117 protein-coding genes, 4 tRNA genes, 1 CRISPR repeat array and 1 riboswitch (2 of these 123 cut by a window edge) are annotated in these 112,122 nt (G+C 55.7%); of the genes, 81 read left to right on the top strand and 40 right to left on the bottom strand.

The window, feature by feature from the left end:
* Positions 1-1,417 carry the 5' end (the start) of an RNA polymerase-associated protein RapA gene (gene rapA / locus HZS52_RS03590; RefSeq protein WP_027958784.1) on the bottom strand. The gene continues 1,529 nt to the left of window position 1, outside the view, so only the first 1,417 of its 2,946 coding nucleotides appear in the window; its start codon is at positions 1,415-1,417; its stop codon lies off the left edge, out of view.
* A 113-nt stretch (positions 1,418-1,530) separates the two neighbouring features.
* Entirely contained in the window at positions 1,531-2,334 is an 804-nt protein-coding gene (locus HZS52_RS03585) for a TlpA disulfide reductase family protein (RefSeq protein WP_190374157.1), read from the bottom strand.
* A gap of 102 nt (positions 2,335-2,436) precedes the next feature.
* On the opposite strand from HZS52_RS03585, the gene HZS52_RS03580 reads away from it, so the two are divergent.
* The 3 genes from HZS52_RS03580 to HZS52_RS03570 all read left to right on the top strand — a co-directional run bounded on the left by HZS52_RS03580 (position 2,437) and on the right by HZS52_RS03570 (position 5,143).
* A complete protein-coding gene (locus HZS52_RS03580; RefSeq protein ID WP_190374156.1) occupies positions 2,437-2,682 on the top strand; it encodes a hypothetical protein in 246 nt (81 codons plus the stop codon).
* 119 nt (positions 2,683-2,801) lie between these two features.
* Complete coding sequence (locus HZS52_RS03575) at positions 2,802-4,010, top strand: ABC transporter substrate-binding protein (RefSeq protein ID WP_022520883.1); 1,209 nt, start codon at positions 2,802-2,804, stop codon at positions 4,008-4,010.
* 152 nt (positions 4,011-4,162) lie between these two features.
* Positions 4,163-5,143 (top strand): Fic family protein, encoded by a 981-nt coding sequence (locus tag HZS52_RS03570; RefSeq protein ID WP_190374155.1) that lies wholly within the window; start codon positions 4,163-4,165, stop codon positions 5,141-5,143.
* A 144-nt stretch (positions 5,144-5,287) separates the two neighbouring features.
* Here HZS52_RS03570 and HZS52_RS03565 read toward each other — a convergent pair whose 3' ends face one another.
* From HZS52_RS03565 to typA, 6 genes are all read right to left on the bottom strand, one after another.
* Positions 5,288-6,613 (bottom strand): branched-chain amino acid ABC transporter permease, encoded by a 1,326-nt coding sequence (locus tag HZS52_RS03565; RefSeq protein WP_190374154.1) that lies wholly within the window; start codon positions 6,611-6,613, stop codon positions 5,288-5,290.
* Entirely contained in the window at positions 6,613-7,617 is a 1,005-nt protein-coding gene (locus tag HZS52_RS03560; RefSeq protein ID WP_022520880.1) for a branched-chain amino acid ABC transporter permease, read from the bottom strand. Before HZS52_RS03560 ends, HZS52_RS03565 begins: the two co-directional genes overlap by 1 nt.
* A 16-nt stretch (positions 7,618-7,633) precedes the next feature.
* A complete protein-coding gene (locus HZS52_RS03555) occupies positions 7,634-8,353 on the bottom strand; it encodes an ABC transporter ATP-binding protein (RefSeq protein WP_190374153.1) in 720 nt (239 codons plus the stop codon).
* Positions 8,354-8,428: 75 nt separating this feature from the next.
* On the bottom strand, positions 8,429-9,199 hold the full coding sequence (locus HZS52_RS03550) for an ABC transporter ATP-binding protein (protein WP_022520878.1): 771 nt from the start codon (positions 9,197-9,199) through the stop codon (positions 8,429-8,431).
* A 50-nt stretch (positions 9,200-9,249) separates the two neighbouring features.
* Entirely contained in the window at positions 9,250-10,695 is a 1,446-nt protein-coding gene (locus HZS52_RS03545) for a sodium-dependent transporter (RefSeq protein WP_190374152.1), read from the bottom strand.
* A 260-nt stretch (positions 10,696-10,955) separates the two neighbouring features.
* Positions 10,956-12,806, bottom strand: a complete 1,851-nt coding sequence (gene typA / locus HZS52_RS03540) for a translational GTPase TypA (RefSeq protein ID WP_053856923.1) — start codon at positions 12,804-12,806, stop codon at positions 10,956-10,958.
* 230 nt (positions 12,807-13,036) lie between these two features.
* On the opposite strand from typA, the gene HZS52_RS03535 reads away from it, so the two are divergent.
* The 16 genes from HZS52_RS03535 (at position 13,037) to rpsG (ending at position 29,061) form a co-directional block, all read left to right on the top strand.
* Complete coding sequence (locus HZS52_RS03535) at positions 13,037-14,032, top strand: biotin--[acetyl-CoA-carboxylase] ligase (RefSeq protein ID WP_009288153.1); 996 nt, start codon at positions 13,037-13,039, stop codon at positions 14,030-14,032.
* Complete coding sequence (locus tag HZS52_RS03530; protein ID WP_022520875.1) at positions 14,029-14,868, top strand: type III pantothenate kinase; 840 nt, start codon at positions 14,029-14,031, stop codon at positions 14,866-14,868. Before HZS52_RS03535 ends, HZS52_RS03530 begins: the two co-directional genes overlap by 4 nt.
* 119 nt (positions 14,869-14,987) lie before the next feature.
* Positions 14,988-15,071: transfer RNA gene (locus tag HZS52_RS03525), tRNA-Tyr, on the top strand.
* Between the two features lie 106 nt (positions 15,072-15,177).
* Positions 15,178-15,251, top strand: a tRNA-Gly gene (locus HZS52_RS03520).
* Between the two features lie 13 nt (positions 15,252-15,264).
* Positions 15,265-15,339, top strand: a tRNA-Thr gene (locus tag HZS52_RS03515).
* A 199-nt stretch (positions 15,340-15,538) separates the two neighbouring features.
* Positions 15,539-15,614, top strand: a tRNA-Trp gene (locus tag HZS52_RS03510).
* Positions 15,615-15,687: 73 nt separating this feature from the next.
* The gene (gene secE, locus HZS52_RS03505; RefSeq protein ID WP_022520874.1) at positions 15,688-16,071 is read left to right on the top strand and encodes a preprotein translocase subunit SecE; all 384 of its coding nucleotides are present in this window, start codon (positions 15,688-15,690) and stop codon (positions 16,069-16,071) included.
* Positions 16,072-16,079: 8 nt separating this feature from the next.
* Complete coding sequence (nusG, locus tag HZS52_RS03500) at positions 16,080-16,613, top strand: transcription termination/antitermination protein NusG (protein WP_138800117.1); 534 nt, start codon at positions 16,080-16,082, stop codon at positions 16,611-16,613.
* 132 nt (positions 16,614-16,745) lie between these two features.
* Positions 16,746-17,177, top strand: coding sequence for a 50S ribosomal protein L11 (gene rplK, locus HZS52_RS03495; RefSeq protein WP_007112017.1), 432 nt, complete (start codon positions 16,746-16,748; stop codon positions 17,175-17,177).
* A 2-nt stretch (positions 17,178-17,179) separates the two neighbouring features.
* Complete coding sequence (rplA, locus tag HZS52_RS03490) at positions 17,180-17,872, top strand: 50S ribosomal protein L1 (RefSeq protein WP_022520872.1); 693 nt, start codon at positions 17,180-17,182, stop codon at positions 17,870-17,872.
* A gap of 319 nt (positions 17,873-18,191) precedes the next feature.
* Positions 18,192-18,692 carry a 50S ribosomal protein L10 gene (rplJ, locus tag HZS52_RS03485; protein ID WP_022520871.1) on the top strand — a complete coding sequence of 167 codons (501 nt, stop codon included), beginning with the start codon at positions 18,192-18,194 and terminating at the stop codon, positions 18,690-18,692.
* A 112-nt stretch (positions 18,693-18,804) separates the two neighbouring features.
* On the top strand, positions 18,805-19,173 hold the full coding sequence (rplL, locus tag HZS52_RS03480) for a 50S ribosomal protein L7/L12 (RefSeq protein ID WP_022520870.1): 369 nt from the start codon (positions 18,805-18,807) through the stop codon (positions 19,171-19,173).
* A 345-nt stretch (positions 19,174-19,518) separates the two neighbouring features.
* Positions 19,519-23,595 (top strand): DNA-directed RNA polymerase subunit beta, encoded by a 4,077-nt coding sequence (gene rpoB, locus HZS52_RS03475; RefSeq protein ID WP_022520869.1) that lies wholly within the window; start codon positions 19,519-19,521, stop codon positions 23,593-23,595.
* A 10-nt stretch (positions 23,596-23,605) separates the two neighbouring features.
* Complete coding sequence (rpoC, locus tag HZS52_RS03470; RefSeq protein WP_009288147.1) at positions 23,606-27,820, top strand: DNA-directed RNA polymerase subunit beta'; 4,215 nt, start codon at positions 23,606-23,608, stop codon at positions 27,818-27,820.
* A gap of 213 nt (positions 27,821-28,033) precedes the next feature.
* Positions 28,034-28,408, top strand: a complete 375-nt coding sequence (gene rpsL, locus HZS52_RS03465) for a 30S ribosomal protein S12 (protein ID WP_008959173.1) — start codon at positions 28,034-28,036, stop codon at positions 28,406-28,408.
* A 182-nt stretch (positions 28,409-28,590) separates the two neighbouring features.
* The gene (gene rpsG, locus HZS52_RS03460) at positions 28,591-29,061 is read left to right on the top strand and encodes a 30S ribosomal protein S7 (protein WP_009288145.1); all 471 of its coding nucleotides are present in this window, start codon (positions 28,591-28,593) and stop codon (positions 29,059-29,061) included.
* Here the strand turns inward: rpsG and HZS52_RS24740 are convergent.
* Entirely contained in the window at positions 28,994-29,209 is a 216-nt protein-coding gene (locus HZS52_RS24740; protein ID WP_081742684.1) for a pentapeptide repeat-containing protein, read from the bottom strand. The two genes, rpsG and HZS52_RS24740, sit on opposite strands and share 68 nt — an antisense overlap.
* A 99-nt stretch (positions 29,210-29,308) precedes the next feature.
* Between HZS52_RS24740 and fusA the strand changes: the two genes are divergently transcribed.
* The 33 genes from fusA (at position 29,309) to trhP (ending at position 50,757) form a co-directional block, all read left to right on the top strand.
* Positions 29,309-31,432, top strand: coding sequence for an elongation factor G (gene fusA, locus HZS52_RS03450; protein WP_009288144.1), 2,124 nt, complete (start codon positions 29,309-29,311; stop codon positions 31,430-31,432).
* A gap of 29 nt (positions 31,433-31,461) precedes the next feature.
* Positions 31,462-32,655 carry an elongation factor Tu gene (gene tuf, locus HZS52_RS03445; protein ID WP_009288143.1) on the top strand — a complete coding sequence of 398 codons (1,194 nt, stop codon included), beginning with the start codon at positions 31,462-31,464 and terminating at the stop codon, positions 32,653-32,655.
* Between the two features lie 159 nt (positions 32,656-32,814).
* Entirely contained in the window at positions 32,815-33,126 is a 312-nt protein-coding gene (gene rpsJ, locus HZS52_RS03440) for a 30S ribosomal protein S10 (RefSeq protein WP_007112007.1), read from the top strand.
* Between the two features lie 160 nt (positions 33,127-33,286).
* On the top strand, positions 33,287-33,925 hold the full coding sequence (rplC, locus tag HZS52_RS03435; RefSeq protein WP_009288142.1) for a 50S ribosomal protein L3: 639 nt from the start codon (positions 33,287-33,289) through the stop codon (positions 33,923-33,925).
* Between the two features lie 15 nt (positions 33,926-33,940).
* Positions 33,941-34,546, top strand: coding sequence for a 50S ribosomal protein L4 (rplD, locus tag HZS52_RS03430; RefSeq protein ID WP_007112005.1), 606 nt, complete (start codon positions 33,941-33,943; stop codon positions 34,544-34,546).
* Complete coding sequence (rplW, locus tag HZS52_RS03425) at positions 34,543-34,839, top strand: 50S ribosomal protein L23 (protein ID WP_008959167.1); 297 nt, start codon at positions 34,543-34,545, stop codon at positions 34,837-34,839. Before rplD ends, rplW begins: the two co-directional genes overlap by 4 nt.
* A 17-nt stretch (positions 34,840-34,856) precedes the next feature.
* Positions 34,857-35,687, top strand: coding sequence for a 50S ribosomal protein L2 (gene rplB / locus HZS52_RS03420; RefSeq protein WP_008959166.1), 831 nt, complete (start codon positions 34,857-34,859; stop codon positions 35,685-35,687).
* Between the two features lie 33 nt (positions 35,688-35,720).
* Positions 35,721-35,996 carry a 30S ribosomal protein S19 gene (rpsS, locus tag HZS52_RS03415; protein WP_013330996.1) on the top strand — a complete coding sequence of 92 codons (276 nt, stop codon included), beginning with the start codon at positions 35,721-35,723 and terminating at the stop codon, positions 35,994-35,996.
* Between the two features lie 18 nt (positions 35,997-36,014).
* Positions 36,015-36,347, top strand: a complete 333-nt coding sequence (rplV, locus tag HZS52_RS03410; RefSeq protein ID WP_007112002.1) for a 50S ribosomal protein L22 — start codon at positions 36,015-36,017, stop codon at positions 36,345-36,347.
* Between the two features lie 10 nt (positions 36,348-36,357).
* A complete protein-coding gene (rpsC, locus tag HZS52_RS03405) occupies positions 36,358-37,059 on the top strand; it encodes a 30S ribosomal protein S3 (RefSeq protein ID WP_009288141.1) in 702 nt (233 codons plus the stop codon).
* Positions 37,060-37,074: 15 nt separating this feature from the next.
* Positions 37,075-37,488, top strand: coding sequence for a 50S ribosomal protein L16 (gene rplP, locus HZS52_RS03400; RefSeq protein ID WP_007112000.1), 414 nt, complete (start codon positions 37,075-37,077; stop codon positions 37,486-37,488).
* A complete protein-coding gene (rpmC, locus tag HZS52_RS03395; protein ID WP_007111999.1) occupies positions 37,488-37,679 on the top strand; it encodes a 50S ribosomal protein L29 in 192 nt (63 codons plus the stop codon). Before rplP ends, rpmC begins: the two co-directional genes overlap by 1 nt.
* A 1-nt stretch (position 37,680) precedes the next feature.
* Positions 37,681-37,941, top strand: a complete 261-nt coding sequence (gene rpsQ / locus HZS52_RS03390) for a 30S ribosomal protein S17 (protein ID WP_007111998.1) — start codon at positions 37,681-37,683, stop codon at positions 37,939-37,941.
* Positions 37,942-37,990: 49 nt separating this feature from the next.
* Complete coding sequence (gene rplN, locus HZS52_RS03385; protein ID WP_008959163.1) at positions 37,991-38,362, top strand: 50S ribosomal protein L14; 372 nt, start codon at positions 37,991-37,993, stop codon at positions 38,360-38,362.
* Positions 38,363-38,376: 14 nt separating this feature from the next.
* Complete coding sequence (rplX, locus tag HZS52_RS03380) at positions 38,377-38,691, top strand: 50S ribosomal protein L24 (RefSeq protein ID WP_007111996.1); 315 nt, start codon at positions 38,377-38,379, stop codon at positions 38,689-38,691.
* 18 nt (positions 38,692-38,709) lie between these two features.
* Positions 38,710-39,249 carry a 50S ribosomal protein L5 gene (gene rplE, locus HZS52_RS03375; protein WP_007111995.1) on the top strand — a complete coding sequence of 180 codons (540 nt, stop codon included), beginning with the start codon at positions 38,710-38,712 and terminating at the stop codon, positions 39,247-39,249.
* A gap of 10 nt (positions 39,250-39,259) precedes the next feature.
* Positions 39,260-39,565 (top strand): 30S ribosomal protein S14, encoded by a 306-nt coding sequence (gene rpsN / locus HZS52_RS03370; RefSeq protein WP_022520866.1) that lies wholly within the window; start codon positions 39,260-39,262, stop codon positions 39,563-39,565.
* 32 nt (positions 39,566-39,597) lie between these two features.
* Positions 39,598-39,990, top strand: a complete 393-nt coding sequence (rpsH, locus tag HZS52_RS03365; RefSeq protein ID WP_007111993.1) for a 30S ribosomal protein S8 — start codon at positions 39,598-39,600, stop codon at positions 39,988-39,990.
* A gap of 9 nt (positions 39,991-39,999) precedes the next feature.
* Positions 40,000-40,530 (top strand): 50S ribosomal protein L6, encoded by a 531-nt coding sequence (rplF, locus tag HZS52_RS03360; RefSeq protein WP_190374151.1) that lies wholly within the window; start codon positions 40,000-40,002, stop codon positions 40,528-40,530.
* A gap of 9 nt (positions 40,531-40,539) precedes the next feature.
* Positions 40,540-40,890 carry a 50S ribosomal protein L18 gene (gene rplR / locus HZS52_RS03355; RefSeq protein ID WP_022520865.1) on the top strand — a complete coding sequence of 117 codons (351 nt, stop codon included), beginning with the start codon at positions 40,540-40,542 and terminating at the stop codon, positions 40,888-40,890.
* Positions 40,891-40,901: 11 nt separating this feature from the next.
* On the top strand, positions 40,902-41,402 hold the full coding sequence (gene rpsE / locus HZS52_RS03350; protein ID WP_007111990.1) for a 30S ribosomal protein S5: 501 nt from the start codon (positions 40,902-40,904) through the stop codon (positions 41,400-41,402).
* 6 nt (positions 41,403-41,408) lie between these two features.
* The gene (gene rpmD / locus HZS52_RS03345; protein ID WP_022520864.1) at positions 41,409-41,591 is read left to right on the top strand and encodes a 50S ribosomal protein L30; all 183 of its coding nucleotides are present in this window, start codon (positions 41,409-41,411) and stop codon (positions 41,589-41,591) included.
* A gap of 3 nt (positions 41,592-41,594) precedes the next feature.
* A complete protein-coding gene (gene rplO / locus HZS52_RS03340) occupies positions 41,595-42,029 on the top strand; it encodes a 50S ribosomal protein L15 (protein WP_009288138.1) in 435 nt (144 codons plus the stop codon).
* A complete protein-coding gene (gene secY / locus HZS52_RS03335) occupies positions 42,030-43,361 on the top strand; it encodes a preprotein translocase subunit SecY (protein ID WP_008959155.1) in 1,332 nt (443 codons plus the stop codon). It begins immediately after the preceding gene.
* 64 nt (positions 43,362-43,425) lie between these two features.
* Positions 43,426-43,539, top strand: coding sequence for a 50S ribosomal protein L36 (gene rpmJ / locus HZS52_RS03330; protein WP_008959154.1), 114 nt, complete (start codon positions 43,426-43,428; stop codon positions 43,537-43,539).
* A 123-nt stretch (positions 43,540-43,662) separates the two neighbouring features.
* Positions 43,663-44,019 (top strand): 30S ribosomal protein S13, encoded by a 357-nt coding sequence (gene rpsM / locus HZS52_RS03325; RefSeq protein ID WP_022520863.1) that lies wholly within the window; start codon positions 43,663-43,665, stop codon positions 44,017-44,019.
* A gap of 39 nt (positions 44,020-44,058) precedes the next feature.
* The gene (gene rpsK, locus HZS52_RS03320) at positions 44,059-44,445 is read left to right on the top strand and encodes a 30S ribosomal protein S11 (RefSeq protein ID WP_007111985.1); all 387 of its coding nucleotides are present in this window, start codon (positions 44,059-44,061) and stop codon (positions 44,443-44,445) included.
* Between the two features lie 12 nt (positions 44,446-44,457).
* On the top strand, positions 44,458-45,078 hold the full coding sequence (gene rpsD, locus HZS52_RS03315) for a 30S ribosomal protein S4 (RefSeq protein WP_008959152.1): 621 nt from the start codon (positions 44,458-44,460) through the stop codon (positions 45,076-45,078).
* Between the two features lie 98 nt (positions 45,079-45,176).
* Positions 45,177-46,172, top strand: a complete 996-nt coding sequence (locus HZS52_RS03310) for a DNA-directed RNA polymerase subunit alpha (RefSeq protein WP_009288137.1) — start codon at positions 45,177-45,179, stop codon at positions 46,170-46,172.
* A gap of 39 nt (positions 46,173-46,211) precedes the next feature.
* The gene (gene rplQ, locus HZS52_RS03305) at positions 46,212-46,598 is read left to right on the top strand and encodes a 50S ribosomal protein L17 (RefSeq protein WP_008959150.1); all 387 of its coding nucleotides are present in this window, start codon (positions 46,212-46,214) and stop codon (positions 46,596-46,598) included.
* Positions 46,599-46,929: 331 nt separating this feature from the next.
* A complete protein-coding gene (locus tag HZS52_RS03300; protein ID WP_190374150.1) occupies positions 46,930-48,261 on the top strand; it encodes an SPOR domain-containing protein in 1,332 nt (443 codons plus the stop codon).
* 88 nt (positions 48,262-48,349) lie between these two features.
* Positions 48,350-49,225, top strand: a complete 876-nt coding sequence (locus tag HZS52_RS03295; protein WP_223828041.1) for a DMT family transporter — start codon at positions 48,350-48,352, stop codon at positions 49,223-49,225.
* Positions 49,226-49,365: 140 nt separating this feature from the next.
* Positions 49,366-50,757 carry a prephenate-dependent tRNA uridine(34) hydroxylase TrhP gene (trhP, locus tag HZS52_RS03290; RefSeq protein ID WP_190374149.1) on the top strand — a complete coding sequence of 464 codons (1,392 nt, stop codon included), beginning with the start codon at positions 49,366-49,368 and terminating at the stop codon, positions 50,755-50,757.
* Here trhP and HZS52_RS03285 read toward each other — a convergent pair.
* The 6 genes from HZS52_RS03285 to HZS52_RS03260 form a co-directional block, all read right to left on the bottom strand.
* Positions 50,750-51,487 (bottom strand): DODA-type extradiol aromatic ring-opening family dioxygenase, encoded by a 738-nt coding sequence (locus HZS52_RS03285; protein ID WP_190374148.1) that lies wholly within the window; start codon positions 51,485-51,487, stop codon positions 50,750-50,752. The genes trhP and HZS52_RS03285 overlap by 8 nt on opposite strands.
* A gap of 79 nt (positions 51,488-51,566) precedes the next feature.
* Positions 51,567-51,992 (bottom strand): DoxX family protein, encoded by a 426-nt coding sequence (locus HZS52_RS03280; RefSeq protein WP_190374147.1) that lies wholly within the window; start codon positions 51,990-51,992, stop codon positions 51,567-51,569.
* A gap of 78 nt (positions 51,993-52,070) precedes the next feature.
* Positions 52,071-52,991, bottom strand: a complete 921-nt coding sequence (locus HZS52_RS03275; RefSeq protein WP_190374146.1) for a LysR family transcriptional regulator — start codon at positions 52,989-52,991, stop codon at positions 52,071-52,073.
* Positions 52,988-53,620: a thiamine phosphate synthase gene (gene thiE / locus HZS52_RS03270; protein ID WP_190374145.1), complete on the bottom strand. Its 633-nt coding sequence runs from the start codon at positions 53,618-53,620 to the stop codon at positions 52,988-52,990. Before thiE ends, HZS52_RS03275 begins: the two co-directional genes overlap by 4 nt.
* Positions 53,610-54,419 carry a hydroxyethylthiazole kinase gene (thiM, locus tag HZS52_RS03265; protein WP_190374144.1) on the bottom strand — a complete coding sequence of 270 codons (810 nt, stop codon included), beginning with the start codon at positions 54,417-54,419 and terminating at the stop codon, positions 53,610-53,612. The genes thiE and thiM overlap by 11 nt, the downstream gene beginning before the upstream one ends.
* Before the next feature lie 23 nt (positions 54,420-54,442).
* A riboswitch (TPP riboswitch) is annotated at positions 54,443-54,541 on the bottom strand.
* A 54-nt stretch (positions 54,542-54,595) separates the two neighbouring features.
* Positions 54,596-54,940: a hypothetical protein gene (locus HZS52_RS03260; RefSeq protein WP_022520854.1), complete on the bottom strand. Its 345-nt coding sequence runs from the start codon at positions 54,938-54,940 to the stop codon at positions 54,596-54,598.
* A 244-nt stretch (positions 54,941-55,184) separates the two neighbouring features.
* Between HZS52_RS03260 and gloA the strand changes: the two genes are divergently transcribed.
* The gene (gene gloA, locus HZS52_RS03255; protein ID WP_009288132.1) at positions 55,185-55,721 is read left to right on the top strand and encodes a lactoylglutathione lyase; all 537 of its coding nucleotides are present in this window, start codon (positions 55,185-55,187) and stop codon (positions 55,719-55,721) included.
* 9 nt (positions 55,722-55,730) lie between these two features.
* Positions 55,731-56,099 carry a DUF6164 family protein gene (locus HZS52_RS03250; RefSeq protein ID WP_190374143.1) on the top strand — a complete coding sequence of 123 codons (369 nt, stop codon included), beginning with the start codon at positions 55,731-55,733 and terminating at the stop codon, positions 56,097-56,099.
* On the opposite strand, the gene HZS52_RS03245 is transcribed toward HZS52_RS03250, so the two are convergent.
* Both HZS52_RS03245 and ampC read right to left on the bottom strand, forming a co-directional pair.
* Positions 56,096-56,761 carry a cupin domain-containing protein gene (locus HZS52_RS03245; RefSeq protein WP_022520852.1) on the bottom strand — a complete coding sequence of 222 codons (666 nt, stop codon included), beginning with the start codon at positions 56,759-56,761 and terminating at the stop codon, positions 56,096-56,098. The two genes, HZS52_RS03250 and HZS52_RS03245, sit on opposite strands and share 4 nt — an antisense overlap.
* Positions 56,762-56,952: 191 nt before the next feature.
* Positions 56,953-58,125: a class C beta-lactamase gene (gene ampC / locus HZS52_RS03240; protein ID WP_190374142.1), complete on the bottom strand. Its 1,173-nt coding sequence runs from the start codon at positions 58,123-58,125 to the stop codon at positions 56,953-56,955.
* 149 nt (positions 58,126-58,274) lie between these two features.
* Here ampC and HZS52_RS03235 point away from each other — a divergent pair, with 149 nt between their 5' ends.
* Positions 58,275-59,150, top strand: coding sequence for a LysR family transcriptional regulator (locus HZS52_RS03235; protein ID WP_039860208.1), 876 nt, complete (start codon positions 58,275-58,277; stop codon positions 59,148-59,150).
* 23 nt (positions 59,151-59,173) lie between these two features.
* Here the strand turns inward: HZS52_RS03235 and HZS52_RS03230 are convergent, their stop codons facing one another.
* The 5 genes from HZS52_RS03230 to HZS52_RS03210 all read right to left on the bottom strand — a co-directional run bounded on the left by HZS52_RS03230 (position 59,174) and on the right by HZS52_RS03210 (position 62,861).
* Positions 59,174-60,244, bottom strand: a complete 1,071-nt coding sequence (locus tag HZS52_RS03230; RefSeq protein ID WP_190374141.1) for a metal ABC transporter solute-binding protein, Zn/Mn family — start codon at positions 60,242-60,244, stop codon at positions 59,174-59,176.
* 35 nt (positions 60,245-60,279) lie between these two features.
* Positions 60,280-61,170 (bottom strand): metal ABC transporter permease, encoded by an 891-nt coding sequence (locus tag HZS52_RS03225; protein ID WP_009288130.1) that lies wholly within the window; start codon positions 61,168-61,170, stop codon positions 60,280-60,282.
* Positions 61,154-61,888, bottom strand: coding sequence for a metal ABC transporter ATP-binding protein (locus HZS52_RS03220; protein WP_035539377.1), 735 nt, complete (start codon positions 61,886-61,888; stop codon positions 61,154-61,156). Before HZS52_RS03220 ends, HZS52_RS03225 begins: the two co-directional genes overlap by 17 nt.
* Positions 61,885-62,034 (bottom strand): hypothetical protein, encoded by a 150-nt coding sequence (locus HZS52_RS03215; RefSeq protein WP_162836274.1) that lies wholly within the window; start codon positions 62,032-62,034, stop codon positions 61,885-61,887. Before HZS52_RS03215 ends, HZS52_RS03220 begins: the two co-directional genes overlap by 4 nt.
* A gap of 155 nt (positions 62,035-62,189) precedes the next feature.
* The gene (locus HZS52_RS03210; protein WP_190374140.1) at positions 62,190-62,861 is read right to left on the bottom strand and encodes a hypothetical protein; all 672 of its coding nucleotides are present in this window, start codon (positions 62,859-62,861) and stop codon (positions 62,190-62,192) included.
* 128 nt (positions 62,862-62,989) lie between these two features.
* Between HZS52_RS03210 and cas1f the strand changes: the two genes are divergently transcribed.
* The 6 genes from cas1f (at position 62,990) to cas6f (ending at position 71,562) form a co-directional block, all read left to right on the top strand.
* Positions 62,990-63,994 (top strand): type I-F CRISPR-associated endonuclease Cas1f, encoded by a 1,005-nt coding sequence (cas1f, locus tag HZS52_RS03205; protein ID WP_022520844.1) that lies wholly within the window; start codon positions 62,990-62,992, stop codon positions 63,992-63,994.
* Positions 63,991-67,335: a type I-F CRISPR-associated helicase Cas3f gene (gene cas3f / locus HZS52_RS03200; protein WP_190374139.1), complete on the top strand. Its 3,345-nt coding sequence runs from the start codon at positions 63,991-63,993 to the stop codon at positions 67,333-67,335. Before cas1f ends, cas3f begins: the two co-directional genes overlap by 4 nt.
* 224 nt (positions 67,336-67,559) lie before the next feature.
* Positions 67,560-68,936: a type I-F CRISPR-associated protein Csy1 gene (csy1, locus tag HZS52_RS03195; RefSeq protein WP_190374138.1), complete on the top strand. Its 1,377-nt coding sequence runs from the start codon at positions 67,560-67,562 to the stop codon at positions 68,934-68,936.
* Positions 68,929-69,930, top strand: coding sequence for a type I-F CRISPR-associated protein Csy2 (gene csy2, locus HZS52_RS03190; protein WP_190374137.1), 1,002 nt, complete (start codon positions 68,929-68,931; stop codon positions 69,928-69,930). The genes csy1 and csy2 overlap by 8 nt, the downstream gene beginning before the upstream one ends.
* Before the next feature lie 15 nt (positions 69,931-69,945).
* Positions 69,946-70,971, top strand: coding sequence for a type I-F CRISPR-associated protein Csy3 (gene csy3, locus HZS52_RS03185; protein ID WP_190374136.1), 1,026 nt, complete (start codon positions 69,946-69,948; stop codon positions 70,969-70,971).
* A gap of 3 nt (positions 70,972-70,974) precedes the next feature.
* Positions 70,975-71,562, top strand: a complete 588-nt coding sequence (cas6f, locus tag HZS52_RS03180; RefSeq protein WP_190374135.1) for a type I-F CRISPR-associated endoribonuclease Cas6/Csy4 — start codon at positions 70,975-70,977, stop codon at positions 71,560-71,562.
* 111 nt (positions 71,563-71,673) lie between these two features.
* Positions 71,674-74,822: direct repeats of the CRISPR family, unit length 28 nt; unit sequence GTGCGCTGCCGCCCAGGCAGCTCAGAAA.
* A 469-nt stretch (positions 74,823-75,291) separates the two neighbouring features.
* Here the strand turns inward: cas6f and HZS52_RS03175 are convergent.
* Together HZS52_RS03175 and HZS52_RS03170 are read right to left on the bottom strand one after the other, a co-directional pair.
* Positions 75,292-75,597, bottom strand: a complete 306-nt coding sequence (locus HZS52_RS03175; protein WP_190374134.1) for a hypothetical protein — start codon at positions 75,595-75,597, stop codon at positions 75,292-75,294.
* 66 nt (positions 75,598-75,663) lie between these two features.
* Complete coding sequence (locus HZS52_RS03170) at positions 75,664-76,632, bottom strand: alpha/beta hydrolase (RefSeq protein WP_138800154.1); 969 nt, start codon at positions 76,630-76,632, stop codon at positions 75,664-75,666.
* Between the two features lie 152 nt (positions 76,633-76,784).
* Here HZS52_RS03170 and HZS52_RS03165 point away from each other — a divergent pair, with 152 nt between their 5' ends.
* Entirely contained in the window at positions 76,785-77,813 is a 1,029-nt protein-coding gene (locus HZS52_RS03165) for an acyltransferase family protein (protein ID WP_009288118.1), read from the top strand.
* 61 nt (positions 77,814-77,874) lie between these two features.
* Here HZS52_RS03165 and HZS52_RS03160 read toward each other — a convergent pair whose 3' ends face one another.
* Positions 77,875-78,498 (bottom strand): hypothetical protein, encoded by a 624-nt coding sequence (locus HZS52_RS03160; RefSeq protein WP_022520805.1) that lies wholly within the window; start codon positions 78,496-78,498, stop codon positions 77,875-77,877.
* A gap of 533 nt (positions 78,499-79,031) precedes the next feature.
* Here HZS52_RS03160 and glnA point away from each other — a divergent pair.
* Entirely contained in the window at positions 79,032-80,438 is a 1,407-nt protein-coding gene (glnA, locus tag HZS52_RS03155) for a glutamate--ammonia ligase (RefSeq protein WP_022520804.1), read from the top strand.
* Positions 80,439-80,536: 98 nt separating this feature from the next.
* Here the strand turns inward: glnA and HZS52_RS24695 are convergent, their stop codons facing one another.
* Positions 80,537-80,662: a hypothetical protein gene (locus tag HZS52_RS24695; RefSeq protein WP_255200397.1), complete on the bottom strand. Its 126-nt coding sequence runs from the start codon at positions 80,660-80,662 to the stop codon at positions 80,537-80,539.
* Between HZS52_RS24695 and HZS52_RS24690 the strand changes: the two genes are divergently transcribed.
* The 4 genes from HZS52_RS24690 to ntrC all read left to right on the top strand — a co-directional run bounded on the left by HZS52_RS24690 (position 80,612) and on the right by ntrC (position 83,716).
* On the top strand, positions 80,612-80,764 hold the full coding sequence (locus HZS52_RS24690; protein ID WP_223828040.1) for a DUF4124 domain-containing protein: 153 nt from the start codon (positions 80,612-80,614) through the stop codon (positions 80,762-80,764). The two genes, HZS52_RS24695 and HZS52_RS24690, sit on opposite strands and share 51 nt — an antisense overlap.
* A complete protein-coding gene (locus tag HZS52_RS03150; protein ID WP_052475667.1) occupies positions 80,701-80,985 on the top strand; it encodes a hypothetical protein in 285 nt (94 codons plus the stop codon). Before HZS52_RS24690 ends, HZS52_RS03150 begins: the two co-directional genes overlap by 64 nt.
* A 248-nt stretch (positions 80,986-81,233) precedes the next feature.
* Positions 81,234-82,292 (top strand): nitrogen regulation protein NR(II), encoded by a 1,059-nt coding sequence (gene glnL / locus HZS52_RS03145; protein ID WP_027958155.1) that lies wholly within the window; start codon positions 81,234-81,236, stop codon positions 82,290-82,292.
* On the top strand, positions 82,289-83,716 hold the full coding sequence (ntrC, locus tag HZS52_RS03140; RefSeq protein ID WP_039860203.1) for a nitrogen regulation protein NR(I): 1,428 nt from the start codon (positions 82,289-82,291) through the stop codon (positions 83,714-83,716). Before glnL ends, ntrC begins: the two co-directional genes overlap by 4 nt.
* A 326-nt stretch (positions 83,717-84,042) precedes the next feature.
* On the opposite strand, the gene HZS52_RS03135 is transcribed toward ntrC, so the two are convergent.
* From HZS52_RS03135 to HZS52_RS03115, 5 genes are all read right to left on the bottom strand, one after another.
* Positions 84,043-84,216, bottom strand: a complete 174-nt coding sequence (locus HZS52_RS03135; RefSeq protein ID WP_007111925.1) for a DUF6435 family protein — start codon at positions 84,214-84,216, stop codon at positions 84,043-84,045.
* Between the two features lie 88 nt (positions 84,217-84,304).
* The gene (locus HZS52_RS03130) at positions 84,305-84,832 is read right to left on the bottom strand and encodes a YqiA/YcfP family alpha/beta fold hydrolase (RefSeq protein WP_027958156.1); all 528 of its coding nucleotides are present in this window, start codon (positions 84,830-84,832) and stop codon (positions 84,305-84,307) included.
* Positions 84,833-84,837: 5 nt separating this feature from the next.
* Positions 84,838-84,969 carry an entericidin A/B family lipoprotein gene (locus HZS52_RS03125; RefSeq protein ID WP_027958157.1) on the bottom strand — a complete coding sequence of 44 codons (132 nt, stop codon included), beginning with the start codon at positions 84,967-84,969 and terminating at the stop codon, positions 84,838-84,840.
* A gap of 949 nt (positions 84,970-85,918) precedes the next feature.
* Positions 85,919-86,458 carry a phosphatase PAP2 family protein gene (locus HZS52_RS03120; protein ID WP_022520798.1) on the bottom strand — a complete coding sequence of 180 codons (540 nt, stop codon included), beginning with the start codon at positions 86,456-86,458 and terminating at the stop codon, positions 85,919-85,921.
* A complete protein-coding gene (locus HZS52_RS03115) occupies positions 86,421-87,584 on the bottom strand; it encodes a glycosyltransferase family 4 protein (RefSeq protein WP_022520797.1) in 1,164 nt (387 codons plus the stop codon). The genes HZS52_RS03120 and HZS52_RS03115 overlap by 38 nt, the downstream gene beginning before the upstream one ends.
* A gap of 323 nt (positions 87,585-87,907) precedes the next feature.
* Here HZS52_RS03115 and HZS52_RS03110 point away from each other — a divergent pair, with 323 nt between their 5' ends.
* Together HZS52_RS03110 and HZS52_RS03105 are read left to right on the top strand one after the other, a co-directional pair.
* Positions 87,908-88,912 (top strand): porin, encoded by a 1,005-nt coding sequence (locus tag HZS52_RS03110; RefSeq protein ID WP_022520796.1) that lies wholly within the window; start codon positions 87,908-87,910, stop codon positions 88,910-88,912.
* Between the two features lie 308 nt (positions 88,913-89,220).
* The gene (locus HZS52_RS03105) at positions 89,221-90,894 is read left to right on the top strand and encodes a bifunctional metallophosphatase/5'-nucleotidase (protein WP_190374133.1); all 1,674 of its coding nucleotides are present in this window, start codon (positions 89,221-89,223) and stop codon (positions 90,892-90,894) included.
* Positions 90,895-90,915: 21 nt separating this feature from the next.
* On the opposite strand, the gene HZS52_RS03100 is transcribed toward HZS52_RS03105, so the two are convergent.
* From HZS52_RS03100 to ugpB, 8 genes are all read right to left on the bottom strand, one after another.
* Positions 90,916-91,284: a DUF1428 domain-containing protein gene (locus HZS52_RS03100; RefSeq protein ID WP_022520789.1), complete on the bottom strand. Its 369-nt coding sequence runs from the start codon at positions 91,282-91,284 to the stop codon at positions 90,916-90,918.
* 21 nt (positions 91,285-91,305) lie between these two features.
* Positions 91,306-91,668 carry a YciI family protein gene (locus HZS52_RS03095; protein WP_190374132.1) on the bottom strand — a complete coding sequence of 121 codons (363 nt, stop codon included), beginning with the start codon at positions 91,666-91,668 and terminating at the stop codon, positions 91,306-91,308.
* Positions 91,665-92,510, bottom strand: coding sequence for a YciI family protein (locus tag HZS52_RS03090; protein ID WP_190374131.1), 846 nt, complete (start codon positions 92,508-92,510; stop codon positions 91,665-91,667). The genes HZS52_RS03095 and HZS52_RS03090 overlap by 4 nt, the downstream gene beginning before the upstream one ends.
* Before the next feature lie 82 nt (positions 92,511-92,592).
* Positions 92,593-93,822, bottom strand: a complete 1,230-nt coding sequence (locus HZS52_RS03085; RefSeq protein WP_138800158.1) for an RNA polymerase sigma factor — start codon at positions 93,820-93,822, stop codon at positions 92,593-92,595.
* 90 nt (positions 93,823-93,912) lie between these two features.
* Positions 93,913-94,968, bottom strand: coding sequence for a sn-glycerol-3-phosphate import ATP-binding protein UgpC (locus HZS52_RS03080; protein WP_039860199.1), 1,056 nt, complete (start codon positions 94,966-94,968; stop codon positions 93,913-93,915).
* Position 94,969: 1 nt separating this feature from the next.
* Entirely contained in the window at positions 94,970-95,812 is an 843-nt protein-coding gene (gene ugpE / locus HZS52_RS03075; RefSeq protein ID WP_022520784.1) for a sn-glycerol-3-phosphate ABC transporter permease UgpE, read from the bottom strand.
* Between the two features lie 18 nt (positions 95,813-95,830).
* Complete coding sequence (ugpA, locus tag HZS52_RS03070; RefSeq protein ID WP_009288107.1) at positions 95,831-96,715, bottom strand: sn-glycerol-3-phosphate ABC transporter permease UgpA; 885 nt, start codon at positions 96,713-96,715, stop codon at positions 95,831-95,833.
* Between the two features lie 90 nt (positions 96,716-96,805).
* Positions 96,806-98,131, bottom strand: a complete 1,326-nt coding sequence (gene ugpB, locus HZS52_RS03065) for a sn-glycerol-3-phosphate ABC transporter substrate-binding protein UgpB (RefSeq protein ID WP_022520782.1) — start codon at positions 98,129-98,131, stop codon at positions 96,806-96,808.
* Between the two features lie 216 nt (positions 98,132-98,347).
* Here ugpB and argE point away from each other — a divergent pair, with 216 nt between their 5' ends.
* On the top strand, positions 98,348-99,511 hold the full coding sequence (gene argE / locus HZS52_RS03060) for an acetylornithine deacetylase (protein WP_190374130.1): 1,164 nt from the start codon (positions 98,348-98,350) through the stop codon (positions 99,509-99,511).
* A gap of 81 nt (positions 99,512-99,592) precedes the next feature.
* Here the strand turns inward: argE and HZS52_RS03055 are convergent, their stop codons facing one another.
* Positions 99,593-99,904 (bottom strand): hypothetical protein, encoded by a 312-nt coding sequence (locus tag HZS52_RS03055; RefSeq protein WP_022520780.1) that lies wholly within the window; start codon positions 99,902-99,904, stop codon positions 99,593-99,595.
* A 184-nt stretch (positions 99,905-100,088) separates the two neighbouring features.
* Here HZS52_RS03055 and HZS52_RS03050 point away from each other — a divergent pair, with 184 nt between their 5' ends.
* The 11 genes from HZS52_RS03050 to HZS52_RS03000 form a co-directional block, all read left to right on the top strand.
* Entirely contained in the window at positions 100,089-100,562 is a 474-nt protein-coding gene (locus HZS52_RS03050; protein WP_041158919.1) for a YchJ family protein, read from the top strand.
* Entirely contained in the window at positions 100,555-100,854 is a 300-nt protein-coding gene (locus tag HZS52_RS03045) for a GIY-YIG nuclease family protein (protein ID WP_022520778.1), read from the top strand. Before HZS52_RS03050 ends, HZS52_RS03045 begins: the two co-directional genes overlap by 8 nt.
* Positions 100,855-100,889: 35 nt before the next feature.
* Positions 100,890-101,924: a histone deacetylase family protein gene (locus HZS52_RS03040; protein ID WP_190374129.1), complete on the top strand. Its 1,035-nt coding sequence runs from the start codon at positions 100,890-100,892 to the stop codon at positions 101,922-101,924.
* A gap of 102 nt (positions 101,925-102,026) precedes the next feature.
* Positions 102,027-102,362 carry a hypothetical protein gene (locus HZS52_RS03035; RefSeq protein WP_022520776.1) on the top strand — a complete coding sequence of 112 codons (336 nt, stop codon included), beginning with the start codon at positions 102,027-102,029 and terminating at the stop codon, positions 102,360-102,362.
* Between the two features lie 230 nt (positions 102,363-102,592).
* On the top strand, positions 102,593-104,449 hold the full coding sequence (locus tag HZS52_RS03030) for an ABC transporter ATP-binding protein (RefSeq protein WP_051052111.1): 1,857 nt from the start codon (positions 102,593-102,595) through the stop codon (positions 104,447-104,449).
* A 50-nt stretch (positions 104,450-104,499) separates the two neighbouring features.
* A complete protein-coding gene (locus tag HZS52_RS03025; RefSeq protein WP_041158922.1) occupies positions 104,500-106,029 on the top strand; it encodes an ABC transporter substrate-binding protein in 1,530 nt (509 codons plus the stop codon).
* A 94-nt stretch (positions 106,030-106,123) separates the two neighbouring features.
* Positions 106,124-107,047: an ABC transporter permease gene (locus HZS52_RS03020; protein ID WP_009287871.1), complete on the top strand. Its 924-nt coding sequence runs from the start codon at positions 106,124-106,126 to the stop codon at positions 107,045-107,047.
* Positions 107,048-107,049: 2 nt separating this feature from the next.
* Entirely contained in the window at positions 107,050-107,904 is an 855-nt protein-coding gene (locus HZS52_RS03015; RefSeq protein ID WP_009287872.1) for an ABC transporter permease, read from the top strand.
* Entirely contained in the window at positions 107,901-109,688 is a 1,788-nt protein-coding gene (locus HZS52_RS03010) for a M14 family metallopeptidase (protein ID WP_190374128.1), read from the top strand. Before HZS52_RS03015 ends, HZS52_RS03010 begins: the two co-directional genes overlap by 4 nt.
* A gap of 211 nt (positions 109,689-109,899) precedes the next feature.
* Positions 109,900-111,591 (top strand): VRR-NUC domain-containing protein, encoded by a 1,692-nt coding sequence (locus tag HZS52_RS03005; RefSeq protein ID WP_190374127.1) that lies wholly within the window; start codon positions 109,900-109,902, stop codon positions 111,589-111,591.
* A protein-coding gene (locus tag HZS52_RS03000) for an ATP-dependent DNA helicase (RefSeq protein ID WP_190374126.1) crosses the window boundary here: on the top strand, positions 111,588-112,122 show its beginning. Its footprint extends 1,763 nt past the window's final position; the window shows 535 of its 2,298 coding nt (coding positions 1-535); the start codon lies at positions 111,588-111,590; its stop codon lies beyond the right edge, outside the window. Before HZS52_RS03005 ends, HZS52_RS03000 begins: the two co-directional genes overlap by 4 nt.

Raw genomic sequence — 112,122 nt, 5'->3', positions numbered from 1 at the left:
TCAGCACGTCGGGGTGATCCATGCCGGTCTCGATCAACAGCTCGTCGAGGTAGTCGTCGTCGCGCTCTAAGCGGCGCACCACGCGACGGTAGGCCGAAGGCAGCGCTAACGGTGCCAGGTTTAAGCGCCGCTCCGGGAAGCCTCCTACGTGACGGCGGCTGTTGCGGAACATCACTCGACCGGTACCGTGGCGATCCAGCAGCGCTTCGCTCAGCTGGTCGCGAGCGGTGTCCTGCTGCGCTTTGCTTGCCTCCGGGTTGCACAGGATGGCCAGCAGCGCCTGGCTGTCGCGGTCATCGGCTACCGCAGAGACGTCGGTACGGGCGCTAGGGTCGTCAGGCAGTGCCTCCAAGGCGTCGATGGCGCGGGCCACTTCGGTGTAGTGGCTCTCTTCGGCTTTGAAGCGCTCAAGGTCGTGGTAGCGCTCGCTATCCAGCAACCGCAGGCGGGCAAAGTGGCTCTTGATACCCATCTGTTCGGGGGTCGCGGTGAGCAGCAGCAGGCCGGGAATCACCGCCGAAAGCTGTTCGACGCACCGATAGCCGGGGCCGCTGCCTTCTTCACTCCAGTCGAGGTGGTGCGCTTCGTCAACAATCAGCAGGTCGAACTGGCTGGCCAGTGCCTGCTCTTGACGCTGAGGGTTGGCAAATAGCCAGCCCTGGCTCGCTAGCACCAGCTGGGCGCTCTCAAAGGGGTTGGCGCTGCCGTGGGCCTGGCTCTGGGTTTCATCCAGTAGCGAGACGTTGAGCGAAAAGCGTCGCAGCAGCTCGACCAGCCACTGGTGAGTGAGGCTGTCGGGTACCAGAATCAGCGCCCGCTCAACGCGGCCATTGAGCAGTAGGCGGTGCAGAATCAGGCCAGCTTCAATGGTTTTACCCAGGCCCACTTCGTCCGCCAGCAGTACCCGAGGTGCATGGCGGTTGGCAACTTCATTGGCAATGTAGAGCTGATGGGGTATCAGGTCGATGCGCGGCCCAGAAAAGCCCAGCGCGCTGTGCTGCTCAATACGTTGATAGTGGTGCAGGGTACGAAAGCGCAAATCAAACCAGTCGTTGCGATCGACCTGGCCGGTCAGCAGGCGGTCGCGAGCCTGGTCGAACTGCATGGTATCGGCGAGTTTGGCCTCGGGCAGCTCGCGCAGATTGCCTTCCTTGTCTTCACCGATATAGGTGATCAGGCCGTTGGACTCTTTGCTGTCATCGACAACGATCTGCCAGCCGTCAGCAGAGAGTACGCGGTCGCCGCTGCCGAACATAACGCGGGTCAGCGGGGCTTGGCGGGTGTTGTAGGTACGGGTTTCCTGACTGGCACTGAACAAAATGGTAACGCTACGGGCGTCGCAGTTAAGCACGGTACCGAGCCCAAGCTCGGCTTCGCCGTCGCTAATCCAGCGTTGGCCGGGAGAAAAATCGCTCATGATGCCTCGGGAGAGTCTGCAAAACGGGTCGACTGCCGCCGGTAGTGAGCGCCGGCAGCAACAGGGCGGGGGATTCTAACGCAAAGCAGCGGGGGGATTAAGGTGTATCGGCATCAATCTTGTAACCAGCGATCCAGCTGGGCGCGAGTAAGCTCGCCAACGTGGATATCCAGGGTGTTCCCCTGGCCGTCGAACAGCACTGTGGTGGGCAATCCCGGTGCTTGAAAAAGCGCCATCAGCTGCTGGCTGGGGTCACGCAGGGCGTAGCGAAATTCAAGCTGCTGCTCATCCAGGTAGCGCACCATGGGCAGTAGGTCTTCGCCTTGGTTAGCAACCACCACGCTGACACCATCGCGTTTTGCGGCCTCCTCGAGCAGCGGCATTTCACGCAGGCAGGGAGGGCACCAGGTCGCCCACAGGTTGACGATAATCAGGTCAGCGTTGTCGGTCAGTGAGGGCAGATGCACGTCATTGCCTTCCACATCCTCAAGGGTGATCTCCGGTAGGGCGTCAACCGCAAAGTCATTGCCCAGGGGCGCCAGGGTGACCAGCACCAGCCATAGGCTGGAAGCGGCGATCAGCATGGCCATTGCTCCGCCCATGGCCAGTAACCGAGCCCGCAGCGTCCAGGCCGTCCATACCAAGCCAGCCGTCATCCCCCACAGGCCATGGTAGCCGGGTTGCCAGACTTTGAGCGCTTCAAGTGGGGCGGCGCTATAGCTATCCAGGTTGAGCAGGATATGGCCCAACCGCGCGCCGACTAGCCAAACAATAATAAGTCCGGTAAACCAACGCTGTTGAGCTGGGCGGGGCAGCCCTAATAAAAGCCGCGCACAGAGTAGCAGTAGCAGCGCGCAGCCAACCGCGTAAAGGCGGGGCAGTGAAATCAGTAGCGGGCCGAGGGCAATGGCGTTCATGGATTTCCAGTTCAGGTTTTAATTCAGGTTTCCCGTTAAGGATGCCGCGAAGCAGGTACACTTGCAGACCATATCATGCGAGCTGAAAATTACGGAGACGTTATGCCCCCACCCGCTTTCGATAAGCTGCGCGCACTAGCGATCGGCTCCCAAGCGATTGGCCTAATACTGATTATTACCCTGGAAACGGTGATGGGAAACGCCGCACGCCCTTGGCAGGGTGTGGTGCTGGCCGCCATGCTGGTCACCGCGTTAACGATTGCGCTGGTGCGGCTTTACCGACGCAAACGCCTTCAAAAGCAGCTCGCTGAACGCAGGCGATATCTTGAAGAAGGCGACGAGCGTTAGAAAGCGTTGCTTGTGTTTTTGCCGTTCCAGTTCCAGATTAATAGCAGCCTTAACGATTGTCCGCTGAGGCACACTAAAAAATTGCACAACTTTTTACGACACTGGGAGCGACAAATAATATGATCAATAAGCGCGCATTAGCCACCGCTGTGGCGGCCTCAACCCTGGCAATGACCGGGTTCGCACAGGCAGAGGTCAAAGTTGGCTTCTTGGGCGGTTTTACCGGGGGAATCGAAAGTTTAACGCCACCCATTTTTGAAGGTGCTCAGCTAGCTGTAGAGCAGATCAATGAGCAGGGCGGCATTCTAGATGGCCAAACGTTGGTGATGCCGTCTGGCGATACCACCTGTTCCGATGCATCGGCTGCCTCTAACGCCGCCGACCGCATGGTGAACTCTGAAAATGTCACCGCGATTGTCGGTGCGCTGTGTACTGGTGCGACCATTGCTGCGGCTAATAACGCCGCCATTCCCGGTGGTGTGTTGATGGTGTCGCCCGCTTCTACTGCCCCTGCGGTATCTGAGCTGGACGATAATGATCTCGTCTTCCGTACCGTGCCGTCGGATGCTTTCCAGGGCGAGATTCTTGCCAAGCTGTTGCTTGAAAAAGGTATCGACGCAGTGGCGGTCACTTATGTCAACAATGATTATGGTCAGGGGCTTTCTGACGCCTTTAGCGCTGCTTTTGAAGCCGGCGGAGGTGAGATTACTGAGAACCTTGCCCACGAAGATAACCGCGCGGATTATCGCTCTGAGCTAGGCTCACTGTCAGTCAGTGGCGTGGATACTCTCGTCGTGCTGGCCTACGCCGACACCTCGGGTCAGACCGTGCTGCGCCAAGCCTATGAAAGCGGTATGTTTACCCAGTACGTAGGTGCTGACGGCATGGTCGGCGATAGCCTTATTGAAGCCATCGGTGCAGACGTGCTGGATGGCATGATCGCCACGCGCCCCGGCAGCCCTGACCTGCCCGGTACCGATATCTTTATCGAAGCCGCCGAAGCTGCTGACTTCGATCCAAGCGCAGTATTTGCCGCCCAGGCCTACGATGCCGCTTTCCTGATCGCGTTGGCGATTGAGCAGAACGGCAGCGCGGAGCGTGAAGGCCTTTCCGAAGCGCTGCGTAGTGTTTCCAGCGCCCCCGGCGAGGTCATTCTGCCCGGCGAGTGGGAAAAAGCGGTTGAGTTGATTGCCGCAGGTACCGATATTAACTATGAGGGCGCCTCTGGCTCCCATGAGTTTGATGACAACGGCGACGTGCCTGGCGTAGTGGTCGAGATGGCTGTAGAAGACGGCACCTTTACCAGCAAAGGTCAGGTTGATCTTTAATTCTCAGCCTTAGTGTTAAAAATGCCCGACTTATTAAAGTCGGGCATTTTTTATTTGGCATGGCCCACCTTGTTGTCCTTAATCTTCCCTGCAATTCCACGTGTGATAGGATCAGAATTAAATTCTGAATGTGTTGGGGGATGATTAAACCCATGAGTTATAAACCCCCGTTTACCATCACCGCCGATATTCTCAATCTGGTCGCAGAGATCAGCGAGCAAGTGGGCAGACTGAACGCTAATGCACTGGATGCTTCGCCTCAGTTGCGCAAGCAAAACCGCATTAAAACCATTACCGGAACGTTGGCGATTGAAGGCAATACCCTGACTGAAGAGCAGATCACCGCGATTGTAGACGGCCAGCGCGTGATGGGGAGTGTGCGCGAGTTGGCTGAGGTCAAAGGGGCGATTCAGGCTTACGATGCCTTACCCAAGCTGCAACCTGATAGCATCAATGACTTACTCACCGCCCATGGCTTGATGATGTCGGATATTCTGGTAAATGCTGGCGAGTTTCGGCATAAAGGGGTGGGCATCCACAAAGGGAATGTAGTACATCATGTTGCGCCACCTGCTCATCAGGTATCGGGGCTAATGGCGGATTTAACCCATTGGCTAAAACAGGCTAAAGACCATCCTTTAATTACCAGCAGTGTATTTCATTACGAGTTTGAATTTATCCATCCTTTTAACGATGGCAATGGTCGCATGGGACGCTTGTGGCAAACGCTGATTTTGTCGCAATGGCATCCGCTGTTTTTATCGTTGCCGCTGGAAAGCGTTATCAAAGACAACCAGCAGCGCTATTACCAATCGCTTGAACAAGCGGATCAGCAAGCCGAGAGCACGCCCTTTATTCATTTTATGTTATCGGTCATCGCTCAGACACTAGTACAAAACGCCCCTGTAAGCGCCCCTGTAAACGCCCCTGTAAATGTCTCTGGGCTAAAAACACCTGAAGCGATCATGGCGTTAATTCAGCACAACCCGGCGATTACTCGCCAGCAAATAGCCGACACCACAGGGAAAGACATACGTACTATTGGCCGTGCGATGGCCAAGTTACAGCAAGCGGGCAGGTTGAAAAGAGTAGGGTCAGATAAGTCGGGCCATTGGGAGATTATCAGTGAGTGAGCCCCACCCCACGCTTTTCGTTATACGAGTATTGATTGTTACCAAAACTTGTCGTACTGAAGGCGCTTGGCGACCTGTTGCTGCCCGAAAGCGCGCCAGATCTGGCGCGCCGGGCTTAGCTCATAGGTCATATCAATTGTCCCATCAACTGTGACTTTTGATTTTCTCGGGTAGTAGCCCTTTGGGCGCGAAGCGCAGCACCATGGTGATCAATAAGCCAATCACCAGCACCCGTGCCTGCAGGGCGCGGCTATCCATATTGCCCGGTGCATCCCAACCGAACGCGCCTTCGCCAAAGGCCACCGCTAACTGCATTAAGAACAGCGCCAGGGGCTCGGACATAATCCAGATGATATAGACCGCCACAGCGCCAAAAATGGTGCCCAGGTTATTGCCTGGCCCACCAAGAATCACCATCACCAGTACCAGGAAGGTATGGTTAAGCGGCAGGTAGCCTTGAGGGTCGAAGAGGCTGTTGAAGGTGCCCAGTATGCCGCCGCCCAAGCCCATCAGAATGCAGCCTAGCACGAAAATTTCCAGACGCCGTTTGTTGATGTCCTTACCCATCGCCGCAGCGGAGACTTCATTATCGCGAATCGCCCGGATCATACGACCCCAGGGGGCGTTGTAGGCGCGATTGAGCAGAAAGAAGATCACCGCAATGATCACCGCGGTAAACGAAAGATAAATCGCTCGCGATAGGGTAAACCCCAGCTCGGCAGGGCCCGGCGTTGGCCAGGGGAGCGGTGACACCGTGGCGGTGCCTCGGGTCAGCCAATCAGAGTTTTTCAAAAACGCTTTAATGATTTCGGCAATGCCCAGGGTGGCAATGGCTAGGTAGTCGCTGCGTAAGCCCAAACAGATATGGCCAATAAAGTAGCCGACGCCACCCGCCAGCGCGCCACCGACAATCCAGCCGATCCAGGGCGGTAAGCCCAGCCCACCGACGAAGCCTGCCTGGCTTTCAATCGCATCAGTGACTTCGCGCAGCTGGCTAATCACCACGAGGTAAAGCACGACACCCAGCACCACCGCGATAAACGTACGCAGGGGCTTGGGTACGCCCAGTCGATCCAGCTTGCTGGCGCTAACAATTAATACAATAGCGGCTGCGCCATAAAGCAGCACGCGGCCAAATTCGCCGGGTAGCGCCGTGCCCCAGAAGGCATCGTTGACCGGCACGCTGAAAAACATCGCACAGAAGCCGCCCAGGGCGACAAAGCCCATTACCCCGGCGTTGAACTGGCCGGCATAGCCCCACTGGATGGTTAATCCCAGCGCGAGGATGGCGTAGCAGGCAGCTTCTACCAGCATGCGCGTGCTGTAGGCGGCGCCCATGATGGCGTAGACCGCCAAGACCGCTACGAGCAGCACACCAAACAGAATCAGCTCGCGCAGCGGGAAGCGACGGGCAGACGTGGCGTCTTGGGGAGTGTAGGCAGGGTTGCGCGTTTTTTCTGAGTTGCTCATTAGATCACCTTGCCCTTAAAGAGTCCGGTGGGACGCCACACCAAAATGGCTACCAGAATGAAAAACGGCACCACAATTTTGTACTCGGTACCCACAAAGGCCAGATTCGACGGTAGCTCGAGCCAGGCGGGCAGGCTGTCGCGGAAGGGGCGTAGCAGCACATTCCAGTTAAACACCGCCAGGGTTTCGGCAAAGCCGACCACAAAGCCACCGGCAATGGCGCCGTAAGGGTGACCAACGCCCCCCACAATAGCGGCGGCGAAAATAGGCAGCAGCAGAAAGAAGCTCAAATCGGGTTTGAAGGTAACGTCTAAGGAGAGCAGCGTTCCGGCAATAGCCGCCAGCGCTCCGGCAATCATCCAGGTCACTGCCACGATGGTATTGGTATTAATACCCGATGCTTGGGCGAGTTCAGGGTTATCCGACATGGCGCGCATTGCCTTGCCTAACCGCGAACGGTTAAGGAAAAGGTGTAGTGCGACGACCGCAACGATAGTGATCACGAACAGATAAATCTGCGGTTCGGTAACCACGATCGGTGCACGGGCACCCTCGAAGGGCAGCGCAAGGCGGAAGATCTCTTTACGGTCGTCGACATATAAACTCTGCCCGCCGGTGCCGGAAAAGAGGCGGATCAAGCCCTGTAGAATCAACGTGACCCCCAGCGAGCCAATCACCAGCACAATCGGTTTGACCCCATGGGCACGCAGCGGTTTATAGAAGGTTTTATCGATCCCCACGGCCAAAGCGGCGGTGAGCAGCATCGCCAGAGGCAGCATTAGCACGGCGGTGGGTACACCTAGGCTGGCGCCCGCTGCTGGGAACAGCGTGGTAAGCAGAAGCACCATAAAGGCGCCGAAGGTCATCATGTCGGCGTGGGCGAAGTGGGCAAAGCGCATAATGCTGAAAATCAGCGTTACCCCAATGGCCCCAATGGCATAAATAGAGCCGCTGACGCTGCCCGAAATCACCACATTATTGATGAAAAAAACCAGTTCGTTCACGTCTATCTCCCTGGGGCTAGCCGCCCAAAAAGCTTTTGGCGACATCGGGGTCGGCGAGCAGTGCCGCCCCAGTGTCGGTAAAGCGGTTTTGGCCAGCAGCCAGCACAAAGCCCTTATCGGCTATCGCGAGTGCCTGTTTGGCGTTCTGTTCCACCATCAAAATACCCACGCCAGCGGCGTTGATCTGTTTGACGCGGTCGAAAATCTCATTCATATACAGCGGCGACAGCCCTGCGGTGGGTTCGTCCAGCAACAGTAGGCTCGGCTCGGCCATCAGAGCGCGGCCCATGGCGACCATTTGGCGCTGTCCACCGGAAAGCTCACCGGCAGGCTGGCGGCGCTTTTCGTACAGCGGTGGGAAAAACTCATAGATCTGAGCGAGCATGCGCTTGACGTTTTGCGGCTTTAAAAAGACGCCCATCTCCAGGTTTTCCTGCACCGAAAGGCTGGGGAAAACGTTCTTCTCCTGGGGCACGAAGCCCATGCCGCGCTGCACCAGCTGGTTAGGCGGCAGGTTTTGGATGGGCTGGCCGTTAAGCAGTATCTCGCCCTGATTAACATGCAGCAGGCCAAAGACCGCTTTCAGCATGGTGGATTTACCCGCCCCGTTAGGGCCGACGATAACACCGACCTCATCGGCTTCCAGCGTCATGTTTACCCCGTTAAGGATATTCATACCGCCATAGCCGCCGTGCACATCCCGTGCGTCGATTAATGGCCTGGTTGTTGATGACATAAGCAAAGTATTCCAGCAAGGTCGCTTGGCAGCGACATCATTATATTAATTGGCTAATGGGAGAAAACGTCACGTTTAAGCGGCATCTGTACCGAAGTAGGCCTCGATGACCTCAGGATTATTCTGGATGTCGTTGATATGCCCCTCCACCATCACACTGCCCTGAGCCAGCACGATAACCGGGTCGCAAAGGCGGGCAATCATCTCCATATCGTGCTCAATGACCAGAAAGGTGTAACCCATTTCGCGGTTGAGCCGCTCAATATTGCCGATCAAATCACCCAGCAGGGTGCGGTTTACCCCGGCGGCGATCTCATCAAGTAGCACTACCTTGGCGTTGGTCATCATGGTGCGGCCAAGCTCCAGCAGCTTCTTTTGCCCTCCGGACAAATTACCCGCCAGCTCGTTGCGCACATGGTGCAGGCCAACAAAGTCGATGACTTCCAGGGCGCGGCGGCGCACCTCCGCCTCTTCTCGCTGCACTTTGCCGGGCTTTAGCCAGGCACTGAAAAGGTCTTCACCGGCTTGCTTGGGCGGTACCATCATGAGGTTTTCCAGCGCGCTCATCTGGCTGAACTCGTGGGCGATCTGAAAGGTGCGCAATAAGCCGCGATGAAAGCGCTGGTCGGCGCTGAGCGAGGTAATGTCTTCTCCATCAAGCAGCACATGGCCGCTGTCAGGCGTCAGGGCGCCAGCAATGAGATTAAACAGGGTTGATTTACCTGCGCCGTTGGGGCCAATCATCCCGGTAATGGAGCCCTTCTCCACTTGAATGGAGCAGTCATTAATCACCTGTAGGCCGCCGAACGCTTTGTTGACTCGCTGTACTTCAATAAGAGGGGTCATGGTGTCTCCACGCGATACAGGCGGCTAATTAAGCCTCCTGCACACTGTTATTAAGTTGTTTGTCGTGGTTTTTTCAGCCACCGCTGGCTGGCTGCAAAAGCACCAATAATGAGCAGTGCGCCGAGGGTGGGGATAAGGTAGCCATCCACCTGAGGAATGGTGCGTAAAAACACAAAGGCTACGGCGGCGGGGGCCACAAAGCGCACCAGAAACCGCCAGAATTTAAACCAAGTGACGCTGCTGCCCAGTTCCTTCATCACTTCGCTCTGGGTTAGCGCCCAGCCGGCGAATAGGGCTATCAGCAGACCGCCTACCGGCATAAAGATATTAGTGAGTAGCTCGATAAACTCAAACGCACTGCGCCCAAACAGGCTATGGAAAATCGTCCCCTCGGCCCACATATTGAAGCTAACCACCGTCAACAGACCCATTGCCCAGGCGGCAATCACCATAATGGTAACGGCCTGTGGGCGGGTCATGTCGAAACGCTCCACCAGGAACGCCGCGACGGGCTCGATCAACGAAATAGAGGAACTGATAGCTGCGCCGAGAACCAGAATAAAGAACACCCCGCCCACCAAAGCGCCAAACGGCATTTCGGCAAACGCCAGCGGAAGGGTAACAAACATTAGCCCAGGGCCTTGCCCGGTTTCCAGACCGGCGCCAAACACCAGAGCAAAAATGGCCAGGCCCGCCACCATCGCCACGGCGGTATCGACGATGGCAACAGCAAAGGCGGTGCGGGTTAGTGAGACCTCGCTGGGCATGTAGGCGCCGTAAGCCATAATTGCCCCCATCCCCAGGCTAAGGGTGAAGAATGATTGGCCCATGGCCTGCAGCCAGCCTTCAAGGCTGAGGTCGGCGATATTAAAGGTAAACAGGAAGCTGGCAGCGGCACCTATATCGCCATTCACTACGCCATAGGCCAGCACTACCAACAGAATCACAAACAGCGCGGGCATCATAATGCGCAGGCCTGATTCGATGCCTTTATGAATCCCCATGCCGACAATCAGCGCGGACGCGGCAATGAAAAGGGTGTGATAGAGCGTCATTAGGCCAGGGGCGGCCAGTAGTGCGTCAAAGCCAGTGCTAATGGTCTGAGCGTCGGCACCGACCAGTGAGCCGGTCAGCATCAGCCAAGTGTAGTGAATCGCCCAGCCGGCAATCACCGAATAGAAGCTTAAAATCAAAAACGCCGAGGCAGCGCCCAGCCAGCCGATCGTTTCCCAGGCCCGAGAGGTGCCATGGGTTTTGGTCAGGTGCCGCATACCCATAATCGGGCTCTGGCGGCTGGTGCGACCCAGCATGATCTCGGCAATCAGAATCGGTATGCCAACGGCGAAGATCGTCAGTGCGTAAACCAATATAAAGGCACCGCCACCGTTTTCACCGGTGAGGTAGGGGAAGCGCCATAGATTGCCCAAACCGACGGCGGAACCAACGGCGGCGAGAAGAAAAGTGCCTTTATGCGTCCAGACGTTATGACCGCTCATGGGTAAGAGTGTCCGTGTTTGGGCGTCAGGATGGGGGTAAGTATCCAAACACCTGTATGAATGTAGCGATGTCAGCGTTCCTTGGACGCGCTGAATTTAGCGTCACTGTGCGATAGAACGCGCCGCCTTTCCAGCGTATTAGCGTTTAGGCTGCGTTTAGGGAAGTATCTTGGCAGCTATTGAGCGGTCATGAAGTGTGGCAACGAGGCATAAAAAAACCCGCTTTCGCGGGTTTTTGGGTACTGACTGCTTGGAACGGATTACTTCTTGCTGTAACGCTTACGCTCGGTTTCTTTCAGCAGCTTTTTGCGCAGGCGTATGTGCGCCGGCGTGACTTCGACGAGCTCGTCAGAGTCGAGGAACTCAATGGCCTGCTCCAGGGAGAACTTAACCGGCGGGGTTAAGACGATGTTTTCATCGTTACCGGTGGAGCGCATGTTGTCGAGCTTCTTGCCTTTGGTGGGGTTAACCACCATGTCGTTAGCGCGGTTGTTGATACCGATCAGCATGCCTTCGTAAACTTCCGTGGCGTGATCGATAATCAGCTTGCCGCGCTCTTGCAGCGCATACAGCGCATAGGCAAGGGCTTTACCGTCGACCATCGAAACCAACACGCCGTTGCGACGCTCGATAGAGGCTTCAGGCTTCAGCGGGCCGTAGTGATCAAAGCGGCTGGTCAGGATGCCGGTGCCCGAAGTCAGGGTCAGAAACTGGCCACGGAAACCGATCAAGCCGCGGGCAGGAATGATGAAGTCCAGGCGAACCCGTCCTTTACCGTCCGGCAGCATGTTGGTCATCTCACCTTTACGGTAGCCCAGCTCTTCCATGATCGAGCCTTGGTGCTGCTCTTCACAGTCGATGATGACCTCTTCGTAGGGCTCCTGCTTCTCACCGTCGATCTCTTTGATGATGACTTCGGGGCGGCCTACGGCCAGCTCAAAGCCTTCACGGCGCATGGTTTCGATCAGCACCGAGAGGTGCAGCTCGCCACGGCCAGAAACCTTGAACTTCTCAGGGGTTTCGCCCTGCTCAACGCGCAGGGCCACGTTGTGAATCAGCTCTTGATCAAGGCGATCCTTGATGTTGCGGCTGGTCACAAACTTACCGTCTTTACCGGCGAACGGTGAATCGTTGACCTGGAAGGTCATTGAAACGGTCGGTTCGTCGACGGACAGTGGCGGCAGCGCTTCGACCTTGGCCGGATCGCATAGCGTATCCGAAATCGACAGATCGTCGATGCCGGTAACACAGACGATGTCGCCCGCGGTGGCTTCGTTGGTCTGCACGCGCTCAAGGCCCATATGGGTCATGACCTGACCGATTTTGCCCTTACGCACATTGCCGTCAACGCCGATGATCGACACCTGCTGGTTCGGTTTCACCGCGCCACGCTTGATGCGACCCAGGCCGATAACGCCTACATAGCTGTTGTAATCCAGCGCAGAGATCTGCATCTGGAAGGGGCCGTCAAGCTCAACCTTCGGCGGCTCGACGATATCGACGATGGCCTGGAACATGGGATCCATGTTGTCCGCCAGCTCTTCAGGATCCATACCGGCAATGCCGTTTAGGGCAGAGCAGTAGATGATTGGGAAATCGAGCTGTTCGTCAGACGCACCGAGGTTGTCGAACAGGTCAAAAATCTGGTCGATAACCCAGTCAGGGCGTGCGCCGGGACGGTCAATTTTGTTGACCACCACGATCGGCTTCAGGCCTTGGGCGAATGCTTTCTGGGTCACAAAGCGGGTTTGCGGCATCGGGCCATCAACGGCGTCTACTAGCAGTAGCACCGAATCGACCATTGACATGACGCGCTCAACCTCGCCGCCGAAATCGGCGTGCCCAGGCGTATCCACGATGTTGATGTGGTAGCCGTTACCTTGGCTGTCTTGCCATTGAATGGCCGTATTTTTGGCCAGAATGGTAATGCCACGCTCTTTTTCCTGATCGTTTGAGTCCATGATGCGCTCTTGACCTTCTGCTTTACGGTCAAGGGTGCCGGACTGGCTCAGGAGCTTGTCGACCAGTGTGGTTTTACCATGGTCAACGTGGGCTATGATCGCGACGTTGCGCAGGTTATTAACCGCGCTGGAGTTTTGCTGGTTTTGCATGCTGAGAGAGAACTCTTGTGAACACCCGTTCGTCCACGGGTCGGAAAATGCGGGTCGCAAGGGCTGGCAATTTGCCGACCATCTTGGCTCAGGGCTTGCGTCCAATAGCCATTCTACCATGTCGAAGGCTTCGCTGATATTACTGCCTCTCATATCAACCTTGGTCTAGGAATGTTTTCGCCATGAACCTCCATCCGCTAGACTAGCGCTTTTCCCACTGGGGCAGGAGCATGACCATCGGCAACCTGATGCGTTTGTTAAGCGATGGCGAGGTTCACTCTGGCGAGCAGCTGGGTGAAGCGCTGGGTATTTCTCGTGCGGCGGTGTGGAAACAGTTAAAAAAACTGGAAGCACTAGGGGTGGAGGTAGTGGCGGTGAAAGGCCGTGGCTACCAGCTCTCGCAGCGCCTGGAGCCCTTGGAGGGCGCTAAAATCGTGGAGCGGCTGCCCGCACAGGCGCGCCACCACCTTGCGCGCCTGTTTGTTGAGGACCAGTTACCCTCCAGCAATGAGTATCTGCGCCAACGCTTTGAGCAGGGCGCCGGGCATGGCGAAGTGTGCCTGGTTGAGCTGCAAACGGCGGGACGTGGGCGCCGTGGTCGTGTCTGGTCGACGCCCTGGGGTCAGAGCTTAATGCTATCGCTGGGCTGGCGCTTTGAGTCGGGTATTGCGGTGCTGGAGGGCTTGAGCTTGGCGGTAGGCGTTGTCGTTGCCCAAGTGCTTGAGCAGCATGGTGTGGCGCCGAAGCTTAAGTGGCCTAACGATATCCTGCTCTCCGAGCAGGGTGATGGCCCAGGCGACGAGTTAGGCAAGCTGGCCGGTATTCTTATCGAAGTGACCGGGGATGCCGCAGGCCCCTGCGAAGTCGTCATTGGTATGGGCATGAATCTTTGGCTGCCCGCTGCCCAGCGGGCAGCGATCGACCAACCTGTTGCGGCGCTTTTCGAGCGACTGCCGGATATCTCGCGTAATCAGTTGGCCTCAGACGTAGTGTCGGGCCTGCTGGCGATGCTGGCTAACTTTGAACAACATGGCTTTGCCGCCTGGCGGGATGCGTGGAATCAGCGTCACGCCTATGCGGGGCTGCCGATTAGAGTGATTCAAGGACAGCAGACCAGCGATGCGATCGCCGGAGAAGTGGATGAGAGTGGTAACCTCTGGGTTGCCGAAAATGGTCACTCGCGACGCCTAGCCGGCGGTGAGATCAGCGTGCGCAGGCGTTTATGATTCTGGATCTGGATATCGGCAACACGCTGTCTAAATGGCGGCTCAAGGATGCCGAGAGTAGCGAGATACGTTCCCGCGGGGCTGTGTGGACCCGGGAAGAGTGGCGCCCGGGGGCCGATATTCCCGATCTCGACGTGGTCGAGGCGGTACGTATATCAAGCGTCGCCAGGGCGGCCGTGCTGGAAGAAACCGTCGCCTTGTTGCGCCGCCGGGTGCGTCATGTGCACGTGGCGCACTCAACCCATGAGGCGTTGGGCGTGATTAATGGCTACGAAGAGCCGGGGCGTTTAGGCGTCGATCGTTGGATGGGGGCGCTGGCGGGCTATCAGCTAGCAGGTGGTTGCTGTGCGGTGGATTGTGGCAGCGCGATTACTATCGACTTTGTGCTGCCAGGGGGCCAGCACCTGGGCGGCTTTATTATCCCCGGTCTTCGCCTGATGAAAGAGAGCCTGAAGCTTGGTACTCGCAATGTGGCCATCGACCCTGAAAGTGAGGCCGATGAGTTGCTGGAGCCAGGACGACGCACCGTTGATGCGGTTAATCACGGTATTTATATGGCCGCCGTCAGTGCCATTAACCGCATTTATAGCGAAGTGTGCGATCAAGAGGGTGTGGCGCTGCCGATGCTGTTGACGGGTGGCGATGCGCGTGTTGTCTCACGGGGAGTGCAGGTGCCTCATGCGGTGTGGCCGGATATGGTTTATGGCGGCTTAGAGGCGTGCTTTCCGATGACTTTCGCCGAGCGTGCGGGCAAAATGTCGGGTGCGCCGCGGGTGCCTGAGCCGGTAGCGCTAGAAAAGATTCGCGCGGCACTTGCATTCTCCATGCTGCTTTGACAGAATGCAGCGCGTTCCAAGGCAGGCAGAAGATGCGCTGGCATCGCAAGCTGCGATAAATTAAGTAAATATCTAGCTTGACACTGTTTTGGAGGCTGGCATAATGTGCCGCCACAGTTGGAGAGGTTCCCGAGTGGCCAAAGGGAGCAGACTGTAAATCTGCCGCGAAAGCTTCGAAGGTTCGAATCCTTCCCTCTCCACCAAGTTTATCAGGCGCTGAACTGTTCAGTGTTTGGGAATGAAAAGCCGGTAAGCGGGCGTTAGCTACTGTTTCTCGTGCAGCGGATTGTCATTCTATAGGCAAGTTCGGCGGGCGTAGTTCAATGGTAGAACCTCAGCCTTCCAAGCTGATGGTGCGGGTTCGATTCCCGCCGCCCGCTCCAGTTGATGTGTTTAGCTCATGTAGCTCAGGGGTAGAGCACACCCTTGGTAAGGGTGAGGTCGACGGTTCAATTCCGTCCATGAGCTCCATATTGCAGATCAAGCGAGCGAAGCTCGCTTTTTTTGTCTCTGCGTTTGGGTGGGTTTTTGTGACGCTTGAGCGTAAAGAAGGGGTTGTCAGGTGTGGGATTCTCCGCTACCATGGCGCCCGCTGTTGTATAGGCGGTCGAAAAGACGCTTGTTAGCAGAAATAGAAGCAAAAAGTAGTAGAAAGTCAGTACGACGATACAGGCCAGTAGCTCAATTGGCAGAGCAGCGGTCTCCAAAACCGCAGGTTGGGGGTTCGATTCCCTCCTGGCCTGCCAACCTTCCCCAGGTTGGTATGTCTTTTTCCAAAATTCTTTTATCGTTCGCCGCACCCTGAGGAGTCTCGTTTTTATGAAGCCTGGTTCTGTAAAACATGGCGCCGAGGTGCAACAGACGCGCCATGACGGGCTCAAGTGGGCGGCGGTCGTAGCGCTGCTTGTCGTTGCTGTTGTTGGTAATACCTATTTCGCCGATATTGGCCTGCTCTACCGCGTGCTTGGTGTGGTGGTGTTGTGTGTGATTGCAGGTTTGATCGCGCTAACCACTACCAAAGGTCGTGATTTAGTAGAGCTTGCCAGAAGCGCCAAGAAAGAGATTCAGCGCGTTGTATGGCCGACCCGTCCCGAAACCATTCAGACCACGGCCATTGTGCTAGTGGCCGTCTTGGTGGTGGGGCTAATGCTGTGGTTGATCGACACTCTTCTTGGCTGGGCGATGTCCGGCGTCATTGGTTAGGAGCTTTCATGTCCAAACGTTGGTACGTCGTTCACGCTTATTCTGGCTTTGAAAAGCATGTCATGCGCTCACTGATCGAGCGTGTGAAGATGTACGGTATGGAAGATCGCTTTGGCGAAATTCTGGTGCCGACCGAAGAAGTTGTCGAAATGCGTGACGGCAAGCGTCGCAAGAGCGAGCGCAAATTTTATCCCGGCTACGTACTAGTCGAGATGGAAATGGCCGACGAAACATGGCACCTCGTCAATGAGACGCCGCGTGTTATGGGCTTTATCGGTGGAACAAAAGAGAAGCCAGCGCCAATTACTTCTCGTGAAGCAGACGCAATTTTGCTGCGCGTTAAAGACGGTACTGACAAGCCGCGGCCTAAAACGATGTTTGAACCGGGCCAGTCAGTGCGCGTTATCGATGGGCCGTTTGCCGATTTCAACGGTGTTGTCGAAGAAGTTAATTATGAAAAGAGTCGTCTGCATGTCAGCGTGCTGATCTTCGGGCGCTCTACACCTGTTGAGTTAGAGTTCTCTCAGGTCGAGAAAGAGTAACTAGTGAATAGTTAGTAGTAGCTAGTGAATGGTAAGTAAGCGGTAAGTGTTAATTCGTGTGAAATGGCTAGTCAGCTGTTTCACTGGTACCGGGGAGCCTTCGGGCGCTATTACCCAACTGGAGTGTTAAAGATGGCCAAGAAAGTACAGGCTTATATCAAGCTGCAGGTTGCTGCAGGTAAAGCCAATCCAAGTCCGCCGGTAGGCCCTGCGCTGGGTCAGCACGGCGTGAACATCATGGAATTCTGTAAGGCGTTCAACGCCGCGACTCAAGAAATTGAGCCGGGCCTGCCGACGCCAGTCGTGATCACCGTCTACTCTGACCGTAGCTTCACGTTCGTCACCAAGACGCCGCCTGCTGCCGTGCTGCTGAAAAAAGCCGCTGGCATCAAGTCCGGTTCTGGTGAGCCGAACAAGAAGAAGGTCGGCACCGTAACGCGTGAACAGCTTGAAGAGATCGCCAAGACTAAAGAGCCTGATTTGACGGCTGCGAATCTCGATGCCGCTGTACGCACCATTGCTGGCAGCGCTCGCAGCATGGGCCTAAACGTGGAGGGTCTCTGATCATGGCTAAACTGTCTAAGCGTGCGAAAATCATTCGCGAAAAAGTAGACACTACCAAAGCCTACTCTATTGAAGAAGCGGTTGCGCTGCTCTCTGAGCTGTCTACTGTTAAATTCAAAGAGTCTGTTGATGTCGCCATCAACCTGGGCGTTGATCCACGCAAATCCGACCAGGTTGTGCGTGGCGCTACCGTCATGCCTAACGGTACCGGTAAAGACGTACGCGTTGCAGTCTTCACCCAAGGTGCTAATGCCGATGCCGCTAAAGAAGCCGGCGCCGACATCGTGGGTATGGACGACTTGGCTGAGCAAGTGAAAAAAGGCGTGATGGATTTTGACGTCGTTATCGCTTCGCCCGATGCTATGCGCGTTGTAGGTCAACTAGGTCAAATTCTAGGCCCGCGTGGCCTAATGCCTAACCCGAAAGTTGGCACCGTAACGCCCGACGTGGCGACGGCGGTTAAAAATGCCAAAGCGGGTCAGGTGCGTTTCCGTACTGACAAGAACGGCATCATCCACACTACCCTGGGTAAAGTGGATTTTGACGCCTCAGCGATTAACGGCAACCTGGAGGCACTGGTTGCTGACCTGAAGCGCCTCAAGCCGAGCTCGTCTAAAGGCATTTACTTCAAAAAAATGACCCTGTCTACTACCATGGGCCCGGGTTTGACAATCGATCACTCTGCTTTCGCGTAAGCGAGTCATCGTTGGTTTTTTTGTAGGAACCGAGCAAGAACTTTGCGGTCCCCCGTTTGGTGGCTATCACTGGCCGGGGCATCGTCAAAGACCGCAGGTGCCGCGCTTGATAAGTACGCAAGTACTTACAAGGGCGGCTTAATTGCCCTATAAGCGCCTGCGCAGATGGTGTGGCCGCCAGTTGGTTAAGCTTAAGACGGCTTTCTGGTGAGCACCATCCCCAAGGCTTCCCGCTTTGCAGCGCTTTTAGCACAGCAGAGTGGGGAGAGATGGTAACCACCGGAACCTTCCTGGGTTCCGGCACGAAGGAGTGATCACTGTGCCACTAGCACTTGAAGGCAAGAAAGCGATTGTTGCCGAGGTCAGTGAAGCGGCCAAGGGCGCACTCTCCGTCGTAGTTGCTGATTCTCGCGGCGTTACGGTTGGTAAAATGACCGATCTGCGCAAGCAGGCGCGTGAGAATGGTGTAGAGCTGCGTGTTGTACGTAATACGCTGGCTCGCCGCGCTCTCGAGGGCACTCAGTGGGAGTGCTTGAACGATAGCTTCGTTGGTCCTACGTTGTTGGCCTTCTCTACTGATCATCCGGGCGCTGCCGCTCGTCTGTTCAAAGAGTTTGCTAAAGCGGACAAGAACTTCGAAGTAAAAGCGTTGGCCTACGAAGGTGAGCTGATTCCGGCTGCTGACATCGACCGTCTGGCAACCCTACCGACTCACGACGAAGCAATTGCCAAGTTGATGTCGGTAATGAAAGAAGCCTCCGCTGGCAAGCTGGTTCGTACTCTGGCCGCTCTGCGCGACCAGAAGCAAGAAGCTGCATAAGCAGTTCTTCTTGCAGGTGGCGTAAACGGTCTAACCAGGGCGCTGCCTGAACCGAGCAATGAATCCTGAGTCCTCGGCTGACCGAGACTCCCGCAAAGTTAGGAATGAAACAATGGCACTGTCTAAAGACGATATCATCAATGCTGTAGCCGACATGACCGTAATGGAAGTTGTCGAGCTGATCGAAGCAATGGAAGAGAAATTCGGCGTTTCTGCTGCCGCTGCCGTAATGGCTGGTCCGGCTGCTGGCGGCGAAGTAGCTGAAGAACAGACTGAGTTTGACGTAGTTCTGACCGCTGCTGGCGACAAGAAAGTTAACGTGATCAAAGCAGTACGTGAGATCACTGGCCTTGGCTTGAAAGAAGCTAAAGGTGCTGTTGACGGCGCTCCGGCGACCATCAAAGAAGGTCTGTCTAAAGACGACGCTGAAGCAGCTAAAGCCAAGCTGGAAGAAGCGGGCGCAACCGTCGAGCTCAAGTAAGCCTTGTGCGGACGGCTTTACGCGCTGCGTAAGCTTCCACGGCTGGCGGCGGGATTTCCCGCTGCCGGCCTTTTTCTGTTGTAGCTGGTGTCGAACACTCGGTGATATTGAACGACAGCAGTACTGCTCATTGAGAGTAGCCACGACAGAAACGTAAAAGCGTTATTGAAGATGGCGTTATTGAAGATAGTGTTATCGACTACAGTGTTATCGACGACTGAGTTATCGAACTAGATTTTCGACGGCGAGCTACCGATTGAGGAGCTTGCTGTCTGTGTCTGACGAAGCTCGAAGGGCAGATGACCACGCATCGGTCACCCATGGTGAACAAGCTGGGGAATACAGATGGCTTACTCATATACTGAGAAAAAACGCATCCGCAAGGATTTCGGCAAACTGCCCCAAGTGATGGATGTGCCTTACTTGCTGGCGATCCAGCTTGATTCCTATTACGACTTCCTCCAGCAAGATCGTTCGCCCGACGAGCGTCACGAGGTCGGTCTGCACGCGGCATTCAAGTCCGTGTTTCCGATTGAGAGCTTCTCCGGCAATGCAGCGCTTGAGTATGTCAGCTACCGCTTTGGCACGCCGGCGTTCGATGTTAAGGAGTGCCAACTGCGCGGCGTGACTTACTCCGCCCCGCTGCGCGTCAAGGTTCGCTTGATCATCTATGATCGCGACTCCTCGAACAAAGCAATTAAAGATATTAAAGAGCAAGAAGTCTACATGGGGGAAATCCCCCTGATGACTGAGAACGGTACTTTTGTTATCAACGGTACTGAGCGGGTTATCGTCTCCCAGCTCCACCGCTCGCCCGGTGTGTTCTTCGATCACGACAAAGGTAAGAGCCACTCTTCCGGCAAGCTGCTCTATTCAGCTCGCGTGATTCCTTATCGTGGCTCCTGGTTAGACTTCGAGTTTGACCCCAAGGATAACGTTTTCGTACGTATTGACCGTCGCCGCAAGCTGCCGGCCTCGGTACTGATGCGTGCGCTGGGGATGAACACCGAAGAAATTCTGGCCGAGTTCTTTGAAACCAGCGTCTTCCACATTGAGAAATCCGGTTTCTATGTTGAGCTGGTTCCGTCGCGCCTGCGCGGCGAGACAGCTACTTTCGACATCAAGGATGGCGAAGGCAATGTGATCGTTGAAGAGGGGCGTCGGATTACCCAGAAGCATATTCGTCAGCTTGAAAAAGCCGGCCTTGAGCGTCTGGACGTGCCGATGGAGTACCTGTTCGGCAAAACGCTGGCTAAAGATCAAATCGACTCCAAAACAGGCGAGCTGATCTGCCCGTGTAATACCGAGATCACTCCCGAGGTGCTTGAGCGCATGGCCCAGGGTGGCATTACCTTGGTGGAAACGCTCTACACCAATGATCTCGACTGCGGTTCATTCATTTCCGACACCTTGAAGCTGGATGCTACTAATTCCGCGCTTGAAGCGTTAGTCGAAATTTACCGCATGATGCGTCCCGGCGAACCGCCCACCAAAGAGTCTGCCGAGACGCTGTTTAACAACCTGTTCTTCTCTGAGGACCGCTACGACCTGTCTGGCGTTGGCCGCATGAAGTTCAACCGTCGCCTGCGTCGTGATACTGACACGGGCTCCGGCGTACTAGATCGCAAAGACATTCTTGATGTGCTGCGCGAGCTGATCAGTATCCGTAACGGCTTCGGTGACGTTGACGATATCGATCACCTGGGTAACCGCCGTATTCGCTGTGTGGGCGAGATGGCAGAGAACCAGTTCCGCGTAGGCCTGGTGCGTGTAGAGCGCGCCGTGAAAGAGCGTCTTTCCATGGCGGAAAGCGAAGGCCTGATGCCCCAAGACTTGATCAACGCCAAGCCGGTCGCGGCGGCGGTGAAGGAGTTCTTCGGTTCCAGCCAGCTTTCGCAGTTTATGGATCAGAACAACCCGCTTTCTGAGGTTACCCACAAGCGTCGTGTGTCGGCACTCGGCCCCGGTGGTTTGACCCGTGAGCGTGCTGGCTTCGAAGTACGTGACGTTCACGCCACGCACTACGGGCGTCTATGCCCGATCGAAACGCCAGAAGGCCCGAACATCGGTCTGATTAACTCGCTGGCCACTTACAGCCACACTAACAGCTACGGTTTCCTCGAAACGCCGTACCGTAAAGTGGTTGATCGTCAGTTGACCGACGACATCGTTCACCTCTCGGCGATCGAAGAGGGCGATTTCGTTATCGCCCAGGCATCAGCAGCGGTAGATGAGTCCAACAAGTTAAGTGATGACCTGGTTCAGGTTCGTCACCGCGGTGAAACGACCTTTATGCGTCCTGAACAAGTGACGCTAATGGACGTGTCGCCACGTCAGGTTGTATCAGTCGCAGCGGCATTGATTCCGTTCCTGGAGCACGATGACGCCAACCGCGCCTTGATGGGTTCCAACATGCAGCGTCAGGCGGTACCGACCCTGCGTGCCGATAAGCCGCTGGTAGGTACGGGCATGGAGCGCTTTGTTGCCCGTGACTCCGGCGTCTGTGCGGTGGCCAATCGCGGCGGCGTGATTGATTCCGTCGATGCGCGTCGTGTCGTGGTACGGGTTAATGAAGATGAAATCATCGGCGGTGAAGCCGGCGTTGATATCTACAACCTGACCAAGTACACCCGCTCGAACCAGAACACCTGTATGAACCAGCGCCCCATCGTGCGGCCTGGCGACAGCGTGGCACGTGGCGATATTCTCGCTGACGGCCCGTCGGTGGATATGGGCGACCTGGCGCTGGGCCAGAACATGCGCATCGCGTTTATGCCCTGGAACGGTTACAACTTCGAGGACTCCATCCTGCTTTCCGAGCGGGTCGTTCAAGAAGACCGTTTCACCACGATCCACATTCAGGAACTGACCTGTGTGTCCCGCGACACCAAGTTGGGCTCGGAAGAAATTACCTCCGATATCCCTAACGTGGGCGAGTCTGCGCTCTCCAAGCTGGATGAAGCGGGCGTTGTCTACATCGGTGCCGAAGTCGGCCCGGGCGATATTCTGGTCGGTAAAGTAACGCCGAAGGGTGAAACCCAGCTGACGCCTGAAGAGAAGCTGCTACGTGCCATCTTCGGCGAGAAAGCGTCTGACGTTAAAGACACTTCCCTGCGTGCCCCCACCGGCATGAAAGGTACGGTCATCGACGTTCAGGTGTTTACTCGTGACGGCGTTGAGAAAGATTCACGCGCCCTGTCGATCGAGCGCACTCAGCTTGACGAAGTTCGTAAGGATCTCCAAGAGACTTACCGTATCGCCGAAGACGCCACTTTTGAGCGTCTAAAGCGTACCCTTGACGGTCAGGCTGTTAACGGCGGCCCGAACCTCAAGAAAGGTGACGTGCTCGACGAGGCATACCTGGATGAATTGCCGCGTCAGCAGTGGTTCAAACTGCGCATGCAGGATGAGTCCTACAACGAGCTGCTGGCACAGGCCGACGAACAGCTGGAAACCCGTCGTAAAGAGATGGACGAGCGCTTTGAAGATAAGAAGCGCAAGCTGACCCAGGGCGACGATCTCGCACCGGGCGTGCTAAAAATCGTCAAAGTCTATATGGCGGTTAAGCGTCGCATCCAGCCGGGTGACAAGATGGCCGGTCGTCACGGTAACAAAGGTGTTATCTCGGCGATTATGCCCATCGAAGACATGCCGTTTGATGAAAAGGGCGAGCCGGTCGACGTGGTGCTGAACCCGCTGGGCGTACCGTCGCGTATGAACGTCGGTCAGATTTTGGAAACCCACCTGGGTATGGCGGCACGTGGCTTGGGCGTCAAGATCGAAGCCATGCTGCGCGACGCACGTGGACAGCAAGTGGCCGAGATCCGTGATTTCCTGGGTCAGATCTACAATACGCAAGGTACGCGCGTTGAAGATCTCGACTCCCTGACGGATGACGAGATCATCGCCCTGGCGAAGAACCTCAAAGGTGGTGTGCCTATGGCCACGCCGGTGTTTGACGGTGCCAAAGAGCACGAAATCAAGCACCTGCTGAAGCTGGCGGACATCCCCGAGTCGGGTCAGATGGCCCTGTTCGATGGCCGTACCGGTGATGCTTTTGACCGTCCGGTCACCGTTGGCTACATGTACATGCTGAAGCTTAACCACTTGGTAGACGACAAGATGCATGCGCGTTCTACTGGTTCTTACTCGCTGGTTACCCAGCAGCCCTTGGGTGGTAAGGCGCAATTCGGTGGTCAGCGCTTCGGTGAGATGGAAGTGTGGGCGCTGGAAGCTTACGGCGCTGCATACACGCTACAAGAGATGCTCACCGTCAAGTCGGACGACGTCGAAGGCCGCACCAAGATGTACAAAAACATCGTGGATGGCGACCACACCATGCAGGCAGGCATGCCGGAATCCTTCAACGTACTCGTGAAGGAAATCCGCTCGCTGGGCATCGATATCGAGTTAGAGAGCTAGGAGCCGTCCCATGAAAGATTTGGTGAAAGTACTCAAATCGCAGTCTCAGTCCGAAGAGTTTGACGCGATCAAGATTACCCTGGCGTCGCCGGACATGATTCGCTCCTGGTCGTTTGGCGAGGTGAAGAAGCCTGAGACCATCAACTACCGTACCTTTAAACCGGAGCGGGATGGCCTGTTCTGCGCCAAGATTTTTGGCCCGGTTAAGGATTACGAGTGCCTGTGCGGCAAGTATAAGCGCATGAAGCACCGCGGTATCATCTGCGAAAAGTGTGGCGTAGAAGTGACCAAAGCCGCCGTGCGCCGTGAGCGCATGGGGCACATCGAGCTCGCTTCGCCGGTGGCACACATTTGGTTTTTGAAGTCACTGCCGTCGCGTATCGGCATGTTCCTCGATATGACCCTGCGTGATATCGAGCGCGTGCTGTATTTCGAAAGCTTTGTCGTTATCGATCCAGGTATGACCACGCTGGAGCGTGGTCAGCTGATGAACGACGAGCAGTACTTTGAAGCACTGGAAGAGTTCGGTGATGACTTCGATGCCCGCATGGGTGCCGAAGCCGTTCAGGAGCTGCTCAAAGATATCGATCTGGAAGAAGAGATTAACCACCTGCGCGAAGAGATTCCGCAGACTAACTCCGAAACCAAGATCAAGAAGCTCTCCAAGCGCCTCAAGCTGCTTGAAGCCTTCTACCACTCCGGTAACGCGCCGGCGTGGATGGTCATGGAAGTGCTGCCCGTGCTGCCACCGGATCTGCGTCCGCTGGTACCGCTGGACGGTGGCCGTTTCGCGACCTCCGATCTCAACGACCTTTACCGTCGTGTAATCAACCGTAACAACCGCCTGAAGCGTCTGCTCGATCTCAATGCGCCGGACATTATTGTGCGCAACGAGAAGCGTATGCTCCAGGAAGCCGTCGATGCACTGCTCGACAATGGTCGTCGTGGCCGCGCGATCACGGGCTCTAACAAGCGCCCGCTGAAATCGCTCGCCGACATGATCAAAGGTAAGCAGGGTCGTTTCCGTCAGAACCTGCTGGGTAAGCGCGTCGACTACTCGGGCCGCTCGGTAATTACCGTTGGTCCGACCCTGCGTCTGCACCAGTGTGGTCTGCCCAAGAAAATGGCGCTTGAGCTGTTCAAGCCGTTTATCTACTCCAAGCTGCAGTCGCTGGGCTATGCCTCCACGATCAAAGCCGCCAAGAAGATGGTCGAGCGCGAGCTGCCGGAAGTGTGGGACATCCTTGCCGATGTTATCCGCGAGCACCCGGTACTGCTTAACCGCGCCCCCACGCTTCACCGTCTGGGTATCCAGGCGTTTGAGCCGCTGCTGATCGAAGGTAAAGCGATTCAGCTGCACCCGCTGGTATGTGCCGCCTACAACGCCGACTTTGACGGTGACCAGATGGCGGTACACGTGCCGCTGACCCTGGAAGCCCAGCTCGAAGCGCGTGCGCTGATGATGGCCACCAACAACGTGCTTTCGCCCGCTAACGGCGAGCCGATCATCGTGCCGTCCCAGGACGTTGTACTGGGTCTTTACTACATGACCCGCGAAAAGATCAACGCCAAAGGCGAGGGTATGGTGTTCTCTGACCTCAACGAGGTAGAGCGCGCTTTCGGTACCCAGTCAGTATCGCTGCACGCCCGGGTCAAAGTGCGTCTGGACGAAATCGATATCGAAGAAGAGAGCGGCGAGCGTAGCTTCCACCGCCGTATTTACGATACGACGGTAGGCCGTGCACTGCTGTTCCGCATTCTGCCCGAAGGTGTGCCCTTCGAGCTGATCGACCAGCCGATGAAGAAGAAGGCGATCTCCAGCCTGATCAACGAAGTTTATCGTCGTGCCGGCCTCAAGCCGACCGTCATTTTCGCTGACCAGCTGATGTATACCGGTTTCCGTCTCGCGACCTGGTCCGGCGCCTCAATCGGTGTTAACGACTTCGTTATTCCCGAAGCAAAAACTGAAATCGTTGATGCAGCGGAAGCCGAAGTTAAAGAGATCGAAGACCAGTTCTCTTCTGGCCTGGTAACAGCGGGCGAGAAGTACAACAAGGTTATCGATATCTGGTCCAAGGCCAACGATAAAGTCGCCAAGGCGATGATGGTGGGTATCTCTAAAGAGACCGTCATCGATCGTGATGGCAACGAAGTTGAGCAGGACTCGTTCAACAGCGTCTTCATCATGGCCGACTCCGGTGCCCGTGGTAGTGCTGCCCAGATCCGTCAGTTGGCGGGTATGCGTGGTCTGATGGCCAAGCCGGATGGCTCGATCATCGAAACGCCGATCGTCGCCAACTTCCGTGAAGGTCTGAACGTACTGCAGTACTTCATCTCGACCCACGGTGCACGTAAAGGTCTTGCGGATACGGCGTTGAAAACCGCCAACTCCGGTTACCTGACGCGTCGCTTGGTAGACGTAGCGCAAGACCTGGTCATCACCGAAGTCGACTGTGGTACCGAAAATGGCTTGACCCTGCACCCGATCATCGAAGGCGGCGACATTATCGTACCGCTTTCCCAGCGCGTGCTTGGTCGTGTAGTCGCCCAGGATGTGGTTCACCCAGGCAGCGGTGAAGTCTTGATCGCGAAAGGTACCTTGCTCGACGAGAAATGGTGTGCCGAGCTCGACACCATGGGTGTAGACGAGATCATCGTTCGCTCTACGATTACCTGTGAGACCGCACACGGCGTGTGTGCCTCCTGTTACGGCCGTGACTTGGCCCGTGGCCATCAGGTCAACATCGGTGAAGCCGTCGGCGTTATCGCCGCACAGTCCATCGGTGAGCCGGGTACCCAGCTGACCATGCGTACCTTCCACATCGGTGGTGCGGCATCGCGTTCGTCTGCTGTGGATAGCGTACAAGTGAAGCACGGCGGTAAGGTTCGTCTGCACAACATCAAGCATGTAGAGCGTGCCGACGGTAAGCTGGTGGTGGTATCTCGTTCTAGCGCCCTGGCCGTTGCTGACGACCATGGCCGTGAGCGTGAGTACTATAAGCTCCCTTACGGTGCTGAGCTTTCTGTACGCGACGGCGACGTGGTCGACGCTGGTGCGACAGTGGCCAAATGGGATCCGCACACCCACCCGATCGTTGCCGAAGTAGAAGGTAAGGCGCAGTTCATTGATCTCGACGAGGGTGTCACCATGCACCGCAGCGTCGATGAGATGACCGGCCTCTCCTCTATCGAGGTGATCGAGTCTGCAGCACGTCCCATGGCCGGTCGTGACAAGCGCCCGATGGTCATGCTGCAAGACAGCTCGGGCGAGTACGTCTCTGTATCGGGCTCCAACACCCCGGTTCAGTACCTGCTTCCGGGCAACTCGATTATTTCGGTCGACGATGGTGTGACGATCGGGGTGGGTGAAGTGGTTGCCCGTATCCCGGTAGAAGCCTCGGCGAACAAAGACATCACCGGTGGTCTGCCGCGGGTTGCTGACTTGTTCGAAGCGCGTAAGCCGAAAGAGTCCTCGATCCTGGCCGAGATCAGCGGTGTGATCAGCTTCGGTAAAGAGACCAAAGGTAAGCGTCGTCTGACCATTACCCCGGAATCTGGCGATCCGTTTGAAGCGCTGATTCCGAAATGGCGTCAAATTGCCGTCTTCGAAGGCGAAACCGTCGAGAAGGGCGAGGTGATTTCCGATGGGCCGAGCAATCCGCACGATATCCTGCGCTTGCTGGGTGTTGAGGAGCTCGCCAAGTACATCACTGCCGAAGTACAGGACGTTTATCGTCTGCAGGGCGTAGGCATCAACGACAAGCACATCGAAGTCATTGTGCGTCAGATGCTGCGTAAGGTAGAGATTACTGATTCGGGCGATTCTGACTTCATCACGGGCGACCAGGCTGAACTGGTTCGCGTGCTGGAACAGAACGAACGCCTTGAAAAAGAGAAGAAATTCCCGGCCAAGTATCAGCGTATGCTGCTGGGTATCACCAAGGCCAGCTTGGCCACCGAGTCGTTCATTTCCGCGGCCTCCTTCCAGGAGACAACCCGCGTACTGACCGAAGCAGCGGTGACTGGCAAGCGTGATTACCTGCGTGGCCTGAAAGAAAACGTGGTGGTTGGTCGCCTGATACCAGCTGGTACAGGCTTGACTCACCACGCAGAACGTCGTCGCAAGCGCGAAGACGTTGAGCAACTGTTCAATCCTTCGGCTACCGAAGTCGAACAGGAGCTGGGTGCACAGTTGACCGCTCTCGATTCTGACGACGAGCTGTAGATGTGGCGCCTAAAGCAGTAGGTAACATGAGTAAGTAAAACGAATAGCTGACCTGAAAAAGTGTCACCTTGCCGGTAAAACCGCCGGCAAGGCTTGACGCGACCTAGGGTCAGCCTTTAGAATGCGCAGCCTTTAACAGTGGGGTGGGTGCGCCCGCATCCGCTGCCCGCATTTGTTAAAAGGCAAGGCAACCATTGGAGTCAGCTAAACACCATGGCAACGATTAATCAGCTAGTGCGCAAGCCGCGCAAGCGCCCCGTCACAAAAAGTGACGTGCCAGCGCTGCAGGCCTGTCCGCAAAAACGCGGCGTTTGTACGCGCGTTTACACCACCACCCCGAAGAAGCCTAACTCGGCTCTGCGTAAGGTTTGCCGTGTGCGCCTTACCAACGGCTTTGAAGTGTCTTCTTATATCGGTGGTGAAGGTCACAACCTTCAAGAACACTCTGTCGTTTTGATTCGCGGCGGTCGTGTAAAGGATTTGCCAGGTGTGCGTTATCACACCGTTCGTGGCGCCCTTGACACCTCTGGCGTTCAAAATCGTCGTCAGGGTCGTTCTAAATACGGTACTAAGCGTCCTAAGTCCTAAGTTTTAAGTCCTAGGTCAGCTGTGCAGCGTCGCCCCGTCAAAAGGGCATGCTGAGTAACGATTTTCACGAATTTGACGGTCTGATAAGAGTAAGGTCGGGCTGCACTTGTGGTGCTTGAATAGCGTACACAGGTTGCATGAGTTCCGGGTTTACCTGAAAGATCCTTAATTGAGGGCTTATCATGCCTAGAAGAAGAGTAGTAGCTAAACGCGAGATTCTGCCGGATCCTAAGTTCGGAAGTGAGCGTCTGGCGAAGTTCATGAACCACCTGATGGTCAGCGGCAAGAAGTCCATAGCTGAGCGTATCGTCTACGGTGCGTTGGACAAGGTTGCCGAGCGTAGTAAAGAAGATCCGCTGGAGATCTTCGACAAAGCGCTGGAAGCCATCCAGCCGATGGTCGAAGTGAAGTCGCGCCGCGTTGGTGGTGCGACCTATCAGGTGCCGGTTGAAGTACGTCCGTCTCGCCGTCAAGCGCTGGCAATGCGCTGGCTGGTAGACGCGGCGCGTCGTCGCGGTGAGAAAACCATGGTTCAGCGTCTGGCGGGTGAAATGCTGGATGCCGCTGAAGGTAAAGGTTCTGCCGTTAAGAAGCGCGAAGACGTGCATCGCATGGCAGAAGCCAACAAGGCCTTCTCGCACTACCGTTTTTAAGGTCGGCGTTTTTAAGGTCAGCGTTTCTAAAATCGGCGTTTCTTTGTACGGCGTTTTTAAGTATGGCTTTCTGGTTTATATATGCACGTTGTTCAGCATGGTGGAATGTTTGCTGAGTCGCGTTGTTGCAATTCAAAAGTTGCAACACTCAGCCGCTACCATGACGCAGTGGTAGCGGCGGCCGCATAAACCTCGCTTGCATACGCCGCTAAATTAACGAGCATCGCCAACAAACGGGAGTTTCACCGTGGCACGCAAGACTCCACTAAATCGCTACCGTAATATCGGTATCGTCGCTCACGTCGACGCGGGTAAAACCACGACGACTGAGCGTGTACTGTTCTACACCGGCCTCTCCCACAAAGTGGGCGAAGTACACGACGGTGCTGCGACCATGGACTGGATGGAGCAGGAGCAGGAGCGTGGTATCACTATCACCTCAGCTGCAACTACCTGTTTCTGGCAGGGCATGAACAAGCAGTTCCCTGAGCACCGTATCAATATTATCGACACCCCAGGGCACGTTGACTTCACCATTGAAGTTGAACGTTCTCTGCGCGTACTCGATGGTGCGGTTGTTGTGCTGTGTGGTTCTTCCGGCGTTCAGCCGCAGACCGAAACAGTATGGCGCCAAGCCAACAAGTATGAAGTTCCGCGCATGGTTTTCGTCAATAAGATGGACCGTACCGGCGCTGACTTCTTCATGGTTGTCGAGCAGTTGAAAGAGCGTTTGGGTGCCAAAGCTGTGCCAATCCAGATTAACTGGGGCACGGAAGAGGACTTTAAAGGTGTTATTGATCTGATTCAGATGAAGGCTATCCTGTGGGATGAGGAAAGCCTGGGTATGAATTATGACCTCGCGGACATTCCTGCTGAGCTACAAGAAACAGCAGAAAAGTACCGCGAAGAGATGGTCGAAGCTGCTGCCGAAGGCTCTGACGAGCTGATGGAAAAGTACCTTGAAGGCGGTGAGCTATCAGTTGAAGAGATCAAGGCCGGTTTACGTGCGCGCACCCTGGCTAACGATATCGTTCTGGTTACCTGTGGTTCTGCCTTTAAGAACAAAGGCGTTCAAGCAGTGCTGGATGGCGTTATCGAATACATGCCTTCGCCGACGGAAGTTAAGGCGATCGAAGGTGAGCTCGACGATAAAGACGGCACCGTTGATACCCGTGAAGCTGATGACAGTGCGCCGTTTGCGGCCCTGGCGTTTAAGATCGCCACTGACCCCTTCGTTGGTACGCTGACCTTTATTCGCGTCTACTCGGGTGTTCTTAAATCTGGTGACGGTGTCTATAACTCCGTTAAGCAGAAGAAAGAGCGCGTTGGCCGTATCGTTCAGATGCACGCCAATTCCCGTGAAGAGATCAAAGAAGTTCTGGCGGGCGACATCGCTGCTTGTATCGGTCTGAAAGACGTCACCACGGGTGATACCCTGTGCGACATCGATAACAAGATCGTTCTCGAGCGCATGGAGTTCCCGGATCCGGTTATCTCGGTTGCTGTAGAGCCTAAATCTAAGGCAGACCAAGAGAAGATGGGTGTTGCGTTGGGCAAGCTTGCTCAAGAAGACCCTTCCTTCCAGGTCAAAACCGACGAAGAAACCGGCCAGACGATTATTTCTGGCATGGGTGAGCTTCACCTGGATATCCTCGTTGACCGTATGCGTCGCGAGTTTAAGGTTGAAGCCAATATCGGTAAGCCTCAGGTTGCCTATCGCGAAACTATTCGCGGCAGCATTGAGCAAGAAGGCAAGTTCGTACGTCAGTCCGGTGGTCGTGGTCAGTATGGTCACGTATGGCTGCGTATCGAGCCGCTGACAGCAGAAGAGAAGGGTGAAGGCGAAGACGAACTGTTCTTCAAGTTCAACTCTGAGATCGTGGGTGGTGCGGTTCCCAAGGAATACGTTCCCGCGGTTGAGAAGGGTGCTTTTGAGCAGCTCAAAAACGGCGTCATCGCGGGTTACCCGATGATCGACGTTAAAGTAACGCTGTTTGATGGCTCCTTCCACGACGTAGACTCCAACGAGACTGCGTTTAAGATTGCTTCTTCTATGGCAGTAAAAGAAGGTGCCAGGAAGGCCAAGGCCGTGCTGCTGGAGCCGGTGATGAAGGTCGAAATCGTGACCCCCGAAGAATTTATGGGTGACGTCATGGGTGACCTGAGCCGTCGTCGCGGCCTGGTGCAGGGTATGGATGACTCCTCTTCTGGTAAAGTCATTCGTGCGACGGTGCCACTGGGCGAGATGTTCGGTTATGCAACCGATCTGCGCTCACAAACCCAGGGCCGTGCGAGCTACTCTATGGAGTTCTCGAAGTACGACGAGGCGCCCTCCAGCGTCGTTGAAGCCGTCATCAATCAAAACGGTTAACCGTTAGCTAACGTAAAGAGGTTATAGCAGTGGCTAAGGAAAAATTTGAACGTTCCAAACCGCACGTCAACGTCGGCACCATTGGTCACGTCGACCACGGTAAAACGACTCTGACGGCGGCCCTGACCCGCGTGTCTGCTGAGGTTTTCGGCGGCGACTGGCGTGAGTTTGATACCATCGATAACGCTCCTGAAGAGCGTGAGCGCGGTATCACCATCGCTACTTCCCACGTGGAATACCAGTCTGAAGATCGCCACTACGCGCACGTTGACTGCCCGGGACACGCTGACTACGTCAAGAACATGATCACCGGTGCTGCGCAGATGGACGGCGCTATCCTGGTATGTTCTGCCGCAGACGGCCCGATGCCGCAAACTCGCGAGCACATCCTGCTGTCTCGTCAGGTTGGCGTACCGTTCATCGTTGTGTTCCTGAACAAAGCGGACATGGTCGATGATGAAGAGCTGCTCGAGCTGGTAGAAATGGAAGTTCGCGAACTTCTAGACCAGTACGACTTCCCGGGTGACGACACGCCGATCATCACTGGCTCTGCGCTGATGGCGCTGAACGGTGAAGATGACAAGGGCATGGGTACGACTGCCGTCGCTAATTTGATCAAAGCTCTGGATGCTTACATCCCTGAGCCGGAGCGTGCCATCGACCAGCCGTTCCTGATGCCGATCGAAGACGTGTTCTCTATCTCTGGCCGCGGTACTGTTGTTACCGGTCGTGTAGAGCGCGGTATCGTCAAAGCGGGCGAAGAAGTGGAAATCGTGGGTATCCGCGATACCACCAAAACGATCGTTACCGGTGTTGAAATGTTCCGTAAACTGCTCGACGAAGGTCGTGCTGGTGAGAACGTTGGCGCCCTGCTGCGTGGTACTAAGCGTGATGACGTCGAGCGTGGCCAAGTGCTGGCCAAGCCGGGCACCATCAACCCGCACACTACCTTCGAAGCAGAAGTTTACGTACTGTCCAAAGAAGAGGGTGGTCGTCACACGCCTTTCTTCAAGGGCTACCGTCCGCAGTTCTACTTCCGTACCACCGACGTAACTGGTACCTGTGAACTGCCGGAAGGCGTTGAAATGGTCATGCCGGGTGACAACGTTCAGATGGTTGTTACCTTGATCGCCCCGATCGCAATGGACGAAGGCTTGCGCTTCGCTATTCGTGAAGGCGGCCGTACTGTCGGTGCTGGCGTTGTGGCCAAAATCGTCAAGTAAGCAGCATGCTTGAATGATGAAGGGGGCTCTGATGAGCCCCCTTTTCTGCGCACCAACAGCAAATGTTTGACATGGGCTTTTGGCGTGCCTATAATGCGCATCCTTTGAATGCGTGGGTAGACGGCTCGCGCCGTCGACATCCATTGGAGTTTAGGGCAAATGCAGAACCAAAAGATTCGCATTCGGTTGAAAGCTTTCGACCATCGCCTGATCGACCAGTCTACAGCGGAGATTGTTGAAACCGCTAAACGTACTGGTGCTCAGGTTCGTGGTCCGATTCCGCTGCCGACCAACCGCGAGCGTTACACCATTCTGATCTCACCGCACGTCAACAAAGATGCGCGTGACCAGTATGAGATTCGTACGCACAAGCGTGTGCTCGACATTGTTGAGCCGACTGAAAAAACTGTTGATGCTTTGATGAAGCTTGATCTCGCCGCAGGCGTTGACGTGCAAATCAAACTCAACTAATTACACTAGTCACTTGCGGCCCAGCGCTCATCGTTCTTTGTAAAGAGCTAGCATGAGCAGCAGCCGCCGCGCCGTGAGGCGCCATACAATGTGCTAGTGGAATGCTCTGGAAAGGGCAGCCATAGCGGGTGATAGCCCCGTACACTATAGGAGACTGAGTATGACTATCGGTTTAGTCGGTAAAAAGGCCGGGATGACCCGTGTCTTTACCGAAGACGGCGCGTCTGTGCCCGTAACCGTTATTGAAGTTGATCCTAATCGTGTTACACGCGTTAAATCTGTCGAGTCTGACGGTTACGCAGCGATTCAGGTCACATCTGGCTCTCGTAAAGCTAAGCACCTCACCAAAGCGCAAGCGGGTCAGTTTGCCAAGGCGGGTGTTGAAGCTGGTCGTGCACTGATGGAATTTCGTCTTGCAGAAGGCGAAGAGATTCCTGAAGTAGGCGGCGAACTCACCGTATCCCTCTTCGAAGCTGGTCAAATGGTTGACGTGACTGGCACCTCTAAGGGTAAAGGCTTCCAGGGTGCTGTTAAACGCTGGAATTTCCGTACCCAAGATATGACTCACGGTAACTCTCTGTCGCATCGCGCGCCGGGTTCTATCGGCATGTGTCAGACTCCGGGTCGCGTTTTCAAAGGCAAAAAGATGGCCGGTCAAATGGGTAACGCCCGTTGCACCGTGCAGAGCCTTGAGATCGTCCGTGTCGACGCCGAGCGTAACCTGCTGCTGATTAAAGGCGCCGTACCGGGTGCTCCCGGTAGTGACGTTATCGTTCGCAGCGCCGTGAAAGCAGGCTGAAGGGGATAATTACCAATGAATCTGAATCTTGCTGCAGGCGCGGGTACCGTTGAAGTAGCCGACGCCACTTTTGGCAAAGAATTCAACGAAGCGCTCGTTCACCAGGTTGTCACTGCCTATTTGGCGGCTGGTCGTCAGGGAACCCGCGCACAAAAGAGTCGTTCCGACGTTCGTGGCGGTGGTAAAAAGCCGTGGCGTCAGAAAGGCACCGGTCGTGCACGTGCCGGTACCATCCGCTCTCCGCTATGGCGTAGTGGTGGCGTAACCTTCGCGGCGCGTCCGCAAGACTACACCCAGAAGGTTAACCGCAAGATGTACCGTGCAGCGATGCGCTCCATCTTGTCAGAGCTGGTACGTCAAGAGCGTTTAGTCGCGATTGAAGAGTTCGTCGTCGATGCGCCTAAGACCAAGCAGGTAGCTGCCAAGCTAAAAGAGCTCAACCTTGAAAAAGTGTTGATCGTCACTGAAGAAGTTGACGAAAAGCTCTATTTGGCCGCACGCAACCTTCCCCACGTTGACGTGGTGGATGTCGCGGCAGCTGACCCGGTAAGCCTGGTAGCCTTTGATAAGGTGCTGATTACCGTCTCCGCCCTGCGTAAATTCGAGGAGAAGCTGGCATGAACCAGGAACGCGTATTTAAGGTTCTGCTTGGGCCGCACGTGACCGAAAAGGCCGCAATGGCAGCCGAGCGCAACCAGTACGTTTTCAAGGTGGCATCTGATGCTACCAAGCCCGAGATCAAAAAGGCCGTTGAAGCACTTTTCGGCAAAAAGGTCGGTAGTGTTCAGGTACTGAACATGAAGGGTAAAACAAAACGTACTGCGAACGGCGTTGGCCTGCGTAAGGGTTATCGCAAAGCGTATGTGACCCTGGCTGCGGGTGAAACGCTCGAAGACTTCTCTGGCGCCGAATAAGGGCAGGAGTACGGATAATGGCAATCGTCAAGACCAAACCCACTTCCGCCGGTCGTCGCCACGTCGTCAAGATCGTTGGCGAGGAACTGTTTAAAGGCCGTGCCTATGCACCGCTTTTAGAAAAACAGTCCAAGTCCGGCGGCCGTAACAACTACGGTCGTATCACCACCCGCCACGTGGGCGGTGGTCATCGTCACCACTATCGGTTGATCGATTTCAAACGCACCAAGGATGGCATTCCTGCCACCGTTGAGCGTCTTGAGCACGATCCCAACCGCAGTGCGCACATTGCGCTGCTGAAGTATGCCGATGGTGAGCGTCGTTACATCATTGCACCGAAAGGTGTCAGCGCGGGTGACGTGCTGGAATCTGGTGTTAACGCGTCAATCAAGAAAGGCAATGCCTTGCCGCTGCGCAACGTCCCGTTGGGTTCTACGGTGCACTGCATCGAACTCAAGCCGGGTAAAGGCGCGCAGATTGCTCGCAGTGCCGGTACAAGCGCCCAGCTGGTTGCTCGTGAAGGTAACTATGCCACCCTGCGTCTTCGCTCTGGCGAAATGCGTAAAGTGTTGGCCGAGTGCCGCGCGACCTTGGGTGAAGTGAGCAACTCAGAGCACAGCCTGCGTCAACTTGGCAAGGCCGGTGCGAAGCGCTGGAGAGGTGTGCGTCCGACTGTTCGCGGTGTCGCGATGAACCCAGTCGATCACCCGCACGGTGGTGGCGAAGGCCGCACCAGTGGTGGTCGTCACCCGGTATCCCCATGGGGTGTGCCGACTAAGGGTCACAAGACGCGTAAGAACAAGCGCACCGACAAGCTGATCATTCGTCGTCGTAATAAGACGCGTTGATCTACATTGCCAAGACATTAAGAGGTAACGGCTGTGCCACGTTCACTAAAGAAAGGTCCCTTCATTGACCTTCATCTTTTGAAGAAGGTAGAGGTTGCAGTGGAGAAGAACGATCGCAAACCGATCAAGACTTGGTCGCGTCGTTCTATGATCCTGCCCAATATGGTAGGCCTCACTATCGCGGTCCATAACGGTCGCCAACACGTCCCGGTGCACGTCTCCGAGGAAATGGTTGGCCACAAATTGGGCGAATTCGCTGCTACTCGCACTTATCGCGGGCATGCGGCGGATAAAAAAGCCAAACGGTAAGCCAGAGAGGATTGAGAGATGGAAGTCACAGCTAAGCTGCTTGGCGCTCGTTTATCCGCCCAGAAGGCCCGTTTGGTGGCTGACCAGGTGCGCGGTAAACCTGTCGCCGAGGCACTCGACCTGCTGACCTTCTCACCGAAGAAGGCTGCCAAGCTGGTTAAGAAGGTGCTGCAATCCGCGATTGCAAACGCGGAAGAAAATAACGGCATGGATATTGACGAGCTGCGTGTCTCGACCATCTGCGTCGATGAGGGCATGACGCTCAAGCGTATCAAGCCGCGTGCCAAGGGGCGTGCGGATCGTATCTTGAAGCGCACGTGCCACATCACCGTCAAGGTAGCCGAGAAGTAGGAGTCGACCGATGGGTCAGAAAGTCAATCCAACAGGCATTCGACTGGGCATCGTCAAAGACCATGCTTCTGTCTGGTATGCTGAGCGCGGCGCTTACGCCGATAAGCTCAATAACGATCTCGAAGTGCGTAGCTTCCTGGAAGAGCGTCTTAAAAGCGCCTCTGTTAGCCGCATCCACATCGAGCGTCCGGCGAACAATGCCCGCATCACCATTCACACTGCCCGTCCGGGTATCGTGATTGGTAAGAAAGGTGAAGATGTCGACCGTCTGCGTCGCGATCTCACCCAGATGATGGGCGTTCCCGTGCATGTGAACATCGAAGAAGTTCGCAAGCCGGAGCTGGATGCCAAGCTAGTCGCTGCTAACGTAGCGGGTCAGCTTGAGCGTCGCGTCATGTTCCGCCGTGCTATGAAGCGCGCGGTACAGAACGCAATGCGTCTTGGCGCTGGTGGCATCAAGATTCAGCTGTCAGGTCGTCTTGGTGGCGCTGAAATCGCACGTACCGAATGGTACCGCGAAGGTCGCGTTCCGCTGCACACGTTGCGTGCGGATATCGACTACGCCACTTACGAAGCTCACACCACCTATGGCGTTATCGGCGTCAAAGTGTGGATCTTCAAGGGTGAAATCCTCGGCGGTATCGAGGAAGTACGTGCCAAGGCTAAACAACAGCCTGCCGGCAACGCGCCCAAGAAGAAAGGTTCCAGGTAAGGGGAGAGCGAGTCGATGTTACAGCCCAAGCGTATGAAATTCCGCAAGATGATGAAAGGCCGCAACCGTGGCCTGGCGCATCGCGGAAGCAAGATCAGCTTCGGGGAATACGGCCTTAAAGCTACTGGTCGCGGCCGCATCACTGCGCGTCAGATCGAAGCAGGCCGTCGTGCGATCACACGTCACGTAAAGCGTGGCGGTAAAATCTGGATCCGCGTCTTCCCTGATAAGCCGATCTCCAAGAAGCCGCTCGAAGTTCGTATGGGTAAAGGTAAAGGTTCTGTTGAGTACTGGGTTGCCCAGATCCAACCGGGTCGGGTCCTGTATGAAATTGAAGGCGTGTCGGAAGAGCTCGCTCGTGAAGCGTTTGAGCTTGCCGCACAGAAAATGCCCTTATCCACCACCTTTGCGAAACGGACGGTGATGTGATGAAAGCCCAGGAAATTCGTGAAAAGTCCGCAGGAGAGCTCCAGGAGCAACTCCTCGAACTCCTCCGCGAGCAGTTTAACCTGCGCATGCAGAAGGCCACTGGCCAACTGAGCCAGACTCATCTGCTCAAGCAGGTCCGCCGGGATATCGCCCGCGTTAAGACTTTGCTCAACGAGAAGGCAGGTGATTGAGATGGCCGAAGAAAACACAAAGCGTACGCTCACCGGTAAAGTGGTGAGCGATAAGATGGACAAGTCCATCGTCGTCATGATCGAGCGGCGCGAGCGTCACCCGATCTACGGAAAATACGTTAAGCGCTCCACCAAGCTGCACGCCCATGATGAGGCGAACCAGGCTAAGGCAGGCGATACGGTTTCCATTCAGGAGTGCCGTCCGCTTTCCAAGAAGAAAGCCTGGACGCTGGTCGAGGTGGTTGAACACGCCAAGGGTTAATCCCAAGGCCTGTCAATCAGTGCAGTCAGATTAGGTTTGGAGAAAACCGATGATTCAGACTCAGACAATGCTGGATGTCGCCGACAACAGCGGAGCGCGCCGGGTGCAGTGCATCAAGGTGTTAGGCGGTTCACATCGTCGTTACGCTCGCGTTGGTGATATCATCAAGGTCACGGTTAAGGAAGCGATTCCGCGTGGCAAGGTCAAAAAAGGCCAGGTGCTAAAAGCGGTCGTGGTCCGGACCCGTAGTGGCGTCCGTCGTCCCGACGGTTCGCTCATCCGTTTCGATGGAAATGCGGCAGTTTTGTTGAATAACACCAACGAACAGCCCATCGGTACCCGTATTTTTGGGCCGGTGACTCGTGAACTTCGTAATGAAAAGTTCATGAAGATCATTTCCTTAGCGCCTGAAGTGCTGTAAGGAGCGAGGCGGATATGCAAAAGATCAAACGTGACGATGAAGTCATCGTCATCGCCGGGAAGGATAAAGGCAAGCGTGGCACCGTTAAGCGGGTATTAGAAAACCGCTTTTTGGTGTCCGGTGTGAACATGATTAAACGTCACACCAAGCCAAATCCCATGGCGGGTAATCAGGGCGGTATCGTCGAGCGTGAGGCTCCGATTCACGCGTCCAACGTAGCCATCTTCAATTCGGAGACCGGTAAGGCGGATCGCGTCGGCTTCCAAGTGAAGGAAGACGGTACCAAGGTACGTATCTACAAGTCGACGCAGACGCAGATCGACGCCTAACGCGAGTCGGGTAGCACAATGGCGAACTTGAAAGAACGTTATCAAAACGAGGTAGCAGCTCAACTCAAAGAAGAGTTCAGCTATGCCAACGTTATGCAGGTACCCCGGATCACGAAAGTGACTCTGAACATGGGTATCGGCGAAGCAGTCAACGATAAAAAGTTGATTGACAATGCCATCGGCGATCTAGAGAAACTCTCTGGTCAAAAACCGTTGGTGACCAAGGCACGTAAGTCCATCGCGGGCTTCAAGGTGCGCGAAGGTTGGCCAATCGGCATCAAGGTAACTCTGCGCGCTGAGCGTATGTGGGACTTCTTGGACCGTTTGGTTTACATCGCGATTCCCCGCGTGCGTGACTTCCGTGGTCTCAACCCGAAGTCTTTCGACGGTCGTGGTAACTACTCCATGGGTGTGCGTGAGCAGATCATCTTCCCGGAGATCGAGTATGATAAAATCGATCGCATCCGGGGGTTGGACGTCACTATCACTACGACCGCCAAAACCGACGAGGAAGGTCGTGCGCTACTAACCGCGCTGAACTTCCCGTTCAAGAAATAGGGGCGAGATCATGGCTAAGAAAAGTATGGTAGAGCGTGAGCTTAAGCGTACTCAGCTGGTCGCGAAGTATGCGACCAAGCGCGCTGAACTCAAGAAGATCATCTCAGACGTGAACACGTCTGAGGAAGACCGCTTCGAGGCGACGCTGAAGCTGCAGCAACTGCCGCGCGACTCAAGCCCGGTGCGTCAGCGTAACCGCTGCCGTATCACCGGTCGTCCGCACGGTTTTTACAACAAGTTCGGCCTTGGCCGTAACAAGCTGCGTGAAGCCGCCATGCGTGGCGACGTTCCTGGGTTGAAAAAATCCAGTTGGTAACGCCACGTAGAATTATCAGGAGCGCACATTAAATGAGCATGCAAGACACTCTGGCGGATATGTTTACACGTATCCGCAATGCGCAGATGGCCACCAAGGAGACGGCTACCATGCCGTCCTCCAAGTTGAAAGTGCAAGTGGCCCGAGTGCTAAAGGAAGAAGGCTACATTGCCGACTTTGCGGTAGCGGAGGGCGCTAAGCCCGAGCTAACCGTAACTCTCAAGTACTTTGAGGGTAAGCCGGTCATTGAGCACATTCAGCGGGTTTCCAAGCCGTCCCTGCGCCGCTACATGGGCAAGGATAACTTGCCTAAGGTTGCCGATGGCCTGGGTATCGCGATTGTCACCACATCCAATGGTGTCATGACCGATCGTGCCGCGCGCCAAGCGGGTGTCGGTGGCGAAGTCATCTGCACCGTATTCTAGGAGGCTGGAATGTCCCGCATAGCGAAATATCCGGTTAAAGTGCCTGCCGGCGTTGAGATTAAAATCAATGCTGACCAGCTGACCGCCAAAGGCGGCCAGGGCACGCTATCTATGACCATCCACTCTGATGTAGTGGTCGGTCAAGAAGATGGCCAGCTGACCTTCGCCCCGAGTGAGTCTGCCAAGAGCTGGGCCATGGCCGGTACTACCCGCGCCTTAGTTCAGAACCTGGTAACGGGCGTATCCGAGGGTTTCACAAGAACTCTCGAAATTGTTGGCGTCGGTTATCGTGCCCAAGCTAAGGGCCAGACGCTCAATCTTTCACTGGGCTTCTCGCACCCGGTCGACTATGAACTGCCTAATGGTGTCTCAGCGGAAACGCCGAAGAACACCGTTATCGTGCTGAAAAGCGCGGATAAGCAGATGCTCGGCCAGTGCGCCGCGGAAATCCGCGCCTTCCGTCCCCCTGAGCCGTATAAAGGCAAGGGTGTTCGGTACGCCGACGAGCAGGTGCGTCGCAAAGAAGCCAAGAAGAAGTAAGGCAGGGTTATGAACGCGAAGAAAGAATCTCGTCTCCGTCGTGCCCGCCGCGCTCGCGCAAAGATCCGCGAGCTGGGCGTGTATCGCCTGTGCGTCAACCGTACCCCGCGTCACATCTATGCGCAGATTATCTCGCCGGATGGTGGCAAAGTGCTAGCCAGTGCTTCTACGCTGGACAAAGTACTGCGCGAGGGTGCGACCGGCAACTCAGATGCGGCCTCTAAAGTGGGTGCTCTGATTGCTGAACGCGCTAAAGAAGCAGGCATCACCCAGGTGGCCTTCGACCGTGCTGGCTTTAAGTATCACGGCCGCGTCAAGGCGCTGGCCGACGCCGCACGTGAAGGCGGCCTGGAATTCTAAAGGGTTTTACGATGGCGAAGAACGAACAGCAAAGCGGTGATCTGCAAGAGAAGTTAGTGCAGGTCAACCGCGTCGCCAAGGTGGTCAAGGGTGGTCGTATTTTCGGCTTCACCGCACTGACCGTCGTTGGTGATGGTAAAGGTCGTGTCGGTTTCGGTCGTGGCAAGGCACGTGAAGTGCCTGTCGCAATCCAGAAAGCGATGGATCAAGCTCGTCGCAACATGGTCAAGGTGAACCTTGCTGGCCATACGCTGCAGTACCCGGTCAAAGCCCGTCACGGTGCTTCCAAGGTGTACATGCAGCCGGCTTCCGAAGGTACCGGTATCATCGCCGGTGGCGCCATGCGCTCTGTATTAGAGCTCGCCGGTGTCCACGACGTACTGGCCAAGTGCTACGGTTCCACCAACCCGGTTAACGTGGTACGAGCGACTGTTAAAGGTCTCTCCTCCATGCAAGCACCGGAAGACGTGGCCGCCAAGCGCGGTCTGTCTGTCGAAGCGATCACGGGGTAAGGCACCATGGCAGCAACGATCAAGGTTACCCAGATCCGCAGCACCATCGGCATTATGCCCAAGCACAAGGCTACTATGAAAGGCTTGGGCCTGCGTCGCATCGGTCATACGGTTGAACTGGAAGACACCCCTGCCGTACGCGGCATGATCCACAAGGTGAACTACCTTGTGCGCGTTGAGGGAGAGTAATCCATGAAACTCAATAACCTAAGCCCGGCTCCGGGCTCCAAACACGCTGCAAAGCGCGTTGGTCGTGGCATCGGTTCCGGTCTTGGTAAGACCGGTGGCCGTGGTCACAAAGGTCAGAAGTCACGTAGTGGCGGCAGTGTTAAGCCCGGTTTCGAAGGCGGTCAGATGCCTTTGCAGCGTCGTTTGCCGAAATTCGGCTTTACGTCTGCAAAATCTCTGGTCTCTGAAGAAGTACGCCTGGCTGAGCTTGCTAAAGTTGCCGGTGGTGAAGTCACCCTGGCATCTTTGAAAGAAGCCAACGTGCTAAAGGACTCTACGCTACACGCGAAGATCATCCTTTCTGGCGAACTGAAAACGGCGGTTACCGTTCGCGGAATCAAGGTCACCAAAGGTGCCCGTGAAGCGATCGAAGCCGCTGGCGGCAAGGTAGAGGACTAAATGGCCAAGTCAGGAAAAATGCCGGCGATGGGCAGCGGTCTGAGTGAACTGTGGGCGCGTTTGCGCTTCGTGCTCCTCGCCATCGTGGTGTACCGTATTGGTGCCCACATTCCCGTTCCCGGTATCAATCCTGACCAGCTTGCTGCCTTGTTTAGGGAGCAACAGGGCACCATTCTGGGCATGTTTAACATGTTCTCGGGTGGCGCCCTGGAGCGCATGAGTGTTCTCGCCCTGGGTATAATGCCCTATATATCGGCGTCGATTATCATGCAGCTCATGACTGCGGTCTCCCCTCATCTTGAGCAGCTCAAGAAAGAGGGTGAGGCTGGCCGCCGCAAGATTAGCCAGTACACCCGCTACGGCACGGTGATACTGGCGTTTGTCCAGGCTACCGGCATGTCCGTCGGTCTGGCTAGCCAAGGCATCGCGTACAGTGCTGACTTCAGCTTCTATTTCACCGCCGTGATTACGTTTGTATCGGGCGCGGTGTTTATGATGTGGCTAGGTGAGCAGATTACCGAGAAGGGCATCGGCAACGGTATTTCGCTGCTGATCTTCGCCGGTATTGTCGCTGGACTGCCCAGTGCCGTGGGCCAAGCCTTCGAGCTTGCCCGTAATGAAGGGGCCTGGAATGTTCTGCCGCTGTTAGCGCTGTCAGTGTTAGGTATTGCGACTGTCGCCTTTGTGGTTTTCATTGAGCGCGGCCAACGCCGTCTCAAAGTTAATTACCCTCGGCGACAAGTGGGCAATAAGATGTATGCAGGGCAAAGTAGCTACCTGCCTTTGAAGGTCAACATGGCCGGTGTTATTCCGGCGATTTTTGCCTCCAGTATCCTGCTTTTCCCGGCCTCTATTGGTCAGTGGGTAGGTGCCGGTGAAGGTATGGAGTGGTTGCAGCGTGCATCTCAGGCATTAGGCCCAGGTCAACCGCTTTACATCTTGCTTTTCGCGGCGGCAGTGGTATTCTTCTGCTTCTTTTACACAGCGCTGGTCTTCAACCCCAAGGATGTGGCTGACAATCTTAAAAAGTCAGGCGCTTTCCTGCCGGGCATTCGCCCCGGCGAGCAGACCGCTCGCTATATCGACAAGGTCATGACACGTTTGACCCTGTTCGGTGCCTTGTATATCACTGCGGTTTCCTTGATGCCCCAGTTCTTGATTGTGGCGTGGAACGTGCCGTTTTTCTTCGGCGGTACCTCGTTGTTAATCGTAGTCGTGGTCATCATGGACTTCATGGCCCAGGTGCAGTCGCATCTCATGTCGCATCAGTATGACTCAGTGATGAAGAAGTCCAACCTGAAAGGCTACGGTAGCGGCGGTATCATGCGCTGAGGCGCCGCCCACCCCTATTTAGTTAGAGAGGGCGCGCCGCGAGCCGGTTTTTGGAGAAAGATCGATGAAAGTTCGAGCTTCCGTAAAGAAAATGTGCCGTAACTGCAAGATCATTCGTCGCAATGGCGCTGTCCGCGTCATCTGCAGCGAGCCACGGCACAAACAACGCCAGGGTTAATAGCCTGGGTTGTATTAAGCGGGTGCCAGCATACCCCTTGCCTTAGGGCAAATGATGGGGTATGCTGTTGCGCCTTTTGTAGATGAATAAACGAGCAAGCCGCTCAAATTTCGGAGTAAGCTGATGGCCCGTATTGCAGGCGTCAATATCCCGGACAACAAGCATGCGGCGATCTCGCTGACCTATATCTTCGGGATTGGCCGTACCCGTGCTGAGCACATCTGTGCTGCAGCCGGTATCGCGCCTACTGCCAAGATCCAGGATCTGTCTTCTGAAGAAGTCGACACCCTGCGTTCTGAAGTTGGCAAGTACACCGTAGAAGGCGACCTTCGTCGTGATGTCACGCTTAACATTAAGCGTCTCATGGACTTAGGCTGCTACCGTGGTCTGCGTCATCGTCGTAGTCTTCCGCTGCGTGGTCAGCGGACTAAGACTAACGCGCGCACCCGTAAGGGCCCGCGTAAGCCGATCCGCAAATAACACGCACGTTCTGGCGTAAAGACAGGAATAGACATCAACATGGCTAACCCGCGTAGTAACCGTAAAAAGGTTAAAAAGCAGGTAGTGGATGCGATTGCGCATATCCATGCCTCTTTTAACAACACGATCGTGACGATCACAGACCGCCAGGGCAACGCTCTTTCTTGGGCGACTGCCGGTGGTTCGGGTTTTCGTGGTTCTCGCAAGAGCACCCCGTTCGCTGCTCAAGTGGCAAGCGAACGTGCAGCAACTGCTGCAGCCGAGTATGGTGTGAAAAACGTAGATGTACTGGTTAAAGGCCCAGGTCCCGGTCGTGAATCCGCCGTGCGCGCACTGAATGCCGCCGGCTTCCGCGTGCAAAGCATCGTAGACGCGACGCCCATTCCCCATAATGGCTGCCGTCCGCCTAAGAAACGCCGCGTTTAAGGAGACAGATTCATGGCTCGTTATATTGGACCGAAGTGCAAACTGTCTCGTCGTGAAGGCACCGACCTCTTTTTGAAGAGTGGTGTTACTCCCTTCGAGAAAAAGTGTAAATCCGAGCAGATCCCGGGTGTACACGGCCAGCGTCGTCAGCGTCTTTCAGACTACGGCTTGCAGCTTCGCGAGAAGCAAAAAGTACGTCGCATGTATGGCGTACTCGAAAAACAGTTCCGTAACTACTACAAAGAAGCCGCTCGCCTGAAAGGTGCGACCGGTGAAGTATTGTTGCAGTTGCTCGAATCCCGACTGGATAATGTCGTCTACCGCATGGGCTTCGGCTCGACTCGCTCTGAAGCGCGTCAGCTGGTCAGCCACAAAGCGATTTCCGTGAACGGCCGCACCGTTAACGTTGCTTCCTATCAAGTGAAGCCGGGTGACGTTGTTTCCATTCGCGAAAAGGCGAAAAACCAAGCACGTATTCAAAGCGCGTTGTCCATTGCGGCCAACCGTGGCGATATCGCTTGGATCGAAATCGACGCCAAGAAGATGGAAGGCACTTTCAAGGCTCTGCCTGAACGCGGTGACCTGTCTGCCGACATCAACGAAAACCTGATCGTCGAGCTGTACTCCAAGTAAGCAGTTTTCTGTTTCTTGTCAATCTGGTGCCGGTTTAACGCCCGCGCCAGATCTTACCGAGTACCAAGTATCCGTTTGGCAGCCTGAAAGGTGTTCATATGCAGCGTTCAGTGACAGAGTTTCTCCGTCCTCGCGACATCAAGGTCGAAGAAATCAGCGCACATCACGCCAAAATCGTGCTCGAACCGTTCGAGCGTGGCTTTGGTCACACCCTGGGGAATGCACTACGTCGCATTCTGCTTTCGTCCATGCCCGGCTGTGCCGTGGTAGAGGCTGAAATCGCCGGCGTCGAGCATGAATACAGTGCGCTTGAAGGGGTGCAGGAAGATGTCATTGAAATCCTCCTGAACTTGAAAGATGTTGCGATCAAGATGCACAGCCGCGATGAGGCGGTGCTCACGCTGAACAAGCAGGGCCCAGCCGTCGTCACCGCTGGCGACATTGCGCTTGATCATAGCGTCGAAATCGTCAACCCGGACCACGTCATTGCTCATGTCAATGAAGGTGCCGAGCTGAAAATTCAGCTTAAGGTAGCGCTGGGTCGTGGCTACGAACCGGCTGACGCGCGCGGCTCTGATGAAGAGTCACGTGCCATTGGCCGCCTGCAGCTGGATGCCACCTTCAGCCCTGTCCGCCGTGTTTCCTACTCGGTTGAGGCCGCTCGTGTCGAGCAGCGTACCGACCTCGATAAGCTAATTATCGATCTGGAAACCGACGGTACCCTGGATCCGGAAGAGGCTATCCGTCGCAGTGCGACCATCCTGCAAGAGCAGCTGGCCGCCTTCGTCGACCTGGAAGCTGATAAAGAACAGGAAGTCGAAGAGGAAGAGGATCATGTCGATCCAATTCTATTGCGCCCCGTAGACGATCTTGAGTTGACCGTTCGCAGCGCGAACTGCCTAAAAGCCGAGAATATTTACTACATCGGTGATCTTATCCAGCGCACAGAAGTTGAGCTGTTGAAGACACCGAACCTCGGTAAAAAGTCTTTGAATGAAATCAAAGATGTATTGGCGGCTCGCGGCTTGTCCCTTGGCATGCGGTTGGAAAATTGGCCACCGGCAAGCCTGAAGGACGACAAAGCCTCCGCGTGAGCGTCGACTTGAGTCCCAGTTTGGTAAGGAATTACAACCATGCGTCATCGTAAGAGTGGTCGTCATCTGAATCGCACCAGCTCGCATCGTCAGGCCATGTTCAAGAACATGTCTGTCTCGCTGGTCGAACATGAAGTCATTAAGACAACCCTGCCGAAAGCCAAGGAGCTGCGTCGCGTAATCGAGCCGCTGATCACCTTGTCTAAGCAGGATAGCGTTGCAAACCGTCGTTTGGCGTTTGCCCGCACGCGCTCTAAAGAAGCCGTCGGCAAACTGTTCAACGAATTGGGTCCGCGTTATGCCGAGCGTCCGGGCGGTTACGTCCGTATTCTCAAGTGCGGTTTCCGCACCGGCGACAACGCGCCTATGGCGTTCGTTGAACTAGTTGACCGTCCGGTTGTTGAAGAAGCCGCTGCAGAAGAGTAATCCTCTGCGCCAGGCCTCTTTGGTAGCGAATGAAAACCGACCCTCAGTGGTCGGTTTTTTTTATGGGCGCATTTATCTTCTGTTTTCTACACTTAACGGCGTCTATTCTTCGTACTAATACCTTATACTCGGCCTATTATTAAATTGAGTAAGCGTCGCGTGCCGCTTGGGCAAGCCTTGTGTTGTAGCTTGAGTGTGGCATGGTAGTTAAGCAGCGGCAGGTTGGTTAAACAGTGATTAGAACTAGCGCATTGATAACAAGCAAGGGGCAGGTATGTATGCGAGGATAAAAAGCGCTGCCGGGGGAGCGTCGGCGATAGGGTTTTTGAGTATGCTAACGCTGCTCATACTTGCGATGGTCACTACTGCGCATGCCGACAACCCGCGCTATGCGGGTATTGTCGTTGATCTGGACAATGGCGAAGTGCTTTACGCCGAGAACATTGACGATCAGCGCTATCCTGCGTCGCTTACCAAAATGATGACGCTCTATCTAACCTTTGAAGCGTTAGAAGAGGGTACGCTGCGCTTGGATCAACCCTTGCCGGTTTCCCATTACGCGGCCGCCAAGCCTGCTGTCAAACTGTGGCTGGCGGCGGGCAGCTCTATTCCGGTAGATACCGCTATTCGCGCACTCGCGGTTCGCTCTGCCAATGATGTTGCCGCAGTGGTTGCCGAAGCCCTGGGCGGCAGCGAAGCGCACTTTGCCCAAATGATGACCACCAAGGCGCGCGAGCTGGGCATGCATGCCACCACCTTTCGCAATGCCTCTGGCTTGCCGGATGACGGCCAAATCACCACCGCGCGGGATATGCTCACGCTTTCGGTACGCGTGATGCAGGACTTTCCCCAGTACTACCACTACTTCGGCCTGCAAGAGTTTACCTACCGGGGCACTCGGCATACCAGCCACAATCGATTGGTGCGTGACTACCCAGGTGCCGATGGCCTAAAAACGGGGTTCATTCGCGCCTCTGGCTTTAACGTGGCCACTACCGCAGTGCGCGGTGATCGGCGGCTGGTGGGCGTCGTCATGGGTGGTTTTTCATCCCAGTCCCGGGATACCCATATGGCCAATCTACTGGATCGTAGCTTCTTGCGTGCGTCGCTACGCGACCAGCAAAGCTGGATGGGCGACACCAGCTTCTCGCGGGAATTTATGGCCTTTGCACCCCCTGCTCAGCCGGTGGCACCACAGCAGCCAGAGCCACGCCAACCCCTGCTGGCGGTGGTCGAAACGTCAACGTTGTCACCATCAGCCAACTCTACCCCCTCAACGCCGGTTGTCGATCTTGAAGAACAGCTAGCCGATATCGTCACCATTCAGCGCCCAACGCCGGCAAGCGAAGATCCACAGCCCGACCCACTTCAAGCGTTCATTGAGCGTGAACGCAAGATGGCCTCTGTCAATGAAACGGGCGGCGGCTGGGGGGTGCAAGTGGGTGCTTTCAGTCGTGAAGCCCAGGCACGGCAATTGGCGCAGCAGGCGGCTCAGCGGATTGCTCAGACTTTAGGCGGACGCATTGCTGTAGACACGGTAGAGGGCCAAAACCCTGTTTATCGCGCCCGGCTAATGGCATTGGACGAGCAGCGCGCTCGCCAAGCGTGCCGTGAGCTGCACTCCCAAGGTATGGACTGTATGGTCGTTAACGCCAGCTTGTAAGGGGGGCCGTCATCACCCCGCCAATGGCTAATTGGCGGGGTTTTTCTTTTTTGGCACTTTGTATTGACCAGTGAACAGGGAGATCGCGGTGACAACCTCGCTGAAAGGCATACTCTGCATGTGTTTGGGCGTTCTTTTCCTCGCCCTAGGCGACGCTGTTTCCAAGTGGTTAGGTGAAGTGCACTCGCCACTGCAGATTATTTTCTTCCGTGCCTTGGTATCGCTACCGCTGATTGCGCTGCTTGCCCATTTTGCCGGTGGGTTACGCAAGCTGCGTACGAAACGGCCGGGCATCCATTTGCTGCGCGGATTGATTTATACCGCCACCATGGTCTGTTTCGTATGGGGGCTAACGCTGCTCCCCCTGGCGGAGGCCACGGCGATTGCCTTTGTGGCGCCGCTGTTTGTGACCCTGCTTTCGGTGCCATTGTTGGGTGAGCGCATTGATCCACCGGTGCTGATCGCATCCTTGGTGGGGTTTGCGGGGGTGCTGATCGTGGTGCGGCCCAACGGCGATGCGTTTCAGATGGGCGCGCTGGTATTGGTGGGGGCGGCGCTATTCTATGCGCTGATGATGATTACCGCCCGGCGCTACGGCGCCCGCGAACACCTCTGGGCAATGCTGTTTTACATGACCTGTGTGCCGCTGGTGGTGACCGCGCTAACGCTGCCCTGGGTATGGCAAACACCCCAGCCGTGGCACTGGGTAGGCTTTTTCGCCTCGGGAGTATTGGGCGTTGCAGCCACCGCTTTTATCACCTTGGCCTTCCGGTTTGCCCCTGCGGCCATCGCCGCGCCTTTTGATTACACCGCCATGCTCTGGGCGGTACTGCTGGGCTGGTGGTTTTGGGGTGAAATGCCGGATCTCTGGGTTTGGGTAGGCAGCGCCTTGATAATGGGCAGCGGGTTAGCGGTAGCGTATCACGACCGTAGGACAACCCTTAAACGTCGTCCTACCGCCTAACTGACGTCACTCTACCGCCACTTTTTGATCTAGGTCACGGAAGCGGTGAGCTTGCCAAAACGGCGGGTTTGGGCTGGTTATAATCCTGGCCTTTCATCGCAGTCCGCTGCGAGCCATCGTCCTGATCACGGTGACTGTCTATGCAAGCCCCCGAACGACTGAAGCAAGCTCCCGAACTACTTTCCCCTGCCGGCACCTTCAAGAACATGCGTTACGCCTTTGCCTATGGGGCCGATGCGGTCTACGCAGGGCAGCCACGCTACTCTCTCAGAGTGCGCAACAACGATTTTAAAATTGATAACTTACACCGTGGTATCGAGTATGCCCATGCCCGAGGCAAGCAGTTTTACGTTGCTTCCAACATTGCCCCTCACAATAGCAAACTGAAAACCTACCTTCAGGATATGGCGCCGGTGATCGAGGCAGGGCCCGATGCACTGATTATGTCGGATCCCGGTTTGATTATGATGGTTCGTGATCGCTGGCCGGATCAACCTATCCACCTCTCGGTGCAATCGAACGTCGTCAACTGGGCTGCCGCCCAATTCTGGCAGCGGCAGGGTATCAGCCGCATCATTTTGTCTAGGGAGCTATCACTGGAAGAGATCGGCGAAATACGCGAACAGTGCCCAGGCTTAGAGATCGAAACCTTTGTTCACGGCGCACTGTGTATCGCCTATTCAGGGCGTTGCCTGCTGTCGGGTTATTTCAATCATCGCGACCCTAATCAAGGTACCTGTACCAACGCGTGTCGCTGGAAATACAACACCGTAGCAGCGACCCAGGATGACACGGGCGACTTAATAGCCGCCCAAGGAAGTGGCAGTGCAGCGGTCGGCAGCCCAGACGAGCTTTCGGCGCTGATTGAAGACGTTTCACGCCCTGGCAAGCTGATGCCTGTGTATGAGGATGAACACGGCACCTACATCATGAACTCCAAGGATCTGCGCGCGGTGCAGCATGTCGCTCGGCTGACGCAAATGGGCGTGGCGTCACTAAAGATTGAAGGGCGCACCAAGTCCCATTATTACGTTGCGCGTACAGCGCAAGTCTATCGCCAAGCCATTGATGACGCAGTCGCTGGGCGCCCCTTCAATAAACGGCTAATGGATGAACTTGAGAACCTGGCGAATAGAGGGTACACCGAAGGTTTCTATCAACGCCATGTGCACGGTGAGTTCCAAAGCTATGAGCAGGGGAACTCGATCGGCGTTCACCAACAGTTCGTCGGTGAAGTGCTGGGTTTCGATCCGGCTCGTGGCAGGTTGGAAGTCGAGGTTAAAAATCGCTTTGAAGTAGGGGATGGCATGGAGCTTATGCTGCCAGGTGGCAATCACCGCTTCGTGCTTGAGCATATCGAGAACTTGCGAGGTGAAGCGCAGAGCGCAGCACCTGGTTCTGGGCATCGCGTGCGAATCCCCGTTCCCAAGGTCAGCATTACCCCTGAACAGCTTGAGTTTGCGCTGTTAATGCGTGATCTCAAGCCTTCCAGAGCAGCACAATCTGAATCGTTGGGGGTAGCGATCAGCTAAACGCATAAACGTCCATTGCAAGCACACCGTGCTCCACGCTGTGGTGTAGCTGTTTTGCGTCACCTCCTGCCCCCATGGCCACCAGCAGCGGCTGGAAGTGTTCAGGGGTCGGGTGGTTCTCCCGCGCGTTGGGGGCGTTCTCCCAGCTAAGCAGTGCTTCACGATCATTGGCGATAAGGCGGTCGCTCACCCAAGTGGCAAATGCACCTACCCAGGCGGGCATAGGGCTCTCCTGGGGCATGATTTCATACAGGTTATGGGTCAGGCTGCCCGAGCCGATCACCAAAATCCCCTCTTCCCGCAGTGCCGACAGGCGCTCGCCCAGCGTGACCAGCTCCGCATTGCTCCAGCGCACCGGAAGCGACAGCGAAACAACCGGCACATTGGCGTCAGGAAACATCAGCGAAAGGGGCACCCAGGCGCCGTGATCCAGGCCGCGCTCTACCCGCTCGGCGCTCAGTAACACGGCCAGCCGTTCAGCCAGTTCCGGCTCACCCGGGGCGGGATACTGGCACTCGAAAAGCGCCTGTGGGAAGCCGCCAAAGTCGTGAATGGTTTCTGGCTTGGCGCTGATGCTGACCTTGAGCGCCAGGCTCTCCCAGTGCGCTGAGACCACTACCACCGCCTTGGGCGCAAGCTGCCTGCCCAGTTCGCGTAGAAAGGCATGAGCCGGGGTTTTATTGAGGGCCAGCATGGGCGAGCCATGGGAAATAAACAGACTAGGTAACATGAGTGAGTCTCCTCAGCAGCATGGCCAACGCTGGCGGTAAGCAAGCGCTGGCAATAGGGTTAGGCGATAGTTTTAGGTGTTAGGCGAATCGGTTACTTAGCACCCAGCGGCCGCTGCCCAGGCCCGCTTGCACGATTAACGCCAGCGTCCAGAACACCGGGAATTCCCAACCGCCGCCGGCATTTGAGAACATCCAGCCGTTGCCAAGATGCACCCAAGCAGCGCCGAGCAGTACCGGCACCAGTGCCAGGCTCACCCAGCGGGTGTAAACACCCAGAATCAGGGCGGCTCCACCGCCTACTTCGGCAGCAATGGTCAGGTAGGCCAGAAACCCTGGTAAACCCAGTGATTCAAAATAGCCGACGGTGCCCGGTAGGGTAAATACAAACACCTTGAGCAAACCGTGAGCAAGGGCCATCACACCCAGTGCGACGCGCAGTAGCGAGATGGCCTGGGGTTGTAAAGAGTGCTGTAGAGAGGGGGCAGAGTGAGTATGCGTTGTCATCGTAGTAGCTTCCATCGAGTGGTTGATGACGCTACTTTACAGCCGGATAAGATCGAGATAATCAGCGTATTTTGCACATCACTGTTGCGTAATGGGCGACAATCCAATGTTCTGCTCCCAAACTGGCGGATCGCCCCACGCCTCGGTGAGCAGGTCGATGAAGCGCTCCACCTTGGCGGGCAGGTAGCGCCGGGCGGGGTAGAGGGCATGAACATCGAGCCGTACCGCTGGCTCATTGGTCAAGATGGGCACTAAACGCCCGCTGGCGATACTCTCTGTGACCAGAAAGCTGGGCTGCTGAGCGATGCCCAGGCCAGCTTCCGCGGCGTGGGTGAGTACATCGCCGTTATTGCTTTCCAGTGGGCCATTGACCGTCAATGACTGCGTGGCAATCTTCCAGTCAGCGCTCTGTTGGCCGCTGCGGTAGCGTAGGCAGTGGTGCTTGGCAAGGGCTTGAACGCTGTCGGGTTCACCGTGGTTGGCAAGATATTCAGGCGATGCGCAAAACAGTAGACGGCACCGCGTCAGTCGGCGCGCCACCAGGCTGGAGTCAGGCAGGCTGCCGATACGGATCGCTACGTCGTAACCCTCTTCAAGCAGGTCGACACGGCGGTCGTTCAAATCCAGGCGCACCTCTAGCGCGGGGTGGGTGTGCATAAACTGGGCGACGAGCGGCGCTAGGTAGCGGGTACCAAAGCTCATCGGCCCATTAACGCGCAGCCGTCCACGCACATCGCTGGTACCTTGGCCCACCTCGGCGGCGGCCTCATCGAGCGCTTGCAGTATCCCTTGGGCGCGGACTAGATAGCGTTCTCCGGCCTCAGTGAGATGTAGTCGTCGCGTGGTGCGTTGTATCAGTCGCGCGCCCAATGTCTCTTCCAGTGCCATGACCTGGCGGGATACGCGAGTGCGGGAAATATCCAGCGCTTCAGCAGCGCGGGTATAGCTACTCAACTCGGCTACCCGCACAAAAGCGACGATATGCTCTAACTGATTCATGACGCCGAATCGGCTTGGAAAATCTGAAAAGCGCGCGCTGCCTGGTAAGGGTCGGGCTGGCCACAAATGGCCGATATCACCGCTAAACCGTTCGCTCCCGCGCGCTGTACGCTAATCGCATGATCCGCTTTCAGCCCACCAATGGCCACGCTGGGCAGTGGGCACGCCTTGACCAGCGCCGCTAAACCGCCAAAGCCGATGGGCTGGGCGTGATCTTGTTTGCTCTCGGTGGCAAACACGGGACCAATCCCGACATAATCGAGTAGCTCAAACGGAGAGACTTGCAGCTGGGCGATAGTATTGATCGACAGGCCGATAATCGCTTGCTCACCTAGTACCCGGCGCGCTTGCTGAACGGCTGCGTCGCTCTGACCGACATGCAGGCCATCTGCCTGGCTTTCTAGTGCCACCTGCAAACGGTCGTTAATGATCAGCGGGATACCGGTGCCCGCCAGAAGCGCTTTTAACCGTTTGGCTTGGGCAATCATCTGTTCGTCGCTGGCATGCTTGTCACGCAACTGCACGATGGTGACACCGCCTTTTACCGCTGCCTCAACCGTCTGTTCCAAACCATGCTCTTGGCAGAGCGTGGCATCGGTGACCAAGTAGAGCGATAGATCAAGCGGCATGGATTGCCTCCAGTTGGGCATAAGTAGTGAGGTCGTCAGGGGTGAGTTGATACAGCGCATCCAGCAGTGCCACTTGAAAGCTACCAGGCCCGTTGGCGTGGCTGCCCGCACGCTCTCCTGTGACCGCAAAGCAGGCCAGCGCGGCTGCCGTTGCACCCAGTGGGGCGTCGCGGTTGGCAGCCACAAATCCCGCCACTAGCGCGCTCAGCCCACAGCCAAGCGTTGTTACACGGGGCATCAAAGGATGGCCACCGTTAATGCGGTAGTGCTGTGTGCCGTCCGTCACCCAGTCGCTTTCACCGGTCATCGCGACAATACAGCCGTGTTTTTGCGCTAATGCTATTGCAGCGTCCACGGCTTGGTCGGTGGCGGCTGTGGCGTCCACGCCGCGGCCTTGGCTAGCTAAACCGTTAAGGGCAAGAATTTCAGACGCATTGCCACGAATCACGCTGGGTTTAGCGGCCAGCAGCTTCGCGCACAGCGTTTGGCGATAGCGCGTGGCGCCAACGGCGACGGGATCTAATACCCAGGGAATGGCATGCTGATCGGCAGTCGCTGTGGCGGTGAGCATAGCGTCAGCCCAGTGGGCAGAGATCGTACCGATATTAATCGACAGCCCCGCGGAGATAGCCGTGAATTCAGCCACTTCTTCAGGCGCATGCAGCATGGCGGGCGACGCGCCGGTGGCTAACAGCAGGTTGGCAGTGCTGTTCATGGCCACATAGTTGGTCATGCAGTGAACCAGCGGTGTCACTGAGCGCAGCGTCTCAAGGTAATCGCCAAGCGGGCGTAGGGTCATAGCATCCTCCCGGCAGGGAGGTGGTAAGCGTTACCACGACTCCCTACGCCGGTGTTATCCGGTTCAGGTTCAAAGGGTGCTTCTCAGCCCAACCGTAACGGAGGGCGCCCCTGTCGAAGGATTACTATCCTTGCCTGAAGTAGCCCTGTAAAGCCCCGGATGCGGACGATAGCAATCTAACGAAACGAAATACGCGTACCGTAGGTAAGCATTTCATCAGGTGTCATCGCTTTACCCTCGACCCCAATCATCTCGTCACCACACTGGTCGGCGAAGGTTAGCACGCCGTGGGTCAAGCCCAGTTGGCCCAGGGTATCGCGGATTTCGCCCGTGCCCAGAAAAGTACTGACGTGGCCCTTGTTATCGCTCAGCTCAGACACGCCGTTAGCATGGTGAAAACGCACTTTGTAGATTCCATCCATCGACTCGACTTCAACAATCGGCGAAAAACCGTTGTGAAGCGCATTGGAAAGCTGTTTTAGCGTCAGGTGGTCACCCAGCGTCATATCGATCGCACTCATGGAAAACTCCTGTGGACGCCTCAAAGGTGGGGCATCACTCATGTTGCGGGAACTGCTTTTTGTAAAGCTTATGAAGAATAAGTGTAGGGTTTTTGTTTAGTATTGCCAGTGCGCTTATCGGTACCTCGATACGACACTGCCTACGTGCTTGTAAGGGCTGTTATTATGGCCATAAAGCCCCCATGGTAAGCGGTACGTGAAGCTCAATGGATTCAATGATCAACATCAGCGATAGGAGAGCAAAATGAGTTTTCAAGGCGAGCAGCATCCCGGCGTCGTGGCTACGCCGCCCCAAACTCAAGGGTTTCGTTTAAACCACACCATGCTGCGGGTGAAAGACCCTGAGCAGGCATTGGCGTTCTACTCAAAAGTGTTTGGTATGCAGGTGATGCGGCGGCTGGATTTCGAAGAGATGCAGTTCTCGCTCTACTTCCTGGCCAACCTGGAACCCAGCGACAGCGTTCCGGACGATGCGCAAGCGCGTACCGCCTGGACGTTTAGCCAGAAAGGGCTGCTGGAGCTGACCCACAACTGGGGGACTGAAGACCAGGAAGATTTCGCCTATCACGATGGCAATGCCGAACCCCAGGGCTTTGGGCATATCTGCTTCAACGTACCGGATTTGGCAGCGGCCCAGGCGTGGTTCGACGAGCATGACGTCACCTTCGTCAAACGCTCCGATCAGGGCAAGATGAAAGATGTTATCTTCGTTAAAGACCCGGACGGCTACTGGATCGAAGTGATTCAGGCAGACCTGATGGTGGGGAAGAGCGACTCTTGAGGCACGCCAATGGCTAAACTACTGTTCCGGCTGCGCCATGTGACCGACGAAGAGGCCATGGAGGTGCGTGACCTGCTCGCTGCCCATGGCTTTGATACCTATGAAACCCAGGCGGGCTTTTTCCGCCTGGGCGTTGACGCGATTTGGCTGCGCAATCCACATCAGCACGACGCTGCCATCGCGGCGTTAGAGGCCTACCAGGCGGAGCGCCTTGAGCGCGCCCAACGCGAGCACCAGGCGGCGGTTGAGCGGGGTGACGCGGAGACGCTGTGGCGTCGTTTGGCCGCTCACCCGGTGCAGGTCGTGTTAGTACTGCTAGCAGTGGGGCTTATTGCCGCCCTTACGCTGCTGCCGTTCCTGGGTATGTCGCGAAGCTAAGCGGCTGGCAGATGGCCGCGTTTGAGGTACATCATGACGCCATCATCACCGGCGGTAAGTGCCGGAGCAGAACCGCTGGGGTAGCGGCACCAGGTGCCTGCCGTGTAACTCTGTTCGCTATCGCTCAGTGTGCCTTCCAGAATCAAAAACTCCAGCCCGCCCAGCAGCGTGGGGTAGGTAATGGAGGTGCCCGCCGACCAGCGCTCCAGGCTGGTGCGCTCCTGCTTGTAGGTGTGCAGCATTTTATAGGCAATGCGCGGGCGTCGATCAGGCTGCCAGGGCAGCCGATGCGCTGGCACTGCCAACTGTAGCGTGTCGTTGGGGTCAAACTGGTGCAGTTTGACAAATATCAGCGCGCCTTCCTCGCCAATTTGCGGGGTATGGCCGGTGCCAATGGGGTTTCTTAAGTAGCTGCCCGCCGCGTAGCGCCCATGCTCATCGGCGAACACGCCTTCCAATACCAGAATCTCTTCGCCGCCGCCGTGGGTATGCCGCTCAAACTTTGTATTGGGGGCGTAGCGCACAAGGCTGGTAGCGCGAGCAACTTCATCACCAATCCGGTCAAACATCATGCGCTCTACCCCCGCGCTGGGGGAATCGACCCACTGATACTCTTCCGGGGTAACACAGGCAAAGTGGCTAAAATCGGCGTTTAGACGCATGGGAAAGGGCTCTTCGCAGTGAAGGTAAGTGACGGGGGAGGGTGCTAGTCTCCTTATCGACAGCAAAAAATGCAACTTTCGGTTGTTTGATCTTCGTTATATCGCCATAAAAAACACCCCAACCATTGGATGAATATCCAACGATTAGGGTGCAGTTCACGAAGGCGGCATCAGGTTGTCTGGCTGCTTGCTTAGGGGGTTTCAGTCAGCTTGGTAAGAATATGGTGTGCAGCTTCGATGCGCGCCTGATTGGGGTAGTTGCGGTTAGCCAGCAGCACAATGCCGATTTGCTCGCTGGGTACAAAAGCCACGTAGCCGCCAAAGCCGTTGGTAGCGCCGGTTTTGTTATAGAGCGCTTCCTGCCTGGGGGCTAGCGGTGGGGTTAAGCGGTTGGCGGGGTTGGGCTGCAAAATCATCTCAAGCGAGTTGCCTGCCAGCAACTGATTGAGCGCCACCGGGTAGGCATAGCTTTCCCACCCCAATCCTTGGGTCATATTGCCGACCTCAAAGTACCCCGTGCGCGTAGCGGCCAAGGCTTGGCTTAGTGGCTCATTAAGCTCGGCACCACTCATATTGGCTTCCACCAGCGTTAGTACGTCTGCGGCAGTCGATTTCAGTCCGTAGGCTTGGGCATCCAGCATGCCTGGGTTCACCCGAATGGGCTCATCCTCTTTAGAGTAACCGTAGGCATAGTTCGCCTGCTGCGCTTCAGGCACCTGAAAGTAGCTATGCTCAAGCCCTAGCGGGGCGAACAGCGACTCCTCCATCGCCATCTCGAAGGGCTGGTCAAGGCTTTGTGCAGCGAGATAACCGAACAGACCCAGGCTTGGATTGGAGTAGAGCCGGTGGCTGCCAGGGGAGGATTCAGGCTGCCACTGGCGGTAGTAGTCGATCATTGCCTCTTCGCTTTGAACCGACTCAGGGAACTGCAGCGGCAGCTCGCCCGCCGTGTAGGTTCCCAGTTCCAGCAGCGTGATCTCATCGAAGGCGCTGCCTTCAAGCTCAGGCAGGTAGCGGCTGGCCGGGTCGGAAAGCGAGAGGGCGCCACTAGTCTGGGCATAGCCAGCGAGTGCAGCCGTGAAAATCTTGCTGACAGAGCCGAGTTCGAACAGCGTCTCATCGGTGACTGGAATCCCCGCTTCTTGATTGGCGAGGCCATAATTAAAGTAGTGCTGTTGGCCGTTGAGGCTAAGCGCGACCGCCATGCCGGGGATACGGTGTTCGGCCATCAAAAGCGCGATAGTATCGTTCACCAGGGCCTCAATGTCGGCGCTTTCAGGCGTGCCGGAGGCCCAAGCAGAGCCGTTGAGTAGAAGCGAACCTGTCATGATAAGGCCGCAGTTTGCTGCTAACATCTTACGCATACCAAAATCCTGTTGTGAATAATGCCGAGAGAGGGCGGAGAGTTATTTCCAGTCGCAAAGCCCGTGACAGTGGTTAACTTACGGCGCGCTGCGGCAATTCACAAACAGCGATATTTTGCATAAGCCATTAGAAAAATTTGGGGGTCAAGGTGGTGCGTCCCTACCTGCCGTTGAAGGCGCTGCGCGCGTTTGAGGCGTCGGCCAGGCATTTAAGCTTTACCCGCGCGGCAGAAGAGCTTCATGTGACCCAAGCGGCGGTAAGCCATCAGGTTAAGCTGCTCGAAACGCTGTTGAAGGTGCCGCTGTTCAAGCGTTTGCCCAGGGGGCTAATGCTTACTCAGGAGGGCGAACTGCTGCTGCCGGTATTGAAGAGTTCATTCGACCAGATAGCCCACACGCTGGAGCGGGTGGGCGAGAGCAGCTATCGGGAGGTATTAAACGTCGGCGTGGTGGGGACTTTTGCCGTCGGCTGGTTGCTGCCGAGACTGGGAGACTTTCAGCGCCAGTACCCTTACGTCGATTTACGGCTCTCCACCCATAACAACCGCGCGGATATTGCCGGCGAAGGGCTGGATTTTGCGATCCGCTTTGGCACAGGGGCCTGGCACGGTACCGCGGCACAGCCGCTACTACCGGCGTCACTCTCGGTAATGTGCATACCCGATATCGCCGCGCGGCTGAACACCCCAGCCGATGTGCTGGGGGAAACCTGGCTGCGCTCTTATCGCGCCGATGAGTGGACAGAGTGGCTATTGGCGGCAGGGCTACCACGCAGCTTTCCGATGACCAACAGCATTGTGTTTGACTCTTCCATCGCCATGGTGGAAGCAGCCCTACAAGGGGCAGGCGTGGCGCTGGCGCCACCGCTGATGTTTCCCCGCCAACTAAACAGCGGCGCACTGGTACAGCCTTTCGACACCGCTGTCAGTCTGGGCGGTTACTGGCTGACTCGCCTGCAGACACGCCCCGAAACCCACGCCATGGCGTCCTTCCGGGAGTGGCTGCTCACGGCCATTAATGCCTGAGCAGCACTATTGACGTTAACTGCTTAGTGGCTGTGACCATGATCATCGTGGTCGTGGTCGTGGTCGTGGTCGTGGTCGTGGTCGTGGTCGTGGTCGTTATGACCCGGCTGGGCCAACGCGTCGTGCAGCACGTGGGCATTGTGGCGCATCATACCCAGATAAGTGCTCGCTTCGCCCTCTGCTGCCAGCGCATCGGCGTAGAGCGTGCCCGCAATGGGCAGGCCGGTCTCTTCGGCGAGCTGGGTGATGATCGACTGGTTGGTCATGTTCTCGTGGAACAGCGCCTTCACGTTCTCCTGCTCAATCACATCCACTAGCGCCGCCATGCTGGCGCCACTGGGGTCGGCTTCCGTGGAAAGCCCTACCGGAGAGAGGAAGGTCACCCCGTAGGCGCTTGAGAAGTAGCCAAAGGAGTCGTGGCCGGTAATCACGCTGGTGGAGGCCGGGATCTCGTCAATCAGCGCACGAATCTCGTCGTCTACCTCGGCCATTTCCTGTAAATACTGCTCCGCATTGGCGCGGTAGGCATCGGCGTTATCTGCGTCGGCGGCGATTAAGCCATCGCGGATATTGGCGATATACACCTCGGCTTGGTGCATATCCTGCCAGGCGTGAGGATCTTGATTGCCATGGTCATGCCCCGCGTGCTCATCGGCATGCTCTTCGTGGTCATGGTCGTCGTGCCCATGGTCGTGCTCGTCATGATCATCATGGCCGTGCTCTTCATGTGCAGCGAAAGAGAGCGGTTCAATACCATCGGTCGCGGTGACCATAGGCCCGTTGTAGTCGCTGGCGCTAATCAGGCGCTCCATCCAGCCCTCAAACAGCAGGCCGTTGAAAACGACTAAATCGGCATTGGCCAGGGAGCGTGCATCGCCGGGGCTGGGGGAGTAAACGTGGGCATCGCCATCGGCAGCCACCAGCGGGGTCACCTCGACATGCTCGCCGCCTACGTTTTCGACCATATCCGCCAGGATAGAGAAACTGGTCACCACCTGCACGCGCTCATTAGCCATGGCAGCAGGCAGCGCCAGCATAGCGGAAACACCCACTAACCAGCGCGACGACCGAGATGATAAATAGGCAAGCGACATACAACACTCCTTACGATAAGCATGAAGACTGATAATTAAGCCCCTTGCTCCACTTCAAGCGGCGTTGTTTTACGCCGCAGCTTGGCTGCCAAGCTGTGGTAGCGACCAAACAGGGCCGAAAAGAGATAACCGAACCCCGCCAGCAGAATAATGCTCGGGCCAGAGGGGATATCCAGATGAAAAGAGAGCAGCAGGCCGCCGGTGCTCGCCACCATGGCCAGCACAATCGCGATGCCGATCAAGCCCTCCAGGCGTTTGCTCCAAAAGCGCGCCGAGGTGGCGGGCAGCATCATCAGTCCCACCGCCATTAGCGTACCCAGGGTTTGAAAGCCGGCGGTTAGGTTCAGCACCAGCAGGCCCAGGAAAACGCTGTGTACCCAACCGCTGCGGCGGCTTTGGCCACGTAAAAACAGCGGGTCCAAACACTCCACTACCAGGGCGCGAAACACCACTGCCAGGGTCAGCACAATCAGCGTACTGATACCCGCGATTAGCAACAGCGCGGTGGAGTTGATCGCCAGAATCGAGCCGAACAGCACATGAGTAAGGTCGACACTGCTGCCGCCCAATGAAATCAGCATCACGCCTGCGGCTAGCGAGATAATAAAAAAGCTCGCCATGGCGGCATCTTCGCGCTGGCCGCCCATTTTCGAGACCGCCCCCGCCAGCAGCGCCACCATTAACCCAAACAACACCCCGCCAATACTCATAATCGGCAGCGAAAAACCTGCCAGCAGGAACCCCAGCGCGACGCCGGGCAGAATCGCGTGGGCCATGGCATCGCCAATCAGGCTCATGCCGCGCAGCACCAAAAACACTCCCAGCGGCGGTGCAGCCAACGAAAGCGCCAAACCACCCACTACCGCGCGGCGCATAAAGCCGTAATCGAACGGGCTGACAAACCACGCATTAAGCAGATCCAGCATGGCGTCCTCCCATGGTAAACGGCACTACCTGAGCGGGTGCGTGTTGATGGGTCAGCGCACTGGGCGCCACCCAACGGCCATGGCCGCCGTTTAGCATCAGCACTTCATCGGCCAGGCGGCGCAGGTGATCCATATCGTGCAGCACGACAATGATCGTCGCGCCGTCGTCCGCCATTTGACGCAGGATGCGGATCAAAATATCCACGGTTTCGCTATCCACGTTGGCAAACGGCTCATCAAGCAGCAGTAGCTCGGCTTCCTGCATTAGCGTACGGCCGATCAGTGCACGCTGGCGCTGGCCACCGGAAAGTTCGCCCAGCGGGCGGTGGGCCAAGTGCGAAATACCCAGCCGCGCCATAATCTCGCGGCCTTTACGGTAGTGCCCTGCACAATAGCCGGTTAACGCGCCGTGGCTGGGCCAGCTGCCGGTCATGACTAACTCTTCCACACTCATCGGGAAGGTGAGATCCAGCGCCAACTGCTGTGGCAGCCACGCCCGGCGCTCTTTCGCGACGGTGCAGACCACCTCGCCGCTAATAGGCCGAAGTTCACCCATAATGGCCTGAATCAGCGTGCTTTTACCGGCGCCGTTAGCGCCGATCAGCGCGGTAATCGCACCCGGCTTAAAGTCGCCCTCGATATGTTCCAGCACCGTGCGGCGCGCCTGGGCCAAGTGCAGGTTGTGCAGCTGTAAGCGTGATAAAGAGCGTTGACTCATCCTAACCACCCGCTAGCCCAAACCACCAAGCCCCACAGCGCCAATAGCGGCACGGCAACAAACAGCAGCCGTTTAACAGCCGATAGCGACATCAAGGAGAAGTGACAAGGGCCCTCCTTGTTATGGCGGTGCGTATGCTCACTCATCAAGCGGCCTCGTATAATTTCAAATAGGTTATAACATAACGTTTGGCAAAGCCAAAAAATTGCTGAGTATTTTACTCGTTCACGCCGCGCTAGCAACGATAAAGCGCTAGCGGAAAACCGTCGCCAGCGCTTTAAGGGAATAACCGTAGGGTGTATCAATAGCGCCAGGTAGCACCTAGCTGCTGCGGCGCTACATGCAGCGCGTATTCACCGGGAATAGTGATCGGCCCCAGCGATAGATTAGCGGGTTGGAAGCGATTAATCGTAGAAGACGCCTGATTCGGCTGTGTCCAAATTTGTAGCTCATTGACCAGCATGCCGGTAGCAAAGTTGATAGCACCATCACTTTTTCTGCCATCGGCGGCAATCACTGCACCCGCCACGCCATTCACCACGAGTGAGCTCACCCGGGCGCCCCAGCCGCGCCGCTCACGCTCTGCCTGGGCGAGCTGTAAACCCAGTGCCTGCACGCCGCTTAAATCGCCACTGGCTTTCAAACGCTCATATTCGGCCAGTGTCTCGGGGTGCGGCTGGCGGTCGGTCAGCATACCACCCAAGGCCAGCGCTGATTTCACCACACCCACCCGTGCATCAAAGCGGTCATCCGGATCGCTCGCCTCGCTGGATTGGTAAGCGTTTACCGACAGGCTGGTGGCGTAAATGCCCGTCCAACCCCACTGCCAAATATTAGCGTGGCGTGCGCCGTCCTCAAACACATCATCGTACTCACTCCACTGTCCCTCGGTTTGAGCCTGGACGTGTAAAGAGACAGGCAGAGTGATCACCAAGGTGGTAACCAGCGCGGCAAAAAGACGAAAAGCATGCATGGTGAAGTGCCTATATAGGGGGAGCAGTCGCGCTAAGCGTAGCACGCAAAACAAATGAGACGTGGGGGGATTCAGGGGTGGCGAAGTATGACTAAGGTCAATGGTGCTGCGGGGTGAAGGATGGTTAGATGGGGGAAGACGATAATCAGGAGCACCGCATGGATGACTTTTCGCCCAGTGACCTAAAAACCATTCTTCATTCCAAGCGTGCCAACCTCTATTACCTGCAGCATTGCCGGGTGTTGGTGAACGGTGGCCGAGTGGAGTATGTCACCGATGAGGGCAGTAAATCCCGATACTGGAATATTCCCATTGCCAACACCACCTCGATACTGTTGGGTACTGGCACCTCGATTACCCAAGCGGCTATGCGCGAATTGGCGAAAGCTGGGGTGCTGGTGGGGTTTTGTGGTGGGGGCGGTACGCCGTTATTTGCCGCCAATGAGGTTGATGTGGATGTCGCCTGGCTGACCCCGCAAAGCGAATACCGGCCCACAGAGTACCTGCAATATTGGGTGCGTTTCTGGTTTGATGATGTAAAACGCCTGGATGCCGCCCGTGCATTTCAGCAGGCGCGTTTGGCGCGTATTGAATCGCTGTGGACAAGCCGCGTGATGAAAGACGCTGGTTTTAGTATTTCCACCGATCACCTGCATAGCGCGCTGAACCACCACCGTGAAGCAATCAACAAAGCCCCCAGCACCGTTGACCTACTGACCCTGGAAGCGCGTTTAACCAAAACGCTGTTTAAGCTGGCGGTTAATGCGGTCGACTACGGCGACTTCACCCGTGCCAAACGCGGTACCGGCACCGATCCTGCCAACCGCTTTCTCGATCACGGCAACTATCTTGCCTATGGTCTGGCGGCGACCGCCACTTGGGTGTTGGGAATACCCCATGGGCTTGCGGTGCTCCACGGTAAAACCCGCCGGGGCGGCCTAGTCTTTGATGTGGCGGACTTAGTGAAAGACGCGGTGATTCTGCCTCAGGCGTTTATTTCCGCCATGCGTGGTGATGAAGAGCAGGAGTTTCGCCAAGCCTGCATCGAGCGCTTAACCCGCACCGAATCCCTCGATTTTATGATTGATACCCTCAAAGACGTCGCCCAAGCGCTGGGGAGTGGAGAAGCATGAACGTGCTGTTGATTTCCCAGTGCAACAAGAACGCCCTGAAAGAGACGCGCCGCATACTCGACCAGTTTGCCGAACGCCGGGGCGATCGCACTTGGCAAACACCGATCACCCAGGCCGGGTTGGATACGCTGCGCAAATTGCTGCGTAAGAAAGCGCGTAAGAACACCGCCGTTGCCTGCCACTGGATTCGTGGCCATGACCACAGCGAATTGGTGTGGGTGGTGGGGGATGCCTCGCGGTTTAATATCCAGGGCGCAGTGCCGACCAACATCACTGCCCGCGATATTCTGCGCAGTCGTGATGAAAACGATTGGCACAATGGTGAAGATATCCTTTTGCTCACCGCGCTGGCTGCGCTACTGCATGACCTGGGCAAAGCCTGCGACGCCTTTCAGCAGCGGCTAAAAGGCAAAGTAGAAGGGCGCAACTTATACCGTCATGAGTGGATATCGCTGCGCTTGTTCCAAGCGTTTATAGGCAGTGACGATGACGCTACTTGGTTGGCGCGCCTCGCGGAAGGCGACTATCAAACGCAGGACTGGTTAGGTGGATTGGAGCGCGATGGAATAGACGCTCCTACCTCGGCAGTGTTCAGCCGATTACCGCCGCTGGCGGCTGCGCTGGGTTGGCTGGTGCTTAGCCACCACCGGCTACCGTTAAAACCGCCGGAAAAAGTTGGCGAAAATGAAAGGCGATGGGGGAGAGGAAATGCGCCCCTACAGGCCGAACAACTGCCCGCGTTATTTGAGTCGATAAACGCCGAGTGGAACGAGATTCCTGAAACGCAAGACCCTAAATGCATCGCGCCCTATTGGCAGTTCAAGAGTGGATTGCCCGTTAGTACCCCACGCTGGCGTGATCGTGCTACCAAGCTTGCCACACGGTTACAGGCGCGGCTGCAAAATAGCAGTCACTGGCTGGAAAGCCGCTATGTCATGCACTTAGCCCGGCTTAGCTTAATGCTGGCTGACCACCACTACTCTAGCCTGGAAGACCTCCAGCATCGCGTGCGCGGCGAGCCCAACTACCCGCTGATTGCCAATACCGTGCGCAAAACCGGCAAGCCCAATCAGCTATTGGATGAGCATATCCTGGGAGTTGAAAAACATGCCGCCGCGGTCGCCCGTGCGCTACCCAGCGTTGACAGCCACTTACCACGTCTAGCGCGCCATAAAGGCTTCCGTAAACGCAGCAGTCACCCACGGTTTCGCTGGCAGGATAAAGCCTTTGATCTGGCCCAATCGCTTAGGGAACGTAGCCAACGGCAGGGCTTTTTTGGCATCAATATGGCGTCCACCGGCTGTGGTAAAACCTTAGCGAATGGCCGCATTATGTACGCTCTGGCCGATCCCCAGCAGGGTGCGCGCTTTAGCATAGCCCTAGGGCTGCGCACCCTAACTCTGCAAACTGGCCAAGCATTACGTGACCGTCTGCATCTGGGCGAAGATGAACTCGCCGTGCGGGTAGGTGGCAGTGCCAATAAAGCCCTGTTTGAGCACTACGAGCAGGAAGCCGAAGCCAGCGGCTCGGCATCCAATCAGGCGCTGATAGAAGAAGATGCCCACGTGGTGTTTGACGGCAATTTTGATAGCCACCCCGTGCTGCGTCGTTTGAGCGATGAGCCGGGCACCCGCGCGCTGATTGCCGCCCCCATTTTGGTATGTACAGTTGATCATCTTGTGCCTGCCACGGAGAGCACCCGGGGCGGGCGTCAAATCGTGCCCATGCTGCGCCTAATGAGCAGTGACCTAGTGCTGGATGAGATCGACGATTTCGATATCAACGACCTACCGGCGCTTACCCGGCTCGTCAATTGGGCTGGGCTGCTAGGGTCACGGGTACTGCTTTCATCGGCCACCTTGCCGCCTGCGCTGGTGGAGGGTTTGTATGAAGCCTATCGCAGCGGTCGTGAAGCCTTTCAGCGTCATCGCGGCGAGCCGGGATTAGCGACCGATATTTGCTGCGCCTGGTTCGACGAGCACGACCGACAGCATGAAAACTGCGCCAGTAACGAGACTTTCAAGACCGCGCATCAGGCCTTTGCCAAGCGTCGGTTAGAGCGCCTATCTACTAGCCCGGTGCGCCGCCGTGGCGATATTTTGTCGTTGCCATCGCTGGGTAAACGGCCAGAAGAAATTAGGCCCGCGGTTTCAGCGCTGCTACGCGAGCATGCGCTAGCGCTTCACCAGCAGCACCACTCCGTTGATCCTCACACCAGCAAACGCGTCAGCTTTGGTTTGATTCGAATGGCCAATATCGACCCCTTGGTGGACGTAGCCAGAGCACTTTTTCAGCAGGGTGCCCCTGAAGGTGTGCGCATTCACCTCTGCGCCTACCACTCCCGACACCCGTTGGTCATGCGCTCAGAAATTGAGCGCCGGTTAGATAGAACACTGCAACGGGCTGAGCCAGATCGCGTATTCCAGCAGCCGGATATCCGCCGCCTGATGGATAGCAGCGAAGAGAACGACCACCTGTTTATTGTGCTTGGCTCGCCGGTAACGGAAGTGGGTCGCGACCACGATTATGATTGGGCGATTGTTGAACCGTCCTCCATGCGTTCGATTATTCAGTTAGCGGGCCGGGTGCGCCGTCACCGTGAGCAGGCCTGCGAGGTGGCGAATATTCTGCTCCTGGAGACCAACCTAAAGCACCTGGAGCGCGGGGATGAACCCGCTTTTCATAAGCCAGGCTTCGAAACGAAGATGGCCTGGCGTCTTAATAGCCACTCACTTAACACACTTCTTACGCCAGATGAGTATCAGGTGATCGATGCACGCCCCCGCGTGCTGGCGCGAGAAACGCTCCACGCCAAAGATAGCCTGGTAGACCTGGAGCACGAGCGGCTGCACCAATTGATGATTGAGCAGCCCGCCGAGCCGTTAACCAAAAAAGAGCTACGAATCGGTAAAACCCCCAAGCCACCGCCCTTGGGAGCCTATAGCTGGCATGGGATGCCGCAACTGCATTTAACCGGTGTATTGATTCAGCGTGACCCATTTCGCAAGCAGCTCGAACCCGAGATAACGCTAGCGCTGTTGCCGGACGAGGGCGGCGAAACCTGGACGCTACATCGCGTAGACGATGGCGCAAGGCGAGGCGAAAAGCTCTACGTTCCGGTGGAAGAAAGCCTGCTGGTGCGGGTAAATCTAGCAAAAGAGCAGGGTGAGCGGATTCAACCCTGGGGTGCAAGTGATTACCTAACGGCGCTGGCTGACTTAGCGGAAGACCTGGATATCTCCCTTGATCGCGCCGCGCGTACCTTCGGCACGGTAACCGCCTCGGCTAGAAACCAGCGGTGGGGGTATCACCCGGTGTTGGGATTTTGGCGGAGCAAATGAAATTAAACCTGCTGGTTAATATCCGTGAGCGGTTCGCAAACCAGGGCTTGTATGCCAGCAAGAGCTTCAGCTCTGTCATCAGCAAGCCAGGAGAGACTTGGAAATTGTGAGCATAAGCCTACAAATTGTTGGTCTTCTTCAGACCAAAGAATACTAAAGATATGGTCGCTGTGATTTATCATCATTGCTATGCCAACAGAGTGTGATAACCAAAGGGAAAACGTATGGCAGATAATAGCAGAGCAGCAGAAATTCGCTCTGGGATCGAAGCCTTCCTCAAAGATCGCTTCGATACCAAGGCGGAAAAGCTAGCTCCCGACGATCCAAAATACCAGGCATTGGTTGAGCAATTTCAATTCGATACCTGGATCAACGATGCAGCAAGGCGCGTTGGTCAACTGCAAGTGGTTACCCACTCCCTCAAGCCTATTCATCCCGATGCTAAAGGCTCCAACCTTTACGCTCCACCTGAATCACTAAAAAACCATCATCTTGTTGGCAGCCATACACTACCTGCTGATTTTTCGGGCGATGTCGTGGGAAACGCCGCCGCCTTGGATGTTTATAAGTTCTTAAAGCTGCAATTTGACGGCAAATCGCTACTTGAGCGTGCGTTGGAAAACGATACCGAGCTGGCAAAAGCGTTAAGCGATAACCCCGAACAAGCTCAGGCGTGGATCAATGCCTTTGCGGCGATTACCGAACCGCGTGGCGAGCACGCCTCACATACCCGCGGCAAGCAGCTCTACTGGCTAGTGGGTGATGATGCCGCAGACCTGGAAAACGACGCCGAGAACTTTCATCTGTTAGCACCGCTCTATGCCACCTCGCTGGCGCACCGTGTCTTTCAAACCATTAACCATGACCGCTTTAGCGAAGCGGCCAAAGAGGCACGTAAAGCCAAACGGGAAGGTAAATATGCTGAGCAACCCGTGCACAGCTATCCCAATTTGGCAATACAAAAAATGGGGGGAACCAAGCCTCAAAATATATCGCAGCTGAATAGCGAGCGAGGCGGCAATAACTATTTGCTTGCCTCCATGCCCCCTAGTTGGAATGTGCGTGATATTCGCTCGCCACTGAAAGTCGCAACAGTTTTCTCTCACCGCGGAGTTTTTGGCAGTCGTTCAGAAGTGCGCTTGCTGGTTAAAGACCTCAAGCATTTCCTTGAAACAAACCCTATGTCAGATATGCACACCCGCGACCTGCGCGATGACTACACCGCCATGTTGATGGATGAGCTGGCGCTATTTGCTATGCAGATGCATAGCCTGCCTGCGGGTTGGAGCAACGATGAAAAGTGCGAATTATCAGTAGAAGAAATTTATTGGCTAGACCCAGGTCGCGCCGAAGAAGATGTCGCTTTTCGTGAAGCGCGAAGCAGCGTGGAGTGGGCAGACGATATTCGCCACCGCTTTGCTAACTGGCTGAATACCGCGCTCGGCGGAAAGCTTCCCTTTGGTGATGTGGAATTTCGCCACTGGAAGAAAACACTGGAGAAAGATGCGACCCATCAACGCCTGCAGGATCGTGACCGCCGTTGGATGGAAAGCCTAATGGAAGACTTAACCAACCTGCCAGGAGGTGATGACGATGAATAAAGTGAAAAACCTCCTAGTCCTGCCGCGCCTGCGGGTGCAAAACGCCAACGCAATTTCTAGCCCAATGACCTGGGGCTTTCCTGCCATGAGTGCTTTTGTGGGCTTGATGCACGCCTTGGAGCGCAAGCTCTTTTCGGCAGGCATCAACGTTTCGCTCGGTAACGTCGGTGTTATTTGCCACGATTTTGAAGCCCAGGCCACTGAAGGTGGCTATATTCGTGGCTTTCATTTAACACGTAATCCTCTCTCTTCTGATGAAGATCGCAAGAAAATCGAAAAAGATGGCAGTTACACAACCCCATCTTTTGTAGAAGAAGGGCGCGTCCATCTGGATATCACGCTGATCTTTACGATTGATACCGGCGCTACAGAAAGCGGGCCTGAGAATATCGCTAAACAAATCGGAGAGATTGTTTCGGGCATGCGCATTGCCGGAGGCAGTGTCATCCCTAACCGTGCGGTACCAACCCATAAACAACGCCCGCAGTGGGTCACGCTGGATGACGATGAAGACAAACGGTACAAGCAGTTCGCGCGCCTAAAACGGCGCTGGCTACCTGGCTTTGCGCTAACCCTGCGCGATGACTACCTCACCGAACACCTCAGAACACTGCAACAGCACAACCCCGAGGCCAGCTTGTTGGATGCGTGGCTAGACCTTTCCCGTCTTAACCATGTCTGCACGGTAGAAAATGAGGACGAACCCAATGAGAAGCCCGTTTGGCAGGCGCAGCGGCCCTATCGCGGATGGTTAGTGCCTATTCCTGTCGGGTATGGCGCGATCTCTGAGCTTTTCCAGCCCGGCGAGGTGGCCCACGCCCGCGATACCAAGACCCATTTTCGCTTTGTCGAAAGCCTCTACTCCATTGGTGAATGGGTCAGCCCGCACCGCATGAAGCAACCTGAAGACCTGCTTTGGTACGTTGATAACGACGAAGAAGCGGGACTTTACCGACTCAATAACGATTACCACCTTCGCGCCTCAGCACAATAAATCAGGAGCTTTATCATGGCTAAAAACGATACCCTTAAAACCGCTTCCGTCCTTGCTTTTGAGCGTAAGCTCGACCCTTCTGACGCACTGCTTTATGCCATTAATTGGGATAAGCGCCAAGATGAACAGCAGTGGCAGCCGGTTGAGGTGCGTGAAAAATCGGTGCGCGGCACTATTTCTAATCGCTTGAAAGCGAAAGACCAAGATCCCGCTAAATTAGATGCCGCGATTGAAAACCCCAACCTACAAACCGTCGATGTCGCCACGCTACCCCACAATGCAGATACCTTAGTCGCGCGTTTTACGTTGCGTGTATTAGCCGGTGCTGGAACACCTTCGGCCTGTAATAACGCCGAGTACCAAGCCAAGCTGGAACAGGCAGTTGCCGAGTATAAACAAGCACAAGGCTTCGGCGAGCTGGCACATCGTTACGCCAATAACCTCGCTAATGGCCGCTTTCTGTGGCGTAACCGCATGGGCGCAGAGCAAGTTGAAGTAAGCGTTCGACAATTGGCGCAGGGTAAAACCACCAAAGAGTGGACGTTTGATGCACTGTCGCTTTCGTTACGAGCTTTCGAGGACACCGCTGAGCTTAAAGAACTCGCCGGTGTTATCGCCTCCGCGTTGGCGGGTGAGCAGCACTTACTGCTTGAGGTAGTGGCTTATGTGCGTGTGGGCAGTGGCCAAGAAGTGTTCCCGTCCCAAGAGCTGATTCTTGACCGGGGCCGGGGGGATAAGAGCAAAACGCTTTATCACGTTAGCAAGATTGCCGGTATTCACTCGCAGAAACTGGGTAATGCCATTCGTACCATCGACACCTGGTACCCCAATGAAAACGATGAAGACCTAGGCCCTATTGCTGTTGAGCCGTATGGCTCAGTGACCACGCAGGGCAAAGCGTACCGCCAGCCCAAGCAGAAGGCTGATTTCTACTCTCTGCTAGATAACTGGATGATCAAGGATCAAGTACCTACGAAAGAAGATCAGCACTTTGTTATGGCGATCCTGATTCGCGGCGGTGTATTCGGCGAAGCGGGGTAAACCATGGATCACTATATTGATATTCGGCTAAGGCCCGACCCCGATTTCGCTCCGCCGATGCTGATGGGCGCGCTCTACAACAAGCTGCATCGAGTGCTATTTGACCTACAGGCAACGGATATAGGCGTTAGCTTCCCAGCCCATAAGCATGGAGTCCGTGCTCGTACATTAGGTGATCACCTGCGTTTGCATGGCACTCAGGCACGGCTGGGGCAATTGATGGGCGCTGATTGGCTCACCGGCATGCGCGATCACACCCAAGTCAGCGAGCTGCTTGCCGTGCCCGCCAATTCTCAGCACTTCAACGTCGCGCGCAAGCAGTTCAATACGGGCAGCCCAAGCCGTGCCAAACGCTATGCCAAGCGGCATGACATTTCGGAAGATGAAGCGCAGCAGATTTATGCCAAGCTAGCGGCGCGGCGCATTGAGCTACCCTTCGTGCAAATAAACAGCCGCTCCACCCAGCAGCGCTTTAGCCTGTTTATTGAACACGGCAAGCCTCAGGAAAAACCGGTGGCGGGTTCGTTTAATCACTATGGCTTAAGCCCTGACGCCACAGTGCCGTGGTTTTGCCCCTTTTTTCTAACATGAAAATAGGCGACCAATAATCAATCACTTAGCGGTGTCGCTCGAAAAAGGGTGATACCGCTTTTTTTGGCTAAAGCTCTTTAACAATCAGCACATTAATTTTGATATGCTCTAGTGCGCTGCCGCCCAGGCAGCTCAGAAAATAAACAACGTGGCCGCATTTTGAACATTCTAGTGCGCTGCCGCCCAGGCAGCTCAGAAAGCTCACAGCTTGATGCTCTTGAGCGTCAGCACGTGCGCTGCCGCCCAGGCAGCTCAGAAATAGACGGAATATTGGAGCGCGCTCAGCAGCAGGTGCGCTGCCGCCCAGGCAGCTCAGAAAACCATGCCGCGCTGATAGTCGCCAAATTTAAGGTGCGCTGCCGCCCAGGCAGCTCAGAAATGCCGTAGCCGTGATTTTCGTACCCGTACGACGTGCGCTGCCGCCCAGGCAGCTCAGAAATGGGCGACTTGGCGCAAATTGACACGCTTAGCGTGCGCTGCCGCCCAGGCAGCTCAGAAAAGTCGCATCAAACTGTAAGTTCAAGCGACTCAGTGCGCTGCCGCCCAGGCAGCTCAGAAAGCTGGTTTTATTTGCAACTTTTCTAAATGTATGTGCGCTGCCGCCCAGGCAGCTCAGAAATGAAGCTGAGATTGACACCGACGAAACCGAAGGTGCGCTGCCGCCCAGGCAGCTCAGAAATCTGTCACCGTCGCCGCTATCAACGTCCAGGGGTGCGCTGCCGCCCAGGCAGCTCAGAAACTCAAGCGTTAGCCGCTTAGACGAATCTGTCAAGTGCGCTGCCGCCCAGGCAGCTCAGAAATGATGGCCGGTGGCAGTATTCTCAACCTTTATGTGCGCTGCCGCCCAGGCAGCTCAGAAATGAATGACAAACGTCCGGTCGTAAACAAGCCCGTGCGCTGCCGCCCAGGCAGCTCAGAAATTCATCAATTTCAGCTCTTCTGATGTTTGAGCGTGCGCTGCCGCCCAGGCAGCTCAGAAATCGTAACGCGGAAATGAATTGTTCGTCAGGTCGTGCGCTGCCGCCCAGGCAGCTCAGAAAACTGAAATAAATAAAGCCATCTCCATCTAAAGGTGCGCTGCCGCCCAGGCAGCTCAGAAATTGATAACAGCGGCTGGCTGTGGAACCGCTGGGTGCGCTGCCGCCCAGGCAGCTCAGAAAAATATCGAGCGGCGTTTCCCCGTCACACAAGAGTGCGCTGCCGCCCAGGCAGCTCAGAAATCCTGAATCAGGCCGCCGCCGATTCTTGCCTCGTGCGCTGCCGCCCAGGCAGCTCAGAAAAGGAGAACTATAGACCTAATTCCACCCGTAGTGTGCGCTGCCGCCCAGGCAGCTCAGAAATGTTCACACGCCCAAAGATGGCAAGTGCTCATGTGCGCTGCCGCCCAGGCAGCTCAGAAATGATGATATGAATACTCGCATGAGTCACGCAGGTGCGCTGCCGCCCAGGCAGCTCAGAAATGCACCAAAAGGAAAATCTGTTCAGGAAAATAGTGCGCTGCCGCCCAGGCAGCTCAGAAAAGCCGGTGGACTGTCTTTGAACAACCCTTACCGTGCGCTGCCGCCCAGGCAGCTCAGAAATAACAACTAGAACATTATAGCCAAATGTTGCAGTGCGCTGCCGCCCAGGCAGCTCAGAAATGGACGTTTGATAGGTTTATCGAAAACAAAGAGTGCGCTGCCGCCCAGGCAGCTCAGAAATGAATGTCTCCGCTTCGTTTCGATAGCCTAGCGTGCGCTGCCGCCCAGGCAGCTCAGAAAGCAAAGCCGTCAATGAAATGCTGATTCCGGAAGTGCGCTGCCGCCCAGGCAGCTCAGAAAGGCCTTGATGGCGGCGTAGATGCGCGAGCAATGTGCGCTGCCGCCCAGGCAGCTCAGAAAACCATGGTTGCGTCATTGCCATTGTAAAATACGTGCGCTGCCGCCCAGGCAGCTCAGAAATCCGACTACCTTGTGACCGAGGATTTATGAAAGTGCGCTGCCGCCCAGGCAGCTCAGAAATTGGGGCGAAGCGCCCCAGATATAGACACAAAGTGCGCTGCCGCCCAGGCAGCTCAGAAACAGAAGCCGGTAAAGCTCTATGAATGGCTGTTGTGCGCTGCCGCCCAGGCAGCTCAGAAATCGCCGAATCAGGGGTAGAGAATCAACATGATGTGCGCTGCCGCCCAGGCAGCTCAGAAATTCTAGCAGCGCTTTGAGCTCATCTTCCTCCGGTGCGCTGCCGCCCAGGCAGCTCAGAAAGCAAAACGCGGCAAGACCTGGAAGACGCTAACGTGCGCTGCCGCCCAGGCAGCTCAGAAATCTGCGAACAGCTCGGCGGGCGTCGTCTCGTCGTGCGCTGCCGCCCAGGCAGCTCAGAAAGACAAGCTGCTTGAAAAGTTTTGAAGGTCGATGTGCGCTGCCGCCCAGGCAGCTCAGAAAAAGTGGTAGCGGTACATCCACTCTTTAGTACCGTGCGCTGCCGCCCAGGCAGCTCAGAAATAGGAGCTGCAAATGGCTCAGCAACCTAGATGGTGCGCTGCCGCCCAGGCAGCTCAGAAATAAACGAAAAGCGCATTCACCCAACCCAGAAGGTGCGCTGCCGCCCAGGCAGCTCAGAAATGACAGCTTGGTTGGAAATGATGGGTTAGCTGGTGCGCTGCCGCCCAGGCAGCTCAGAAATAGCGATAGGCCGCATCGGAGAGTGCAGTGGTGTGCGCTGCCGCCCAGGCAGCTCAGAAATTTGGCCTGGGCCTTTGCTACGGCGGCAGTGCGTGCGCTGCCGCCCAGGCAGCTCAGAAATTGAGTAGCCAGCCCGGGCATAAAGCTGATTCGTGCGCTGCCGCCCAGGCAGCTCAGAAAAGTCAGCGTGCTATTAACGACGAACAGGTCAAGTTCGCTGCCGTGCAGGCAGCTCAGAAAACCAGTCGCGCGGCTTCACTTGGACGCATGCCGTTCGCTGCCGTGCAGGCAGCTCAGAAAATTCTGGCGTCCTAACCGATGCCGAAGGCCAAGTTCGCTGCCGTGCAGGCAGCTCAGAAAACAACGACGATGCCCGGGCCATGCTGGATAAGGTTCGCTGCCGTGCAGGCAGCTCAGAAATGTCTGAGCGTCCTTGGCTTCTATTCTCCAGGGTTCGCTGCCGTGCAGGCAGCTCAGAAATGACAGGCGCTCGGAAGTTTGATCCAGCATACGTTCGCTGCCGTGCAGGCAGCTCAGAAATTATTGGAGATTACTTCGCTCCGGCACAACAAGTTAGCTGCCGCCCAGGCAGATCAGAAAGCTGCCGTTGAGGACGAGCTCGTGCCATACTTGTGCACTGCCGCCCAGGCAGTATGGTTATAGATTTATTGAGTGTGCCCGTGGCACCGCTGCGCGGTGCTTTCGCGGGTGCGCTAACGCTTACGCCGCGCTACTCGAAATGTGCATGATCCGTAATGAGTGGCAATGTGGGTGTTACCGTTCAGATAGCTCGGAAAAGTGTGGGAGTTCGAGTCTCCCCATCCCATCCGCAGTTCGCTGCCGCCCAGGCAGTAATGAAGCTTGATGTAAGGTATGTACCCTTATACGCTGCGCGGTGCTTTCGCGCCGGGCCACCGCTGCTAGTGCGCTGGGGCCTACGCCGCGCTACTCGGAATGTGCATGGCCCGTAATAAGTGGTCATGCGCGTATTGCCGAGCAGCTATTCAAATTCGCCCTAACAAGCCACCGCGTGGGTGGCTTTCGCTGAATTTCGATCAATGCTAGGGCTTTAATCTTCTTGCGGCGGTGTTTCTAGCGCGCGTTTGTCGTCGGGTACCCGGACGATGTGGCCGACTTCCAGCTTGTCGTGGCTTTGGTGGCGGCCGCCGTTGGTGTCGATGATGGCGGCGACTTCGCCGATGCTGACGGCGTCATCTTCTCGGTAGGCTTCTACTTTGACGCGCACCATGGCGCCTTGGTAGCGTGCGGAAATGATGTCGCCCGGGTCGGGTTGGCTGCTTTGATCCGGGTGTTTTTTAAAGTACTGCATAACACTGGCGCTGCCAGGTTCGTCCCATTCGATATGCTGGTGCATCGCTGTCTTCCTTGTCTTGTTGAATGACGTGATGAGTGTAGTTTCAGTGTAGTGCCTTCAATGGGGTTATGTATGCTGTTCATCCTCCGCCCTGTTGGTCTCCACCACTGGGCTGTTTTCTTGCCCCACGTATTGAAAGAGAAAGTTTAGCGCTGCCGGTAGGCTGGCGCGCCATACTTTCCATGTATGGCCACCGGGGTAGAGGTCGAGGCGCACATCGTTGGGCTGGATGCGTTCCATGGCTTGGCGCAGTATGCGGGCGTGAAATTCTGCATCATAAACGTCGCTTCGCCCGGCGCTGATATACAGCGGTACGGGGGAAAGGTCGCCCTCATCTTCGGTACCGCGAGGGGTTACGCGCAGGCGATACTCTTCCAAATAGTTGGTGTAGTTAAGGTTTTGCCACAGCTCGCGATCAAATCGGCCCTGGTCATTGATAAATGAGGGGTGGCGCCAGGCGGTGGAGTTACGCGGCGGCAGGGGGGCGTAGCTGGCGGGGCTTAGCGCGGCTACCGCGGCAAACAGTTCAGGCCGTTCCAGGGCAAAGTTGAGTGCGCCGTAACCGCCAGCGGAATAGCCTGCCACGCCACGCAGGTGGCGCTCTTGTCCCACGCGATAGGTTGCTTCCACATGTGGCATTAGGTCGTTAAAAAATGCGCTGCGGGCGGGTTCGTTGTGGCCATCTACCCACCAACTGCGACTGCCGGGCATAATGAAAACGGCCGGAGGAATATGCCCGGCAGCGATTAACCTATCCGCCACCTGCTGCAAGTTGCCGCGAGAAACCCAGTCGCGGTCAGTGTTAAATGAGCCGTGCAGCATATAAACGACCGGATACGCGTCTGTCGCTTGGGCGTCATAATTGTCGGGTAAATAAATACTGTAGGGGTAGTCGTAACCTAGCGTGGGCGAGAAAAACTGATGGTGTTCAACCTCGCTGGCTAAGCTATGGCCACTGAACGTTAGCCAGCCAATAAATGCCGTAAGTAGGGCGTGAAATCGGTACGAGAATACTGGTGGCTTGGGGATGAACACGTTTCCTCCGGGAATTAAAACTGTTCAATGGGGTCGGACAGCGCGAAGGCTTTTATTGTTCATCATAGCCATATAAGACAGTCAGTTAGCATAGTCATTCATCATCGCCATGCAAAATGCCAGGGTAGGAGTAGGTCGAGGCGGGAGGCCCAATGCGCAAAATTGAAGAGATCTATTGGTTGCGTGCTTACGGCTGTATAGCCGTTTTTTTGTTTCACTTACTAGATCATGTCAATCAGCGCCTCGATAACGTTGCCACCGATTTGATGCGCATACCGCTGGTGTTGGGTACCCCGATTTTCCTGTTTATTGCGGTCTTTGTGTTTGCCGTTCGCTACGATAAATCCGTGCCGGAAGGGTTCCTTGCCCAGCGCGTGAAGTATGTAATGGTGCCCTATTTTGTGTATGGCTTTATTTATTCGACGGCTGAATGGCTAAGCCAACAGCCATCGGATGAACCGGTGGGGTTCGTGGCCAACGCCATTGAGTATTATGTGTACGCGGGCTGGCATGGCTATTTTTTGATTATTGCGATGCAGTTTTATGTGGCCTATTGGCTGTTTACCCGTTGGCAGCTGTGGCGTTTGAACCCGGTGCCGTGGCTGTGGGGCGCTTGTGTGATCAGCATGGCGTATTGGGGGTTGGCTTACTGGTTTGAGGTTGACCTGCCCGGCTATCTGCTGTGGATTGCTCCACTGGGTTGGATCTATGTGTTTTTTCTTGCCCTGGTGCTGGTGCGCTACTACCCGCTACCCCCTGAGAGCGTGATGCTGGCGCGGCCTGCCTGGATGCAGCAAATGGCCCGCCCGGTCTGGTTGGTGCTAATGGTGGCGCTGATTATTGCCGCGACCTTTGCAGGTTGGCTGGCCTTCTCTTCCAAAGAGGTGTGGGTCATTCCTTTCTTCGTGCTGTTCACGCTGTGTGCCATGCGCTACTTGGCCGGGCGTCCTGCGCCTTTGTGGGTGCGCCACATTAATGCGTATTCGTTTGGCATTTACTTGGCTCACCCCATGTTCTTTGTGCTCGCTGATCTGGCTGTCGAGCCGTTGTCGTTGCCCATTGGCGTGTATGCACTGGCGCTTATGGCGGTTGGTGTGGTGGGGTCAGTGGGGCTTAATAAGCTCGCCAATACCACGACACTGGGCGCCATGCTGTTCGGCAAGCGATTAAAGGTAAGTTAGTCAGAGAGTGGCGGTGGATGGTATCTGTGGATGATATCGGTAGATAGCGGCAGAAAACGCATTATGGGCGTGGAGTGAAAGCCGTAACCGGGGCGTTAGCCAGAAAAGGGTTTTCTGGCTCTTTCGTTAGTCTAAGCAGGTTTCCGTTGTAGGTTTTTAAACGCGTAGGGCAGGCGTGTAAACGTTGCAGAAAATCGTCGATCGCGCTGTTATCGTCCAGCTCAGGGTCAAACCCACCCAAGCGCTCTAGCCAGGCTCGCCTCACGGCAATGTAGGGCGGCAAAAGTAAAGCACTGGCCAATAAGCGCCGCAGGATGCGTTCCGACAGCGATGGCCGGGTGAGGCCAATAATCAAGGCGTCAAGGGTGTAAGTGTTGAGCTGTGAATAGAGTGCACACCAAAGCTCCGCAGGCAGTGGTTTTTTCTGCAGCGCAATGATGAGCCACTCTGCTTGGCTGGTAAACGCGGCTTTATTCAAGCGAGCCCCCAGCGGCCTTGATGGTGTAATCAGCGAATGAGCATGGTAGCGCTGTTCAATAGCACTCAGGCGTGCTTGCGCTTGAGTGGCTGTCACCAAAATGGGCAGCAAGTGGTCGGCGACACCGGATTCACGTATGGATTTTAAGTGGCGTGGCAACATTTCACCCGTCACCATGGCATCAACGATAAAGCAGACCGATCCCATTTGCCGACTCCGATTGTGAGCAAATCTATCAAATTGTAATTTATTGTAGTAGCTGGTTTATTTGCGTAGCAAGTAAAAAAATTTGCGAGCTAAAAAACAGCGCTTAGTATGACTTGTGCACTTTGATGGGGCGTGCGGCATTATTTTTGTTCTATTTTGGTGCATAAGAGGTTTTTTAGACGGTTCAGAATAGCCTGTTGCGCCGTTATGCGTCATCAAGAGGCATTCGAAGCCATTTTTTAATGTTTATAAAACAGATAGTTGTTGTTTTTTTATGCCATATTGGTGCAGTGTTGGCATGTTCTCTGCATTGTATTTGCAAGCGGCTAGCGGGCCGTAGGCATAAGCCCTGCGGCGTGCTAAAACGATAGCCGGTCTGAAATGCTCGCTGAGCGATTTGTTAACCAATGTCAGGCAAACGTTGAGCGAACAAGAATGACAAACGTGCGGTTTAGCACGTATTTTGTCGAACAACACTTTTATCGGTAGCTTACTGTCGTTAGCTTTAAGCCACGCTCATACCGGAGGACACTATGTCAGCCAAGACTCTCGCGCTAATTGAAGAACACGATGTTAAATGGGTAGATCTGCGTTTCACCGACACTCGCGGTAAAGAACAGCACGTGACCGTGCCTGCGCGCGATGTAGACGAAGAATTCTTCGAGAATGGCCAAATGTTCGATGGCTCTTCTATTGAAGGTTGGAAGGGCATTAACGAATCCGACATGATTCTGCGCCCGGAAGATGGTACGGGCTACCTTGACCCCTTCACCGAAGATGCGACGCTGGTGCTGCGCTGTGACATCATCGAGCCGGCCACTATGCAAGGCTATGATCGTGACCCGCGCTCTATCGCTAAGCGCGCAGAAGCTTACCTGCAGTCTACTGGCCTGGGCGACACCGCGTTCTTCGGCCCTGAGCCTGAATTCTTTATCTTTGACGAAGTGCATTGGAAGTCTGATATCCAGGGCTCCATGTACAAAATCACTTCCGACGAAGGCGCCTGGGCAACCGACAGTGTCGTTGAAGGCGGCAACCTTGGCCACCGCCCGCGCGTTAAAGGCGGCTACTTCCCGGTTCCTCCGGTCGATAGCTTCCACGATATTCGTGGCGCAATGTGTAATACCCTGGAAGCGATTGGTCAGACCGTCGAGGTACACCACCACGAGGTTTCCAACGCAGGTCAGAACGAAATCGGCGTTAAGTTCAACACGCTGGTGAAGAAAGCTGACGAAGTTCAGGAAATGAAGTACGTGATCCACAACGTGGCCCACGCGTATGGCAAAACGGCCACCTTTATGCCGAAGCCGCTGGTCGGTGATAACGGTTCGGGTATGCACGTTCACCAGTCGTTCTGGAAAGATGGCAACAACCAGTTCGCCGGTGACGAGTACGCTGGTCTGTCTGAAATGGCGCTTTTCTACATCGGCGGCATCATCAAGCACGCCCGTGCCCTGAACGCCTTTACTAACGCTTCTACCAACTCGTACAAGCGTCTGGTGCCTGGCTTTGAAGCGCCGGTCATGCTGGCCTACAGTGCCCGCAACCGTTCGGCTTCAATCCGTATTCCTTACACCGCCAGCCCGAAAGGCAAGCGTGTGGAAGCGCGCTTCCCTGATCCGACTGCCAACCCTTACCTGGCGTTCTCTGCCATGTTGATGGCGGGTATCGACGGTATCAAAAACAAGATCCACCCTGGCGATGCCATGGACAAAAACCTGTACGACCTGCCGCCAGAAGAAGGCAAGTCAGTACCGACTGTGGCGCACAGCCTGGATCAAGCACTGGAAGCCCTCGACGCTGACCGTGCGTTCTTGACCGAAGGTGGCGTGTTCACCGACGAAATGATCGATGCCTACATTGACCTCAAGATGGAAGAAGTGGAGCGTATTCGTATGACCACTCACCCCATCGAGTTTGATATGTACTATAGCTGTTAAGTACAGCTGCGAATCAGCGTTACTCGCCCTTGGCTGTTACTATCAGCCAGGCGGTGGTAACAATGATTGCCAATAGAACCCCGCTACGGCGGGGTTTTTTATTGCTGGGAGGCTGAGAAGCGTGCCAGAGGGGCGATGAGCAGTGTGCTGGTAGCTCTCTTGGGCGTGGGGGAGTGGGTGGCACGGCGTTCGGGCAGGCGGTGTATCGGGTGACCGATCAGCACGGCAACGTTACCTTTACCGATAACCCAAGCAGCCCTTTATGCCCTGCGACCACTTTTCCATCGCTCTGCCCCAGCAAGGCGCACAGGTGGAAGAGGGGATGACCGTGGTGGAGGTGGTTATTGCGCCACCGTTGCGCGACGACAATCAGGTACGGCTGTTGGTGAATGGCGAGATTAGCCAGAAAGCGCTGCACAGCGATGTCTTCTGGTTAACGGGCCTGCCGCAAGGGGGCACGAGATCCAGGCAGAATGCTGGAGAGCAGCCAGCGTTTACAGCACCGCACGGCAGCGGTGACGATTACGGTTCCTTAAGAGCGCTTTAATAAACGCGATCAAAAAAACAGCCCTAAGTATTACCTACCAAAACCTGGGTGCACTAAAGTGGTGCATGAGCAGGAGCATTTGGCACGGCAAGTGCGCTAAAACGATTCGCGCTCTTTCGCTGCGATGCCCGCAAGCCGTGCAAATGGACATAAACGTATAGTTGGCGCGCTTTTTGCAGCTCCCTCATTGATCATCCACCTGTAGGTCTGTATCGGCGATGGAAGACGCGATTTTTCAGGACACCACCATGCATCAGCGTTTGCTTGAGCATCTCACCACAGCGGTATTGCTGCTAGACGGCGAACTGCGTGTGCGATGGATGAACCCTGCCGCTGAAGCGTTGTTAGCGGTCAGCCTTAGCCGTGTTCACGGCATCAGCCTGGATACGCTACTTGGCGGGGATGTAAGCATTGACGAAGTATTGGCCAAGGCGCGGGATGCGTTTCACCCCTATACCCAGCGTGAAGCACGCATTACCCCGTTGAATAGCGAACCGCTCACGGTGGACTACACGGTGACGCCCTTATCCGACGATGAGCTGCTACTGGAAGTAGAGCCGCGGGATCGGCTGATGCAGATCTCCCGGGAAGAGGCGCTAACCACACGCCAGGAGACCATCAAGGTGCTCGCCCGCGGGCTCGCCCATGAAGTCAAAAACCCGCTGGGTGGCATTCGCGGGGCAGCACAGCTACTAGAGCGTGATCTAGACGACCCGGCGCTGCGCGAATATACCCATATCATTGTTGAAGAGGTGGATCGGCTGCGCGACCTGGTCGACTCCATGCTCGGCCCTAACCGGATGCTTAAACACGAGCCAGTCAACATCCACAAGGTGCTGGAGCGAGTGCGGGCGCTGCTGATTGCCGAACACCCTAGTGTGACAATCAGCCGTGATTACGACCCCAGCTTGCCCGATCTTTCCGGCGATGAATCGCAAATGATTCAGGCGGTGCTCAATGTGGCGCGCAATGCGGTACAGGCCATGAGCGATGCACAAACGCCGGAGCCCACTTTAATACTACGCACCCGCGCCCGTCGCCAGTTTACGCTTGGCGCCGAACGTCACCGGCTGGTCAGTGAAGTCGCCGTGATCGATAACGGCCCCGGTATTCCCGATACGCTGCAGGAAACACTGTTTTACCCCATGGTGTCGGGACGCGCGGAAGGCAGCGGCCTTGGGCTCTCTATTGCCCAGTCGATTTTGCACCAGCATCAAGGATTGATTGAATGCGATTCACGTCCTGGACACACCGAATTTCGTTTACTGATTCCCATGGTTATTAATTTCACCGGAGAAGCGTCATGACTGAGGCTGCACGTAATGATGTTGCGCGGGTGGTCATTGTCGATGATGACCGCGCTATCCGCTGGGTGTTGGAGCGCGCCTTGGCGCAACCCGACCTTGACGTTGAGTGTATCGAGCGCGCCGACGTTGCCCTGACACGTTTGTTGGAAAATCCACCCGACGTGCTGGTTACCGATATTCGTATGCCAGGTATCGACGGGCTGGATCTAATGTCCCGGGTACGCGAAGCGCATCCTGACCTGCCGGTGATCGTGATGACCGCGCACTCCGACCTGGACAGCGCCGTGGCCTCGTATCAGGGCGGGGCATTTGAATACCTACCCAAGCCGTTCGATGTTGACGAGGCCCTGGCGCTGGTACGTCGCGCCGTGGCTCACGCCCGTGAACGCCAACGTCCGGTGACCGTGCCGGAAGGCTTGAACGCCGAAATTATCGGTGAAGCGCCCGCCATGCAGGAGGTGTTCCGTGCCATTGGTCGCCTCTCGCACTCCCACATCACGGTGTTGATTAATGGGGAGTCGGGAACCGGCAAAGAGCGCGTTGCCCAGGCACTCCATCAGCATAGCCCTCGTGAGGGCAAGCCGTTTATTGCCCTCAATATGGCGGCGATTCCCCGTGATTTGATTGAGTCTGAGCTGTTTGGTCACGAGAAGGGGGCTTTTACCGGGGCGACCCAGCAGCGCCAGGGGCGGTTTGAGCAAGCCAACGGCGGTACGCTATTTTTAGACGAAATAGGCGATATGCCCGCTGAAACCCAAACGCGGCTACTGCGCGTGCTGGCCGATGGAGAGTTCTATCGCGTTGGCGGGCATACGCCGGTCAAAGTGGATGTGCGCATTATTGCTGCCACCCACCAAAACTTAGAAGTGTTGGTGGATGACGGCCGCTTCCGGGAGGATTTGTTCCACCGCCTGAACGTGATCCGTATTCACCTGCCCAAGCTTGCCGAGCGCCGCGAAGATATCCCTCGTTTAACGCGGCACTTTTTAGCTGAAGCGGCGAAAGAGCTGACGACCGATATCAAGGTGCTGACCAGCGAAGCGGAAGCCCACCTAACGCGTTTGCCGTGGCCCGGCAACGTGCGGCAGTTAGAAAATATCTGCCGTTGGCTCACCGTGATGGCATCAGGGCGTGAGATTCTGGTTGAAGATCTACCGCCGGAGCTGCGTTCACCCAGCGCTTCTGAAAGCAGCGCCCACGGCGATTGGCGCACGGCGTTTCGTGACTGGGCGGATCATGCCCTGGCCGAAGGCCATACCCATCTACTGGAAGAAGCGGTGCCCGATTTTGAGCGGATTCTGATTGAGACAGCGCTAAAACATACCGGCGGGCGCAAAGGTGAAGCCGCCGAGCTGCTGGGCTGGGGGCGCAATACGCTCACGCGTAAACTGAAAACACTGCTACCGGCACTCGCTGACGAGTAAACGTTAGGAGCCTGTCTGGCTTAACACTGATCTACTGCGAATCCCGGTATTTTGGCCAACTTTATTCGATCGATTTAGTTAAATAGCACGCTATTCGCCTCAATCGATCGATAAATTTGGCTCAAAATTCGTGCTTCTCGCGACGATCGGCCAAGCCAGACAGGCTCCTAGTCGCCAGCGAGTATATATACCGCATCGGCTAGGGTGGTGGGGGTGGGCAAAGTGCAGTCGCTACTGGTGAGTGGCTGCTCATCCTGCCACCACTACCCTGGGCTTGGGTAGGCTGCCGAAGTGACGCTGGGCAGCAACCGCGTTGTCTATGGCAGTTATTGTGTCGCTTCAATGCGCCTGATTTCGGCAAGTAACGCTTCGGCTTCTTCAGTAAGTGTGGCATTGGCACGCATATCGCCATTGCGTGAAGCCTCCATGGCGGCTTGTAGTTTGCGCTCATACTCTTGTTGAAGCTTCTTTTTGGGGTCACGCTTAAACATACCTAACATGAGCAATCTCCTCGCTATCAATGTCTCTTGTACACTATTTGTATAGGATCGAAGTGCTCGTGTCGAATGTTTGCTTTAACTAGCCTTGCTAATCGTAGTGATTAGGCGTGGCGCACTGGCATAAGAAGCGCTCAAAATCACATAAAATAGTCTCCAGGCTCGCGTGCAGGCGGTGATCGTCGTCAACCATCCGCAGCGATAGGCGCTGAAGACGAGCACGTTCGATCACCGGTTCAGGGGCAACCACATCATCACGCCAGCCGTGAATAATATGGCTGTGCTGCGCCTGAATAACCGGTGACGTTTCCGGATAGTCGGCAAGTCCCAATGCAGGCGCCAGCAGAAAGCAGCCCAACACCGGCTGCTGAGCGCTAACTGCCGCGCTTAGCCAACCCCCCAAGCTGGAGCCTGCCAGTACACACTGGGCAGGATCATCTCCGCGCTCGGCTAATACTCTCAGCAGGTATTCAAGGCGCTGCTGTGGTTCTGCTATGCCTCGATAATCCATGACCACCGGCTCACAGTCATCCAGCTTTTGCGCAACACCTTTCATCGCTTGGGTTTTCAGTGCGCCTGGCCCGCTCTCAAGGCCATGGGATAGATAAACGGTCATCATAACGGTTAGCTCGCTGCACGCTGGATAGCTTCGCCACCCTGTTGAAGGTCTTCACCCGCACCGCGAATGGTATTACAGCCACTGACCAGCATCAGGGTCACCACCATCACGAAGCCGAGGGCGATAGTGCGTTTCATAAAAGCCTCCTTCGAAGGCATACCGTTAGTGAAAGGAGTAGAAAGCAAAAATACCCTCTGTCGTGACGATACGCTACGGTTTTCAATACGTTTAAACACAAGGAAGCATAGCAGTGTGCCTCGAAACCGTATGTTTATGTCGCATGTGCCACTTCTATACATGGAAAATAGAGGTGGAGAGTGCTTTTTCATTCACTTTTTATTTTTTTAAGTAGTTGTTTTTTAATGTTTATATTCGTTATTGGCATGGTTTGGCTCATTGCCTGCATTTACTAAGTAGAATCCAGCAAAAAACCAAGTAAATACTCGCAAATGAATAAAATAAGTCATTTTTAAATTCAGTCACTTAACGCTAGTCGAGTTAACATTTTTCACCAGTAACTGAGTGAGTGGGCTAACAGCAAAATGGAAGGCAGGAAGCCGAAAAACGAACAGGATGTTTAAGGGACAATTAGCCCACTCACTGGTTGCAGCGTAAGGAGGCGCTGTTCATCAAACCAGGGAGCGGATCGATGCGAATCAACCATCTCATGCAAGTGAGGTGGTTTTTTCGCATGTGTGATTTAAATAATTATTTGATAGATAAGTACTTTCTATAAGGCTCTGGTTTTTGCACAGCTTTTGTACAGAAAAAAGTGTGATTTTGGTCTATCCTTCGATGAAACCAAAATGCAGCGGTTAGAAAACGTCAACGTAACGACCGCGCACGATCAGGGACAAGATTATGGCGATGGCATTGATGTTATGCATGTTTGTTTTGTTCTTAGGGTTTTCAGGCGTGGGCGTGTATATGATGTTTAAGACATCGTTTACGGCCAGTATTGATGAACGCGATGACATGCCGCCCGACGTTTAACTATCTGCCTTGAAAGTAAAACGCCCGCTTATGCGGGCGTTTTTGCGCTGGCTGTCCATCAAAGGGTTGTCCATTAAGGGGGCAGGACGCGCTTTACCCCATCCAATACAGGCTGGCCAAGGCAAAAGCGTAGCCCATCGCTGCCCCTGCCAGTACATCGCTGACATAGTGCAGCCCTAAGCCTACCCGTGAGACCGCTATTAGAAGCGTTAATGGCAATACCACCGGTAGTAGCCAGGGCGTGTGGGCGGCGACCAAGACGCTAAACATCACCGCGTGCATGGTGTGGCCGCTGGGAAAACTGTAACGGTCGCGGGCAGGTTCACAGCACTCGATGCCTTCACTATAGGTAATGAAGGGTCGCTCACGGCATAAGCGAGTTTTCACCAGTCGATAAACCGCCACGGCAAATAGAGCGATAACGCTGTACTGCAGTACGCGCCAGGCGCCATTGGGTTGAAGCCAGGGCTGGGCGAGAATCAGCAGCACCCAAATAGGCCAATCGCCTAAGCGGCTGGCGGCCTGAAGCGTGATTCGCCAGGGGCGGTAGATCGATAGCCGCGCAATGCGCTGGCAGAACTGCCACTCCAGCAGGTCAAGACGATCGAATACGACAAGCGGACGCGGGCGCATGATGAGCCTCCTGGGCTTGGTGTAAGTAACGCAAAAACTGCTCGGCAATACCTGTCCAACTCTGCTCAAGGGCGCGTAAACGCGCTACTCGGCCTAAACGAGCGTAGTCAGCTGGGTGTTGGCACAACTCAACTGCTGCCTGTTGAAAAGCGGTGCTATTGCCAGCGGGTACGGTGACACCGTTGTGGCCGCTGCTAATGAGCTCAGCGCTGGCTGCATGATCATAGGCCACCACGGCTAAGCCGCTGGCCATGGCTTCCGCCACCACATTGCCCCAGGTTTCTGAAAGCGAGGGGAAAATAAACAGGTCGGCGCTGGCATAGTGGCGAGCAAGCGATCCCTGCCCCACAAAGCCGGTGAAGTGGGCGTCGGGCAGCGCCTTTTCCAACTGTGCCCGTGCGGGGCCATCGCCGACGATCACTTGGGCGATATCGGGCCGCACCTCACGCATGGCTTGAAGGCTTTCATGGAGCAAGGTGAGATTTTTTTCTGCGGCTAGTCGGCCAACGTAAAGGGCCACCGGCTGATGCTCGCTAACTCCCCAGCGTTCGCGTAATGAAGGGTCACGGTGGGCAGGTGAAAAGCGCTCGCCATCCAGCCCGCGTGACAGCACATGAACCCCCCGAATCCCTTGACGCTGCAGTGCTTTAGCCTGCTGATGAGTAGGCACTAACGTTAGGTCACAGCCGTTATGGAAGTAGCGCAGGTAGCGGCGTGTGGTCGAGGCCAGCCAATTGACGCCATAATCTTCACAGTAGTGGTCAAAGTTGGTGTGCCAGCCCGCTACCAGGGGGATATTGAGTTGCCGTGCCGCTTGGCGTGCCGCCCAGCCGAGAGGGCCTTGGGTCGCTACATAGATGATATCGGGGCGATGTTGGCGCCAAAAGCGGCGCAGTGTAACGGGCCTAACCAGCCCTACCTGCACATCGGTGTAGCCAGGTAGGGCAAGGCGCTGCACCTGTAGCTCGCGGTTAATACCGGTTGCATTACCCGCAGATCGTGGCCGAGGGCGGATCACATCCACCGGCACTCCTTGCCGGTTAAGTTCATAGCTTAACCGGCTCAGCGTATGGGCAACGCCATTGATGTCCGGTGACCATGTCTCACTAACGATGCAGAGCCGCATGAGCGATTCATCCCTTTATCACGTTTTCGTACAGTGTGGGTGGGGTGAATGACACTGCCGAGACAAACAGGTGAATAAGTGATGACACGCTTAAATAAATAGGCTAGTAGACAAAGTGCTACAGCCATCTGTTCTAATATCAGTTCAATGTTAAATTTGGATGGCAGTTTTATTTAATATCGCATAAAAAAATAAGTTCCCAAAAAATAAAACTTTAAGATTAATGAAACATAACTCCTTTAAGGTTCCCTGTGTTGAGGCGTTATTCGTCCTTCATTGTGCCTTCGCAAGCGCAAGCATTAACTACTTCAATGGGAACGATCATGTTTAAAAAAACGACACTGGCCCTAGCCGTTAGCGGTTTATTGGCAGCCTCTGCAGCACAAGCAGCAACCGTTTATGACCAAGACGGTACCGATCTCGAAATCTATGGTCGCATCGCTATGGGTCTTGAAGGCGGTGGTGTTGACAACGGTGTTGATAACGGCGAAGAGTTCCGTAATTTCGGCTCGCGTTTACGGATTACCGCTGGCCACCAGATTTCCTCTGACCTGCGTGCATTCGCCCGTGTAGAGTGGCGTTTTACGGGTGATGAGCGTAATACATCCTCTGGTTTCGATGAGGTACGTAACAGCTACCTAGGCCTGGAAAGCCAGCAGTTCGGTACCTTTATGGCCGGGAACTACAACAGTTTCTACGATAACTACGTGATGACGCCGTTCGATGTTTACGTTGAGCGCGGCTACGAGTTTGCGGGTGGTGGTACCCAGGCACGCGGCGACTCTATTGGCTATAAAACGCCTAAAATGAGTGGTTTTCAGGCGGTTATTTCTGCCAAGCACTTCTCTGAGCGTGGTTTGACTGAAGCCGAGCAGACTTCCGAAGGATCCGTTATCGCCACTCAGGGTGGTGTTGTCTACGAAACAGGCCCAGCTCGTTTAGCGCTTGGCTATGTGGAAGATACGGTACGTGGTGGCGGTAACGGTGAAGTGCGTTATGGCGCTACGGGCGAGTTTGCTGTTACAGATGCTTTCGCTGCTCGTGTAGGTTATGAAACCCGCGGTGATGACGATGTTAACGGTGGTGGTTTCGATAAAATCGGCGTTGGTGCTACGTACGCCATCGATTCCTGGAAGTTCTTCGCCGATTACTACAACATCGACGTAGACGGCGCTAGCGATGAGCGTAACGCTTGGGCGCTAGGGTCAATGTACAAGCTGTCTAGCAATTTCGATATGTTCCTTGAGCTGAACGATCGTAACCTGGATGCTGTTAATGACTTCGAAGAAGATATGTACTACGCATTAGGCGCTCGCTATCACTTCTAATTAATAGAGTGATGTTAGCGGTAGTGTTGCATTAGTTTTTTGCATTAGTTCTTTAGCTTTTAGTTAGCTCGCATGTTTCGATCTTTACCGGTGTGGATAATTCCACACCGGTTTTTAGCGTTTTTATATTTTATGCTTTACTTGCCTGCCTTAAAAGAGGCGCTCTTTTTCTCGGTGAGTTATTCCTCTCAATATAAATTTAGGGAGAGGGGGGTAAGGCAATACTTTTACCATGGAGACGAAATGTCGCTGGTAGGCTATCTTTGCTGCTAAAGTGTCTGAACACTGTTATGAAAGGAGTCATTTAAATGCGTTTTCACCGCTATGGCTTGGCGCTAGGGACAGCGCTATTTGCCACCGTTCCTCCTGCCTTTGCTGATAACTACACCCTGACGCTATTTCACACCAACGATCTACATGGGCGTACCGATCAGTACCCCTATCTAATTACCACGCTGAATGAGGCGCAGGAGCGCTTTGGCGAAGGGTTGCTGCTGGATGCCGGTGATATCTTTACAGGCACGCTCTACTTCACAGAGTTTCAAGGCCAGGATGCCCTCGAATTTATGAATTTAATGGGCTACGACGCCTTTGTGCCCGGCAACCATGAGTTCGATTTGGGTGACCCGGAACAGGGGCACCAAGCGCTAGCGGCGTTTTTCGCAGGCGCCGAGTTTCCTATTTTAGGGGCGAATCTGGACTTCTCCGCAGGCCCGGAGTTTGCTGACATGTTGGGTGATTCAGTCAGCGCTGAGCCGCAGGCGTGGGCGCTTTATGACGGCATGATCGTTGAGCATAACGGCGAGCCAATCGGCATCTTTGGGTTAAGCACTCAGGAGAGTGAGACGATTTCCAGCCCTGGCCACGTCACCATCAGCGATTATCGCCAAGCGGCTGAAGCCATGGTGGCAAGCTTTGAAGAGCAGGGCGTTAACAAGATTATTGCCCTTACCCACTTGGGCTACGACAGTGACACCAGCGTAGGTAATGACCTGCTGCTGGCAGAGCATGTCGAAGGCATCGACATTATTATTGGTGGTCACAGCCATACCCAAGTGTCGCCCCCCAGGCTGCTGAGCGAGAGCCGCGCTGGTGAGAAGCTCCTATCACCGACGGTGATTGGCCAGGCAGGCGAGTATGGCCAGCACCTGGGCGTTATGCAGGTCACCTTCGACGAAAACGGCGTGGTGGTGGATGCCAGCGGTGAACTGCTTGCTGCCGACGATCGCGAAGCGGACGCTGATGCCGCCAAGCGGCTTGAATCCTACACCGCTGAGATTGAGACACTGCGGGATACCCAGGTCGGCGCCAAGGTAATCTCCACGCTACCCAACCCGCGCCATGGGCGTGGCGATGAACGGAGCGTGCGTGCCAATGAAACAGCGCTGGGCAATTTAATCGCCGATGCCCAGTTGCATGCTGCGCAGCAGGTGGCACCCGACACGGTTATGGCGATTCAGAATAGCGGCGGCATCCGTGAAGCGATTGAGAGTGGGGATGTGTCTGTGGGTGATTTGATCGCCGTGCAGCCATTTGGCAATCGCCTGACGCTGCTTGACGTCACTGGCGCCGAGCTGCTGGAAACCTTCGAGATCGCCCTGGCCAATGCCCCCGGCGAAGACGGCGGTTTTCTGCAGGTGTCGGCAGGCGTTGAGTTGATATACGACAGCGGCGAGCCGTCGGGCGAGCGGGTGGTTAGCCTAAGCGTTGCCCAGGAAGGCGCAATGCAGGCGATTGACCCCGAGCGTACTTACACCATCGCCACCAATAACTTTACCGCTGCTGGCGGCGACGGTCATACGGTACTTGGCGCTGCCTATGAAGATGGGCGCAACACCATCGTCGGCAATACGGATTGGGAGATGCTGCGCGACTATATGGTGGAACGTAAAGAGGTGTTCTACCAGGTGGAAGGGCGGATTACTGATGTAGCTCAAGAAGGTGTGACGCAAGAGGAGGTGGCCCAGGAAGCGTCGCCGTGAGTTCCGGGCCACGAATAGCGCTTACTCATCAATGATGCTTTCAAAGCCGCCAAAGATTAGCCGCTTGCCATCAAAGGGCATCGGGTTAACGTCCATCTGCAAGCGCGGGTCTTGCATGACTTTCGGCATGGCCTCATCGCGCACGCTGCGCGATGGCCACTCTATCCAGGAAAAGATGATGCTTTCGTCATCCTTGCGCTTGACCGCCATGGTGAAGGAGGTCACTTCCCCTTCGGGGACATCGTCTCCCCAGCACTCCACGACCCGCAGTGCGCCGTGTTCCTTGAAAACAACGGCCGCGGCACGCGCATGCTCAATAAACTCATCTTTATTAGCGCTGGGCACGGCAGCGACGAAACCATCTACATAAGGGTGTGTAAGCTTGCTCATGGCTGTTCTCCTATTACTGTTTTATTCTGCTTTAGGGGGGAGTTCTCGAACGGGGCGTATCTCAATGCTGCCCAGCCGGGCTGGTGGAATACGGCTAGCCAGCTGCAGCGCCTCATTCAAGTCGTGGGCTTCGAGCAGGTAGAAACCGGCCAACTGCTCCTTGGTTTCCGCAAAGGGGCCATCGGAGATTAACGTCTCGCCATCGCGCACGCGTACGGTGGTGGCGGTCTCCGTCGGTTGTAACGGCTGCCCGGCCAGGTAGTGGCCGCTGGCGCTCAGGCGCTCAACCCCAGCAATACACTCCTGGTTGAGGTCGTGCCACGCCTGTTCGCTCATGGCGTTGATAATCTGTTCTTGGTAATAGACCAGCGCAACGTACTTCATGGGGAGTCTCCTTCTGTGGCCAAGGGGCAGTTGTCTGACGGAACGTTTACCATCCAGCCGACGTCAAAACGATCTACCGTCATGCCGAACCCTGGTGACCAGAAGGTTGCTTCGAACGGCATGACAATCTTTCCACCCTCCGCTAGCTGAGCAAAGGTTCGTGCGGCCTGCTCGATATCCTGATACTCCAATTGAACCTCTATCCCTTGCGGTGGTGTATAGCAGTCAGCCGCCATATCGGCGCCCATTAAGCGACGGCCACGTAGGTTCAACGAAGCATGGATAATGCGGTCATGGAGGGCAGGCGGCATGTGTTCAGCGGCGGGTGTGTCAGCATAGGTCAACAGGCACTCCAGATGCCCTCCGGTGACATCGGCATAGAACTGCATGGCTTCCCGGCAGGTGCCGGGAAAGGCAACGTGCACGTTCATGGCATCCGGTATACGAGCAAGGTTACGGTGCTGCTCAATTCCGGCACCGGGCTCAAAATCCTCCAGTGAGAAGTAGCGCCGTAGCTCAAGGGTCACGTTGCCATCGGCATCCTGGGTGGGCCACTGCTGGGCCCACTCAATAGCCGCCTGCAGGGAGGGGGCTTCGAGCACACTATAGCCAGCAATACGCTCACTGGCTGGAGACAAAGGCCCGGGGATGATGGTGGGCTCACCGTTTTTGAAACGGATCAGGCACCCTTCGCTGGTCGGATGTAAGCCATCGCCGTTCAAAAACACGCCAGCCTCGATCATTCGCTGGTTATAAGCAGCCATGGCGGCAAGCATTTCCTGGGATGGCATAGCGCCATTCTCGGTGTTGGCATCGGCACGGCGTATCAGCATGAATTTCATTGAGAGCCTCCTGGTTGGTCAGGGTAGTGACTCTCTGTAGTCGTTTGGCGTCGTCTTGAATCGACATAGCCTAAGCATTTTTTTATGGGGAATTTTCGAGTTCTGCCAATCGCCTGTTCAAAAAGCGTTTTTCTGGATCCAGGGTGACCAATAGTAGCGCCTGTTGATAGGCGCTGCGCGCGGCCTCATGCTGGCCTTGGCGACGCAGTAAATCCGCTTTTGCGGCATGAAATAGATAATAGCGGTTGATTTGTGGGTGATGAGCGATGTCGTCGAGTAACTTCAGGCCGGTATCGGGTGCACCATTCATGGCAATGGCGACCGCACGGTTCAGCGCCAGAATCGGCGATGGAAAACGTCGGCAGAGAGCATCGTAGAGTCTGACGATACGCCCCCAGTCTGTTTGCTCGGCGTGGCTAGCCTGGGCGTGTACGGCGGCAATCGACGCCTGAAGGGTGTAGTACCCGGTGGGGGTGAGCGCCAGTGCCTGTTCTAGCCACGTTATTCCGACCTGGATATCCTCTTGGCGCCATAGGCGTCTGTCCTGAGCATCCAGGGTTACCAGCTCACCGTCGCTATCCTGGCGCGCATCCCGGCGGGCATCATTAAGCAGCATCAAAGCCATCAGCCCAAATACTTCCCCCTGGGGCAGTAGCCGCGCCAGCTCATTACCCAGTCGCATGGCTTCTTTTGTTAGGCTGATATCGACCACGCTGGCGCCCGTGCTGCGCGAGTAGCCTTCGTTGAAGACCAGATAGATGACTTGGAGCACATCGGGTAAACGCTCGGGCAGCTCTTCCTGGGTAGGCACGGCATAAGGGATATGCGCATCGCGAATTTTGCGTTTGGCTCGTACGATACGCTGTGCCAGCGTCGTAGGCTTCATCAGTAGCGCGCTGGCTACTTGCTCAGTGGTCAAACCGCACATCTCGCGAAGCGTCAGGGCAATCCGTGCTTCCATGCTCAAACTTGGGTGGCAGCAGGTGAATAGCAGCCGCAAGGCGTCATCTTCGATGGTGGTGGGCTCAAGATCCAGCGCTTCATCTGTGGGTAATAGCAAGTGAGCCCGACGGCGAGCAGTACTGCGTTGGCGAATTTGGTCTATTCCGCAGTGGTAGCCGGTGCGAATTAGCCATGCCGTGGGGTTGTCAGGTTTGCCGTTAACCGGCCACTGTTGAACCGCCGCCACAAAGGCATCCTGCATGGCTTCTTCGGCTAGTTCAAAATCCCCCAGTAGGCGTATCAGCGTCGCCTGCACGCGCCGGGAGTGCTCACGATACAGGTCATCGACGTATGAAGGTTCAGTACTCATCAAGGGAGATCCGTAAGCTTTATCTCAAACGTAGCGCATGGTTTCTCCGTTGACTTGTTTTTCTTGTTTTGTCTTTCGGGGGATAGGTATTCAATCCCCGGTGCGTTTTCCCGTGGCGCTGTTGAAAGGATGCAGAGCGTCGCGGGTCACAAAAAATCGCAGGGTTTCGCCTTCGGCAACGGGCGGCTGCCCCGAAACGCGGATGACTGTAGGCTGGTCGCTATCGGCGAGGGTCACATATAGGTGGCTTTCGGCCCCCGCGGCTTCAAACAGCGCCAGCGTTGAGTCGACAATTAGGTGAGGCGCGGTCGGCGGCGTTAGATGCATATCATCCGGTCGAATGCCGACGACATCGGTGCCGTCGGGCAGGTTATCCAGCAGGCCATTGGCGCCTTGTTCGTTCAAGTAATCCACCGGCAGCATGTTCATGGCGGGGGAGCCGATAAACCCGGCGACAAACATGCTGGCGGGGCGGGCGTAGATATCCATGGGTGTGCCCACTTGCTCAATCTGCCCGGCGTTAAGAACCACTAAACGGTCACCCAGTGTCATGGCTTCCAGCTGGTCGTGGGTCACATACAGGCTGGTAGTCTTCAGGCGCCGCTGCAGCTGTTTGATCTCCACGCGCATCTGCACGCGCAGTTTGGCATCCAGGTTGGAAAGTGGCTCATCGAATAGAAAGGCTGCCGGGTCGCGCACCAACGCGCGGCCCATGGCGACGCGCTGGCGCTGACCACCAGAGAGCTTGCGCGGTTTGCGCTCCAGAAACTCTTCGATCTCGAGCATTTTGGCGGCAATTCGCACGCGCTTTTCAATGTCTTCTTTGTTAAACCCGCGGTTCTTGAGGCCGTAAGCTAGGTTGTTGTACACCGTCATATGCGGGTAGAGCGCGTAGTTCTGGAACACCATGGCGATATCGCGCTCGGCGGGCTCTAGCTTATTGACCACCCGGTCACCGATTTTGAGCGTGCCTTCGGTAATGGTTTCAAGCCCCGCCACCATGCGCAGTAGGGTAGATTTGCCGCAGCCGGAAGGCCCCACCAGCACCACAAACTCGCCATCTTCAATCTGTAAGTCGATGCCTTTGACGGCATGAACATCGCCGCTATAGGTTTTCTTTAGCCCTTCCAAGGTAATGCTGGCCATCTTATTTCTCCGTCTCGGTCAGGCCTTTCACAAATAGGCGTTGCATAAACAGAATCACTAATACAGGCGGCAGCGCTGCCATGACCACCGCGGCCATCACTAATTGCCACTGTGGGTTCTCTTCCGAGGTCATGCGCTGAATGCCCATTACGATGGTGTAATAATCAGGGTCGGTAGTGATAATTAACGGCCAGAGGTACTGGTTCCAGCCGTAGATAAACATGATCACAAACAGCGCGGCGATATTGGTCACCGACAGCGGCATTAAGATGTCTTTAAAAAACTTCAGTGGCCCGGCGCCATCGACCCGGGCGGCTTCGAGCATCTCTTCGGGAATGGTCATAAAGAACTGGCGGAACAAGAAGGTTGCGGTAGCCGAGGCAATCAGCGGGATCGATAGCCCGGCAAAGCTATTGAGCATTTTAAGATCCGCAACGACCTGAAAAGTCGGAATAATGCGCACTTCCACCGGCAGCATCAACGTGACGAAGATCACCCAGAAGAAGAACATCCGAAAGCGGAAACGGAAGTAGACGATGGCAAAGGCGGAAAGCAGCGAAATAGACAGCTTACCTACCGTGATCGCCATGGCCATTATAAAACTGTTCCACAGCATCAGGGCGGCCGGCGGTGCGCCGGCATTGGAGACGCCCGACTGCCACATGCGCGTGTAGTTTTCGATCCCGTGGCCACCGGGCAGCAGTGGCAGAGTACCCTGCAGCAAACCCGATAGGGAATGGGTAGAGGCGATGATCGCGACATACACCGGAAAAACCACCAGCGCGACACCAGAGATCAAAACAATATGGGCTATCAGGTTAGCCCAAGGGCGGTTTTCAACCATTAACGTTCTCCCAAAGGCTTAGTAATTGACTCGGCGCTCAATAAAGCGGAACTGGATCATCGTTAATGCCACCACGATCACCATCAGAATCACCGACTGAGCTGCCGAGGAACCGAGGTTGAGGCCCACAAAACCATCGGCGTAGACCTTGTACACTAAAATATTGGTCGCCTGGGCCGGGCCGCCTGCGGTGGTGGCGTGGATGATCGCGAAGGTGTCGAACATGGCATACACCACATTAACCACCAGCAAGAAGAAAGTGGTCGGCGTGAGCAGCGGGAAAATAATCGTCCAGAAGCGCTTAGTCGGGCTGGCGCCGTCAATGGAGGCGGCTTCAATCAGCGATTGCGGGATTGACTGTAAGCCCGCCAGGAAAAACAAAAAGTTATAGGATATCTGCTTCCAGGCGGCGGCAAAAATCACCAGCAGCATGGCGTCACTGCCCGAGTTACGGTGGTTCCACTGGTAACCCACCATTTCCAGCATATAGGGCACAATGCCGATAGAGGGGTTGAAGATAAACCACCACAACACGCCCGCAAGCGCGGGGGCGATGGCGTAGGGCCACACCAGTAGCGTGGTGTAGGTGCTGCGTGAGCGAATCATCCGGTTGACGGTACTGGCCAATAAAAGCGCCACTGTCATCGATAGCAGGGTAGTGCCCACGGCGAATACCACCGTCACCGATAGCGAATTGACATAACTGCCGTCACGAAATAGACGGGCAAAGTTCTCAAGACCCACAAACGTTGAGCGCAGCCCAAAGGCGTCTTCGCGCAGTAGCGACTGATACAGCGCCTGGCCCGCAGGCCAGATAAAGAAAATCAGTGTCACAATCACCTGGGGCGCCAGCAGCGCGTAGGGCAAAAAGCGACCAGGGTAGGTCATGCGTTTGGTTTGCATGGGCAGCTCTGCAAATTGTTAGCAAAAATAAGCATCAACAAACGAAATCGCCGCCTACCCAGAAGGGTAGGCGGCGAAGTGAGTACTTATTTACTGGTTGGCAGCTTCAAAATCACGGAGCAGATCATTGCCGCGTGCTACTGCTTCATCCGCTGCTTCCTGACCCGATTTGTCACCGGTCATCACCGCTTCCATCTCTTCGGAGATGATGTCGCGAATCTGCACGAAGTTACCAAAGCGTAGGCCTTTGGAGTTCTCGGTCGGCTCGTTGAGAGTCATCTGTTTCAGCGAAATATCCGCGCCTGGATTCTCTTCGTAGTAGCCCTGTTCTTGGCTCAGATCCCAAGCGGCCTGAGTGATGGGCAGGTAGCCAGTTTGCTGGTGCCACTGTGCCTGTACTTCGGGCTGGGAGAGGTACTCAAAGAACGCCGCAACGGCTTCGTATTCGTCATCGCTATGGCCCTGCAGTGCCCACAGAGTGGCGCCACCGATAATTGAGTTCTGCGGTGCGCCTTCTACGTCGTCGTAGTAGGGCTGCATGCCAAAGCCAACTTCAAATTCTGAATTGGCGGCGACATCCGCACGTGAAGCAGAAGAGCCGAAGAAAATCGCGCAGTCCTGGGAGTAGAACATCGGCTCAGAGTCGGGGCCGGAGCCGGGGCCACCCCATTTAAAGACACCTTCTTCCTGCCAGTCGTGGAGGTTGTCCCAGTGGCGAGCGACCAGCTCATTGTTGAAGGTAAACTCGGTTTCCATACCGCCAAAGCCGTTTTCCAGTGTACCTAGCGGCACGTTATGCCAAGCGGAGAAGTTTTCCAGCATGACCCAGCTAGGCCAGGAGGTGGTAAAGCCACAGCTGGCCGCACCAGACTCGACGATTTGGCGTGAAAAATCGGCCACTTCGTCCCATGTTTGTGGGGGCTGCTCGGGATCCAGACCCGCTTCTTCAAACATATCCCTGTTGTAGTACATGATTGGCGTAGAGGAGTTAAACGGGAAAGAGAGCATATTGCCGTTGGTGTCGGTGTAATAACCCACGACGGCTGGCAGGAAGGCTTCTTTATCGAAAGCGCGGCCATGCTCTTCCATCAGCTCGTACACTGGGTAGATGGCGCCTTTGGCGTTCATCATGGTGCCAGTGCCGACTTCAAACACCTGCAGGATATGCGGCTGCTCGTTGGCACGGAAGGCGGCGATCGCGCCCGTCATCGTTTCGGTATAGGTGCCGCGATAGCTGGGGGTAACGTGGTAGTCGTCTTGAGACTCGTTGAAGTCTTGGGTCATCTCTTCGAGAATTTCGCCCAGTTGGCCGCCCATGGCGTGCCACCAGCTAATCTCTGTTGCCGCCTGAGCAGACAGGCTTAGGCTGGCCGTCGCCACCCCTACGGCAAGCGCGTGCAGTGTGAAACGAGACATAACAAGCTCCTTATAGGCCTGAACTTAGTCAGGCGTGCAATGCGTTTGTTGAGATTTTTAGATGCACTGAACATTAAGAAGTGTAGATGACGTTTTAGTGAATGCACGATGAACCTGCCGTGACAGTCAACATTGCGCTGCCAGCAGGCCTACTGAGTAGGAAAAGGAAGAGGGCGATGATAGTGTGATAGGAAGAGTCCAACTAACGAGAGCAGTATGACTGACGTGACCACTTTACTGACGAAGCTGGTGTCATTCGATACCACTTCCAGTGAATCTAATCTGGCGCTGATTGAGTATGTGGAAGGCTATTTGGCAGAGTATGGCGTTAGCGCCGAGCGGGTGATGAGCCCCTGCGGTACCAAGGCCAACCTGATCGCAAGAATTGGCCCAGAGGCGCCGGGCGGTGTGATGCTTTCCGGGCATACCGATGTGGTGCCGGTGGCGGGGCAGCCGTGGTCGAGCGATCCGTTCACCCTGCGTGATGGTGGCGATGGGCGCCTTTATGGGCGTGGCACCTGCGATATGAAAGGTTTTATCGCCTGCGTATTGTCGATGGTGCCCACTTGGACGAAAGCGCCTCTGCAGCAGCCGATTTATCTGGGTTTCTCCTATGACGAAGAGATCGGCTGCGTGGGTGCGCCAAGCCTCATTAAGCGCTTTTACGAGCACTACTCCACCACCGCCCATGTGATTGTCGGCGAGCCCACCAGCATGCAGCCAGTGGTGGCGCAGAAAGGCGCAACCAATTTACGCACCACGGTGATTGGCCGCGAAGCCCACAGCAGTCAGGTTAATCAGGGCACCTCAGCCATTCATGTGGCGGCAAGGCTAGTGACCTTTATTGAGGACACCATGGCGGCGTTGGTGGAAGAGGGGCGCATCGATGAGGCCTTTAACGTGCCTCACACCAGCCTGCACGTTGGCAAAATCAAAGGTGGTACGGCGATCAATATCATGGCTAGGGAGTGCCAGTTCGAGTGGGAAATTCGCCATCTGCCCACGGACACCTTCGACGAAATATACGCGCGCTTTGAGGCCTATTGCGCCCAGCTAAGCGCTGAGCTGCAGGCCAAAGGCAAGCACGTTGAAATTACTACTGAGCCGCTAAACGTGACAGTGCCGGGCCTGGCCGACCGCGAAAACGATCAGGTACTTCGCCTAGCCAAAGACCATTTGCCCGCAGGGTGCTGCGACCACGCGGTGGCTTACGCCACGGAAGCGGGGCAGTTCCAGGGCCAGGGCTTGCAGACAATAATTCTTGGCCCCGGCAGCATCGCCCAGGCGCATCAGCCCGATGAATATATTGATATTGAGCAGCTTGAAGCGTGTGAGGATTTTCTAACGAAGATGGGTAAAGCGTTAGAGAAGACTGTCTAACTAGCTAATAACTGCCCAAAAAAATCCCACCCGGTTAATGGGGTGGGATTTTTTGTAGTGCTTTCATACCATGTCGCTTTTTCAGTGCTGAGGATGTTGTTCAAACAGCTCAGCTTTGGCATGGCGCATCACATCTTCGCACGCCTGCTGTTGGGCTAACTGCGTTAGCAGGCGTTGAGTTACTTCGAAGCCCTTGCCTAAGCAAGTGTCGACTTCCTGTTGGCTAACCGCTGGCGTCACTCGGTAATCGATTTTTACCGTGCGCCCACCACCTTCCAGCCGATCCGCAACTCCCCTGAGCCGCCACGCGATTTTCTCTTTCCAAGTTGCTGATTCTTCCGCGCCTTCGTTTACGCTAAACGTGCACTGCCATTCCGGTTTAAAGACCTTCATAGGAGAACCTCCAAAAATTTTGGAAAGAATGATCGATCGTGTTTCGTACCCCATCGTCTGAATGTATTGCCCCACTACTATATACCTAACGCAGCATAAATATCGAACAATAGTGATACACGTTGGGCGACGCGCATAGGGCGTATCGGTTAGGCTATAAAAGATGTGACTAACGAGCTTTTCTATGACCTCCACAACTAATCCAAGTTGCCCCTGTGGTAGCTTATTAACGCTTGATAAGTGCTGTGGCCGTTATCACCAAGGCGGGCTTGCCCCCACGCCTGAAGCTTTGATGCGCTCTCGCTATGTGGCTTTTGTGCTAGGGCGTAGCGACTACCTGTTGGCGACATGGCACCCCTCTACCCGCCCTGCAGAGCTTGCGCCTGATCCTGACGCTGAGTGGAAGTCGCTATCTATCGTCTCCGCAGAACCGCCGCTCGACAATATCGGTTACGTGCATTTTCGTGCCTGTTTTTATGAAAGGGGGCGAGTGCAAAAAGGCTGGCATGTATTAGAAGAGGTCTCCCGCTTCGTTAAAGAGCAGCAACGCTGGTGGTATATAGACGGAACACCCACGCTTACCCGCCTGAAACCACGCCGCAACGACCCGTGCTTATGTGGTAGTGGGCGTAAATTAAAGGTATGTTGCGGTGAATAGTGGCATCGTTCAGCCTCACAAAGCCGAACCGCAATGGTATCTCTATTTGCTGGAGTGCCAGCGTGGCACCTATACGGGCATTACCAATAACCTGGCAAAGCGTTATCAAGCGCACTGCACCGGCAAAGGGGCGCGTTATACCCGTGCAAATCCGCCTGTTGCACTGCTGGGTGCCGAACCGTTTGAAGACCGCGCCGCCGCAAGCCGGGCTGAATATCAGTTAAAGCAACAAACACCGAGCCAAAAGCGCCGCTGGGCCAAGCAGTGGCCTGTACAATTAGAAGCTAACTAGACTCTTTTCCGTTAGGCGTAGATTAAGGAACCTACATGCTGACGTTTTACTCAGAGGACAGCCGTTTGCGCCAAGCGCGCACGGAGTTACATGACGGCGCGCTGGTGACCCCGTTTGAGTGCCCCGAACGCCTTGATCTAGTGCTAAAGCATCTTCACCAGTCCGGGCTTGGCGATATTCGTACCCCTAGCGCTTATGGATTAGCCCCAGTATTAGCGGTGCATGACAAAGAGTACGTAACGTTTCTAGCCAACTGTTGGCAAGAGTGGCAGGCGGCTGGGCATGAGGGGGAGGCGATTCCCAATATTTGGCCCGCACGAACCATGCGTGGCGACCGCATCCCGCGATCGGTTAGCGGTCAGCTAGGCTACTACGCGCTGGCGGCGGAAACGTCGATCTCAGCAGGAACCTTTGAAGCCGCCATGGCGAGCAAAGACGTGGCGTTAGGCGCGGTAGAGCATACGTTACAAACCGGCGAACCCAGTTTTGGTTTATGCCGGCCGCCAGGCCACCACGCCGCGTTTGATCAGTTTGGCGGTTACTGCTTCTTTAACAATGCCGCCATTGCCGCCCAGCGCGCGCTGGATGCAGGCAAACGCCGGGTCGCCATTCTTGACGTCGACTTTCACCACGGCAACGGCACCCAGCAGATTTTCTACCAGCGTGATGATGTGCTGTTTATCTCACTGCACGGCGACCCTGAAGTCACCTTTCCTTACTATTTGGGCTACGCTGATGAAAACGGCGAAGGGCAAGGCAAGGGCTTTAACGTCAATTACCCGTTGCCTCCGGGCACCAGCGTTACCAGGTGGATGGCCACACTTGAGCTAGCCTTGGCGCAAATTAAAGCCGCGGAGTGTGAATGCCTGATCGTATCGTTAGGGGTCGATATCTTCGAAGGTGACCCCATAAGTGCCTTCACCTTTACCAGCGAAGATTTCACAGCGTTAGGTGAGCGCCTGGCCCAAGTAGGCTTACCCAGCGTGTTTCTGATGGAAGGGGGCTATGCTGTAGATGAAATAGGTGTCAATGTAGTCAACGTGTTACAAGGTTTTGAACAGGCGCTATAAAACGGTCTGGAACTGCATCTAAACAAGGGTAAAGGTTAACCGTGACAGCGGCCCCTAAATCGGGCAGGCTATTGCCCTTTAAACGGGGCAGGGAGCTCAAGCGTGGCAGTGTATGGTGGAATTCAGGCACATGAATTGGAGCGTTGGCTTAATGCGTTAACCAACGCCGCCTATGACCGGCGCTGCCCGTTGGTAAAAGTACACGGTGGCAACGCCCGTGCGCGTACCGCCCGTCAAGACCTCCTTCATTTGGCGAACGACTACCGCTGCGGCGATTCTAGCCGCGAAGAGAGCGCAGCCGACCTTGGTCGCTGGTGCCAAACCTACCTTTCAGAGGCCGAGTGGTACGTGCTGGTCGGCACCCGTCAAGCACCTTCCCAGCCGCAAAGCGAAGAAGAACGAAGCCTCACCGTGCTCAAGCAGCACCGGGTGGGGTAACAGCACCCATCAGCACTAACTGCGATCAAAAGCTCCTGCGATGGGGCTTTTTTTGTGCGCGAGATGTATGTCTTAACAGGAAGCCGAATTTTTTAATGGCAGAAGAATCAGTAGGTGCTTAATAACGATGTATTGACAAAAGTTTAATAAGATGAGTAGTTTGAAAGGATATGTCTACTCGACTAACGTTTTAAAAAAACGCTATCTAAGAGCAGGGGGCAATACATCTTGTGACCATTACACCAGCGCTATCGGTTCGCTCCTTGGGCGTGAATTTTGGCTCCAACCAGGTTGTTAAAAATCTGAGTTTTGATGTTTATCCCGGTAAAACGACGGCAATCGTTGGCGAATCTGGCTCGGGTAAATCGGTGACTTCACTGGCTATTATGCGCTTGGTGGAGTACATGAATGCTGAGATTACCAGCGGCACAATACTGTTCCACCGTGACGCCAGTGGCTCTCAACCGCAAGATCTTACCCAGCTTTCGGATAAGGCGATGCGCAAGATACGTGGCAAAGAGATTGCCATGATTTTTCAGGAGCCAATGACATCGCTGAATCCGGTTTACACTATTGGCGATCAGATTACCGAAGTGCTGGTATTGCATGAGAAGCTAACCCAAGACGCGGCGCGGGTCGAAGCAGTAAAACTGTTAAAACTGGTGCGCCTGGCCGATGCTGAAGCGCTGTTAAAACGTTACCCCCACCAGCTATCCGGCGGCATGCGCCAACGAGTGATGATAGCGATGGCGCTGGCCTGCCGACCAAAAGTGCTGGTTGCCGATGAGCCCACCACCGCATTGGATGTCACCATTCAGGCGCAGATCCTTACCATTATGCGTGACCTGCAGCAGGAGCTAGGGATGGCTGTCATCTTCATTACCCACGATATGGGGGTGGTGGCGGAGATGGCCGACCAGGTAGTGGTCATGCGCCATGGCGAAAAGGTCGAGGAAGGGGCGGTGGAGGAGATTTTCGCCCGCCCCCAACACCCCTATACCCAAGCACTGTTAGCGGCGGTGCCTAAACTTGGCAGTATGCAGGGCGAAGCTCTTCCACGCATGGATCCATTAGTGGTGCTGGATGGAAATGTTGCGCGCACTCTGGGTGAAAGTCGTCAGCAGGATACCGCTAGAATCGATGAAGCCCCGGTGGTGGAGATAGAAAATTTAGTCACCCGTTTCGATATCCGAAAAGGGTTCTTTGGGGGGGTTAGCCATCGCGTCCATGCGGTGGAAAATGTCAGTTTCAGCATTTTTCCTGGAGAGACGCTGGCGCTGGTAGGCGAGTCGGGATCTGGCAAGTCGACCATCGGGCGCACCATTCAGCAGTTGCAGGAAAGCACCAGTGGCACGATACGCTTTGGTGGCAAGGCCGTGGCTGACATGTCCCGGGCAGAAAAAATGCGCCTGCGCCAAGAAGTGCAGTACATTTTTCAAGATCCGTTTGCCTCCTTGGATCCCCGCAAAACCGTGGGCTTTTCGATAGCCGAACCCATTCGTACGCACGGCTTGCTGCACGGTGCTAAAGCAATCCGTCAGCGCGTTAATCAGTTACTTGAGCGCGTTGGTTTGAGTGCTGATCAGGCTGAGCGCTATCCCCATGAATTTTCCGGCGGCCAGCGCCAACGGGTATGTATTGCCCGCGCTCTGGCTTCCAAGCCTAAGTTGATCATTGCTGATGAAGCGCTATCCGCCCTCGATGTTTCCATCCAGGCGCAGATCATTCACCTGCTCATGGAGTTGCAGCAAGACGAAGGCTTGGCCTATCTGTTCATTAGTCACGATATGGCAGTGGTGGAAAAAATGAGCCACCGCGTAGCGGTATTACACCTTGGCCAAGTCGTTGAGTTAGGCGAGCGCCGAGCGGTGTTTGATTCGCCTCAGCACTCCTATACACGCAAGCTGTTGAGCGCTGTGCCCGTGGCCGACCCCGCACAGAGGCGGGAGCGTACATTGCTGCAGGGCGATATTCTTAGCCCCATTCGTAAGGTCGGTGATGAGCCAGAACATTGGCCATTAGTGCAGGTGGCTAGCGGTCATTTCGTTGCCCAGGAAGTAGGCAGCGCCGAGCGTTTGGCATCATAGTTAGTTTCCTGATGGTATAAAAACTGTGAGACAACAACAGGAGTAATCCCATGAAGAAAAACAAACGCGTGCTCAATGGTGCCATCGCCGGTATGGCTCTGAGCGCTGCCTTCTCTGCCTCTGCGCAGGCTGGTTCATTAACGATTGCTTCGCCGCAAGATCCGGGTAGCTGGGATCCCATCGACACTTTTTTGGTGAATTGGGCCTCGGTTGCCACCAATATTTTCGATGGTTTGACTTATCGAGGCCCTGATTTAGAGCTGGTGCCCGGTCTGGCAACCGAGTGGGAGGAACTGGATGATGGTACCCGTATCCGTTTCACTCTGCGTGAAGGCGTCACCTTCCATAATGGCGAGCCCTTCAATGCGGAAGCGGTAAAGTTTACCTTTGATCGCTTATTAGGTGAGGAAGGTGGGCAGGGGCCCCAGCGCTCCAACTACACGGCGATTGAAAGCGTGGAAGTCATCGATGAGTACACAGTTGACTTCCACCTGAATGAGCCCGACCCAGTACTGCTCACTAAGCTAGCAGGCTACGGGGCGATGATTGTGCCACCGGAGTATCTGACCGAGCATGGTGATGAACACTTCAATACCCATCCGGTAGGCACTGGGCCTTTCAAAGTAGTGGAATATAATCCTCGTGAAGACGTTCAGCTTGAGGCCTTTGCTGACCACTGGGGCGGCGCGCCGAAACTTGACGAAGTGACTTACCGCTTTATCTCCGAGCCTTCCACCGCCGTGGCTGAACTGCAGGCTGGGCGGGTTGATATCGTTATTCCGCCGACGATTCCTATCGGCATGATCGACACCATCAATAACCACGACGGCGCCAGCATCGTTAGCGTGGCTTCGCCGACGGTGGAAGCGATTCGGTTCAACACCCAATCCGGTATTACCGCCGATGAACGCGTGCGTAAAGCCTTGATTATGGCCGTGGATCGTCAGGCGATTATCGACTCCATCCTGGCTGGTGAGGGAGAAATGATCGCCAGTTTCCAGGGCGCTCAGTCCTTCGGTAACGACCCTGATATGGAGCCCCTGCCGTATGATCCGCAGCAGGCTCGCAAACTGCTGGATGAAGCGGGCGTCGAGCAAGGCGCCACGGTACAGATTGATGTGCGCGGTAACGACGCCACCTTTGGTGAGGTGGCCCAGGTAGTGGCGTCTTACCTACAAGGGGTGGGGATTACCGCTTCGATCCAGCCATATGAAACCAATGTGCTACTTAACGACATTATCCCGGCAGGCCGCACTGGGGAGATGTTCCAGCAGAAATGGGGCGGTTGGACGTTCGACTTCGACAATACCGCTTACCTGATGTACCACACGGGCGAACGCTGGAATCCTTATGATAGCGACGCTGAGTTAGATGAAATGCTCGAAGCCCAGCGCAGCATTACTGATCAGGAAGAGCGAGAAACGCTGCTCCAGGCGATTGCGCAGTATACCCAGGATCGCGCCTTGGAAATGCCGCTCTATAGCATCAATGCCCTCTACGGTGTCAGTGACCGGGTGGAGAATTTTGAACCTGCCCCGGATAACCGTATGCGTTTAACCAACGTGGACGTTAGTGAATAAACGTGACGCCATCCGGCCGCTTGAAAGGGCGGTCGGCTCTTCACACTGACACTTCACAAAAGCTTCATGTAAGCGTTTCGGGCTTGGGGTCATAGTGGCAAAATTTCTTCTTTATCGAATACTGCAGGCCGTCTTTGTGGTGATCGCCGTGACGCTGATCGTCTCTTTTGCGATCAGGTTAACCGGTGATCCGGCGGTCATGCTGGCGCAAGGGGCGGGTAGTATTACCGAGGCGGATCTGGAAAGGATTCGTGAAGCCTTGGGTTTGAATCAATCCTTCCTGGCCCAGTACATCGGTTTCCTGCGCGGTCTGGTGGTGGGTGATTTTGGGCGCAGCTTTATGGGCGGAACCCCAGTGAGTGACTTGATTGGTCGCGCGCTGCCCGCCACCTTGGCGCTGGCTTTTGCCTCGCTGTTTGTGTCTATCGTGGTATCGATACCTCTGGGTATTAAGGCCGCGGTATCGCGGGGAAGGTGGCCCGACCAGATGATCAGGATTTTTTCCCTGATCGGGCTCTCTTTTCCTAACTTCTGGCTGGCCATCATGCTGGTGCTGCTGCTCTCCATCACTTTTAATCTGCTGCCGCCCAGTGGCATGGAGGGCTTCTCCAGCTTCATTATGCCCGCGGCGACGATGGGGATCATTCTAACCGCCACCAACGTGCGCCTTGTGCGAACCACTATGCTGGATACCCTCCGCTCTCAGTACATCATGGTGGCGCGGGCAAAAGGCCTTTCCAACACGGTCGTACTCTACAAACATGCGCTGCGTAACTGCTCCATTCCGCTGATCACCTATTTTGGTTTGCAGTTCGGTGGTCTGTTGGGCGGTATCGTGGTTGTCGAGCGTGTCTTTAACTGGCCAGGACTCGGCACCTTGGCTTTCGAAGCCGTATCGGCCCGGGACTATCCCGTCTTACAAGGCGTTATTACCGTGCTCTCGTTAATGATCATCTCCATTAACCTGCTTGTTGATATCGCCTATGGCCTGGTTGACCCCAGGGTGCGCAAGGAATAACCATGACCGCAGCTATTAAAACCGACAAATTGAAACGCTTTAAAAACCTTGAGTTTATCCTTGGCGTGCTGCTTGTGGGCGGTATTGGTTTAGCGGTGATCTTCTCCGGCTGGCTATTTCCCGGAGGAGGTTCAGAGCTTAACTTAGCCTACCGTTTAACGCCGCCGCTGGTGGAGCCTGGCTTTCCCCTGGGCACGGATCCATTAGGCCGGGACGTGCTCGCGCGGGTGATTATCGGCGGTGAAATCTCGCTAAAAGTTGGGGTCTACTCCGCCCTTGGGGCGGTGGTGATCGGCATCATTATGGGGTTGGTATCCGGCTACTACGGCGGGTTCCTGGATATGATCGTGATGCGCTTTGCCGACGTGCAGCTCGCGCTGCCCTTTATTCTGCTGGCGATTACCTTTATCGCCGTGATTGGTGGCGGGCTAACCAATATGATTATTCTGCTGATTATCTCCCAGTGGGTGCAGTACGCGCGCTTGGTGCGCGGCTCGGTGCTATCGCTGCGCGACCGCGAATTTATTCTGGCGGCCAAAGCGATTGGGGTGAAAGATATTCGTATTCTGTTCCAGCATCTGTTGCCGAATCTGATTGGCCCCGTCATCGTGCTGATGACCCTCAATGTGGCCAATAATATTCTGCTTGAGAGCAGCCTGACCTTTTTAGGCTTGGGCGTGGATCCAGTGATTCCCAGTTGGGGCGGCATGCTGGCGGAAGGGCGTACCTATCTGCAAACGGCGTGGTGGGTTAGTGTGTTCCCTGGCTTGGCTATTCTGTTAACCGTGCTAGGGCTGAACCTGCTGGGTGACTGGCTCCGGGATGCCTTGGATCCCACCGGACGCACCTCCTTATGACCAACGATCCCCGTATCGAGATCTTGTTAGAGTGCTCGTTTCCACGCACCACGCGATCTTTGCTTGATGAGTACGCCACGCCTGCCTATCAAGGCTATCAGTTGGAGGCGTGGGTCTTCGACGATGAAAGCGAACGCCAAGCCACAGAAACGGCCTTCAAGGCTGCTGGTATTAATGCGCGCCTGCGCAGTGCCTATAAGCCCCTGGTGCACTTCTTTTTAGAGGAGTTCTCGTGGGCGTCGCTGCGGTCGCTGGTAATTGAGTACCCGGTGTTAGCACATGCGCCGCGCCGCTTTCTGCTGGAAGCCTACCCGCTGGCGGCGCTACTTCCGCAAGGTGTAGCGCTATGCTGGGAAGAAGTTGATGCTACGCCTGCCACTATTTCAACCACTATTTCTACACCTCTTCATTATCGCATTCGTGTGGAGCGTAGCACTGGGGAGCGGGAAACGTATTGGGTTGATGCACCTAACCGTCAACATTTAGATCATGTAGATGAAGCACAGTGCTCACCCTGTGGCTGGCTGCGGCTCACCTCTCCCAATGGCGAGGTAAGCGAGTCAATTGTTGAGACGGACTATGAAGCGCTGTTTCAAGCGGCGATGGCGACGTTATCCTCAACCCAGTGGCAGACAGCATCGCCCTACTTTGAAGAGCTCAACTTTACGGTGCAGTTGCCCTGTAGTGACCGCCGTTTAGCGTTGGACGATGAGCATATCAGCCTTGCCGAGGGGCTCCATGAAGAGCTCTATTTCTCAGCGCTGGAGTATTTTCAGCGCCGCGCAGGTTTGGCGCTGGGGGATCGATCCATTCAGCCGGGGCAGATTGTGCCGGAAGTCTCCTCTCAGGGGGAGCGAGCCTATTTAAACGTCAGCCTACGGCCTTTGGATGCCTCCCAACTGCCGCGGGCCGAGGTCGAACTGGAGAGCGCTCAGCAGGCTATCGGCGTTGAGCAAATAGAGGCGTTATTGGCAGCGCTGGGTGGTCAGGCGTTACAGGCCAATACACGAGCGGGGAGAGCGGTAGAGGCACGTTATATCGTCGGCAGTGACCGCGCCGTTATGATCAGTGCGGGGCAGCATGCCAACGAAACCTCCGGCGTGGTGGGGGCGTTGCGTGCTGCGGCGCAGCTTAGCGGTGAGCCTGAGGCCCACTTCGTCATTTCGCCGCTGGAAAATCCTGATGGCTACGCATTGCAAGGCCGGCTCGTCGCCACTCAGCCACGCCATATGCACCACGCGGCGCGCTATACCGCCTTTGGTAATGACCTCCAGAGCCAGCCGCTTGGGCAGCCATTTGAACATGCTATTCGTGAACAGGCATTTGCTTTCAGTAATGCCGGACTGCATATCAATCTGCACGGCTACCCGGCCCATGAGTGGACGCGGCCGTTAAGCGGTTACGTGCCCCGCGGCTTTGAGATGTGGACGATTCCCAAGGGCTTCTTTTTGATCCTGCGCTATCAGCCAGGCTATGAAACAGCCGCCGAGCAGTTGGTGGAAGCCGTTACCCAGCAGCTTGCGCAAGTGCCTGGGCTGGTCGAATTTAATGCCGCGCAAATTGCGCTATTTGAGACCCATGCAGGGGCGTTAACTTTCCCGATATTGAATGGCTTCCCCTACTTAAGCTCGGAAGACGCCGATCAATTAATGCCATTTATGCTGATCACTGAATACCCTGATGAAACCCTAACCGACGAGCCCTTTGTACAGGCGCATACCGCGCAAATGGCAACGGTGGTGGCGGCCTATAACGCCTTTCAAACGCTCTTATTAAATAGTTAATACTCCTTTAATAGCTAGGTGCGAGGGCAGGTTGAAGAGAGGGCCTTTCGACAGGGCCGGAAAAGATTCCTGACAATTCCGGCATTTCCGCCATCCATGGCGGTCAGATGTCGAAAGTAGCACCCACGGAAGGGTTCATAGCGACCTCGCGGAAACCTGTTGTCGGCACCTGGGTTGTACGACATCGCCAGAGCACTGTTATAATGGATAAATGAACAGTGCTTTCGCGACACCTACCGCCTCCCTTGACGACCCCTTCTATTATCTGACGAACTTTCGCTTCGTTTTGGCCTGGGTGGGGGAGCGCCATGCTGATCTGCTCGCGGCAGACGAGCTCGCTTTTCTTGAACAGTTTGAGAGCTTACCGCAAGCCTCCCAAGCGCTGCTGGTGCGCATGGTGATGCGCAAAGGCGAGCTGTTCCGACTTGGCAAGCTCAGCTATGCCGAGATCGGCGACAGCGCGACGGCGATGGCGCCCTTGGTGTCGCTAGGTTGGGTCGATAGCGACCCGGCACTTAGTGTCGATGAGTTGTTTCACCAGCTACGCTTGGCCGAGTTACGCCAAGCGTTGGCGGCGGAGATACGCGCTGCCGGGCTGAGTGCCTCTAGCGCCAAAACCGTGCTCTACGACACCCTGGCAAGCCGACTTACACACACCGTATCGCTGCCGACCTGGTGGCCCAACGCGCCTGATCGTGTGGTGCGTCTCACCGTCATGGAGACTTGCGACCGTCTGCGGCTGATGTTCTTTGGCAACCTGCGCCAGGACTGGGCCGAGTTCGTTTTGACCGAGCTTGGCCTCCAGCGTTTCGAGTCGGTGCCTTTTACCCCGCAGTCAAGCGCGTTCCAGTCGCGCCAGGAAGTGGATACCTACCTGGTGCTCCATCATTTGCGCCAACGTCTTGATGAGGGCGAATTGCCCGCTGATCTTTACCGTGAAGTACCGTCGCCCTCGGATAACCGCTGGTTGGCCACGCGGCGCGCTCGGTTGCTGCTGCAACTGGGCCGCGAGGCTGAGCGCAGCGGTGACTCTGCACTTGCGCTGACACTCTATGGCGATGCAGACAGTAGCGAAGCGCGCATTCGACAGCTACGTGTGTTGGAGCGAGTGGGCGAACACCAAGCGGCTTTTGCACGGGCGACCCAGGCGCTGGATAGCAGCCCTAACGAGACCGAACATCAAGCGCTGGCGCGGATTCTGCCCCGCTTGCGGCGGCGGCTTAAGTTGCCTGCTGAGCCGAGCGACCCTGAACCTGCCCATGAGCGCTGGGACTTATCATTGCCCGGGCCGCAGTGGGTCGAACGCGCCGTGGTCGAGGCACTCAGCGAGCCTGGGGCGCCGAGCTACTACGTGGAGAATGCGCTGCTGCCCGGGCTGTTTGGTCTGCTCTGCTGGCCAGCGATTTTCGCCCCACTGCCAGGGGCCTTCTTCCATCCTTTCCACAATGGCCCGGCGGATTTATACCGCGACGATTTTGTGGCGCGGCGGCGAGATACCTTCGATGCCTGCCTAGCGCACCTGGAAGATGGCAGCTACCAAGAGGTGATTCGGGCGACTTGGCGGGAGAAACACGGCCTGACATCCCCCTTTGTGCACTGGGCGATTGTCGATGAACCGCTGGTTGAGCTGGCATTGACGTGCATTCCCGCCGTGCACCTACGCTTGTGCTTTGAGCGGCTGCTGGGGGATTTGAAAGCCAACCGGGCCGGACTGCCGGATTTAATTCAATTTATGCCCGGTGCGCCCGTTGGCGAGCCGCGCTATCGGATGATTGAGGTCAAAGGCCCCGGCGATCGGCTGCAGGATAACCAACGCCGCTGGCTTACGTTTTTTCACCGCCATGCCATGCCCGTGGCGGTGTGTTACGTGACCTGGTCGACTGGCGACGAGCCTGAACCATGAGCGCGACCTATCGCGTGGCGGTGCGCGCGCTGTGCGATTTTACCGCTCGGCAGGGCGATCTCGATCACCGCTTTACCCCGGCGCCCAGTGCGCGCGAAGGGATGGAAGGGCATACGCTGGTGGCCAGCCGCCGGGGAGAAGACTATCTCGCTGAACTGCCCCTGTCGGGCAAGTTTGAAGGGCTGATAGTTACCGGCCGCGCCGATGGTTTTGACCCAAAGGCCAACCGCCTGGAAGAGGTCAAGACCCACCGTGGCAGTCTGGAGCGCATGGCGGAAAACCAGCGCGCCCTCCACTGGGCGCAGGTAAAAGTCTACGGCGCGTTACTGTGTGCTGAGCGTGCGCTGGAACAGGTTACCTTGACGTTGGTTTATCTGGATATTGCCAGCGGCAAAGAGACCCTGATCAGCCAGGAAGCCACTGCCGACGAACTCCAGGCGTTCTTTGCCGAGCAGTGCCAACGCTTCCTTGCCTGGGCAGAACAGGAGGCCGGGCACCGTCAGGATCGCGATAGCGGTCTGCAGACCCTGC

Origin of the sequence: Vreelandella titanicae, assembly GCF_014697095.1 — a bacterium.
Classification (GTDB): domain Bacteria; phylum Pseudomonadota; class Gammaproteobacteria; order Pseudomonadales; family Halomonadaceae; genus Vreelandella; species Vreelandella titanicae.
Note: the sequence above shows the minus strand (reverse complement) of the source record. Positions and strands in the feature narration are given on the sequence as shown.

Bases quoted from the DNA above. Each gene is read 5' to 3' on its own strand.
- HZS52_RS03585 (WP_190374157.1), bottom strand. From the start codon at position 2,334: ATGAACGCCATTGCCCTCGGCCCGCTACTGATTTCACTGCCCCGCCTT.
- HZS52_RS03580 (WP_190374156.1), top strand. From the start codon at position 2,437: ATGCCCCCACCCGCTTTCGATAAGCTGCGCGCACTAGCGATCGGCTCC.
- HZS52_RS03575 (WP_022520883.1), top strand. From the start codon at position 2,802: ATGATCAATAAGCGCGCATTAGCCACCGCTGTGGCGGCCTCAACCCTG.
- HZS52_RS03570 (WP_190374155.1), top strand. From the start codon at position 4,163: ATGAGTTATAAACCCCCGTTTACCATCACCGCCGATATTCTCAATCTG.
- HZS52_RS03565 (WP_190374154.1), bottom strand. From the start codon at position 6,613: ATGAGCAACTCAGAAAAAACGCGCAACCCTGCCTACACTCCCCAAGAC.
- HZS52_RS03555 (WP_190374153.1), bottom strand. From the start codon at position 8,353: ATGTCATCAACAACCAGGCCATTAATCGACGCACGGGATGTGCACGGC.
- HZS52_RS03550 (WP_022520878.1), bottom strand. From the start codon at position 9,199: ATGACCCCTCTTATTGAAGTACAGCGAGTCAACAAAGCGTTCGGCGGC.
- HZS52_RS03545 (WP_190374152.1), bottom strand. From the start codon at position 10,695: ATGAGCGGTCATAACGTCTGGACGCATAAAGGCACTTTTCTTCTCGCC.
- typA (WP_053856923.1), bottom strand. From the start codon at position 12,806: ATGCAAAACCAGCAAAACTCCAGCGCGGTTAATAACCTGCGCAACGTC.
- HZS52_RS03535 (WP_009288153.1), top strand. From the start codon at position 13,037: ATGACCATCGGCAACCTGATGCGTTTGTTAAGCGATGGCGAGGTTCAC.
- HZS52_RS03530 (WP_022520875.1), top strand. From the start codon at position 14,029: ATGATTCTGGATCTGGATATCGGCAACACGCTGTCTAAATGGCGGCTC.
- secE (WP_022520874.1), top strand. From the start codon at position 15,688: ATGAAGCCTGGTTCTGTAAAACATGGCGCCGAGGTGCAACAGACGCGC.
- nusG (WP_138800117.1), top strand. From the start codon at position 16,080: ATGTCCAAACGTTGGTACGTCGTTCACGCTTATTCTGGCTTTGAAAAG.
- rplK (WP_007112017.1), top strand. From the start codon at position 16,746: ATGGCCAAGAAAGTACAGGCTTATATCAAGCTGCAGGTTGCTGCAGGT.
- rplA (WP_022520872.1), top strand. From the start codon at position 17,180: ATGGCTAAACTGTCTAAGCGTGCGAAAATCATTCGCGAAAAAGTAGAC.
- rplL (WP_022520870.1), top strand. From the start codon at position 18,805: ATGGCACTGTCTAAAGACGATATCATCAATGCTGTAGCCGACATGACC.
- rpoB (WP_022520869.1), top strand. From the start codon at position 19,519: ATGGCTTACTCATATACTGAGAAAAAACGCATCCGCAAGGATTTCGGC.
- rpoC (WP_009288147.1), top strand. From the start codon at position 23,606: ATGAAAGATTTGGTGAAAGTACTCAAATCGCAGTCTCAGTCCGAAGAG.
- rpsL (WP_008959173.1), top strand. From the start codon at position 28,034: ATGGCAACGATTAATCAGCTAGTGCGCAAGCCGCGCAAGCGCCCCGTC.
- rpsG (WP_009288145.1), top strand. From the start codon at position 28,591: ATGCCTAGAAGAAGAGTAGTAGCTAAACGCGAGATTCTGCCGGATCCT.
- rpsJ (WP_007112007.1), top strand. From the start codon at position 32,815: ATGCAGAACCAAAAGATTCGCATTCGGTTGAAAGCTTTCGACCATCGC.
- rplC (WP_009288142.1), top strand. From the start codon at position 33,287: ATGACTATCGGTTTAGTCGGTAAAAAGGCCGGGATGACCCGTGTCTTT.
- rplD (WP_007112005.1), top strand. From the start codon at position 33,941: ATGAATCTGAATCTTGCTGCAGGCGCGGGTACCGTTGAAGTAGCCGAC.
- rplW (WP_008959167.1), top strand. From the start codon at position 34,543: ATGAACCAGGAACGCGTATTTAAGGTTCTGCTTGGGCCGCACGTGACC.
- rplB (WP_008959166.1), top strand. From the start codon at position 34,857: ATGGCAATCGTCAAGACCAAACCCACTTCCGCCGGTCGTCGCCACGTC.
- rplV (WP_007112002.1), top strand. From the start codon at position 36,015: ATGGAAGTCACAGCTAAGCTGCTTGGCGCTCGTTTATCCGCCCAGAAG.
- rpsC (WP_009288141.1), top strand. From the start codon at position 36,358: ATGGGTCAGAAAGTCAATCCAACAGGCATTCGACTGGGCATCGTCAAA.
- rplP (WP_007112000.1), top strand. From the start codon at position 37,075: ATGTTACAGCCCAAGCGTATGAAATTCCGCAAGATGATGAAAGGCCGC.
- rpmC (WP_007111999.1), top strand. From the start codon at position 37,488: ATGAAAGCCCAGGAAATTCGTGAAAAGTCCGCAGGAGAGCTCCAGGAG.
- rpsQ (WP_007111998.1), top strand. From the start codon at position 37,681: ATGGCCGAAGAAAACACAAAGCGTACGCTCACCGGTAAAGTGGTGAGC.
- rplN (WP_008959163.1), top strand. From the start codon at position 37,991: ATGATTCAGACTCAGACAATGCTGGATGTCGCCGACAACAGCGGAGCG.
- rplX (WP_007111996.1), top strand. From the start codon at position 38,377: ATGCAAAAGATCAAACGTGACGATGAAGTCATCGTCATCGCCGGGAAG.
- rplE (WP_007111995.1), top strand. From the start codon at position 38,710: ATGGCGAACTTGAAAGAACGTTATCAAAACGAGGTAGCAGCTCAACTC.
- rpsN (WP_022520866.1), top strand. From the start codon at position 39,260: ATGGCTAAGAAAAGTATGGTAGAGCGTGAGCTTAAGCGTACTCAGCTG.
- rpsH (WP_007111993.1), top strand. From the start codon at position 39,598: ATGAGCATGCAAGACACTCTGGCGGATATGTTTACACGTATCCGCAAT.
- rplF (WP_190374151.1), top strand. From the start codon at position 40,000: ATGTCCCGCATAGCGAAATATCCGGTTAAAGTGCCTGCCGGCGTTGAG.
- rplR (WP_022520865.1), top strand. From the start codon at position 40,540: ATGAACGCGAAGAAAGAATCTCGTCTCCGTCGTGCCCGCCGCGCTCGC.
- rpsE (WP_007111990.1), top strand. From the start codon at position 40,902: ATGGCGAAGAACGAACAGCAAAGCGGTGATCTGCAAGAGAAGTTAGTG.
- rpmD (WP_022520864.1), top strand. From the start codon at position 41,409: ATGGCAGCAACGATCAAGGTTACCCAGATCCGCAGCACCATCGGCATT.
- rplO (WP_009288138.1), top strand. From the start codon at position 41,595: ATGAAACTCAATAACCTAAGCCCGGCTCCGGGCTCCAAACACGCTGCA.
- secY (WP_008959155.1), top strand. From the start codon at position 42,030: ATGGCCAAGTCAGGAAAAATGCCGGCGATGGGCAGCGGTCTGAGTGAA.
- rpmJ (WP_008959154.1), top strand. From the start codon at position 43,426: ATGAAAGTTCGAGCTTCCGTAAAGAAAATGTGCCGTAACTGCAAGATC.
- rpsM (WP_022520863.1), top strand. From the start codon at position 43,663: ATGGCCCGTATTGCAGGCGTCAATATCCCGGACAACAAGCATGCGGCG.
- rpsK (WP_007111985.1), top strand. From the start codon at position 44,059: ATGGCTAACCCGCGTAGTAACCGTAAAAAGGTTAAAAAGCAGGTAGTG.
- rpsD (WP_008959152.1), top strand. From the start codon at position 44,458: ATGGCTCGTTATATTGGACCGAAGTGCAAACTGTCTCGTCGTGAAGGC.
- HZS52_RS03310 (WP_009288137.1), top strand. From the start codon at position 45,177: ATGCAGCGTTCAGTGACAGAGTTTCTCCGTCCTCGCGACATCAAGGTC.
- rplQ (WP_008959150.1), top strand. From the start codon at position 46,212: ATGCGTCATCGTAAGAGTGGTCGTCATCTGAATCGCACCAGCTCGCAT.
- HZS52_RS03300 (WP_190374150.1), top strand. From the start codon at position 46,930: ATGCTAACGCTGCTCATACTTGCGATGGTCACTACTGCGCATGCCGAC.
- trhP (WP_190374149.1), top strand. From the start codon at position 49,366: ATGCAAGCCCCCGAACGACTGAAGCAAGCTCCCGAACTACTTTCCCCT.
- HZS52_RS03285 (WP_190374148.1), bottom strand. From the start codon at position 51,487: ATGTTACCTAGTCTGTTTATTTCCCATGGCTCGCCCATGCTGGCCCTC.
- HZS52_RS03280 (WP_190374147.1), bottom strand. From the start codon at position 51,992: ATGACAACGCATACTCACTCTGCCCCCTCTCTACAGCACTCTTTACAA.
- HZS52_RS03275 (WP_190374146.1), bottom strand. From the start codon at position 52,991: ATGAATCAGTTAGAGCATATCGTCGCTTTTGTGCGGGTAGCCGAGTTG.
- thiE (WP_190374145.1), bottom strand. From the start codon at position 53,620: ATGCCGCTTGATCTATCGCTCTACTTGGTCACCGATGCCACGCTCTGC.
- thiM (WP_190374144.1), bottom strand. From the start codon at position 54,419: ATGACCCTACGCCCGCTTGGCGATTACCTTGAGACGCTGCGCTCAGTG.
- HZS52_RS03260 (WP_022520854.1), bottom strand. From the start codon at position 54,940: ATGAGTGCGATCGATATGACGCTGGGTGACCACCTGACGCTAAAACAG.
- gloA (WP_009288132.1), top strand. From the start codon at position 55,185: ATGAGTTTTCAAGGCGAGCAGCATCCCGGCGTCGTGGCTACGCCGCCC.
- HZS52_RS03250 (WP_190374143.1), top strand. From the start codon at position 55,731: ATGGCTAAACTACTGTTCCGGCTGCGCCATGTGACCGACGAAGAGGCC.
- HZS52_RS03245 (WP_022520852.1), bottom strand. From the start codon at position 56,761: ATGCGTCTAAACGCCGATTTTAGCCACTTTGCCTGTGTTACCCCGGAA.
- ampC (WP_190374142.1), bottom strand. From the start codon at position 58,125: ATGCGTAAGATGTTAGCAGCAAACTGCGGCCTTATCATGACAGGTTCG.
- HZS52_RS03230 (WP_190374141.1), bottom strand. From the start codon at position 60,244: ATGTCGCTTGCCTATTTATCATCTCGGTCGTCGCGCTGGTTAGTGGGT.
- HZS52_RS03225 (WP_009288130.1), bottom strand. From the start codon at position 61,170: ATGCTGGATCTGCTTAATGCGTGGTTTGTCAGCCCGTTCGATTACGGC.
- HZS52_RS03220 (WP_035539377.1), bottom strand. From the start codon at position 61,888: ATGAGTCAACGCTCTTTATCACGCTTACAGCTGCACAACCTGCACTTG.
- HZS52_RS03215 (WP_162836274.1), bottom strand. From the start codon at position 62,034: ATGAGTGAGCATACGCACCGCCATAACAAGGAGGGCCCTTGTCACTTC.
- HZS52_RS03210 (WP_190374140.1), bottom strand. From the start codon at position 62,861: ATGCATGCTTTTCGTCTTTTTGCCGCGCTGGTTACCACCTTGGTGATC.
- cas1f (WP_022520844.1), top strand. From the start codon at position 62,990: ATGGGGGAAGACGATAATCAGGAGCACCGCATGGATGACTTTTCGCCC.
- cas3f (WP_190374139.1), top strand. From the start codon at position 63,991: ATGAACGTGCTGTTGATTTCCCAGTGCAACAAGAACGCCCTGAAAGAG.
- csy1 (WP_190374138.1), top strand. From the start codon at position 67,560: ATGGCAGATAATAGCAGAGCAGCAGAAATTCGCTCTGGGATCGAAGCC.
- csy2 (WP_190374137.1), top strand. From the start codon at position 68,929: ATGAATAAAGTGAAAAACCTCCTAGTCCTGCCGCGCCTGCGGGTGCAA.
- csy3 (WP_190374136.1), top strand. From the start codon at position 69,946: ATGGCTAAAAACGATACCCTTAAAACCGCTTCCGTCCTTGCTTTTGAG.
- cas6f (WP_190374135.1), top strand. From the start codon at position 70,975: ATGGATCACTATATTGATATTCGGCTAAGGCCCGACCCCGATTTCGCT.
- HZS52_RS03175 (WP_190374134.1), bottom strand. From the start codon at position 75,597: ATGCACCAGCATATCGAATGGGACGAACCTGGCAGCGCCAGTGTTATG.
- HZS52_RS03165 (WP_009288118.1), top strand. From the start codon at position 76,785: ATGCGCAAAATTGAAGAGATCTATTGGTTGCGTGCTTACGGCTGTATA.
- HZS52_RS03160 (WP_022520805.1), bottom strand. From the start codon at position 78,498: ATGGGATCGGTCTGCTTTATCGTTGATGCCATGGTGACGGGTGAAATG.
- glnA (WP_022520804.1), top strand. From the start codon at position 79,032: ATGTCAGCCAAGACTCTCGCGCTAATTGAAGAACACGATGTTAAATGG.
- HZS52_RS03150 (WP_052475667.1), top strand. From the start codon at position 80,701: ATGCCCTGCGACCACTTTTCCATCGCTCTGCCCCAGCAAGGCGCACAG.
- glnL (WP_027958155.1), top strand. From the start codon at position 81,234: ATGCATCAGCGTTTGCTTGAGCATCTCACCACAGCGGTATTGCTGCTA.
- ntrC (WP_039860203.1), top strand. From the start codon at position 82,289: ATGACTGAGGCTGCACGTAATGATGTTGCGCGGGTGGTCATTGTCGAT.
- HZS52_RS03135 (WP_007111925.1), bottom strand. From the start codon at position 84,216: ATGTTAGGTATGTTTAAGCGTGACCCCAAAAAGAAGCTTCAACAAGAG.
- HZS52_RS03130 (WP_027958156.1), bottom strand. From the start codon at position 84,832: ATGATGACCGTTTATCTATCCCATGGCCTTGAGAGCGGGCCAGGCGCA.
- HZS52_RS03125 (WP_027958157.1), bottom strand. From the start codon at position 84,969: ATGAAACGCACTATCGCCCTCGGCTTCGTGATGGTGGTGACCCTGATG.
- HZS52_RS03120 (WP_022520798.1), bottom strand. From the start codon at position 86,458: ATGCGCCCGCGTCCGCTTGTCGTATTCGATCGTCTTGACCTGCTGGAG.
- HZS52_RS03115 (WP_022520797.1), bottom strand. From the start codon at position 87,584: ATGCGGCTCTGCATCGTTAGTGAGACATGGTCACCGGACATCAATGGC.
- HZS52_RS03110 (WP_022520796.1), top strand. From the start codon at position 87,908: ATGTTTAAAAAAACGACACTGGCCCTAGCCGTTAGCGGTTTATTGGCA.
- HZS52_RS03105 (WP_190374133.1), top strand. From the start codon at position 89,221: ATGCGTTTTCACCGCTATGGCTTGGCGCTAGGGACAGCGCTATTTGCC.
- HZS52_RS03100 (WP_022520789.1), bottom strand. From the start codon at position 91,284: ATGAGCAAGCTTACACACCCTTATGTAGATGGTTTCGTCGCTGCCGTG.
- HZS52_RS03095 (WP_190374132.1), bottom strand. From the start codon at position 91,668: ATGAAGTACGTTGCGCTGGTCTATTACCAAGAACAGATTATCAACGCC.
- HZS52_RS03090 (WP_190374131.1), bottom strand. From the start codon at position 92,510: ATGAAATTCATGCTGATACGCCGTGCCGATGCCAACACCGAGAATGGC.
- HZS52_RS03085 (WP_138800158.1), bottom strand. From the start codon at position 93,822: ATGAGTACTGAACCTTCATACGTCGATGACCTGTATCGTGAGCACTCC.
- HZS52_RS03080 (WP_039860199.1), bottom strand. From the start codon at position 94,968: ATGGCCAGCATTACCTTGGAAGGGCTAAAGAAAACCTATAGCGGCGAT.
- ugpE (WP_022520784.1), bottom strand. From the start codon at position 95,812: ATGGTTGAAAACCGCCCTTGGGCTAACCTGATAGCCCATATTGTTTTG.
- ugpA (WP_009288107.1), bottom strand. From the start codon at position 96,715: ATGCAAACCAAACGCATGACCTACCCTGGTCGCTTTTTGCCCTACGCG.
- ugpB (WP_022520782.1), bottom strand. From the start codon at position 98,131: ATGTCTCGTTTCACACTGCACGCGCTTGCCGTAGGGGTGGCGACGGCC.
- argE (WP_190374130.1), top strand. From the start codon at position 98,348: ATGACTGACGTGACCACTTTACTGACGAAGCTGGTGTCATTCGATACC.
- HZS52_RS03055 (WP_022520780.1), bottom strand. From the start codon at position 99,904: ATGAAGGTCTTTAAACCGGAATGGCAGTGCACGTTTAGCGTAAACGAA.
- HZS52_RS03050 (WP_041158919.1), top strand. From the start codon at position 100,089: ATGACCTCCACAACTAATCCAAGTTGCCCCTGTGGTAGCTTATTAACG.
- HZS52_RS03040 (WP_190374129.1), top strand. From the start codon at position 100,890: ATGCTGACGTTTTACTCAGAGGACAGCCGTTTGCGCCAAGCGCGCACG.
- HZS52_RS03025 (WP_041158922.1), top strand. From the start codon at position 104,500: ATGAAGAAAAACAAACGCGTGCTCAATGGTGCCATCGCCGGTATGGCT.
- HZS52_RS03015 (WP_009287872.1), top strand. From the start codon at position 107,050: ATGACCGCAGCTATTAAAACCGACAAATTGAAACGCTTTAAAAACCTT.
- HZS52_RS03010 (WP_190374128.1), top strand. From the start codon at position 107,901: ATGACCAACGATCCCCGTATCGAGATCTTGTTAGAGTGCTCGTTTCCA.
- HZS52_RS03005 (WP_190374127.1), top strand. From the start codon at position 109,900: ATGAACAGTGCTTTCGCGACACCTACCGCCTCCCTTGACGACCCCTTC.